The following is a 115,343-nucleotide window of genomic DNA, read 5'->3' on the forward strand; positions in this document are numbered from 1 at the left end:
TCACCATACTTCTGAACCGGTTATTCAGCTGAGTCGGTCATGGATATTTGAATTCCTGTTGCACTTCAGATCAGTCAGGTATCAATTGCTGTGTTGTATTACTCAAGGTATGTCCCCATCTCATAGAATAAGAAGTGCGGCGTCTTCATCATCCACTCCTGCCTATAAACAGAAGATTGGGACAGCCGCACATTGATACTCGAACTGGAGTAAGCCTATAATGAACGCCTGGTTAAGCGAGGTGAGTTTTATCTCTCCTTTGACTTCATCAGATGCTGGGATCGAGATCTCGCTGCATTGATTAGAGGAAAACCGGGTCGTCCCTTTCAGTATCCTTCCCTGTTTATCGAGTGGATGGCCTGTATCCATATCTTTGATGCTCTATCGTCAGATGGAAGGATTCACCCGTCATCTTTTGGCCTTCCTTCCTGCACTATATGATTCAGATTACTCGACGCTCTTTCGACGTACTCAACGCATGGATATTACCATTCCAGTGAATACTGCGATGCTCTCCAGGGATCTCGTTGTGGTTGTAGACTATATCGGTCTGAAAATAACCAATCGCGGAGAATGGATGCTTGAGAAGTGGAAAGTCTGCCGCGGTTGGATCAGGGTTCATGCCAGGATCGATGCCGAGACCAACCAGGCAGAGGGGTGGTAAGTGACATGGAACATCTCAATCCCTGCACATAATGCCCGCAGCATGGACCCCACCTCGGTCCACAAGTTCAAAAATAAAATGTACATCTGGTGAACAAAAAAGTCGATCACATGTGCATTTGACGAAGGGAGATCTTTCTTCTGGGTCGGCGGCGAGAGGTTCGTAAAACTTCCTGATTCGAGAGACCCCAGGAAGGTTAGGGGTTGTTTGTGTCAATAGGCCCGTAAAACATCTGCAACAATTCAGCGCCTTCGCTTGAACAACAAGGCCAAAAATGCGAGGAGAGCCAACCCAAAAAACAGCAGGGGAAGCCACGCCGGGGAACTCGTACCAAACAACATGTACCTCGATCTGCGATCTCATAGAAGAAATAACGAGCGGTATATCCACTCCCTGCTGGGGATCATCAACCACACGGCCTGATCAAAGGGATCCCTTCAAATTATTTGGTGGAGCCCCATGAACCAACGGGCATTGGATCTTCAGAGGGTGTTCTTCGCAACCCCCACCTCGGTCCTGTGGATCCGTCCTTTCGGCCCCTGCTTCCAGGTCGACAACCCCATGTGCGGCTTCCTCGCATCAGCCCGGAGGGAGATCGTTTCAGCCGGCGTATGCCCGTGGATCGTCCGGTGCATCCTGTTCTGCACCGTCCTGAAGAATTCAAGTGTCATCGGGTCCTTCGGATCATAGTCGACGCTCGTCGCAGAGATATCAGCAATCTTCTGGTAGAACCGCCGCTCCGACGCCCGGATGTCACGGATCCGCTTCAGAAGTTCATCGAAGTAGTCCCTCGCCTCCTTCAGGCGCTCATCATCAAGGACAAAACCCTTCACCACATATTCCCGCAGGTGCTTCGTCGCCCACTGCCGAAATGGAGTCCCCCTGTGCGACCGCACCCGGTAGCCCACGGCGAGGATCACAGCGAGGGTGGAGAAGTCGACCAGACACTCGACCTGGCGATCCCCTTCCGATTGAACTATTCGGAATTTCCGAATAGTTGCCTGGGGGTCGAGTTCTCGCTCTTCATAGATGTTCTTGATATGTTCGTCGATCATCCTGATCGATTTCTGATACACCTCGGCGATCAACCGCTGCGTCAGCCAGACCGTCCCCTCGAAGAGGCTGACCTGGACACGGGTCTCACCTCCTTCGGTCTGGTAGAGAAGAGACCCAGACACCCCTCCGACCGGCTCCCCCCTCTCCTCGCTCACGTCACACTACGTTCCCGAGCGCCTTTCTGATACCCAGCGAACGGTATCCTGATGACTGAGAGGGTCGACACGCTCCGGACGAGGCGTTTCCTGACGATCCCGGCGTTCGTGCGATCGGCCCTGCTGAGCCAGCGTCTTCATGATGCAGACTATCTCCTGCCGGGATATAAATCCCGATCAGATGATGCCGGGCGTATCCTTTCAGGTGGACGCGACCCATTTTTGATTAGAGGGTGCCGGCCGGTCGACCGATCAGATGTTCGGTGTCACTGCCGGCATTGTGGAGGGAGACGTCGCCGTTGTTGTCGACGAGATACAGCCGGCTCTATCGGGAGGGTGTAGAGTACGAGGCTGAATAGAAACAAGGACTATCGCTTACTTCTCACCTTTCTCGATATTGTACCGCCCCTCCATGTCCGATTTAACGCAGATGCCATACCTTCCGGTGAGCGTCGCGTTCACGAAACTCTTCTCAATCACCTCAACTGCCGGCAGCACATCACGCATCGCTTCCGGCAGCGATCGCGTCAGGTAGGTCGTCACCGCCATCGGCTTCGTCATATCCCGGAGGGCATACTCGGCGATCACCCGGTTCGTCTCCCGGCATAGAAGGATCCCGCTGCACGGCTGGTCGACAGCTGGATCACGGAGGCGGTCGTCGACCACCAAGAGGTAGAAGTTCGGTTTGCCCGAGTACTTCGGCCTGAAGGCGCCGACCTTCAGCTCGATGATCACATAGCTGTGGAGCCGGGCCTGGTAGAAGAGCAGGTCGAGGTAGTACTCCTGCCCCCCGACTTCGAGCCGGTACTCGCTGCCGAGGAAGGCGAAGCCCGTGCCGAGCTCTAGAAGGAGGTCGCCGAGGTTGACGAGGAGCGACTGGTGGACCTCCAGTTCGGAGGCCTCGGGACCGAGGGAGAGAAAGTCGAAGATGCACGGGTCCTTGATCGTCTGCCGGGTTGAATCTGATAGAGATATTCAAAAAAGCCGGAGTCACCACTATTCAGATCGATAATGTTGCAACTCTTACGAAAGTGAGTTCAAAAACGGGAGAATTGAAGGAGTTCCCCATTTTTTTTGATGATCGCACACAAGGCAGTATAACTGAAATTTTATAAAATATATTTCTTCGATTCTGAATCGAACTCCCTTTTGTATATCGGTAGGCCATGAGATTTTTCACTAAAATTTTTTAAAGTTACTAACAGTAAGCATAATTAATTCAGGCAGCCCCTAATATTACTGATCCGTATGCCCAAACTGTTTCCAGGGTACAAAGACGAAATCAAGAAAAAGATCGCAAACGAGGCATTCGCGATATTCCTTGAGAAAGGTTTTGAAAAGACTATGATGGACGATATAGCTGCTCGGCTTGGGGTGACAAAGCCGGCACTCTACCGTTACTACAAAAACAAGGAGGAACTTTTCATCGCTTCAATGGGCGATACGATGTTGGGAGGATACAGGATGATATTTGCCACTTCCTTTGCATCGGACGACCCGATTACCGGCGCCGGAAATTTTTTCGATGCCCTTCTTGTGATCAGCAGTAAATATTCAGTTATCAGGAAGGATTTGGAATATATTATTTCCCGGAATCCATCCCTCCATCAAGAAATCGCGGGAATGTATGGGGAAAGCCTTGTGGTTATGCGGGATGTTTTCCAAGAGCATAAACGAAAGGGAAAGATCCATACCACCATGGAAGAAACAGATCTTGCTTTTCTCTGCGGCGTTGTTGCGCAGGGTCTGATTAATAATGTGGACATGGGACTGGACCCTGCTGAAGCAAAACGATTGTGGCTTCTCTGTTTTACAAAACTTTCGGACGCCGGTTAAGAAAGGAAAAGAAAAAGAAGATTTCCGGGGCATAAATCAATTTTTTGTGAGAACCCTTTTTTTGCTCTATTACTGCTAAATTTTCTTTTACAGTTCGAGTGAATTTCCGCCTAAATTTTCGGAATGACTGAGAATCTCATGTTTCAGAGCCCGAAGTAAAACAGCCAATAATAGTCCATTTACTGCCATCGTTTACGGCCCGATATTTCTATCAAATTTGCTACTTCAATTTATTTTAGTTACTTTAAGTAACTTTAAATATTTCAGAGTAACAACAATTTAAGAAGCTCATGAAAGATTTTGCCATGTATCATATCTGCTATTCACAAAAATCAAAATCAAAATCGGCACTTTTAGCCGAACTCAGGCCGCGAGGCGATCTCGTGGTCGATGTGCGCCGTCACCTTGGCCTGGAAACAGGGGGGGCGTCTGGTAAATATGGAGGTAAACACAACTATGAAAAATAACCCAATTTTAGCAGTTGAAGCTCACGGCTTGGTAAAGACTTTTGGTGATAACAGGGCTGTTGATGGAGTGAGTCTGAGTATCCCGACAGGTAGTATCTGCGCTGTACTGGGGCCGAACGGTGCAGGAAAAACTACTACAATAAACATGCTTGCCACGTTGTCAAAACCGGATGCGGGGAAAGTAAAAATATTTGGTTATGATGTTGTGCGTGAAACTCATATTGTGCGTCAACTGATCGGGTTGACAGGGCAATTCGCCTCTATCGACGAGGATCTAACTGCCATGGAAAATCTCATGATTTTCGGTAGATTGTATGGATATTCTCGCAAAGAATCTAAGCGCAAAGCGAATGAACTCCTGGAAGAGTTTGGGCTTAGCGATGTGGCGAGCCGGGCATTGTCAAAGTTTTCCGGCGGTATGCGGCGCAGACTTGACCTCGCGGTAAGTCTGATCTCCCAGCCGCCGCTGATCTTCCTTGACGAGCCGACAACAGGGCTTGATCCAACGACTCGGACGCAGATGTGGCAGACAATACGCAATCTTGTAAAAGGCGGCTCGACGGTACTGCTGACGACACAATATCTTGATGAAGCCGATCAACTTGCCGACAACATTGTTGTAATCGACAAGGGACGAGTCGTTGCGAACGATACACCCGACGGATTGAAACGCTCCGTGGGAAGCAGTTCGTTGCACTTGACCGTCAAAGACGCAGATAACGCCGCCAACGCGGCGCAGATCATCGAGCGCATACTCGATGCGAAGGTCCATCTTGCGAAAGCAACTGAGTTGATCGCACCGATCGACAACATCGACAAACTGACCGATGTGTTAACGACGCTGAAAGATGCCGGAATAGCGTTGTCCGGGGTAAACATCCTGCAACCTACACTTGATGAGGTGTTCATGGCGCTGACAGGTGAGGGTTCCAAAGATAAAATGGAGGAAAATTAAAATGACTAATATAACCATCATACCCGCCGCCGAGCGCAAACTGAAAAATCGAATCGGTGTTGGCACCACAATCAGAAACACCTGCACGCTCGCGTATCGGTCGCTCTTAAAAATGTTCAAAAATCCCGAAATATTTGTGGATTTCGTAGTTTTACCGGTTATGTTCACGTTGCTTTTCGCCTTTTTATTCGGGGGAGCGATTTCGGGCAACATCCTGAACTATCTGCCGATTGTTATCCCCGGCGTTTTGCTGATGACATCTTTCACCAATTGTACCACCGCGGGTACTAAACTGCGCGAGGATGTGGACAAAGGCACAACAACCCGTTTTAAATCCATGCCGATTGCGCGAATTGCTCCGTTAGCAGGGAGTTTGACTGCCGACCTTGTACGATACGTAATGGGGGGGACGACCGTTTTCGTTATGGGATATATTCTCGGTTACAGACCCGAAGCAGGCATTCCAGCGGTCATTTTCAGCATACTTTTCATGATGCTCGTTGCCTGGTGTCTGAGCTGGGTGTTTGCGTTCATCAGTATGTGCACAAAGACAATTTCGACCGCGTCTGCGATTGGTGTAATAGTAATGTTCCCGTTAGTATTCCTGTCGAACGCTTTTGTTCCGGCCGAAACGATGTCGAGCTGGCTGCAATATTTTGTCCTGCATATAAACCCACTCTCCCACGTCATAATGGTGGTGCGGCAGATGTTGACTTATGGCACGATAGGCGCGGATTTTTGGTCCGCATTATTCGGCACTATGGTGATACTCGTCGTATTCATTCCGCTGACAGTTTATGCGTATGAGCGCAAGGCGTAATCCTTGCGTAGTTTATAAACTGTTTTACATTTGGCTCTCCTGACGTCTTAGTACATCGGGAACCCCCCGGAAACCCCTTTGAAAATGCATGAAAAGATTGAATGCAGATTCCTGGTCTGCTTATTTGGGAAGTAACCAAAAGAGATTTCAGGAACGTTAAACCCGAGAGACGAGTGCTGGCAAAGCCGATTTTTTGCGGATGATGTGATACGGTCTACCACAAAAACAAAGGACAAAGTTGCCGGCGAATAAAAAAAGAAATACGTTCCAAAACCCAGTGACATTCTCGCGTGGGCAAAGAAGTGTGAGTGAATGCCAGAACCCCGGCATTCAGCAGGGGGGTGATCCCTACCGGCTCCAGGGACGAAATTTCTGAACTCTCGAATTTGCACTTGTTTTAGCGCGATTAAAAGAATGCCAGGAATAATAGTGAAAGAAATTATAAACCGTGATCCCCTTCACTAACCTTGTTTTTAGGTTTTTTGCCCATTTTGTCGTTTTTATAAAAACGCCGTCGAAAAAACGAGCCCCGTATTCGCGTTCCAATGGCGTTTTCAGGTCATGATGGGGAAAAGTGCTAAAATCAACGCCAAAGAAAAGGCTCCGGTGGCCTTTTGGCGATGCGGTTATCTGCAGTATTTTGGCAAATAGGGTTTATTTTGGGCTTATTTTTTAGGGGATGGAAAAATCTCGATTTTACGGGGTTTTCCGGATGAGAGGAAAGGAAATGAAGCCCGAAATGGGGTTATTTTACCAACAGTTCATTCATCGGATGATCAGGAGGAGAATTAATAATCAAAGTAATTGGTCCCATTCATTTTGAGAGGATATCCTCTTTAAAATTTTAAAAAAATCTGCGCCAGAGAGCCCATCACTTCTTCCGGGCCTTCCCGGATAACGATCCCTTCTTCGGTCCCTCACCGCTCAAGGCCTTCCTTCACTGCCCGTCCCCCTCCTCCGGAAGGTACTTCCCGCCCCACTCAATCATCGCCTCGATAATCGGAAGGAGCGTCCTTCCCCGATCAGTCAGCGAGTATTCGACCCCGGGGTGGAACTTCCGCGTAGACCTACCGTAAGATTATACCGTGCCCCTCGAGACCCCTGAGGTGCTTAGTGATGGTCTTGGAATTCACCTGGCACATCCGGTTCTGGAGTTCCGTGAACCGGAGCAGTCCGGAACGGAGGTGCCAGATAATGACCAGATTTCCCTTGTTCCCGATGATTTCGACAGCGCTGTCGATGCTGCATTTGGGAGTATTTTAACATTTCATAAGATTTACTGCAATACTTTATATTTGGAAACAATGTTACAAAAAGCCTTCTGGTGGATATATTGCCCGTTAGGCAAAAACACTAAGAACAGGAAAAATTCCATGACGATAACAGTTGATCCAGAAACCTGCACCCGGTGCGGAATATGTTCCGATGTCTGCTTGAGGCAGATCATCGTGCCGGCAGAAAATGGAGAACTCCCTCACTTGGAGGAAGGAAAATCCACGATGTGCATATCCTGCGGGCAGTGCGAAGTCTACTGCCCGACGGGTGCGATAACGCAGGATTTCGCGACCTCCGGAGGCAGAACCAGAACAGACCTGACTGCCTCCGAAAAGATCCTCTCAGTACCCCTTGGCACATTCATCCGAAACCGGCGTTCGATCCGAACCTGTCCCGGTGGAAACCATAGAAGCCATCCTTGATATCGCCAGGTATGCGCCCAGCGCGATGAATAGTCAGCCGGTCGGGTGGATTGTCATCGGTGATCCAGAAGATGTCCAGAAGGTCGCCGGCCTGACGGTGGACTGTATGCGTGAACTCATGAATACCGACCATCCCCTGAGTGCCTATGCACCCCGGTTCGTCGCGGGCTGGGATGCTGGTACCGATGTAATTTGCCACAGAGCCCCACACCTGCTGGTAGCCCACGTCCCGGCGGACAACCCCCAGGCGTCCAACGATGCCATCATCGCGCTCACACACGTCGACATCGCGGCGCCTGCATTCGGTCTCGGGACCTGCTGGGCGGGTGTCGTCGCGATGGCGTCCTTTTCCTACAAGCCGCTTCAGGACTTCCTCTCTATTCCGAAAGAACGGGTGCCCGCGTACGCGATGATGCTGGGATATCCGAAGTACAAACCTCACCAGATTCCAGGGAGAAAACCTTTACAGGTCACGTGGAAATCAACCCCTGGAGGAAACAAGAAATGACAAAAGTAGTTGCATTCAACGGGAGTCCCAGGAAAGACGGGAACACCTCCATTCTCATTGGGCATATCTTTGATGAGCTGGAGAAAGAGGGGATCGAGACGGAACTTGTGCAGATCGGGGTCGAAGCCTTCCGGGGATGCATGGCCTGCATGAAATGTCAAGAGAAGAAGGACGGGCATTGTGTCTTCAACGACGACATCGTCAATAGCTGCATCGACAAGATGGTGGAGGCTGATGGGATCATTCTCGGTTCGCCCGTGTACCTCGCGGATGTCACCGCCGGCATGAAGGGCCTCATTGAACGGGCGGCCTTTGTATCGGCTGCAAACGGTAGAACTCTCTTCCAGCACAAAGCCGGAGCGGTGGTTGTGGCCGTCCGGAGAGCCGGAGCGATGAGGACACTGGATACCATGCTCCACTTCCTCCTCGCAACGGGGATGATTGTGTCGGATTTCGGTGTCATAGGAGTCGGGCTGAACCCCGGCGATGTGGACAAGGACCCGGAAGGAATCGCTAGTGCGGAAAGGGCCGGAAAAAATATGGCCTGGCTCCTCAAAACGATGAAGAAAGGAACATGCTGAACAGACGGCACATTCAAGTAGATGTACACTCACTCCCTTACAGCTTCGAAAGCACATTGTACAAAAAAACTAGAGATAATCATGACAAACGTTATCGCAATCAACGGAAGCCCGCGAAAGAAATGGAATACGGCAACGATGCTTGAACACGCCCTGAAAGGGGCGGAATCGGTGGGCGCAGAGACCGAACTGGTCCACTTGTACGATCTGGACTACACGGGGTGCACCAGCTGTTTTGCCTGCAAAACGCTGGGCGGGAAGAGTTACGGACGGTGTGCGGTAAAAGATGGTCTCAAACCCCTGCTTGAAAAAATCGAAAACAACGCGGACGCGATCATCCTCGGGTCGCCGATCTATCTCGTTTCGGATACCGGGATGATGCGGTCCTTTCTGGAACGGCTGATATTCCCCTATCTCACGTACACCCCCGAGCATGGCACCCTGTTCCCCCGGAAGATCCCGACGGGGTTCATCTATACCATGAATGTCTCTGAAGAACAGGCAAAAGAGTACGGGTTTCCCCTCCACTTCGCCATGAACAGCAATTTCCTTGACATGGTCTTTGGCCATTCGGAGTATCTCTGTGCGTACGACACGTACCAGTTCAAGGACTATTCAAAGGTGTTCTGCACGTTGTTCGATGAAAAGAAAAAAGCAGAGCACAAAAAGACCGTATTCCCGCAGGACTGCAAAAAGGCCTACGAACTCGGGGCACGGCTGGGGAAGGAATAAGTTCTCTCATAATTTTAGCAATTAACAATGAGTTCTTAAAAGATATACACTCACACAAACGATATTTTTTTGGCTCCTCATGAGGCATTTAAAAAAAATGATAGTGATGAACAATGACTCAGATCGAAATAAAGCTCCAAAATCAAGATTTTTATCTGTCTAATCCCTTTGAATTAAAATTAGATGATGACTGGGATCGAGGTTCGCTAGGAAAAAAGGCGAGAAAAAAGGGAGTGTATATTATTTTTTCAACTTCCAACCCAATGCATCTACGTACAGTATTTAACTAATTTTTCTCCGTGTCTTTTTCATTCATCAGCGTTCCAAGTCTCCTTCAGTTATACTGGGTTTCTGAGGGCAGGAATTTTTACCACGACCTTTAAGGTCACTCGTACGGCCTCCCAGACAAACAACTTGAACTGATCAAATCTGAAGGTGCCTATCTCAATGGTTCCTGGACCTTGTTTCACAGGTGAGAATCGTGTCCAAATCACCGCCATCCAGATGTTTTTGAGAAGAAACGAAATGATAGCAAAGAGATATCGGATCACCGGATTTCGGGTTTGATGTCCTGGGTTTGACCAGGTTACGCATCCGGTACGACGATTCGATCACAAACCTGGATCGGTAGGTCTTATGAATTCGCTGGGGATCCCAGGATATGCCGGGTACTACATATCCAGGGTTCTCGACCCCATATTTCCCTCGTTTTCCGCTTGCATACTTTACGTTTATCGCAATCTTCAGATGAAGCGACGGTTTTCCACGCATAATATACTACTCCCCAAACCGTGATCTTGTTCTATTCAGGAGTTGTTTCATTGCTCGACTGTGTTTTCGGACCGGGATGATGAATGGGATCTGAACGGTTATCAGGAAGTCGATCACCTTTCGTGCGTAAAATTCCCGATCCAGACAGAGTGCTCGAGTTATCAGACCCGCTGTCGTGATTACATCCAGACAGCGGGTGATATACACGGCCTTGGATGTACCTCGTGTCACAGGATAGACCGCCAGGGTTATCTGGCGGTCCTGAGTGATCGCATAGACCGTAACGTAGGAATAGAACTCATTCGTTGATTTCTTGAGCCGACTTCGAATGACATATCCCTCGTTTTCTGATGAAACCGTTCCATAATACGTGTCATTGGTGTAATCAATGGCGAACGTATATGCCTTTCCAAGTCTCAGGGCCGAAGAGATTACATGAGTCAGAATCGTGGCATTCGCAGATTCAAGGCCATCCATGCGGAGTTTGGAAAGATGATACCGAAGTGAGGTTTCACACGGACTCTTCTCCAGAAGCGAACTGATCGAATGGATAGACTGTCGCTCCACGGCCATCCCAGCGAGTGTACTAAAGATAGTAGTTTGGGTCAGGGATCCATGAATCAGAATATTTACATGACGACTCAGAGCGGCTACAGTCAGATCACAACATTCTTTCGGACGAACGTAAGAAACATCAGTGCAGGGTCTGCTCCCGGTTTGTGAGACCATAGGGGGCAGCCTGCAAAATATAAAAATCTTCCTATTTTATCGATAAATTAATGATCAACTGCATATTTGAACGCTTTACAAAATTAGCGAACTGCTGGGGTTAACTTTGGTTATAATGGGAGACAGCCTCCATCTAAACTTTCCAATATCTCTCCCTTTGATTAAATGAGAATTACTATAACCTTTGAAAAATGAATGGATTGTATTCCAATGAACCCCGATCCATCTATCCATAGTATTCATGATTCTCGAAGATCCGCGATTTTCGAAAAATTTCCAACTCTTGATAATAACGCACGAATTCCATTAATTTTTGGAAGATATCTAAATAATAAGCCTGAAAAATTTTATTCAAGAAATATATTTGTTCAGGCAACCCAGATTTATTCTGATTTTTTGGAAAAATTTCAAGACGAACTTTTCATCTTTTTAAAGAATGAATCTCGTGAGTTAAATTTAGCTAATCGAAATTTATCTGAGATCAATTTGCTTCCCATTCATGATATCAAACTACCTGATGATGATGACATTAAATTGATCAATTATTGTGATTATTCAATACTGCCAAATTATCTCAAACTTATTGAAGGGGTATATCGAGTAATAATCAATCCAATTGTAGCATTTGTTCAACTTGAAAAAGGACAACAGATAAGTAACCAAAAAATTTTCAATCGTTGCGAAAATATTTGCAAAAAATATCCAGATTTTTCGGATCCGTTTTTGAATACTATCCGAAATGGAATTGCACATGGTGGGATTGTTTACGGAAATGGCAGTATTACATTTATTGATGAAAATAAAGTTGAAGAATATTCAATTAAACAATTCATTGTTGAATTTGACGATCTGCTCGATTTCTGCAATGCCATGATGTTGGCGTATCTTACATTTTATTATTCAAATCACTTACTTTTCAAGAGTGGTAACATTTTTTTACCATCGTCATTTCTTTTTGAAGAAATAAAAGAGGAATTATCAGCTCCAAGTTGGGAGGTACGGGGGTGTATTGAATCGGTAACATACAAAAAGGAAAACCAATTGATTATATATATTAGCGATTCTCTTTTAGGCAAAATACATCTTCTATTTTATTTAACGGGGACTGTCCGAGGTATCTTAAAACTTATTCCATTCTATGGAAAGGAATATTCAAGATTTTTTTTTAGTTTTTCATCTAAATACTATCAAAGAGGATTCTTAGCAGTTGATAGAACAAAAATTCAATTTTCGGAAAAAGAGGGATTCGATGATACTTCAATTCTGAATGCAATGGAAGTACCGTTGATTTATCATAGAAATTTAATATTTAATCGCTTGTTTTTTTGGGCAATCACTATATTGAATGGCTTTAAACCTAATATTTCTTTTATATTGAAAAATCAGCGAGTTATTAATGATGGTTTTTCCATGGAACCAAGATCTGGCCAAATATTTAGATATCGATTAGGGGTTACAATAAAAGTGAGTCTTGTGATTAAACCGAATGGAAAAGACCTTGAAACAATTATCCGGAAAGAATTTAGGAAACTAATAAATGAATCAATAAAATACGGGAGAAATTTAACTCCAATTTATAGCATTGAAAAATATTTGCCGGTTTCATTGATCCATATCAATGTGATGTCTGAAGATTTTCGGGAAAGAAAACTTGAATCTCCAGGTCTTATTCCAGAATTAATTTGCACAATTAAGCATTATAGAAAGAAACCGGAAAAAATCGTTGATATTGTCACAGGTATACCTGAAATAATTGGGGATGTAAGAATTGTTTGGAATAGTCGATCTGGATATCCAAAGACGAAATAATAAGAATTATATCAAATAATATTTGATCAGAATCTGTTTATAAGAGTGTTTCTTGTATAAGCCTTGTTGAGTGGTTTGACGAATTAGGGGATGGATATCGCTCGCATGAGTGGAAGACGTTGAGTGGTGATCGAGGAGCTAGCCAAAATGGAATTTGTTTCCTGGTTGATCATGTTCTCGTTCAGTACCTGCTTAATACTCGATAATCACCAGGATCCGTCCTCATCAAAGTCAAGTAAATTGATTTGGCCACTGTAGGTCTTGCACATTATATACTCTGCTGCAAGGAAGGTGATATAAATAAGGGCCACCAGAATCTGCCAAACCCATCCCTCGACCGCCGGCATGCATCAATAATAAAATACAGAACATCCCACCCCCCAACCATCCCCGAGCGTGGCTATTATCAGACCCGAACGCAAAATAATAAATATGTTTCGCGAGCCGCCGGTGAAAAAAGTCCTTTACTGGTGCACCCATTGCAATGTCCCCCTGCTGGCCAGGTCCTGCGCCTGTGGCCGGGACGGAGAGGAACTCCCCCTCCTCCAGCCGTACGATCTCCGGCCGGCCCTTCGTGCCGATGCAGAACTGATCCGGGACCTGGTCAGCGCCCGGTTCGGCGATGTGACGATCCCGACCATCCTCCTCCTCAACAAGACCGGTGGGATGGACCGGAACGACCTGGTCATCGCCAACGGCGCCCGGTTCGGCTGGCTCGTCTTCGACCCCGTCGACCGGCAGTACCGGTTCGACATCGCCCCCGAGTCCCTCTCCTGGGTGGTCCCGATGGTGACGAAAGGGATCGTCGACCTCTCCACCGCGGCCGACCCGGCCACCCTGGCCGGCCGGCGGCTCGGCGGTAAGAAGGTCGAGGTGACCACCGACGAGCCGGAAGGGACCGTCATCGTCAAGTACCGGCAGCGGTACGGCACCGGCGTACTCCGGGAAGGGACGATCCGGGTCAAGGAGCTGTCGCCCTTCGAAGCGAAGACCTTCGAGAACCCCGACTGGCAGGAGGCCGTCCACCAGAACCGGCTCCACCTCAAGAACCTGGAACGGTTCGCGGTCAGGACGATCAAGCAGCATATGCACGACCGGCCGACCATCAACGTCTCCTTCTCGGGCGGCAAGGACAGCACGGCAGCCCTCGCCCTGGCCCGGCGGGCCGGCGTGACCGACGCCTTCTTCATCAATACCGGGCTGGAGTTCCCCGAGACCGTCGACTTCGTCCGGGAGCAGGGGGTCGAGGTGATCGACAGCGGCGGCGACTTCTGGGCCTCGGTCAGCAAGGCCGGTCCGCCGGGGAAGGACAACCGCTGGTGCTGCAAGAGCCTCAAACTCCACCCGCTGAAACGGTTCCTGGCGAAGACCGGCCCCTGCGTGACCGTGCAGGGCAACCGCTGGTACGAGTCCTGGAACCGGGCCGGCCTCGAAGAGACCAGCCAGAACCCGAACAACCCGCTGCAGCTGAACATCTCCCCCATCCGGAACTGGCGGGCGATCGAGGTCTTCTTCTACCTCTGGTGGCGGAAGGTCCCGTTCAACTCCCTGTACGAGGAGGGGTTCGAGCGGCTCGGCTGCTACCTCTGCCCGGCGATGCTCGAAGCCGAGGGCGAACTGATCAAGCGAACGCACCCCGATTACGAGGCCCGGTGGCAGAACTTCCTGGCGGCCTGGGCTGCGCAGAAGGGATTCCCCGAGGAGTACGCCACCTGGGGGCTCTGGCGGTGGCGCGAACTGCCGCCGAAGATGTCTGAGATCTGCAGAGAGCACGGGCTCGCCGTGACCGAGAAGGGGACGCTGGCCACCGGGCCGGCCAGACCGGTGCCGGTGCCCGTGCAGGTGTCCGAGCCGGTCCTGGAGGCACCGCCGAAGGAACAGCCGGAACCGGTACAGCAGAAACTGGCCGGCCGTCAGACCGAAGAGCAGCCTGACCCGTTCTCGGAATACCGAAAGGACTTCCCCCTCCCCGCCGGCCTGACCTACCTGGACAGCGCCGGGACCAGCATCTCGCCAACACCGGTGCTCGACGCCATGATGCAGTACGACCAGACCTACCGGGCCAACGTCGGCCGCGGGGTCCACCGGCTGACCCAGGTGGCCACCCAGCGCTACTGGCACGCCCACAAGAAGGTCGCCCGGTTCATCGGCGCCGAGGAGCAGGGCGAGGTGGTCTTCACCAAGAACGCGACCGAAGCGATCGCGATGGTCGCCTACGGCCTCGGGTTCTGCCCGAAGGAGCGAGTCGTCACGACCATCCTCGAGCACCACTCCAACCTCCTCCCCTGGATGCGCCTCGCAGAAAAACAGCAGATCGGTGACCTCACGATCGTCCCGATCGGTGAGGACCTGCTGCTGGACATGAACGCCCTCGAGGAGGCGATCACCGACACCACCCGGCTGGTCACGGTCACGCAGGCCTCGAATGTGATCGGCACGATCGTGCCGGTCAAAGAGATCGCAAAGATCTGCCACGACCATGGCGCCCTGCTGCTGGTCGACGCTGCCCAGTCCGTCCCCCACATGCCGGTGGACGTCTCGGACCTGAACTGCGACTTCCTCGCCTTCTCAGGCCACAAGATGCTCGGTCCGACCGGCACCGGGGTGCTCTGGATGAAGGAGTCGATCCTCGAACCCCTCCTCCTCGGTGGCGGGGCCGTCAGCTCGGTCACCGGCACCGGGTATACGCTGGCCGAAGGCTACGCCCGGTACGAGGCCGGCACGCCGCCGATAGGAGCGGGGATCGGCCTCGGCGCCGCCGTCGACTACCTGGAGAAGGTCGGGATGGAGAAGGTCCGGTCGCACGAGACCGCCCTGACCACCCGGATGATCGACGGACTGCGGCGGATCGACGGGGTCACCGTCTACGCCCCGCAGAACCCGGCCGACCGGATCGGGGTCGTCTCCTTCAATGTCGCCGGGTTCGACCCGCACACCGTCGCCACCTACCTGGACGAGCACGCCGAGGTGCTGGTCAGGTCAGGCCACCACTGCTGCATACCCCTGATGGAGCACCTCGGGATCCCGGACGGCACGGTCCGGGCGAGCCTGCACCTCTACTCGAACAGCACCGAGGTCGACACCCTCCTCGCAGCGGTCGGCGAGATCGCCGGAGGGGTCTGACATGGTCATCGCGGTGCCGGCCCTGCGTGAACGGCGGGGAAGCCGCGAAGCGGTCACCGCCGAGGTGGTCGAGGAGGTCCCCCTGGTGCTCACCTTCAACGGCCGGCAGATCATGTCGGCGATGACCGTCCCAGGAAGACCGGCCGACCTGGCCCTCGGCTACCTCTTCTCCGAGCAGATCATCGAGGGGATGGACGAGGTCGAGTCGGTGATGGTCGAGGGGCAGGCCGTGAAGGTGCTGACCCACGACCCGTTCCGGGTCGTCGTCTCCCGGCGGGTCGTCGTCAGCGGCTGTGGCGGGGCGGCCGCTCGGATCCGGGAGCAGCATCTGCCGGTGATCGCCACAGCAATGCCCCTCTCCGCCGAGACGATCCGGACCAGGGTCAACGATCTGCTCGTTGCCGTGCCGCTGGCCGCCACCGGCGATCTCTATGCAGCGGCGCTGGTCATGCCCGACGCCGTCTGGAGTGCCGAGGATCACGGGCTGCAGAACGCCGTCAACCGATTGATCGGCCGGCGGCTGCAGGAAGGAGCGGAGGCTGACGCCTGGGTCGCCGCCTCAGGCAGGATCACCGCCGAGATCGTCATGACCTGCGCCGTCGCGGGGTTCCCGGTCCTCGCCTCGTTCGGCCGGGCCACGGCGCTGGCCATCGATCTGGCGGAAAAGGCCGGGATCACCCTGATCGGCGAGGTCACCGGGGCCGGCATGATCGTCTATACCCATCCGGAACGGGTCGTCGGGTGAACACGCCGGTGACTCTGGAGATACTCGCCGTTCTTCAGCCACGGGTCCGGCGCTCTTCCTGGTCATTGTGATGCTCGGACTCTCAAAATTCCGATCATTCCTGGGAGAGTTAGTTCACCTGTCGGTGAACCGGTACAATCCCTTCGGAATCGTGATCTCGAACCTGACCCCGTTCCCCGGCTCCCCGGTCTCTGCGATCGTCATACCGGAAATCTCAAGAAGATCGTGGACAAAGAAGAGAAAAAATCCGGTCTCTGTCCCATAACTCTTGGTGAACAGGTCTCTTCTCTTCTCCTCCGGAATCCCGACCCCATCATCCCGGTATACCAGCGTACAGCCGATCTCTGATTGCCGGGCGGTAATCCGGATCTCCGTTACCTTTTCGCCGTGTTTAACCGAGTTATCGATCAGGTGCCAGAACACTTTCTCGATGACCGGGTCAGCGTAAAGTTCCAGATTCTCTGCATCGTTTATGATGCGGATAGATCCTGCCACCCCTGTCATGCGGACGTTGTCCAGGAGTTCTCTCAGACTGTACCAGCGGGGGTGTTGCTTGCCCATCTCCTGGTATTCCTTGGTGTACGAGATCTGCTGATGGATCACCTGGAGAATGGTATCCTCGCGTTCGAGAAATTCCCGCGCCTTCTCATCGGTGATAAGTGCCTTGCTCAGTTCGACATATCCCCGCAGCCCGGTGACCTTGTTGTAGATATCATGCCATGCGACAATATTCATCAGGTTCAGTTTCTGGTTTGCGGTTCGCAGGGCCAGCTCCTGATTCTTGCGTTCTGAAATGTCATGGAAAATGCCGAGAATTCCGGAGATCGTTCCCGTATCATTTCGGAGAGGAGTTTTTATTGTGGAGATCCAGAACTCTTTTCCTTCCGTGACATACTGTTCTTCTAGCTCCCTGGTCTCTCCGGAATCCATAATAGCCAGGTCGTCCGCCCGATACTTCTCCGCCAGTTCAGGGGGGAAAAAATCAAAATCCGACTTTCCTGCAATATCTCCAGGAACAATGCCGAGATCGCGGGCGTACTGTTCATTACAGGATACATAGGTCAGAGCAGCATTCTTGATGAAGATCTTTTCAGGAATATTTTCCACAAGTATGCGGTATTTTTCTTCACTCTCAATCAGTGATTCCTTGGCCTGCATCCTGCGGATCACCTCTCCGAGCGGCAGGGCGACCTCTTCCATGATCTGGACCAGTTCGAGGGGAACCATATTCTCCCGGTGATCGTTGAACTGGATGAGCCCGATGATCCCCTGTGAGGTCCGGATCGGAATGAGAGCGACGGACTCGTATCCCATCTCGTTGCAGACATTGCGGGTGAGCCCTCTCTCCTCGTCAGAGATGCTGGCTAGGAATGTGCTGGTGGCATTGCAGTAGAAGGACCCCCCTGGTGTTGCAACCGGCAGGTCGGGTTTGATCGCTCCGGTTATGACATAAATGCACATGCATTCATCAGATAGAATATTGAGCGGTGTCTCTCTCTCGTAAAAGGACTCGGGGAATCCGCAGTATGCCTGGTACGGGATGTTGCCCTCTGCATCCAGAAGCCGGAATCCGATCGCCTCACAGTGAGAGAATACCCTGAACTCCTCCACATACCTCTGAAGCATCTCGTGTAGGGAACCCGCCTGGTTTGCGATCTGATAGATCCTGTTTATCTGGGATGAAACCCGTTCAGCTCGTTTGCGTTCGGTGATATCCTCGAATACGGTGACAAAATACTCTTTTGCCGGAGAATATACCGACAGGTGCAGCCATTTGCCGGAAGGTTTGAAGTCGATATCGAATGCTTCGGGTTTTGCCGTCCGGGCAACTCTCCCACAGATCTCGAACAATTCCGGATATGCTTCCTTAATGCCGGGAAAAACCTCAGTGACCCGTCTATTGACAACAGTTGTTGTTCCGATGATCCGATCGAATGCAGCATTGACACTGAAGTAGATGAAATCATCCGGTCGTCCATCGCTGTCATAGAACATCTGGCAGTAGGCAACTCCTTCCAGCATATTCTCAAAGAGGGTGCGATACCGCTCTTCACTGATCTTCAGTTCCTGCTGACTCCCTGTCAGTTTCTCATAATTCTCCCGGAGCTCCTCTTCGGTCGCCGTTATCTCTTCATAACTCGCTTCGAGATCGGTGGTTTTTCTCAGGAGTTCTTCCTCAGCCCGTTTGCGTTCGGTGATATCATCGAAGATCGTATAGACCTGGTGCGGTTTTTCCTTACCTGGCCGGAAGAGGGGCATGGCATTGATGGTGATCCAGCGATATCGCTCCTCGTCTGGGATGAACACGCCCATCACCACGTCCCGGACTTCCCGACCGGTGCTGAGCGCCACCATCGATGGATGTTCCCTGCCCGGGAACGGCGAACCGTCCTCGCGGATCAAGTCGAGTTCCACGGTATCAGAGGTCTCTCCAAGGAACATGTCCAGGGTCTTCCCGAGAATCCGTTCGGCAGCCGGGTTCATCGAAGTGATTGTACCTTCGGCATCCAGGTACACGACCCCCTGGACCATCGTCTCGAACAATCGCCGGTGATCCTCCTCGCTCGTGCGGAGTGCCTCCTCTGCCCGCTTTTTCTCGGTGATGTCCCGACCCAACACCACGGAGCCGACGATCGCACCGTCGTTGTCGAGAATTGGGCTGAAACTGTAACTCCCGACCCAGGTTTCACCCGTGTCCTTGCGCCGGAGGGTATATTCTGCATTCGTGACTGTTTCGCCACGAAGGGCACGCGGCACCGCCCACATATCCAGCGGCGCCAGTTCCCCGTCTGGCATGAATACCTCGAAAAAATCCGGATATTCGGCGAGTGTTCTGGCACATTCGTCCTTGTTCCGGAACCTATGGAAGGTGGCGAAGGCATCGTTGAAATCGATGAACCGTCCTTTTGTATCAGAGATGAAGATCGCGTCCGTCATACTGGCCAGCGCAGCTTCCAGCTTCGCCCGGCTTTCGCGGAGGGCGTCTTCGCTCTTCTTCAGTTCATCATACTGTTCACGCAGTTCTTCTTCATCTGCAGCGATCTGTTCGGATGCGTCCCTCAGTTCAGTCTTGATATTCTTTTTGTCGGTGATATCCCGGATGGATTCGATTGCCCCGGTGACGGTGCCCTGCGTGTCATAGAGCGGGGATGCGATAAACCAGAGATAGGCACCTTTTCCACCAGCGAGGAAGGGAATATAGATTTCGGAGATCAGTTTCCTCTCTTTTCTGATGATATGAGGATAATGTTTCCAGATCTCTTCATCATCCTGTAAAACGAGGTCGAGGAGGATAGGTCTCCTTGTTCCGTAAAACGGAAGAGCATAGGAATAATCCCCGGTTCCCAGCATCTGTTCTTTCGGTACCCCGGTCATCTCCTCCATCGCCCAATTCCATGCGATCACCGTTCCATCCAGATTGATCGCTAAGGTGGCGTCTGGCAGGTGGTTGATGATATCCGTCATCCGCTGTTGGGATTCCTGAAGTTCAATTTCTGTGCGTCGACGTTCGATTGTGTGTTTGATCTGGTGTTCCAGCTCAACGAACTGTGACTTGGGATCGCCACCCTTCTGGAGGTAGTAATCAACACCATTGTTCACCGCTTCGATGACCACCTCCTCACGCCCACGGCCAGTGAAGAGGACGAACGGAATCCTGTTCTTCTCTTTCCTTAAGAACTTGAGAAACTTGAGACCGTCTATCTCCGGCATCTGGTAGTCTGATATGATACAGTCGATAGCAGTATCTTTTAAGGCCTGAATTCCCTGTTCTGCGGATAATGCTGTTTCTACGGTGATGAGGCCCGACATCTCAAGAAATATTTTTCCAAGTTCGAGAAGGGCCGGTTCGTCATCAACATAGAGAACATGATACATGGATACTCCTCATTTGGATAACACGATATATAATCTTGAGTTAATTTTCCTATTATCAGAGATGACCATTACAACCCTTACTATATATCATGGTTATGGTGTTCTCTGGAATTGAAGAGTTCTCACTCCTGCAACTGATGGAGCCGACATCACCCGCTTCTCCTAAACACATATCTCCATGGAAGATCTGATATCAGATCAGACGAACTCTGGTGACCCCATGAACAATAACGATGAGATTACTCAACCGCTCTCCGACAGCCCGACCTATCGCCTCCTCGGAACGACGGTGCTCGCATACCGGTACATCATCCCGCATGATGCGAAAGTCTTCGTCGGCGATGTCGTCAAGATCACCGACCGGGAGAAGGGATATATCTTCTTTGCCAAGGTGACCGACCTGTCCCACTACACCAACCACGACGAGCCGCACTGGGATACGTCCACCTGGGGAGGTCCGCAACCGGGCCCTGACCAGGACGTCTTCATCGAGGTCCATGCGACGCCGCTCGGCTTCATCGATGATAAACAGAAATTCCGGTCTATCAGGACGATTCCAGCCCGGTTCTCGGAGGTCATGACCCCGAGTGCCGATGATTTTCTCTTCTTAAAAGAGGTGATGGGGGATATCGAGGTCGGCGAGATGCGGACCGGGCTCGGGGTGATCCCGGACGTCAAGGTCGGGATCCCGAGCAAGGTGCTGTCGCAGCATATGGGGGTCTTTGCAACCACCGGGATGGGGAAGAGCAACTTCATGAAGGTCTTCTGCATCTCCTGCATGAAGCAGCGGACGATCGGGATGCTGGTCGTGGACCCGCACGGCGAGTATGTCGAAGGGCGTACCGAGCGGTCGGGGGCCCAGACCCGGGGGCTGACCGATTACCTGCCCGGCCGCGACGGCCTCTCGATCTACTCGGTCAGGCCGAAGGCGGAATGCGAACGGTTCGGCATGAAGGAACTCTGCCTGGAGCACGACGACTTCCAGATCAGCGACCTCGGGATCCTGTACGAACTCTCTCCCCTGCTCTGGGAGATCGTGGAGTCGCTGGACACCTTCAAAGGGAGCGACGTGATCGATTTCTTCATCAACGAAGGGGTCGACTCTCTCCCCTCGGTGACCAAGGTCACCGCCGGGATCGGCCGGCACCCGGAGATGGCAGACGTCCTGCGGTCTGCCAATCCCGGCCCCCTCCGGATGATTCAGCGGCGGATCGAATCGCTCGTCCAGAGCAACCAACGGTTCCTCGGCCGGCTCGGCTCTTCGATCAAGTCGATCATCGAGGAATTGAACGAGCAGAAACTGGTGCTGATCGACATCCCGGGGATGAGCGAACGGAGCGAACTCTTCATCCTCTCGGCGATCACCAGGAAGATCCTGCATGATCGGGAGAACGCCGTCAATGCGCCGCACCCGGACGGTATCGTTCGGGAACCGTCACAGGTGCTGATCGTCATCGAGGAGGCCCAGCGGGTTCTCTCCGCCGGGGGGATGAGCACGCAGGTCTTCCGCGAGTGTGCGATGGAAGGGCGGAAGTTCGGGGTCGGGCTCTGTGCGATCACCCAGCAGCCGAAGAACATCGACTCCCGTATCCTCGCCCAGATGAACACCTTCGTCGAGATGGGCCTCTCTGACAAGGACGACCGGCAGATCATCGCCGGGTCGGCAAAACAGGACCTGACCCCGATGGACACCGAGGTGCAGACGCTCAGCAAGGGAGAGGCCGTCATCTCGACGATCGGGATCCCGTTCCCGATCAGTACCAAGATCCATCTCTTCCAGGAGTACCTGGACCAGCTGAACCGGCAGGAATAAACCCTTTTTTACCCGGGTCAGTCGACCCGGGTCCGGAGGACGGTCAGCCGGACCTGCTCCCCGGTCTCTTCTGCAACGAACGAGAAGGTCCGCGTCTCCCCGTTCTCGCTGCAGAACGCCTGCAAATTCAGCATATGCCCGAGCCCTTTGAGCCCTTCCTCGTGCTGGAGCAGTTCGTACGAGGGGGTCAACAGCGGTCGGGGGAGGAAGGTGATACATTTCTTTTTGGCCCGGGTCACCGAGACGTTCAGCCGGTTCAGGCTGTAGATGAACGTGGCCTCCTGCTGTGCCGTCTCAGGGTCGCTGACCCCGTAACTGACGATGACAGCATCGGCCTCCCGCCCCTGCATCTTGTCGACGGTGTCGACGAACGGGGGGCTGTGCCAGATCCACAACCCGTTGACGGCCTTCCGGATCGCTTCGATCTGGGCGTGATGCGGGGAGACTATGAAGAGACCCTCTTCGAAGAACTGCCGGTCCCCCTCCATGGTCAGGGGGTACCCCCGATCGCTCTCCGGGGCGAGGAGCCGTTCACGGAGCTGAACGACCAGGGCCGCGACGATCCCTGCCTCGACCTGGTTCTCGACCGTGGCCTGAACGTCCTCAAGCACGGCCAGCACCAGCGGGTACGCCGGGTCGAGGATCCAGGCCAGCATCGCATCGAGGGAACTCCCCGGCCGGCCGGCCGGTTTCAGGGAGAGCCGCTGCTCTGCAAGAACCGGTGTCGCCGGCACGTAGCCGTCCCCGTACAGGGCCGCCGCCGGGAACCGGGAGAGGGTGCTGTTCATCCGCCAGTTCTCGAGCAGTTCGGCCGTGTACCGGGGCTGGTCGTGATCGTCGCGGAGGCGCAGGTAGCGGAAGATCGATTCGTGCAGCCCGGGGAGACCGTCCTCGGGTTCGGGGTACTCGCCCTTGATGATCGGCGGCAGTTGCTGGTCGTCGCCGGCAAAGACCAGCCGTCCGCCGGGCCTGAGGGCCGCGAGGGCCAGCGAGAGCTCCCCGAACCTGAGCTGCGAGGCCTCGTCGACGATCAGCAGGTCGAAGGGTGCCAGGTATTTCGATGCCTTGTATATTCCGTACACGGTCCCGCCGAGCACCAGCGATGGGTCGTCGGAGAAGAGGCCGGCCTTGATTGCATCGTTGGTGGTCGAGGCCGGGCCGTTCCGCCGATAGGTCTCGTCCCGGTCGATCTTGACGACCCGCACCCCCTTTCCGACCGGCAGGTCGTGGACCTGGGACTGAACCTTGCTGAGCAGGTTCTCGACGGCGCTGTGGGTGAAGGCCGTCACCAGGATCCGGATTCCCCGTCTCTGCTCCTGCCGGGCCTGGACGAGGGAGAGGATCGCCGCAGCCAGAAACGTGGTCTTGCCTGTGCCGGGCGGACCCCATACCAGGGTCAGCCGGTTCTTCAGGATCTGATCGAAGGCCGCCCGCTGGCTGCTGGTGAGGTGATGGGAATTCGCATACCCCCTGGCCGCTTCGACGAACCCGGGATCCTCGGCGAGGGGCGTGGCCACCGTCAGGGGCTCCTCGATCAACCGGATCAGGTCGGTATCATCCAGGTCGCACTCGCTCAACCGTGAAAGGATCGTGTCGACGTTGTAGTCCATGAAGACCGGGTAAAGGACGGCAGGGTCCCCCTTCTGAAACGGTTCCATCTCCTTCTTCTGTTCGACTTTCAGGCTGACCTGTTTGATGAGGCCGGTCCGAAGGTCGGGTAGCGTCCCCTCCACCGTCGCCTGTCTGAGGATCGAACTCTTCGGGGTGTACCGCCGCTTCCTCCGTTCATAGTCGTTGTAGCAGAGCTGGGCCCGCTCCCCTTCGTCCCCGGGCGGGACGATCAACCGGATCGTTCCCTGTGCCTCGAAGAGGTACGGGTCGAGCGGCTGTTCAAGTTTCCAGCGGTCGTCGCCGAGGGAGACCACCGGGACGCTAATCCCCAGTTCGAGCCTTTCCGAGGCCGGGAGCGACCGCTTCTCTCGGACTTCGAGGGCTGCGATGAACGACTCGTACCGGACGATAAACGCGAGCCTGGAGAGGAGGGGATGGACGAAGTCCATCGGGGCGGGGAGGAAGAACTTCGGGGCCCAGGCGACGAGACTATCGCCGAGTGCCTCCCGGATCCCGGTCACGACCGAGGAGGCCGCGTCGAGTCGCCGGCCCAGTTCCTCCTGGATCGCTTCGACGCCCGCCTCCACGTTCTGTCCATTCCAGACCGAGAGGATCACGTCGCTCCGGAGCGTGTTGGAGAGGTCGAACCAGAACCGTCTGGAGGGGTTCAATGTCTGGGGATAGTGAGAAGCAGGGAGTACCTCCTGGACTTCGGGGAGTCGGTAGAAGATCGGAATCGGGAGTGCGGCCAGCCGCCGGATCACCCCGGTCAGCACGATCAGCGGGAAGGGCACCTCCTTGCCGGGGTGTTCGTCTGCTTCGGCCAGGGTCGTGTCCTGGAAGTGGAAGAGGAGGGTCAGTACCTTCGGGGCGAGGTCCGGATCCTTCACGGCCTCGTAGAGGAGTTTGATGAAGAGGCGCTGTTCGTAGGTGTCGAAGACGTAGGTCTGCAGGGAGAACTGTTCGTTCCACTCCAGATGGTCGCGGTTGTATCCGTCGACGATCTCCAGCAGTCCGTACAGGTGGTCGATAAATTTGGTGCGGACAGTGGCACACTCCTCCGATGATCTGGCAACGAAGACCGTCCTGCCAAACGGCGTCCCGAACGGCCCGTCGCTCCCGCCGAATCGTCGGACGCCGGCGGCATAGATGAAGCCGTCGACCGGGCTCTCCTGCAGGGTCAGCACGATCCGGACCGACTCGTATCTGGGAAACCCGACCGAGTAGCCGCCGTGCCTGACCACCTCGTGCCGGTCCAGGGCCTGCAGGGCATGGGCGTACCGCTCCCGCCGGTTCATGAGGGACCCGCAGCCATTGAATATCACGGGTGCATCATCCCGTTCAAGGCAGGTCGTCAGGTCGCCGAGGGAGTCGACCGACCCGTTCTTCTCCCACCTGGCCTCGCGGAGGTAAGCCCTGCCGGCGACCGAGAGGAACGGAAGGAGCGAGACCGACTGCTTCTCTTCAGCCTCCTTCCGGCAGTATTCGTAGAACTCGCACCACTCGCACCGGTAATAGAGGTGCCACCCGAGGTCTTTTGGGCTGGCGGTCAGGATCTCGTTGAGTTTATGGGAGAAGAAGTCCTCGAGGATCCGCTGCGACGGGATGAGATCGAACCAGACCGGTTCGGGCTGGTTGTACAGCCAGATCCCGGCCTGCACCTGGTCGGCCGCGAGCGGGAGATCGTTGGCTTTCAGCACCTCCTGGAGCATCCGGGCATAGAGGGTCACCTGGATCCGGTGGCTGCCTTTCAAAAATTCGCTGGCCTTGACATCGATGATCTGCAGCCTCCGCTTGCCGTGCACCGTCGTGCAGCGGATCAGGTCGGGCCGGCTGATCCCGAATCTGCAGAGGTCGCTGCTGACTCCGTACTGGGAGAGGAAGTCCGGTGGCGGCTGCAGGGTCGGCTGGTAGAGGTGATGCCCGGGTGAGAGGGTGGAGAGGCCGTCGAGGGTCTCCTGCCATTCGAGCACCCGCTCATGCAATGCACCGCTCCCTGAAGCGATCTGAACCTGGCCTTCGAGCTTCCGGACCACCTCTTCCTCCCATGAGAACCCGGCATCGAGGAGGGCTTTGGCCGCCGGGGCGGTGTTGACCTTGCCGGCAGGCAATTTATTGATCATCCGCTCTGCCTTGGGAGTCGCGTGGTATCGCAGGTACCGCGGGCACTCAAAGAAGAAGTACCGCGAGAGCATCGAGGGGCTGAGATTGTAACGGGTCATACATCACCGGATTTTTAGGTCTCTCTGATGTGATGAAGACCGGATCTGATCTTTTCGCAACAGGATCTGTCAGAGGTATTGGTGCTGGAGTAAAAAATAGGTGAAGGTTCAGGACGAGCGTCGCGTGATCGATCACGGTCTGCTCGATCATTCATCAAATCTGAGGATTTTTTCTCGATCAATTTCACGATCCGGGTTCATATCTGGCGAATTATTTTTATTTAAGTGATCGAATAGTAAAATTTCAAATATTCTTAGGTCTTTTCACATTTCCATGAAAAAATCCCGATCAAAATGGAGAAATACGCGATAATTCAGGTTCTTCTCTTAGAGGAGATCGGATTCATCTTCCTGGCAGGTATTCTGGGTCGACAGATTCAGAGTGGAATAGAAATTTTAATCAGGGATACACGATCCAAAAGCCGTATTCCAACCGATCGGAACGGACTGATGGCATCTTCACCGATCAATCCGAATCGGAACAATTTTTCCCGGTAAAATATTAAAATGGACGCCAAATATTGGGTGAATTCGAGAATTTCCTGAACACTGGGAATGAAATCTATAATCTGCCGTTCATTTTAGAATTCACGAAAATTATCCCGGAACAAATTTAATTTTAAGGGAAAATTAGACAGATTTCGGTCCCTCAACAAATTTTATCTCAATTCTAAAATGCGAGATAATTGAAGGATATCATCCCGGTTTTCTGAGGGTGACAGGTGTGACACCCTGATCAAAGAAGCAACCGAAATGGGGACGGTGAACTGCGCGTCCACCACCTGTTCAGAGTCCCCGCATCACCCTCTCCCAGCCAGCACTTCGCCGGGTCGTGGGAATCACCGGGACCGGATCCGATTCAGCGATCCAGGATACCAGACCCTCTGCAACGTCGACGACTGCGCCGATCCGAGATGTGATCGTCACCCCAAACCAAAACCACGGTCCTGGCCACCATCGATGATCTTCGCGACCCCGAGTATCGTTCAGGAGGTTGGATCCCGATCAGGATATTGAGATAAAGCACCATCTCTGATCTCAAAAAATACGGTCTTATTCAGATTGTTTAGACATATTTTACCCATTCTTCCTGAAGTAAACATGAGATCATGCCATTTTTTAAATAGATAGACTTCGTTGATTGTGCCTATCTTGAAATTGAGAGGTGAGATTCTTTGCTCACAGGCCGATTTGACGACCCTTCATCGATCCGGATCTTCCTGAAATTTTAAAATCCCCCGGCCGGTTGAGATATCTCATTTTCACCCTTCTTCATTGAAAATACAGCGATATTACCATTATACATACCTCTCTTTCCAGGGTATGATGCATCGCAATGGATTCCATAATATGAGTGATAATCAGTCTAAATCAGAAAAGCGGACGTATGCGCGTTTAGATGTCATCCACAAAGCATATCACCTGATCCGTAACTGTACTATGATGAAATTTCTGAAGGCGACAGGAGTGCTCGTACTCTTCACCCTCGTCTGCATCTCATGCGCAGGTGCTGCGTCCACAACAGCGACAACGGTACCAACCCAGACTGCAACTGTTCAGACCACAACTACCCCAACAACGGTCTCCACAACAGCGACGACTGCATCGAGTCAGGCTCAGGTCATCACCCCGAGCGTGGCGACAGTCCCGGCCAACACCGGAGTCTTTGCGATCGGGAGCGTCGGAGATGTCGGTGTCGGACAGACCGCCGGTGCGACCCTCTACGTGAACAACGCCTGGAGTCCGGTTTTCGGCGACACGTATATCGATATCACCTGGGACTCCTCAGTCGCCGAGTACGTCTCCACTGACATCAAGGTTTCCTCCAACACCACTGCAGCAGAAGGTGGAAACGGGCATGTACGGGTTGCCCTCGGGGATTTCAAGAATGGATACCCGGCCGGCAGTTACCCGATCGCAACCATCAACCTCAAGGCACTCAAGCAAGGAACCACGCCATTGACCGTTACGATCGACCACGTCAGATACTGGTCGTCCGACCTTTCGACCTTCACTGACATCACATCGAGTGCAACTGCAGTGAGCGGTGTCTTCTCAACCGGAGCAGTCACGGCACCCACGCAGGTCATTGTAACCTCACAAACAGGGACCTCTCCGGTGACCACCACGACCCAGTACATCGCTCCGAGTGGCCCGGTCTCCTATGGGGACTCCAGCTCGTCAGGCAATGGTGACACCTACACCGGTGTCGGTGGTGAACCCACGATCCAAAAAACCACCACAAATGTCACAACTACAGTCCCAACCACGGTGATCACCACTGTTAACACAACCGTCAACACGACACAGACGATCAGTGAACCGACCCTCACCATTGAGACGACCGTCCCGACAGAGGTTCAGACGATTCCAACAACAGTCCCGACCACGAAGAAGGCAGGGGCGTTCCCTGGCATCATCACCCTGATCGGCCTGGCAGGTGCAGGACTTCTGCTCCTGGCAGGGCGGAAGAACTAAAAATAATCAATAGTTCCAATCTTTTTTGGTGATCGCGAACCAGCGATCGTTCGATGACGCATAATCCGGTCGACATCGAAAGGTTAGGTCACCCAAATACTCATGCGAAAGATTGTGACCCAGGTAATCCTTGCCATAATCTGGTGATGAAGGATCCTGTCGAGATATAAGTCGACAGGCGAATTGGAACACAATCAAAAAAGATCTACTCTTCGGTACCGATAACCAGATGGATCTGGTCGTCGAGCTCCTTCATCGTAAACGGCTTGGTCAGCACTCCGCGGAACCCATACTCACGATGGTTGGCCATCACCGGGTCGTTGGAGTAACCACTGCAGACGATAGCCCTGACCTGCGGATCGAGTTCGAGGAGTTGTTTGATCGTCTCCTTGCCACCGAGCCCGCCGGCCCCGGTCAGATCGAGGATCACCGCATCAAACGGCGACTCAGATTCAAGAGCGGCCTTGTAGAGTTCTATAGCCTGATCCCCTTCCTCCGCAAATGCAAACCGATATCCGAGCAGCGAGAGCATCTCCCCTCCAACCTCCCTGATCATCGTCTCATCATCCATCCAGAGGATCCGTTCGTTGCCTTGAAGAGGATGAACAGAAGGAACAGATTCCACTGGCAACTGCATCTGGGAGGCAGGAATGTACAGGGTGAATGTTGAACCGCCCCCTGTCACCGAGTCGACGATCAGGGAACCACCATGGTTTCGAAGGATCGAATAGGCCACCGTCAACCCAAGACCGCTTCCCTTCTGCTTGGTCGTGAAGTACGGCTCGTAGATCTTCGAGAGAAACTCCTTTGGAATGCCGATCCCATGATCTTTTACCGCAATCCTGACGTAGTTCCCCGCCTTCAGCGAAAGGACCTGATCGGAGGCCAGGGAGACGTTATCTCCGATCACATCAAGGATCCCGCCGTCAGGCATCGCCTGATCTGCATTGATCACGAGATTATTGATCACCTGCCGAATCTGCCCCTCGTCAGCCTCGACTGGCCAGAGATCCTCTGCAATCGAAAACTTCTTTCTGACAGCCGAACCTGAAAGTGCAAACGAGACTGCATCGATCAGCAGATCGTTCAGGCGGAGTTGACGCTTGATCGGTTTCCCCCCGCGTGAGAAGGTCAACAGTTGCCGGGTCAGATCTCTTGCACGGTGTGCGGCCATCTCAGCTTCAGAGAGCCGTTCGTACGCCTTCTCCTCTGGCTTGAGATGCGCCTTGGCAACAACGATGTTCCCTTCAATGGCGGTCAGGGCGTTGTTGAAGTCATGAGCGATTCCGCCAGCCAGCACCCCGATAGACTCAAGCCGTTCGTTCTTCGCGAGATCCTCCTCCATCCGCCGGGCTGCGGTTATATCGCGGAACACGATCACCACCCCGATGATCTTGCCGTCCTTGTCCCTGACAGCCGCCACACTATCCCCGAGCGGTCGTTCGATCCCGTCCTTCCCAATCAACAGCCGGAAGTGGGATGAGTCGGTCGTCTCCTCTTTTTTGAGAACTGCAGCGACCGGGTTTACGCAATGGTTCCTGGTCTTCTCATTGATCACCTGATAGACCTGATCGATCGGTAATCCCACGGCTTCGCTGGCAGTCCAACCGGTCAGGCTCTCGGCGACCCTGTTCATCATCCCGACCGACCCCCCAACATCAGTGACGATCACCCCCTCGCCGATGTTCCAGAGCGTCACCGCCAACCGTTCTTTCTCGTCAGCCAGAGCTTCTTCTGCCCGTTTTCGCTCGGTGATATCCTCCATCGCGAGTAGAATCCGGTCAGTGTCCCCCCGTTCCTCGTAGACCCAGCGGGCGTTCAGCAGCATCACACGCCGGCCCAGGGCCGGGAACTCATGGTCAAGTTCGAGCCCTTCATACTGGAAACTGTGGTGCAGGATCTTTTCAAGCAGGGCCAGGAACTGTGGGATATTCCATTCCTGGTCTGCGAGGTCATGGATAAACCGCCCTTCGACCTGCTCTGGGGTGACATGGAAGTCCAGATAGAACGAGCGATTCGCCGACACGATCCGCAGCCGGTTGTCGAGCACGATCAGGGACTCCCTGATCGTGTCCACGATATTCTCAGCGTACTCCCGTGCACGCTGCAACTGCACGATCTGTTCCATCCGTTCCCGCTCGATACTGTATCGAATCGATCGGTCGAGCAGATGGCCGCTCATCTGTCCCTTAACGAGGTAGGTGTAGGCACCCTCTCTGAGGGCATGGATCGCCATCTCCTCATCACCAAGCCCGCTGACCACGATCACCGGCACATGCGGAGCCTTCGCTCTGATCTTGACCAGCGTTGAAAGGCCGTAGGCATCAGGGAGGTTCAGATCCAGCAGGATCGTATCGAACTTCTCATTATTCAGATGAAGCAGGGCATATTCAAGCCGCTCGACATGCACAACCTCATACCGGTCAGTATGGATCTCGACCAGCATCTCTCGGATGAGCCGGGCGTCACCGGGGTTATCCTCGACCAGCAGTACCCGAATGGGATCAGGATCCATCCGTCACCTCCCCGACGGTGGACGCAGCAGGACCCTTCAGCCAGAAATGTTCGATGGACTGGATCACATTGAAAAATTTCTCAAGGTTCACAGGTTTGATGATATAACAGTTGGCATGCAGGTTATACGACGTAATAATATCCTCCTCTGCAGTTGAGATGGTCAGCACTATCACCGGGATCCTGTCCAGATTACAGTCCTCTTTGATCCTGGCCAACACCTCCCGACCGTTCCTGCGGGGCAGGTTCAGATCGAGCAGGATCAGGTCAGGTCGGGGAGCATCATGATACTGTCCTTCCCTGTACAGAAATGCCAGGGCCTCGACACCATCAGGCACAACTGAAAGGTCGAATGGCATTCTGGCCTCTCTGAGAGCTTCTGCGGTCAGACGAACGTCCCCAGGACTGTCTTCAATGAGCAGGATCTGATAGACCTGGCCTGTGTTACCCTCCTCGTCGGTTCCGTTTTGATTCATGGTACGGGACATTGTGTTATCTCGTGCATTCAGGCCGATTCGTTCTGCTCTCCAGTTCATTACTATGTTCTCCTTGGGACGGCGGGCCCTGGTGATGATGAGCGTTCCGCGTTCGGGATCCGCGGGTCAGATATTTCCAGGAGACCATGCCCTGGAAAATCAGAATCTGCTGTTATATCATCTGATCGTTGGCTTATTCGATGGTATACGGTGTATATTATTACTGATCTCGATAATTAACCTTGCGGCATTCTATAGTTCTCCAGGGGGATTTTCATCTCAAATCGTGCCCCTGCTCCGGGTGTGCCGTTTTCTCTGATCGTGATCCCGGTCATATCCAGGATCTCCCTGATCAGAAAGAGGCCGTAACCGGTACTGGATCCATACCCCATCGAGAAGATCTTCTCCTTCAATGCCTCAGGCACCCCCTGCCCATCGTCCTCGACAACCAGCAGCATCCCATCTTCATCAGGAAGAGATGAGATACTGATCTCAGTGACGGTGGCACCATGCACGAGGGAATTTTCAAAGAGGTTGGCGAAGACTCGCTCAAGCAATGCATCCGCATAGATTTCGAGGTTATCAAGTTGGGTTTTGAGCGTGATACCGGACCGACGAGGGTTTCCGCCAGCCCGCCAGATCACATCCTGCAGCCGGTGCCAGTGCGGAGGACTGGCTCCGATGTCCTGATACTCAGCCGTGAACTGGATCTGTTTTTTGATGGCAGTCGACGCGGCCTCGATCCGTGAGATATACTCTGGGTTAATCATCGATGGCCCCATTCCATCGAGGATCTCCAGATATCCGAGGATCACGGTCAAATGGTTCAGGATATCATGGCGGGTGATGCTGTTGAGGAGATTCAGTTTTTTGTTCGCCTGCCTGACCGCCTCCTGAGCCCTGGTCTGTTCGGTGATATCCAGAAACGAGAGCAGGAGGAGATCTGGCTGTCCCGAGGAAGACGGAAGAGAGCGGGCATTCAGCAGCATCACACGCTGGCCGATCGCTGGAAAGGTGTGCTTGAGTTCAAAGCCATTGAGTGATCTGCCCGGGTCCATTATCTGCTCTATCAGGATGAGGGGATCAGGGATCTTCCATTCAGCATCTGCGAGATCGAGGATCGACCGCCCTTCGGTCTGCCCCGGCTCCAGATGAAACTGGAGATAAAATGACTGGTTTGCAGAGTGAATGATTTTACCGGTATCCAGAATCACCAGCGGTTCGTGAATAGCGTTGAATATCAGTTCAGCATCTTCATGCGTATTATGGATCGTTGTCTCTCCTTCTTCGAGCCCACTGACTCCGATCATCGGGATCTGTTCTGCCCCAGTCCGGATCTTCGATCGGTTATTGAGGCCATCCGGATCGGATACGCTCAGATCCAGAAGAATCGTATCGTACCCCCTTTCCCGCAGATTCTTCAGCGCCTCGTTCAGTCGTCCGACATGCACGATCTCATACAGACTGCGATCACCTTCACTCAGCATCTCCTGAAACTCTTCTGTTTCTACTGGATCGTCCTTGTCAAGGACCACCCAGATTGGATTACGATCCATTGATCCCACCTCCTGCCCCTCGATCTGGGATTCGACAGATCCTACAATTCCCAAAGAAACGAATGAACACAGAGAACCGGTGCAGGTCTGCTAGCCTGACAGCGGGACAACCAGTCCTGGTATTGATTGAGGCGCAGATATCCCCTTCTGCACTCGGTTTGTTTCGCACAGTGATGAATCTGATTGTTACTGATTTTTCCGTCAGGATCACCCCCAATCTCGTTTGTAGAATTATGTAACCCGGAATACTGACCTGGTGGCAGATCAAACCGGATATCGGACACTTCGCTCACCTAGGATCGCATTATTTAAGTATGCATCGATGAGTTCCTGTGAACATCCCGTGTTCACTCATGGCCAGAAGATCTGATCTCTGTTCACCCTGCAGATCATACTGATCATCTCTCTGGTCGTCGTCGGCATTTTCCTTTTTTCCGCGATGACCATGAGTGTTTTCTTCCCCTCTTATCATTCCTTCTTCAGTCGAAGAGATGTACAGAAAGCATATATCATCTGGATTGGTACCTTTCCCTCAATGGATCAGAGAAGACTATTAACAGGTATTGGGCTTGTGCTGATCGCGGCGCTGTTCTGTGCAGGATGCACAACAACAACGTCCACGCCGGCAAACCAAAGTGCATCGGCATCCCCGGGCACCACCATTGCGACAACAGCCGCACCAATGACTGGCACGACCAGCACCCCGATTTCAACAGTGAATTCGACCGTCGCGACGACGATCATCCCGAATACAACGAAGGCAGTGACTGCCACACAGAACCAGACCATCACTGCAAACACAACCACATACATCGAGCAGGACTCGGGAACACTCTCACAGGGTTCATCGGTATCGCAGACCAGTGCCACAACCCTGGCCACCATACCCATAACCCAGATTCAGACATCAGCGAATCTGTCGACGGTCGGAACAACGGTGACCTCGTCATCCGTTGCAACTGCAGGAACGACATCACCATCATCAGTCTCATCAGAGACCACCGCGGTGACCTCCGCGCCGACCTCAGTTACCCAGTCCACAGCAACACAGGTACCGGGAACCTCCACGGTGACGACCGGCACCCAGACCACCACCACCACGGTGCAGGCTCCTCTCCAGACCCCGAAGGCCGATGCAACCCAGGTTCCAAAGCCGGCCCTTCCTGAGTGATCAGGGGTCACTCACTTTTTTTTAGCTCGAAGGCAACATCCCAGACCACTCGTAGACTCAGAAGAGCCGGAGATTGATTTATTTTGGATTCGATGCGTCAAGACCATCGAAGAACCTGACCTGTATCACCAGTCAGGTTTTCGATTATCATACAGATTAACGGTGCCGATCGAGGATCCTGCTGATCGCCTGGGTAGTATCGGTCGATAACGCAGCACTCTCCCTGACCTGGTCCTCAAAACAGGGGAGATTTCGGTCATAGAAGATACCGAGCGGTATCGGGCCTTCACTGGTATAGTCCCACTCACGGGCCTTTGTATACGCGTCCTCAAACCGGGACGGGTTGTGATCGATGAGGTCGTAGGTGTGGGTGTTATAACAGGCCGTTCTGTTGTAGAAGGTCGCGCATATCTGGAGCAGATCCAGGGCCGCGAACCCCGGATGCCGGATCGCTGCATCGATCAAACTCTTCAGTTGCGGAAGCCGTCGGGTGTAGCCTCGCCCGACCCAGCCGGCCCCTGAAGAGAGGAGGAGGGCGAGCGGATTGATCGGGTGTTCGATCGTCCCGTGGGGAGTGGACTTGCCCGAAAACCCCAGTGGAGAGGTGGGGGTGTACTGTCCGGTCGTGAGCCCATACACCCGGTTGTTATGGACGATCACGGTGATCCCGACATTTCGCTTGGCTGCAAAGAGCAGGTGTTCGAGCCCTTCGCCATAACAGTCCCCGTCACCAACGCAGCAGATCACCGTCAATTCAGGGTTGGCTATCTTGATCCCGCTGGCCACCGGCACCGTTCTGCCGTGGAGAGAATAGAAACTGTTCACCCCCAGATAATCGGCCATCTTGGCATGACAGCCTATCCCGGTCACCAGCACAATATTCTCGGCAGGGGTCCCATCGCCGATCAGCCCCACAATCACCTCCTTGAGCGAGTGCTCGATCGAAAAGTTTCCGCACCCCGGGCACCAGGTGTTCTGGGTGGCAGTGATCAGGTCGCCGGTCGCCATTTCAGAGCACCTCCGACAGAGCGATCTTCATCTCGTCGATCGACCATGGTCTGCCGTCATACCTCCGGATATGGCCGTCAGTGGCAAAACCCTGAAGGGTCATCACCTGTTCGAGTTGACCGCTCGCATTCTGCTCGATGCAGATCCGCCTGGTCGCCCCTTGTAACGCCGCCGACATCTCCTGCAGCGGGAACGGCCAGAGGACCACCGGCTGGATCACCCGACACCCGAGCGTCGCAGCCGCCTCCCTGACCGCCCAGGTAGAGGATCCCCAGGTGACCAGGGCGATGCTGGCCGTCGGATCTCCATAGACCCTGACGGTCGGGTACAGTTCGAGCCCTTTTCTGATGGCACCCTCCTTCCTGAGCCGCTTCTGCTGCATCATCACCGTGACCTGCGGATCTTCGGTGGTGATCCCTTCCTCGTCATGCTCATAAGAGTTCACCTTGATCACGTCCCCCTTCGACGGCACCACTCTGAGGGGAGAGACCCCGCTCTCGGTCACCGCATACCGTCTATACGGTCCACTGGCAGTATCTGGTGTCGACACCGGGGAGGCTTCCTGTTCCTTCGGGTCTATCGAGAGACTGTACAGCCCTTCGCTCAGGTTCTTATCGCTGAGCAGGAAGACCGGCACCTGGTAATCCCAGGCCAGCGAGACTGCCCTGGCGGACCAGAGGTAGGCCTCCTCGGCATCGGCGGGGGCGATGATCACCCGTGCAAATTCACCCTGTCCTGCATTTAATACAAAGAGCAGATCCGTCTGGGATGAATAGGTCGGCAGCCCGGTCGACGGCCCCGGTCGCTGTGAGACAACCAGCACGATCGGCAGTTCAGTCATTCCTGCCATCGAGAGTCCTTCGGTCATCAGACAGAAACCGCCGCCCGCGGTGCCGACTGCTGTCTTCGACCCGGCATAGACGGCTCCGAGCGCCATCAGCATCACGGCTATCTCGTTCTCCGGGTGAATCACGGTCAGCCTGTATTCCAGGGCGACCTCAGCAAGGAAATGGAGGATGCTCGAGGAGGGAGTCATCGGATACGAGATGTACGTCTCAAGCCCGCCGCGAACAAGGCCGGCTCCGATGGCCTCGTTTCCGGTCATCGCCGGCAGGACCGGGCCGTCCAGGATCTGGATCTGATTCACCGGTCCTTCCCCGGCTGCGTCATATCCCCTCCTGGCCACCTTCAGATTGATCGCAGCTGCTTTGGGAATATCCCTGGTAAAGACCTCGGTGACCACCTCCCAGGTGATCCCGGCCGCCCTGCAGAACGCCCCGATTATCCCTGAGTTCCTGGAGATCTCTGGCGCCTGTTCCTCCTTGAGAATCGTGGTGAGGGGAACCCCGATTCCATCGCCGGACGTGGTCGTGCTGTCAAAGATCACGACCGTCCCCTCTCTGATCCGGTGTTCGTGGAGTTTTTGTGTCTCCTGATTCATGCAGAGGAGAAAGTCGACGGCATCCTGGTGTGTTCCCCGCTCTTCTGCCGTAGCCCTGATGATTGCAAAGTTATGACCGCCTCTGATCAGGGACGGGTAGTCATAATACATATAGATCCGGTACCCGAGATGCCCGAGAAGATGGGCCAGGATCGTGCTGGCCTTGTTGATCCCCTCGCCAGCTCGTCCCCCGATCAGGACAGAGACCTCTTCATGTCGATCCCACATGATACCCAGATAGGGAGCGGAGGGTATATAGTCTTCGAAGAATCCTGACGGATTCTTCTCAAGCCAATACGTCATTTCGAAACATCCTGACGGCTTCTTCTCACGTATTTATGTCTCTTCGAAGAATCTTCTGGATTCTTCTCACGTCTTTGAGACTCTTCGAAGAATCTTCTGGATTCTTCTCACGTCTTTGAGACTCTTCGAAGAATCTTCTGGATTCTTCTCACGTCTTTGAGACTCTTCGAAGAATCTTCTGGATTCTTCTCACGTCTTTGAGACTCTTCGAAGAATCTTCTGGATTCTTCTCACGTCTTTGAGACTCTTCGAAGAATCTTCTGGATTCTTCTCACGTCTTTGAGACTCTTCGAAGAATCTTCTGGATTCTTCTCACGTCTTTGAGACTCTTCGAAGAATCTTCTGGATTCTTCTCACGTCTTTGAGACTCTTCGAAGAATCTTCTGGATTCTTCTCACGTCTTTGAGACTCTTCGAAGAATCTTCTGGATTCTTCTCACGTCTTTGAGACTTTTCGAAGAAAAGGTTCTTACCTGTTCGCAGATCTATCAGGCACACCTGAACCGGTCGGGAGGGACTCGGATCTCAAACCGGGCCCCGGATCCGGCGGTTCCAGTCTCAGCGATGGAGAGGCCCGTAATCGAGAGGATCTCGGTGATCAAAAATAGCCCGTACCCCGTATTTTTTCCATATCCTGCAGTGAATATTCTCTCTTTTTCTGCTGGTGGGATCCCGGGACCATTATCAGTGCAGATCACCACAGGGTCGCTATCCTTTTCTTCGATAGAGAACCGGATACTGCTCATTCCGGTCGCATACCGTTTTGCATTCTCCATCAGATTGAAGAAGACCTTCTCCAGCAGCGGGTCGGCATAGAGAGAACTGGTATTCACCTCGATTGCGAGGTTTATTTCCTGCAGGTCCAGTGCGGAGGCAGCCCTTCTGATCGTCGTATCCAGATTCTGCCATTGTGGGGATTCGAGGCCGATCTCCTGGTAGTCCCCGGTGAAAGTGATCTGATGGTGGATCCGATCGGCAGTTTCCATAACCTTTCTTATCAACTGTCCCTTTGATAGGGTGTCCGGTGCCTCCTCTGCCATCTCAAGAAATCCGCGGAGTGCAGTTAACTGGTTCAGCACGTCATGCCGGGTCACTGAACTGAGGAGGTTTAACTTTTTGTTGATCATCCTGATCTCCTCTTCAACCATTTTGCGCTTGGTGATGTCACGTCCAAGGCCAATGAATGAGGTCGGGGAATCGTTCCGGTTCCGAAGGAGCGAGAATGAGAACTCGGAAGGTATGGTTGTATCATCCTTTTTGAGGAACTGATACTCTGTGATCGGGGAGGTTCCTTCGGTGAGCGTTACCCGAATATTCTCCCGGATCAGATCCCGGTCGGTCGGAGCAAAGAACGACAGGACATCAACCCCGATCATTTCGTCTTCTAATGAAGAACCGCTCATTTCGACTGCCTTTTTGTTTACCGTGATCATCCGACCATCGAGATCGTATTGAAGCATCGCCTCCGGCAAAAATTCAATCAGGCTTCTGAGTTGCTCCCTGCTCTCCTTCAGGTCATCTTCAGCCTTCATCCGCTCTGCAAGCATCCGGGACTGCTGAATATTCTTCAGAGCCAGGGCTGATATCTGCCGTGCTATCAGAATGAGGGCCTGTTCGACCTTCTCCAGGTGTTCGAGCGACATCTGTGGAACGCCTGTCAGTGCCTCTGCAAATTTATCCCGGTTGGCCCCGATCTGATCGGCATAGTCCAGCAGCGCTTCTTTATCGTACCCTTCAATCAGCACCTGTCCGATCTGCCAGATGGCTACCTTTCGGTTTCCGGCATATATGGTAGCCCCTCTGTCCCAGAGACCGCCGATTCTGCAGGGGTGCAGGGTGGGATCCTGCTGATCAGGACTGCCGGCCATAGTTATTGAATGCAAACAGTTGGCAGCCCCTTTCGAGGTTCCCTGGATCACCTCAGTGCAGAGTCTGCGAAAGTTACTTGGTCTGGTAAAGGGGGTTCCGTCCGGGTCTGTTATAATCGAGGCGACACCGGTTGCATCGGAGAAGGCGTCCTGGATCTGCTGGATTTCATCGATGTCGAAGAGATCGGAGAACGTGAGCGTTGTGGTATCTCCAACAGGCTCTGTCAGGATCTGCACCCGCTGTTGCAGGGCGTCCATCTGCAGCTCCTGCCTGGTCACATCCCTGATGCTCTCAATAGCCCCGATGATCTCCCCTTCCTCGTTGCAGAGCGGGGTGGCCTTGGCCCAGAGAACAGACGGGTTCCCCCTCAGTGAGACATAGTTCCGCTCTGCAATCAGGGCCTGGCCTTCATGAAGCACATTGATATAAGTACGCTCGTTCAGTTCCTCTGGGGTTGCGTTCAACAGACCGATCAAACCTGGTTGTCGAGATCCATAGAACGGGATGGCATAGGCATAGTTACCTTTGCCGATGATTTCCATGGCCTTTACCCCGGTCATCTCTTCGATGGCTCTGTTCCATGCGATCACGATCCCTTCACAGTTGATAGCAAAGGTCGGGTCAGGCAGGAAGTTTACAATATCTGCGAGTCTGAGATTGGAGAGGCGCGTCTCCTCTTCAGCTCGTTTCTTCTGTACTGCCTGTTCAATCAGGCTTTCAAGGACTGCGAACTGGGCTCGCGGCTCCCCGCCCTTCTGCAGGTAATAGGTGGCTCCATAGGTGAGTGCCTCTACCGCTACCACCTCCCGTCCTTTTCCGGTGAAGATGATGAACGGGACGTCGACACCCCTGGACTTGAGTGCCCGAAGCAGTTCAATCCCATTCATTCCTGGCATCTCGTAGTCTGAGATGATAACATCATAATTAGTGGAATCAAACTTTTCCAGTGCTTCTGATCCAGACGATGTGGTCTCCACACAAAATGCCCCGGTTCGTTCCAGAAACAAACGTGTCACATCCAGAATTGCCGGTTCATCATCGATCAAAAGCACGGTGATCATGGTATATCTTTAAAGCTCCTCTCTTAGTTTATGTGGTCTTAGAAGTAATTCATTAATTATATTAAAAAACGTATCTATTCATATCTGCGAATAGAGATCCATTCAGGGAATCCAATATTTGCCTGAATCTGTTGAAATTCAACGCTCAATCAAGGGATTGCCTTATTTCATTTATTCTTCATACAAAAATTATACATAGTATTAGTGACATTTGTGTTGTTTGACAGAATACAGCTGTATTTACTGTACCACGTCCAATAATAATCTATGACCTGGAGTGATATTTGATGCAGAAGACGATCTATGGTAATATGTATGATACCGAACAGTCTGTTCTCCTAGCCCGAGGAACATTCATCGATGGACATACCAGTGACGGACGGGTGAGGCACGGAACAAAAGAACTGTACCGCTCAGACAAAGGCCGGTTCTTCCTCAGTCATACAACCCTGTGGGAGAGTAAGCGGAATTATATCGAGTCGGTCAGCATCGATGGAGCCAAAAAATTATATGCTTCACTCCCAGAACACATACTCCCATTCACTGAAGCCTTTGCCGATCAGCAGGCACCGATCATCTGATCAACACATTTGCAGGTCAGGTTTTCTTGCCGACCGATGAACACTTTTCGGTCCATCTATGTTCCCTGGACCGGTCAATTTTATTCTTCACCCCTTCGGGCTGTAGCGGAGACCCTGAACGTATCGGTCGGGGTGAGGGAATCCAGTGCAAGGAGAGCGTAGCCGACGAACCCGATGAAAGCATCGAGCAGAGACGGATCGAACGCCCCATCACAGGACTTGAATTATCCCAGTTCTGTACACGGCTGCTGATGATCCAGTGGAGGTTCTGCACATTCTCCCAGAATTGTTTCTTCTGATTGTATGCAAAACGGAACTGAAACCCGCCGACAAAGAAACAGAAGAAGTTCTCCTTGACCCCGAGATGTCGTCGCAGATCAAACGGGATCGCAATCGACCGATCCTTTTTATCGAGAGGGCCGGCAACATCCTCGTACGCTGCAAGGAATGCCGCCGTCATCGCGGTGGTGATGGTAACGCCACGCTGCCGGCACCGTGACGTAAGTTCGTCTATTGCATCATGTTCGAGTTCGAGCAGCACACACCGGTACCGATACTTCTCCCAGTAGGCGGCATGCACCGCACAGAAATCTGCCTGGTCGAAATAGTGAGGCTTCTTCCTCCACTGCCGGTTCCAGTGGTGAATGAACACATTTTTTATCATTTCTGCTGGGGAAAACCGGTTCTTCTCTGGCAGAAAATCCTTGATTAGCGGGGGGTGGACGCTCTCTCGATGCCGGAGGGGATCTGCATAATACGTCAGGATGTCGCGGACCAGGTTCGCAAGAGCCGTCCGGTCATGGGCCGCAAAGACGAGGAGTTCTGACACTACCGGGGAAGCAATGAGCACGAAGCGGATGAGCGGCCCTTTTCCGGTTCCAGGGGTCTGTGATGTTCGTTCTGGACTTCTTCGAACCATTGCGTCTCTGATACCCGCTCCACCCTGCGGAACTGCGTGGGGGGACAGCATCGTTCGTGAACCAGGCGTCATGATGGTCATCCATGACGACCCGTGCCCCAAGAAGGGGATGGATGCTGCGGACCGTCTTCAGTGCCTGGAGCAGATCGCTCTCTGAGATCGTGCCATGGGTCCGGGCAATGACACGTATGTTTGGGATAGGACTCCAGAGAAATTTACGTTCATCGTTGGAGAGGCGGCGAATGCATCCGGGGATAACCCTGTGGATTCTGTACGGGCTCATCGATTCTGCTCTGAACTGATTGTTGCATGTATGATTCTCGTATCTTTCTGAAATGATCTGAGGGCAAGTCGGGTTCGTTCATAATCCCGGGATGCACAATGCTGTATATGATGGCGATTATTCTCCCTTCGAGAACCATCAACGTCCATCTCTCCAGTCATTTTCGACTCAGATCGGTTCCTTATACTGCGATACGGATATCCGGATCGTTATGGAGAGATGATGGAACCGGTTCCTTCTGGAAAACCCGCCGGGAGATAACGAACATTGCTGGTTATACGCACCCGTCATGTACGGATGGTGTGCTGCTATCTCCAAGCATGAACAGAGGGAGAAGAGATCCCTGTTCTGGGAAATTCTCTCTTCCTCAGGTTCAGGGGATTAAAATTGCATACCAACTCCTCAGCGCAAAGCAATGTAATACTAATCATTCTCGATATTACCAGTAGGTAAAAAGAGTACATATTCTGGGGGATGAGGGCGGAGATCCCCTCATTTAAAACCGGTAGGTCGTCCCCACAGTATTCAGGATAAATTTTCCAGGCATCTCCCGGGCAAATCCATTGATCGCGTTCCACCCCGTGCAATGCATCGGGAGAATATAATCCGGGTCGATCCGCTTCATCTCGTCGATGGTCGGCCGGATGATCGGTTCGAAGGCCGGCCCGGTGAGGTGAAACCCCCCGAGGACTGCGTGCACCGTGCTGATCCCGGTGATCTTCTTCGCGTACTCGACCGTGTTGATGATCCCGGCATGGGCACAACCACTGATCACCACGAGTCCTTTGTCCTGGATGTTGATGACGAGAGCCTGGTCGTCCAGGATAGGATCGACAACCCAGCGGCCGTCGATCAGGGCTTCCATACCCGGCATCCCCCTCTCGAAGGAGGTCGTTCGTTCCACTTCTCCGGTCACGAGCAGGTGCCCTTCGGCAAGAGTCGAAGGTTCCTTCCGCTGATAGAGATCCGCACCTGCCGATTGCAGGGCGACTGCATCGATCTGTGGGAGGTCGACGATCCCAGTGGCCGGACTCTTCATCCTCCGCTGGAGAAAAGCGTCCGGGTGGAGAACAAGAGGGACCTTTCGGGGAGCACTGGAGAGGAAGGCCATCAGTCCTCCGATATGATCGAAGTGGCCATGGCTCAGGACCACGGCTTCTGTCGCGGAAAGGTCGAGCCCCAATTCGTGGACATTGTGGAAGAGACAGTCCGGGGAGAGCCCGGTGTCGAGGAGGATTGTGTACTCCTTCTCTCCGGAGAAGACCCTGACAAGGCAGGAGAAGCCGTGCTCTGCGAAGAGCAAACGGCCCGGGTCGAACGGCAGTCGACGGTCAACAGGAGTCGCTGGCGGTACAAAGATGTCAAGGTAGTTGTCGACGAGGATGGTCACGTCCACCCGGTCTGCTGGTAATAACTGGTTATTCATCATGATACATCTGTTTTCCACATAAAATGAAGTGTTAATCGATCAGTACTATCGCCATCGGTTCCGGGTGCCCGGCGACCGGGAACCGGATCGGCATCCCTGCATTTTCTGCAGTCTTCTTCATGTTGATCCCCACCGCATGTTCCGGGATCCTCGCCTGCGTGGGATGGAGGCAGATGCCGCCCTTGACATTGCAGGTCTCGCAGAGCCGGCACGATCCATTGACGAATGCAAGGGCGAGCGTGTAGCCGGCGTTGAATGCCGTCTTTTCCAGTTCGAGCATGATTGGGGCGCAGTCCTTGCTGCCAACAAAATAATCCTGCCAGAACTGTGTCGCCTTCTCCTTCCGGTCTGCCGGAGCGTCCGGGTCGAGCCAGTACTTGTAGATAGAGCAGATGACCTCAGGGTCGGTAACGGCCGGCGACGTAAACTTCACGAGCAGGGCAAACCGATACTCAGCGAGGATCTTCCGAAACTCGTCCGGGGTCGGGACGTACGGCGGGCAGGTGAGTTTCTTTCCATACCCGATACACCCGGCCCGGCATTTCAGCGGGACCCGGTTTTCGACGATGACATCCGTGGTCTGAATCACCGTTGCATCCAGGGCACCCAGGTCCAGGGCCTTCTGCCTGAGAAAGGCAAACTCCCTGATCTTGTTCCTTTCAGGAATCATCGCCACCACCTGCTCATTCTCATCTTTGTTGTTGTCAATCATGAATTGTCGCACTCTCTCTATTTTGGATACGAATGGTTACGATATTCTATACTCCCACGTCACCTCTGCTGCTCTTCCTATCATCACAGCGACAGGACACATGAGGGTCATCGTCTCCTGGATCGCATCAGCAACGATTCTGTCGTTCAGCGTGCCGGTGATGATGAAGGTGAGATGCAGTCTTTCGAATACTGTGGGGGGCGTCTCTTTCCGGGTTCCTGTGATCGTAACCCTGAGTGAATCCGGCCAGACCCTGTTCCCCTGAAGATCGAGCAGTACCTTGATCCCTGCACAACTGCCGAGGGAGGCTAGCAGGTAATCGATCGGAGTTGGAGTCGTACCGCTCCCACCAAGAACGAGGCCAGGTTCAATGGGAATTATCTGGCCGGCACTGTTCTCTGCGAGAAATTTCAGATCGCCTTCATACGTGATATTCATCACCACCGAAGTTGGTTTCATGTTTTTCACCGCCTTTTGATTGTCATACAAGAGATCTTCCATCCACAACTGCAAGGAATTCGAGAACCGGTGTGAGGAGTAAATCCGGCTTTGTACGGCTAAACATATGGTCCTCTTCAACAAGGATCATCTTCGCACCGGTGATCCCCTGGAACAGTTCTTCAGCACATTGTACCGGTGTTGAAGGGTCTTTTGTCCCATTCACGATCAGGGTCGGTGCGGTTATTTTTTTCAGGAGATCGCTCCCGTCAAATTCCTTGAGTGCTTCAAACAGCCGGAGGAACGATGCGACTGTTGGTGGATAGGGGGCCATAGCCTTCAAAATTTCTGGCTCGGTCATTGCTGTCCATAACCGTTCATATGCCCGGGCTGCCTGAGGATCATCGGTACTGGGCGACCGGGCAGCGTCCACCTTCAGGATCAGGCTTTTCACCCGTTCCGGATTTTTTGCGGCGACAACCAGAGCAATTCGAGATCCCATGGAGATTCCAAGGAGATGGACCTGCCGGATATCGTGTGCATCCAAATGACCGACACATCTTCGGCCATCAAAGAGATCGAGAACGGTTCATCCGGCTTGTCCGTTCTACCTGAACCCCGGTTGTCGAAGTTGATCGTCTGCAGGGTTTTCGGAAGTCAAGGCATCAGCAAAATTCGGGATCTCCCCACTCATCCCCCAGATCACCAGGAAGGGCTTCGCCTGTTCCATGGATCTCATAATACATGGTTATTCCGTTGATTTTTTTGGTTGGCATGTATATTCTCCTCACATCTTGAGAAATGACCAGTCAATTTGAAAGAGGATGCATCCTCGTTCATTCCACCATGTGCACACCGGGCAGGTCGTGTGATCCCGTGTGCATCTCCGACCCAAGGATTCCATCGGACAGTCATCCTTTTTGGCACAGCCCCAGCAGCAGGTGCCAGTTGGCCGTCCGGCAAGGAAGTCAGGATTGAGATACTGATCCTTCATCTTCCAACCTCCGCGGACACGAACGAAAGGAGATCGCAGACAGGCCGGTCTGCATTCTTCCCATGGAAGAACAGGTTCTTGTATTCATCACTGGTCACGTTCCGGACCCGAGAAAAACCATACTCTGTAAGGGTCCGGACGACATCACCGTCTGGAATGCCAAACTGAAGTGGTTCTCCGACCATCTGTGTAAAATTCCGGATGTTCTTAGCGATTTCACGATCAGAGGATCCATCGACAACTGACACTGGGTAGTAGTCGAAGAGGATTGCACTTCCTATACCGGCATTATGCACGATAAATTCAAGGGTCTCGTCGACTGCCTTTTGGGGAAGATACATGGTGAGCCCTTCCAGAACGAAGAGCGTCTTCTGATCCGGGGAATAATCATTCGCACGGAGTTTGTCTCCCAGATCTTCGAACTCAAAATCGATGGGGACGTAGACGACGTGGTTCGGAAGGTCCCCGAAGATCTCCCGGATTTTTTCCATCTTGAAGAACAGGGTATCGGGATGATCGACTTCGAAGACCCGGACATTCCTCTTGAGCCCGGCAAGCCGGTACGCCCGGGTATCAAACCCGGCACCAAGGATAACGAGCTGCTCCAGGCGATCATTGCAGCTCTTCTCGATGAATTCATCAAAGTACCGCACCCTGGCCCTGATCGAATTACTCAATCCGGGTAGGCGTTCCTCCATCTCTTCCAGTTTTGCCTCTGCTTCTGCCGGGTGAGCGGCTGCAAACTTCAGGATCTCCGGGTTGATGAAGCGGAAGGCGTAGGGATCATAACAGATGCGTTCGTCTTCAGGCAGCATCGATTCTGCAGCCCGATGCATTGCGATCCCTTCAGCCATCTTGCTCGGCCCCTTTCGGATAGTTCTGTTCTTTTCGAAGTCGGTCATTGTGACATCTCCAATCTCACCACATTCTCAATTATCAAATAACATACTCATTAGAATGTATAAATATCAATCGGTTTGGAATTATTCATGCAATCATACTTTAGGCTGACCGACAGATGTGATGTGAAGAGCAATGCCCAAAGTCATCCCGGAATACAAAGAAGATGCCAAACGCCGGATCATTGAAGCTGCCATCGATGTCATCGCAGAGCAGGGCAGCGACAAGATGAGGATCGATGACGTAGCAAAGAAACTGGGTGTGACCAAAGGCGCGGTGTACTGGTATTTCAAAACCAAGGAAGACCTGTGCAGTGCTGTGCTCAACAAGATCCAGACCGATATGCAGAAGGTCGAGTTTGAATCATACTACAACCGTTCACTTGAAGAAACGCTTGCTCAGATGTATGATCGTTTTGCCCTCAACGACGACCGGCAGCGGGCCATCTTCTTTGAGATGTTCGCCATGGCAAGTCGGAATTCCGACGTTCGGCACGCAACGAGAGAGTATTATAACGGACTTGTCTCCACATTCGAGTCTGTGATCAAAAAAAAGAAGAGACAGTACTTCCTCCAGACTCAGGCGGACGATCGGAAACTGGCCCTTCTGATGGTGGCCCTCTACTCTGGACTCAAGAATTATGAACAGGTCTACATGTACCAAAACGAGGTGCGCGATCTCTGGCTGGAAGGAATCAAGATCCTCCTCAAAACTTCATATTCCGGAAGTTATGGAGAGAAGACAGAGTAATCTCTCTGTTCCCCAGACAGACAATTAATAAATAAAAATTATTTTTTATACTCGCGTTGTGAGTAGGAGTACTTCTCCGAATTCCCACCCCTGACCACGATATACAACCACTGGTACAGCGACTTCAGGGTTCCGAACTGCTGGTACCGGCGCATCGAAAATCCGACCTTCAGCCTGGAATCAAGGCTGACCTTCCCGAGTTTGCAGGTCCTTCGGGCGATCTCCAGGTCATCGCCGGCATCGATCGTCCGGTACATGCCGGCCTTCATGAACGCCTCTTTCCGAAACGCCGTGTTGCATCCGAGCGTATAGTAGAGCGTTCTCGTATGATATCCGATCCGTGAAAAGAGGTTGGCAGAGGCGAGCGAGAGCCGGTTCTTGAGGCTGTCTTCGATTGGATAGACCAGCCCGTAGACCTGGACGATGGCCGGGTCCGCAGCAAAGTCATCTCTGATCCGTTCAAGCCAGTCCCCCGGAAGCACACAATCCGCATCGGTCGTCGCCAGGATCTCCCCAAGTGCAGCCATGGCCCCGTCGTTTCTGGCCCCGCCGACCTTTTTGCTGGTCTGGATAAAGACCTGGTCTGCGAAAGGCGCCGCAATCTCCCTGGTCTGATCCTTAGAGCCCCCGTCCACGACGATGATCTCATAGGAATCCCTGGGCAGCGTCTGCCGGTTCAGCGACTGCAAACAGGCACTGATGTTCTGCTCCTCGTTGTAGGTCGGGACGATCACCGAGATCAAGGTGTGCACCATCGTTGGTAATCATTGGTGCTGCCTGGGATAAAAAGTGATGGCGGAGCAGACCGCAGCCGGATTGCCGGTTTATTCTCTATGAGGGATCTCGGGGTTGATCCGCTGGATCTCGTCCATCATCTCGCGGTGATAGGCGAGAATCATGTCGCTGAGCACCCCGAACATAAAGATCTCCACCCCAACCATGATCAACAGCACCGTCAGCACAGCCAGCGGGAGGTGCGTGATCCCGTTCAGCCATTCGACCACAACCACGATACCTGTTAGAAATCCGATGATGGCCATGATGGCTCCGATGATCCCAAAGTAAAAGATCGGGTTGTTCATCTTTGCCAACCGGTAGATCGTGACTGCGATCTTATACCCGTCATGCAGCGGGTTCAACTTGGTGTCGGTCCCGGGTCGCTTCCGGTAGGTGACCGGCACGACCTTGATCCGATGGTTATTCCGGACGGCCTCGACCGAGACCTCGGTCTCGATCTCAAACCCGGTCTCGGTCAGATGCATCTGGTGGATAGTTGTCTTTTTGAATGCCCGGTACCCTGAAAGGATGTCCTGCAGATCCCGACTGTGAGCGAACTTAAACAGATGGTTGAGGAGATAGTTCCCGAGCAGGTTCAACCTGCTGAACGCGCCCTCCTCAGCATGGATCAGCCTGTTCCCGATGACATGATCGAACCCGTTGAAGAGCGGCGTCAGCATCAGGTCCGCGTCTGCCGGGGCATAGGTCCCATCGCCGTCGAGCAGGAGAATATAGGGGGTTTCGACCATCTCGAACCCCTCCATCATCGCGTCTCCCTTGCCTTTTCCAGCCTGGATCCGGACCATTGCACCTTCTTTTTCTGCGATGGCTACGGTAGCATCGGTACTGTGCCCGTCCATCACAAAGATGTGGTTGTATCCGAGCTCCCGGAACTCCCTGACCAGCCCGCCGATCGTCGGAGACTCGTTCAGGGTCGGGATGAACACCGTGACCTCATCTTTGTTGATCTTCATTGGTACAATTATAATTGATTGATAGTCATAAGTCCTTGCATGCACCTCGAAAAGAAGGGTCTTCGGGTGGCCGGGATCGCTGAGAGTTTTTTCGGCTCATCCCGATCGACCCTGGCCTGTGTGGTGATGCGCAGAGATCTTCGGATCGACGGAGTTGCGTTTGGTTCGATGACGGTCGGCGGCATGGATGCGACCAGGTCGATCATCGACCTGATCGATGATTCGAACCGAAAGGATGTGAATCTGGTGATGATCAGCGGATGTGTAATCGCCTGGTTCAACATCATCGATCCAGAGGCCATCAGTCAGGCCACAGGTCTCCCTGTGATCGCGGTCACGTACGAAGAATCTGATGGACTGGAGAATGAGATCTGCAGCCATTTTCCTGGTGACCAGGCCCGGCTCGCGCAGTACCGTAACCTTGGAGAGAGAATACCCTTCCTTCTCTCTACTGGAAAGAGCCTTTACCTTCGACTCGCCGGCATCAACATTCAAGAAGCCGGGTTCATCTGCGATCAGTTCACCTTCGACGGCAGGATCCCCGAACCCCTTCGGGTCGCGCGGCTCATGGCGCGATCTCTGATGCGCGGTACCGGCTCCGCGAGATGAGTCGATCACCGGGCAGCTGGAACACATCGATCCTGACCATGTCGCCGGGGAAGAAGGTCCGGTCGGTGAGATCAATTGAGATCATCTGGTTGAAACACCATCCACCGTTACGGCACCCCTCGCCGCCGATCTTCTGCACCCCAGTATGAATCGTAGTGCTGATGAACTTATCACCGTTCAAGGTACTGATCACGGCCGGCACCGGTTGCTCGTTCCGGTAGAAGACCGCTCTTAAACCGGAGTTGTCCAATCGCTTGTCCCCTTTATAGATCAGGATCACCCGGCTGTCATAATTCAGACGGCCAGTCTGGTCGTCGTAATGTTTGATCGCGGTGATCTGGATCGGTGACGGGATCGAGTCAAACATATTTGGAAAGAGGAAGAAGAGGAGGAGCGCGGCCAACAGTACTGTCAACGCCACCATCAGGATGACTCCAACCGGGTTAGAGACCGCATCATCGGTCATTAATATCCCTTCTGATGGGGAGTTCAGTGGGGGCCCTAATAAACCTTATGAAATGAATTTCTGACGATCGGATCGCCTGAAAGGTATGGACTCAGGTACTGCTTCATTCTGTGTATGTTCCAGAGATAAGCAATTCCAGAAGAGATGGTTCACCCCAAAGATTTGGGGGAAAACCCCTTTATTCCTTAAACTCAGCGATGGCGAGTTGATACATCCAGTCGACGAGCAACGGGCACTGATCGACCACACACTCGAGTTCGCAGGCGATGCAGGGGATCAGTTCATCCCCGGCAAGGAGCAGGTTGGGATCCACCGGGTTCCGCTTGGCCTTCAGTATGAAGGTCTTGATCCCGTCCTTACGATATTCGAGCCGTTCGATCAGTTCATCATCGAGCAGCTTCTTTACGATACGCGAACATTTTCTGCTGTCCACCCCGAGAAGCTTCCAGAGTTCACTCTGCAGCACCCCATCAGGATTCGACTGTATCAGTTTCAGGGCGTCTTCAACAGATTCCATGATCGCTCACTCATACCATAGGTGCAATCGTCAGAATGTTATTGCCCCTGATCACCACAGTGCCGAGGTTCCGCTTCTGGGCGGCATTGAGCTCGATGGTCTCATCCATATGGATGTTCAGATACTCATCCACCGCAACGAGTCTCCCCTCCAATATGCGCCCCTCGTCCTTGATCTCAACTGAGATTTTTGAATCAACGAGAGCAAAAACCTTCTTTATGGGTAAGACGATACCGTTAACCATTTTCACCTATATCGTGATTGAACTTAATTAAAGTTTCTACCCAGGTGCTTTTTCGTCCAGGTGAGGCGGGGATCTTCTGTTAAACCGTGCGGAATTTCTCCCCGGCACGAACACATATGTCCTTTCGGCGCGAAGATCTGAGGAGAGATCCGGGTAGTCAACCCTGATGCCCGCGGATAGAGAATGACATTGAATACTGAATTACGATGGGATAAGATCGGGGTGGTCATAGTGGTAATTCTGCTGGTCCTAGGTGTGCTCGTCTATGCCTACACCCATCGCCATGTCGCTCAACCCACCACCCCTGTGACGGAGGTGCCTGTCACGACCACCGCAACCCTTCCAGATGGAGCGCTGGTGGTCGCCGCCGGCGACAGCAGTGAAGCGGAGAAGCAGAAGGCTACATACCAGTGTGACGGCGTCGACGATCAGGCCGAGATCTCCACGGCGCTCGGCGCTCTCCCATCGGGTTCCGGGACGGTCGTCCTCCTCGGGGGAACCTTTCATGTCACCGATGAGATCATCCTGCCGACGGGCACCACGCTCCTCGGTCAGGGCCCCGACCGGACCACGATCGAGGTGACGGGCTACTACAAGCCGATCGTCCTCTCAGACGACAACTGCACGCTCGGCGGGTTCAAACTGACCAACAGGGGATTTGTGCTGGTCACTGGGAGCCACAACACAATCCAGAACATCACCGCGACCACGTTCCAGTCCGGGGAGGTAGAAGCGAACGGTGCGTTCTTTGTCTTTGCAAAGAACAGGGTCGTCGAGGATGTCGAGTTCCGGAACTGCACGGCAGTGGACTGCGGGATCCATGGATTCAATGTGAACGGGGATGGATCACCCAAGACCACGAAGAACCTGCGGTACATCGACTGTTCTGCGATCCGGTGCGGGAATGCGAACTCCAGTGCAACATGGACTACCGGGTTCGACTTTCATGAGTCCAACGACCTGCTCGGGCTTCAGGTGATCCGATGTCTGGCAGAGGATAACTGGGAGTCTGGGTTCCACTTCGAACCCGGGGGACAGGTGACCCCACGGACTCAATCCGCAGATATCGTGATGCAGGATTGCATCAGCCGGGACAACGGACAGCGGAACACGCTGCCTGATAGTTTCTTCAAGTCCGGGTACTTCATTCACCGGACGGCGGTCCTGACCAACTGCACCTCGATCAACAACCAGAACTGCGGGTTCTGGACCTGGGGAGGGGATGCGGTCACCTTCAACAACTGCACCGACGACGGCTCTGCAAATGCGTTCAGCGTCGGGAGGACGAGTGAGGATATCACCTACAACAACTGTGTCAGTACGAACGCGACCCAGCGGGGGATCTACTCGTTCGCAGCGACGAAGATCGCCTTCAACAACTTCAGCCTGGTAACCCCGAAGAACGCCACCGGATCGATCTCCCTGGGGTACCGGGACGGGGACACCGAAAACAAGTACCCGGTCACCGACTGTACCTTCGATGTGACCTGCACCGGAGTCGACCCGGCCGGGGTCGTGATCCAGAAGGACACGCTCAGGAACACGTTGAATATCCGTTGATTCTCTGATCTGTTCAGACAGATCGCGTACCTTTTTTAACTTCCTTTGCTCACCATACCCTCGCCAGGGGGATCACCCGGGCTAACTGAGGAGAGACAGATGAACGTTATTGCATTCAATGCCAGTCCGCGAAAGGATGGGAACACCCGGCGGTTGATAGACGCTGCGCTCGCAGAGATCGAGAAAGAAGGGATCGATACCGAGGTGGTCAACATTGGTCGAAAGAAGGTGCATGGCTGCATCGCCTGTATGAAGTGTTTTGAGAACCTGGACCGGCGATGTATCTTTGACGACGATCTGATCAATGGATGTATCGAGAAGATGGCAGCGGCCGATGGGATCATCATCGCCTCGCCGACGTACTTCGCCGACATGACCCCTGAAGCCAAGGCGCTGATCGATCGGGCCGGTTTTGTTGGAATAGCCAACGGCAACCTCTTCTCGCGAAAGGTGGGGGCCGGCATCAGTGTGGCACGGAGGGCTGGAGCGGTGACCACCGTCGACTCGATCAACCATTTCTTTGGGATCAGCGACATGGTCACCGTCGGGTCCACCTACTGGAACGTCGGTTTCGGGCTGGAGAAGGGTGACGTGGATAGCGATGTCGAAGGGATCCGGACGATGCAGCGGCTCGGTCAAAACATGGCATGGCTGGTGAAGAAGATCGCCGGCCAGCCCTGACATTAGTATGGAGAGCGTATGCAGATCTCACCCTCTATCCATGCACTTAGACTTCCGTTCAGAGTCCCCGTGGCTCCCGGCATGGTACTCGACCGGTTCGTATACTGTTACCTCGTCTACGGCGAGACAATCACCCTCATCGACACCGGGGTTGCCGGATGCGAGACGCAGATCTTCGAGACCATCCAGTCCGTCGATCGCGACCCCTCTGATATTGCATCGATCATCCTGACCCATTCGCATCCCGATCACATCGGGGGAGCCCGGGCAATCCAGCATGCAACCGGCTGCAGTATCATGGCGCACCCTGCTGAACGGGCATGGATCGAGGACGTGGATCTTCAGAACCACGAACGGCCGGTGCCGGGGTTTGCCTCACTGGTCGGTGGGTCGGTGCAGATCGATCGTGAACTCGTGGACGGGAATCGTATCGAACTCGATGAAACCCGGGAGATGAAGATAGAGGTGCTCCATACGCCAGGCCACTCGCCAGGGTCCATCTCACTCTTCGTACAGAGTGAAGGTGTGCTCTTCTCCGGTGATGCGATACCGGTGGCTGGAGATCTGCCGGTCTATGATGATGCTCTTGCATCCGTGCAGTCCCTACAACGGCTCCGGGGGGTTGCCGGCATCCGGGTTCTTCTCTCGGCATGGGATGAACCGAGGAAAGGCGGGGAGACATATGAGCAGATGGACCGGGCGGTTGACTATCTCCAGACGATCCATGAAACCGTACGTGCAGGGAGCAGTAAAGATACCATTGACGTGATGGAACTCACCAGGAGAACTGCCGTGTCTCTTGGCCTGCCTCAGCAGGCGGTAAATCCGCTGCTCGCCCGCACCTTCGCAGCAAACCTGCGGGTGCGGGACCAAAAAAGCCTGTTGGACGATTCTCAAAAATAAAGATCATGGGATCGGATGGCTTCAAGAGAGCCATTCCTCTTTTATAATAAAAAAAAGTGTGATCCGATCAGATCAGCATGGTGAGCCAGTGCCAGAAGTTGGTCATGCCCTGCCCCATCATCACACCCGGGTCGATCCCGAGTGCCGGAAAGATCAGGAAGAAGTAGGCGAAGGTCCCGATCGTCGACCCGACGTTTGCGAGGGCAGCGACCATCACCACCCGGAAGAGCGAGTTCTTCCGCATCTCGCTGAAGGACTCTGCCTCGAAGATCTTGTGAAGATCCTGTTTTGTCGGCTTTCTGATCTTTGCCTCGACGATCGCAGAGAACCAGCCGGCAGCGAGGATCGGGTTGACAGCCGTATACCCGGAGACGAGAAAACCGGTCAGAGCTGAGAGCGGGTGGCCGCCCGCGGCCAGGGTGAAGACGGCGGTCAGCACCCCGTGCAGGATCACCCAGTACAGCAGTGCCCACAGCAGCACGTTGAACCCGACGCCTGAGAAGATGATCGTGATAAGGATAAATGCAAACATCAGGATCATCACGATCCCGATGATCTTCCCCCAGGGGTATGACTTCGCCTTCGTGGTCAGGTCGGCCATCGGCGGGAGGGATGCCGGGTCGAGCAGGTACCCCTCGATACCCTTCCGGTGACCGGCCCCGATCACGACCAGCACCCGCTCGAACCGTCCAGATAGGCCGATGATCTGGTGAGCGAGGTATGCATCCCGCTCATCGATCAGGGCCTTCGCCCCATTCGGTGAAAACTTTCTGAACTCCTCAAGTGCGGCCGAGATCACGTCCTGCTGCTTCAGCGACTCGATATCGATCTCCCCCTCGTCAACTCCGATCAGCGAGGCGCCGAGGGCGTAGATCATCTTGCACTTCTCCCAGATGGTCATGCCGCCCCAGAACCGCTGAAGCGTGATCCCGATATCCCGATCGATCAGCCCAATCTGCACCCCGCGCTCCTCTGCGGCCTGGATAGCGGCCTTCATCTCTGCACCGGGTTCGACCCCGACATCCATCCCGATCTTCCGCTGGATGTACCCGAGCACCCACTGGATCAGCAGCTGGTTGAAGTTGCCCCCCTTCAGGATATCGTCGACCTCGGGCGCTTCACCCTGCTTCTTCAGGCCGGCATACCGGCCTGCGTCGAGTTCGACCGCGATCACGTCCGGCGTGAACGCATCGATCTCAGCCAGCACCTCGTCGACACTCTCCTGCGATACATGGGCTGTTCCGATCAGCCGAACCTCACCCATCGAGCACCTTCATTCCTTCACCATCGATCACAACGGAACATCCCGCAGGAATTGCTGCATTTCTATAGATCTCTCTCACCTTTATCTCTTCCAGTTCTTCGGCATCTCTTCGTGCGATCAGATCGTCGGCCAGAGTCAGATCATCATGAGTCACCGATCGGCTCTCTCCGTATCCATTGCACTCCGACCGGACCAATCGGTCTCCGTCCAGCATGAACGGGTAGGTCCTGCAGATCCAGGGCCGGTATGGATGGATGGTGCACCGGTCGCTCTCTGCGAAGATGCATCGTCCCTCGCTCCGACGAAGCGCCCATTCAAAGGTATACGTGGACCCATCAGCGGCGGTCAGCGGCTCGGGGAACGGTTCGACGATCTGGTTCCAGTCGAGTCCGGTCGCCTGGATGATCCTTCTGATCTCAGGCGGCGCCACGATCACCAGACTTGCATCCACCCCGGCCCCCAGGCAACAGGCTCCGCACCGGGAGCAGGTGAATCCGGTATCAGCGATCGCGGCGGCATACTGCTCCCTCTCGCCGTGTTCAGCCTTATCCATCAAGGGTAACCTGGTTGAAGTTCTGATAGACGACCCTGCCATCCAGACTGTGACTGACCTCGGGATGCCACTGCACCCCGTAGATCTGTTTTTCCGGGCATGCTATCGACTCGGCCTGGCAGATGGGGGAGTGGGCAAGCCGTTTGAAGCCGTTCGGGATCACCGAGACCTCATCGGCGTGCGAGGCCCAGACCTCGATCGTGTCCGGATAGCCGGCAAGGACTGTATCGTGGTCCTCGATCTCCACCTCAACCGCTCCATACCCGCCGCTCCTGCCCGGGGTGACGGTGCCACCGAATCTGGTCGCGATCACATGCAGGCCAAGGCAGACGCCGAGCACCGGCAGTCCCAGGTCGAGGTAGGCTGCGCAGTTGCCGGTCCGCTCGATCGAGGGACCACCGCCGAGGACCAGACCGCGGCACCCACTCTGCACCTCATCGGGTGAAGTGGTGTTCGGGACCATCTTTGCATCGATATCGAGGTCGCGGAGCATCCGCACGATCAGATGGTTGAACTGCCCAAAGTTATTGACAACAAAGATGGGAAGCATTGCAGAAGGGTTGATGGTGCCGGGTAATAGCCTTTCTCACCGGTACATCATCACCGTGCTGAGGATCTGCTGCCTGATCGCTTCAGGGGTATGGCCGAGCAGGGCTGCGAGCAGCATTGCACCGCCGGCACCCATCCCCTCCTTCACCTCGCCGATGCAGTACCTGGCCAGACCCGGATGTCCGAGCGTGGCAAATCCCGGGTCCACGTAGAAGACCTGCGCACCGATCGTCACGGCCAGCGCTTCGATGTTGGCACTGGGGTCCCGCCGGACGTACTCGGTCGTGGCCAGGAACGGGACCGGTTGCCCAATCCCTTTGAGGACTGCCGCCACCGCCAGCATCTGAGTGCCGCCGGCCAGAATCAGCGTTCCATTATAGGTCTCGGCGATCCCGATCGCCACGGCCAGCATGGGATCCCCGGTCGCTCTGACCACTTCAAACGGTTCGGTGATCGATCCGGCCTTCAGCCGTTCCTGGACCCCACGCCAGATCGCCTCCTTCTGGGAGACCGGGTTCTGTGCGAAACTGCTGCTGACCGCTGCCTCATACCCGAGGCCGCGAAGCACACAGAGCGCGGTCGTCGTCCCGCCAGGGACGCACTCCCCGAGCACCAGCAGATCGCTGACCGACGAGAGGAACTCCCCAACCCGCGCACCGGCCACCCTCAACCGGTCGGCATCCGGAACCGCATCCTCGACCCGCGGATCCCCCCCTGGCTCGCCGTACACATCCAGGCAGGGGACGGGGGGTTTCGTAGTAAGCCCTGCATTGATGAAGAGCGGAGTCAATCCAGTTAGTTTCATCATCGCCCTGGTGATCGAGGCCGGGGTCGGGCATCCGCTCGGGGTATCGGAGGTGCCGGCCATCGACCGGATCTCGCCGTAGGTGATCAGTTCCGCGTCCAGTCCCGGGGTCAGCACGGTCTTTGCCGGCGACGGACCAGCCCCGGAGATCCCCCTGACCGTGCTGAGCATCGTATTTCCCAGAATGCCGGCAAAGAGCGGACGTTTGAACGAAAAAGACGGAATATCACTGAGGAAAGCCATATCGATCTCTATAAGAGACTGATCAATAAATAACACAGGTATTATGTTTGAGATCGAAGAGAGGCTGGCGGTGAAAGGAATCACGCTCGATGCTGTCGTGGCCGCTGGGATGGAGCTGTATGTCTCCCACGGGATAGACCGGATCGCTGCTGCAGTACGGCTCAGGGAACTGATCGAAAAGGCCCTGACCGATCCGAACATCTCCTCTCTGCTGCTCGGAGCGATCCTGCTCGAAGACGAACTCTACGTGAATCGGAAGGACTCTGAGATCAAGGACGACCCCGTCTTTCTCCTCTCTGACGAGATCATCGGGATGGCCATCGCCGAGTGCATCGGTGGGACCTATGCCCGGTTCGAGTTCACCCGGTATGACCAGAAGAAACCGGGAATCCTCGGGACGCTCGGACCGTTCCTCGACGATGCGATTGCAGGGTTGATTGCGGGGTGTACATCACGCCTGTACAGCGAAAGTTCCTAGGTCCAGTCCTGGCCCTGCTCCAGTTCTGCACGGTCCTTCCCCTCGGAGCACCGCAGGACTTCGAGCAGTTCGGCCGGCGGTCGTACCTCTATCCGATCGCCGGGTACGTGACCGGCGGGATCGCCGGCGGGGTCGCGTTCCTGATCCCCAACCCCTCGATCAGGGCCGCCGTCGCCCTGGGAGCCCTGCTGCTGGTCACCGGGTGCAACCATCTGGACGGGCTCCTCGACTTCGGGGACGGGCTGATGGCGCATGGGTCCCGGGAGAAACGGGTACAGGCGCTGACCGACCGGCAGATCGGGGCCGGCGGTGTGGCGATGGGTATGACCGTCCTGCTGCTTGCATACTCGGCGCTCATATCAGTACCGCACCTGTTCTGGGCTGTCCTCGCCGCCGAGGTCTTCGCAAAGTACGCCATGGCCGCCCTGACTGCCTGGGGGAAACCGTTTCGCGAGGGTATCCAGAGTTATCTGTACGGGTTCTCCAGGCCGGCCTTTCCGGTCTATGCGGCAGTCTTCTGCCTGCCACTGCTGCTGACCCCGATCGGGTGGGCCGGGCTTGCCGCTGCCGCTGGTGCGACGCTGGCCGCCCTCACCCTGATGCTGCTGCTGGCCCGCCGACTCTTCGGCGGTGTGAACGGCGACGTGGTCGGGGCGACAGGGATGCTCACCTTTGCACTGGTGCTGGCCGTCCTTGCCCTTGCCGGATGAGGTGCAGTATGATATATCCTTTTTTAGAATGACCCTTGTTATTATCATAGATGGATAAACCAAACGCTGCACACCGCAAGGGCGGTGCGATCACAGAGATCGACCCGGACCTCTGTACCGTACGGGCCCGAGTTCCTGCTGGTGAACTCACCCTCGACCAGCTGCGCGGCATCACCCGAATCGCAGAAAAGTACGGGGCTGAAGGTGTGCACCTGACGACCCGCCAGACGATCGAGATCCCACATATGGATCCTACTGATCTCGAAGCGATCGCCGCCGACCTGACCGCAAACTCCACGCCTGTTGGGGCTGAGCATGATGAAGTGGTGAACATCGTCGCCTGTCCGGGTACCGACCGGTGCAAGTACGCGAACGTGGATACACTCACCCTTGCCCGCACCCTTGATGAGCGGTTCTTCGGGAGGGAGGAGCCGATGAAGGTCAGAATCACCCTCACGGCCTGCCCGAACGGGTGTAACAACGCCCTGTTGAACGAGATCGGTATCATCGGCCGGGTTCTCCCAGAACGTATCACTGGGATCTGTACTGGTTGTGGAAGTTGTGTGGAATACTGTAGAGAGGGAGCTATCAGGATCAAGAACGGGATATCAGTGCTCGACCTCGATACCTGCGTCCAGTGTGGCATCTGCGTCAAATCCTGTCCATTTAATGTGATCAAGGCAGCTCATCGACATTATCAGATCCGGGTCGGCGGACGATCAGGCCGGCACCCGAAGATCGGACAGGAACTGGTGATGGTCGAAAAGGAGGAGCAGGTGATTGAAGTGGTCGACAAGATCCTGTACTGGATCTACCGGCGTGGACGGGGCAAAAAACTGCTCGCTGATCAACTCGACGAGATGGACTTCACGAAGATCAAAACAGAGATCCAGCAGGCATTCCAGATATCCGTGGAGTGAGTGAAGGCTAAAGGGAAGAAAAGGGATAGAGTTTTTTCAGTTTATTTCAGTACCTTTGCTGAAAACCCGTCCCGTCATCGTCATCGCATTCGATGGCAGAACCGTCGCGCACATAGGTGTTGAACATCAGCGCGGCATTCATCAGATTCTCGTCCGGGGCCGTCCCACGTCTGATCTCCATAAATGCCTGGGATTGTGGGGTCTGAATCACCCGTCTCCCGACCCTGACCCCCGTGCAGTGCCTGCAGTAGGCACAGTCGCTGTACGCGGAGACGAGCCTTTCTCCACAGGCAACCTTTGCCGAACCTTTTGCCTGATCCTTCTGCAGTTCAAGTGTCTTCATCAGAGAAGTGTTATCTGGTGATCAGATAATATCATGTCGTTTTTTACCGATTCTCTGGAGATCTGCGAAATGATCCCCATGCGACAGATTTTATATAGATGAGTTTCAAATAAAGTATACTCGCATAAACCAGACGGTATGCTGAAGATCCTATATTTGACTGGAGGGAAAATTAATGGCAAATGACAAGCCTCACATGAATCTGGCCGTTATCGGACATATCGACCATGGAAAGTCAACCACTGTTGGACGGTTGATGTTTGAGACCGGTGCAGTACCGGCGCATATCATTGAGAACTTCCGTAAGGAAGCAGAGTCGAAGGGAAAGGGTTCCTTTGAGTTTGCATGGGTTATGGATAACCTGAAGGAAGAGCGGGAGCGGGGTATCACCATTGATATCGCTCACAAGCGATTCGACACTGCTAAGTTCTACTTTACGGTCGTCGACTGCCCTGGACACCGGGACTTCGTCAAGAACATGATCACCGGCGCATCCCAGGCTGACGCAGCGATTCTTGTTGTTGCAGCACCTGATGGTGTCATGGAGCAGACCAAGGAGCACGTCTTCCTGGCCCGTACGCTCGGCATCACCCAGCTGGTCATCGCTATCAACAAGATGGACGCAGTCAACTACGACCAGAAGCGCTTTGAAGAGGTCAAGAAGGAACTGACCCAGCTGATCGGTATGGTCGGATATAAGGCAGCTGAGATCCTCTTTATCCCGATGTCCTCGTTCAAGGGCGTCAACATCTCAAAGAAGTCACCCGAGACCCCATGGTACACCGGCCCGACACTTCTTGAAGCACTCGACACCTTCAAGGAACCGGATAAACCAACCGACAAGCCATTCAGACTCCCGATTCAGGACGTCTACTCGATCAGCGGTATCGGCACGGTGCCGGTCGGCCGTATCGAGACCGGGATCATGAAGAAGGGGATGAAAGTCTCGTTCATGCCGGCCAACAAGGATGGAGAGATCAAGTCCATTGAGATGCACCACGAAGAGCAGCCACAGGCACTCCCAGGCGACAACGTCGGGTTCAACGTCCGTGGTGTCGGCAAGAACGATATTCGCCGTGGCGATGTATGTGGTCCAGCCGATATACCACCAACCGTTGCTGACGAGTTCACCGCACAGATCGTTGTGCTCCAGCACCCAAGCGCAATCACCGTCGGATATACTCCGGTCTTCCACTGCCACACGGCTCAGATCGCCTGCACGTTCGTCGAACTGAGGAAGAAACTCGATCCACGCTCAGGTCAGACCAAGGAGGAGAATCCTACCTTCCTGAAGAGCGGCGATGCAGCCATCGTTCAGATCAAGCCTTCGAGACCGATGGTTATCGAGAGCGTCAAGGAGATTCCACAGCTTGGCCGGTTTGCAATCCGTGATATGGGAACAACGATCGCTGCCGGCATGTGCATTGCAGTTCAGCCAAAGCAGATGATCAGATAAATTATATTTTTTGGGTGACAGGATTATGCAAAAAGCCAGAATACGCCTGACAGGCACTGACTTCAATAAAGTAGAGATGGTCTGTGATAAGATTCGCGAGATTGCTGAGCGGACTGGTGTCAATCTGGCAGGTCCAATCCCTCTCCCGACAAAGCGTCTCGTGGTTCCTATCCGCAAGAGTCCGGATGGCGAAGGAACCGCAACCTGGGACCGCTGGCAGATGCGAGTCCACAAGCGACTGATAGATATCGATGCAGATGAACGTGCACTTCGGCAGCTGATGCGGATTCAGGTGCCCAAGGACATCGGCATCGAGATAGTACTCGAGAGCTGAAGGTGCGGCGTGTCTGCCGCTGATTTTTCTTCAACGGTCAAAAAAATTCTCTCATTTGAGAGTATTTTTTTACTTATTGTTCTGCTGACTGCCTTTTTACGGTTCTATCAGCTTGACTTCAAGCTCTTTCACCATGATGAAGCGATTCACGCATGGTTTTCGTATGAACTGCTCACCAAGGGCACGTACGTCTATGACCCAATGTATCATGGGCCACTACTCTATTATCTCACAACCGCGATGTTCCGCATCTTTGGGGACACCGATCTTGTCGGCCGCCTCTTCCCTGCGCTGCTCGGCACCTTGATCGTTCCGCTGGTCTATGCAGTATATAGACTCGGCTACCTGGACAAGCGCCAGACGATCGTCGCAGCGTTGCTCGTCGCCATCTCCCCAAACATGGTCTACTTCTCCCGGTTCCTCCGGCAGGATATGTTCATGCTCTTCTTCACGATGCTGCTCATCGTCTCACTCCTCTACTACTTTGAGAAGGGGCAGACCCGATATGCACTCGCTGCAGCAGTCGCTGCAGCAGGTGGACTCTGTCTGAAGGAAGAGATGCCGCTGATCCTGATCTTCCTCGGGATCTTCTTCCTGTACATGATCATCCGAAAGAAGTTTGTGCTTCCGCCCAGCTGGAAGGTGGACCTGGTTCTTGGGATCGTGGTGATCGTCGGGATCATGAGTGTGCTCTACTCGGCATTTGGGATGCACTTGGACACCCTCTGGACCGGTCCGTTCAATGCGATCCAACACTGGGTCGAGATGCATGAAGAGCAGCGGCTTGGAGGACCATGGTTCTTCTATATCCTCCTCTTCGGACTGTATGAGGTACCGATTCTCGGGCTTGCGATCATTTCGATCGCCAGTTACGTCGCAGTGCGTAAGAAGTCGCAGATCCTTTCGATCCTGAAGCGGGAGCATGGTGTGGAATCACCTGCTCTGAAGATCCAGGATCGGCGGGACGACTTCTTCATCCTCTCGCTCTGGTGGATGCTCTGTTCGATGGCGATGTATGCCTACATTGGGGAGAAGGTGCCCTGGCTGATCGTTCAGCAGTTGCTGCCGATGTGCTTTGTCGCATCCTATCTCTTCAGAGAGGTGCGTTCCGGTGAGCGGCTGATTCAGGGATCCAGAAGCACGACCTCGACATGGGGCCTCGGCACCATGATTGGCATCATAATCGTGACTGCCGTATCGTTGCTTGGGATGGGAGAAACTCTGATAAAGGCCCTCTCCGGGCATGAACTGGTGCTGACGCTCATTATTCCGTTCATCGTAGTACTCCTCGTTGCAGGGTACCTCTACCAGAACCGGGACCATATCGCAACCCCTGTCAGAAAGGTTCCGGGAGTCATCTTCAGTCTGCTCCCAATCTTCGCGATCCTGCTCTTTGGAGTGTTGCTGATCGGGATGACGCACCATGTGGCTTACAGCCCCACGGACATCAGCGAACCCATCGTGCAGGTTCAGAACTCAGAGGACCTGCGTGGCCTCTTCCAGGAGATCGATGCCTCGAACAAGACGGTGATCGCCTCGGCCAACTACTGGCCGTTGCCCTGGTATTACCGCGGTGACAGATGGAATAAGATCACCTTCTATGGAGCAAAGGTGGCCGACACCCAGATCTATAGCGGGGACTTTGATCTGGCCATCGTCAACAGCGCCGACTCGTATCCGTACCTTGCAGGCTATAAGAAAGAGACCATACACCTGAACTACTGGTTCTCATACTATGACAACCAGAACCGACTGCTCGACTATTATATGCAGCGGGATGGAAAGCTTGGGTCGATGGACCTCGACATATTCACAAAAATCAAGCCAATCTCCTAACCTTTTTTTAATACAATCTCTGCCCCCATACCTCAATGTTAATATAGGGTACAGGTAGATTATCCCCCATGACCGGGGATATACTGACGTTTACACTGCTCAGTCTCTCCTCATTGTTCATCATCATAAACCCGCTCTCCTCAACCCTGCTCTATGTCTCATTGACCAGTACACTTGATCACGAGGAAAAGATGCGGATCGCAAAGGAAGCGGCCCGGTATGCCCTTGCAATTCTGCTTATCTTTGCCCTGTTTGGAGGGATGATCCTTCAACTCTTCGGCATCTCGCTCGAGGCATTCCGGATCGCTGGAGGAATTCTGCTCTTTGTGATCGGGATGGAGATGGTCTATGCCAAAACCTCCCGGTCCAAGATGACAGCCACCGAGAAATATGAAGGAATCGATGCTGAAGATGTATCGGTGATGCCTCTTGCAATCCCGATGATCGCTGGTCCCGGAGGGATCACCACCTCAATCGTGTTGATGAACGAAGCCACAGGTATCGGTCTCCTGGCCTATGGGATCGTGCTCGTCTCTATTATTCTGACGATCGGCGTCACCTATTATATGATGCGAAACGCAGATTATATTGTGAAACGGATAGGCCAGCGCGAATTTCGTGCAGTCAACCGGTTGATGGGGATGATGTTGATCGCAATAGCCGTTCAGTTTGTGATTATTGGTCTCAAGGCCGCTTTTCCGACGCTGGCTGGTGCATGATGAGGTGGGATCTTCAGTATCTTGGAATGTTGCTGGTAGGAGGAAGTATCACCTGCGCCGGAGTCCTGATCGCTCTCTGGTTATTGGGGGTCCAGCTGTTTTTTACCCCAACCCTTCTGATCGTCCTGGTACTGTTGGTCGTCATCGGGGCGGCTGTGCTGATCGTCGGTGATTATCAATCGACACGGGCAGAACAGTGACGAAGGAAACAGAGCTGATTGCAGCCGGTCAACTGGCCCCCTGCTGGAGCGATCCCGATCGGACACTGCTCAAGGTCAGAAGAATGGCAGCAGAGGCAGCCGACGCTGGCGCCGTCCTGCTCGCCCTACCTGAGCAGGTACTGACTGGCTGGAATCCGCTGCAGGCTCAGTTCCTTGAAGAGGAGGACGGGCCACTCGTCGGTGCCCTCCAGGAGATCGCAGCAGATCATCGGATCGGGCTCCTCGGCTCGGTACAGCAGAAGGCCGACCCGATGCCGACGAACACAGCGGTCATGATCGATGCAGACGGGACGGTGCTCACCAGGTATGCGAAGATGCACCCGTTCTCCCCCGGGGGGGAGGACCTCCACTATGCCAGAGGGGCTGGCATCAGCACCTTCTCCATGGCTGGACTTCGTTTTGGGATTGCGATCTGTTATGATCTCCGGTTCAGCGATCTCTTCGCCCGGTACGCAGAGGCCGGGGTCGACGCCATGCTGGTCCCTGCAGCCTGGCCATGTTCCCGGATCGAGCACTGGGAACGTTTTCTCCGGATGCGAGCCGAGGAGCAGGGGTATTACCTGATCGGAATCAACACCGCTGCCGTAACCACACCGATCGACCGGTATTGCGGACATTCGATGATCGTCGACCCGTCCGGCACGGTGCTGGCCTCGGCGGATGGGACTGAACAGGTGTTGTACGCAACAGTGAATCCCGCTATGGTCTGTTCTGCAGTGCAGCACGACCGGCCAACAACCAACGGAAGGTGAGCCCGCTGTGCGGGGCGACCAGCATGTGTTGATCAGTCTCTTCAGCGGAGGTGTGCTGCTCGTCCCCTGGCTGGCCGTTCTTGACCCGGTGACCGTGCTGGTGCTGCTGGTCAGCCTCTTCATCGGTTCGCTGGCGCCGGATGCCGATGCTCCAAACGCTGCCATCTTTCATACCCGGATTGCCGGGCTGCGGGGGATTACCGGGTGGGCGGCCAACACGATAGCCAGGTTCCTCCCCTTCTTTGGATACCTGATTCGATATTTCGAGTATCTTCCACTCTCGGCAGCCCTCTGGGTCGTTTCGCTGGGCCGGTACCAGGACGAACACCGGGGCCTGCTCCACTCGCTGGTCGGCGTCGTGCTGATCACGCTCCTGACCGCCGGGTACCTGGAGATCATCTCCGGGCTGATCGGCTGGACTCACCTGAACCTGCTCCCAATAGCTGCCGGAGGCTTTCTGGCAGGGGCCCTGCTTCATCTGATCGAGGACTCCTGTACTCCACGGGGTATAGCCTGGCTCTTCCCGTTCTGTTCGGTTCGGGTCCGCGGCAGAATCACCACAGGATTCTCCGATTCACGACCACAGATCTTCACTCTGATGTTGATGGCAGCCATCTGGGGGATGATTCTCTGGCCGAGGTATGCTGGCTGGGGGATTGGTGAGATGCAGCAGACTGCCCCGGTCCTCCTGGCCGTCCTCTGGGCGATCTTCCTGGCTTTCTCAGGGGTCACCCTTCGACGCAGGTAACGACCCCATTATCTAGATGAAAAACGCATAGATACCCATGTACCGTCTCGTGTGTGTTCATTGTGGTGCAGTCTATGCCCCGGACCAGATCCTGTACAACTGCAGAAGCTGTGGACACCTGCTTGCCGTCCAGTACGATCTGGACACCATCTCTGTTGACCGCAAAACCTGGAACCAGCGGCCGCTCTCTGTCTGGCGGTACCGTGAACTGCTGCCGGTGACCGGCGAGCCGGTGACGCTGCAGGAGGGGGGTACGCCGCTCTATCACCTCAAGAAACTCGGGGCAGAGATGGGGCTCCCCCACCTCTACGCCAAACACGAGGGAATGAACCCGTCCGGATCGTTCAAGGACCGGGGGATGACCGTCGGGGTCTCGATGGCCATCCAGCTTGGGATGAAGAGTGTGGCCTGCGCCAGCACAGGAAACACCTCGGCGAGTCTGGCCGTCTACGGGGCCCGGGCCGGGATCCCGGCGGTGGTTCTGCTGCCGGCCGGCAAGGTCGCGATCGGCAAGGTCGCCCAGGCCCTGATGCACGGGGCGAAAGTGATCTCGATACGGGGCAACTTTGATCGGGCTCTGGAGATGGTCCACGAACTCTGCCTGAGTGAGGGGATCTACCTGCTGAACTCGATCAACCCGTACCGGCTTGAAGGGCAGAAGACGATCGGATACGAAGTGATCGACCAGCTCGGTGAGGTGCCGGATCGGTTCGTCCTTCCTGTCGGAAACGCCGGGAATATATCAGCGGTCTATAAGGGGCTTCGAGAACTCGAATCGCTCGGGTTCATCGATCACCTCCCAAAGATGACCGGGATCCAGGCCGCAGGATCGGCCCCGGTGGTCAGGGCGATTCGAGAAGGGCTCGCCGTCGTCGAAGCTGAGATGTCTCCTGAGACGGTCGCCACGGCGATCAGAATCGGGGCCCCGGTGAATGCTGAGAAGGCGCTGGTCGCAATCCGGGAGACCGGCGGCACGGCCGAGGCGGTGACTGACGAGGAGATTCTCTGCATGCAGCGTGATCTGGCCAGGAAGGAAGGGATCGGTGTGGAGCCGGCCTCAGCCGCCTCGGTCGCAGGGATACGGAAGCTGGCTGAGCAGGGGATGCTGGATAGGGACGAAACAATCGTCTGCGTGGTGACCGGACACCTCCTCAAAGATCCGGAATCGGTGATACGACAATGCGAACCCCCGATCGAGATCGACGCGGACATGCAGTCCCTGCTCGCTGCCTTGCAGCGCTGATTGGGCTGATTGCACTGCTGCTGCTCGCTGCTGGTCAGCCTGCAGGAGCGGCAGCCGTCTTCACCATCGCAGAGAATGGTACCAGTTACACAGCCACCATCGATCTCAACCAGACCGATACCTATCCGTTCATGGAGACCGGAGTTCTTGGAGAGCAGATCCCGGCCACCGTGACCAATGTCAACCTGTACAATGATTCGGGCAATGTCACGTATCAGAAGGACCAGACCGGGATCACCTTTCAAAAGGGGAACTATACGATCTCATACCAGGGAACCCTCCGGGACGACCACATCCTCCTGGCCCTGCCTGAGGTGACCTCTGCCGATGTGCACCTGCCCACCGGGCTCGATGTCAGGAACCCGCTGATCGGCCAGTACAGTCCAGGTGGAAAGGTCAGTGTCGACGACCAGGGGCAGGTCAGTATACACTGGGACCGGACCAGTTATGTCGAGGTCAGGTACTATGATCAGACGAGGGAGTCCCTCCTCTACATGTTCGCCAATATCTGGGTCGTGGTCGCCATTGTGCTGTTGACCCCGTATCTCCTGATGCGGCGAAGAAAACTCTGATCAGAAGATCGATCGAAGAACATCATTTCGTGCCATAAAGCTCACCTTTTTTTCGTATGGCAGCGGTCACCAGCTCCCTTGAATTCCAGATCTGTCTACTGTTCTTCCTTTTCCAGGCAGACGACCCGCTCACCCCCGTCCCCCTATCGATCATCGATGGACTGCTCGCCGGTGGATTCTCTTTCACCTGCATCATCAGGGGCGAAATATTCGGGGACAGGTTTAATATCCAGCAGCACACCTTCTGTCGCGGGTGAGATTGGATGGATGGATATGCCGGCACCATACTGCATGTCGACCTGACCAGAGGTACCCTTGCATCACGGCCATACCCGGAGGATCTGCAGAGGCAGTACTTCGGGAGCCGGGGACTTGGAGTCAGACTGGTGAGCGACCTGGTCAACCCGACCACGGCCCCGCTCGGGGAAGGAAACGTGATCGTCTTTGCCACGGGTCCGCTGACCGGGTCGGGGGTTCCACTCGGGGCCAGGTACGGGGTGATCACCAAATCCCCCCTGAACGGCACACTCTGCTCCTCTGACAGCGGCGGATTCTTCGGGACCGAACTGAAACGTGCAGGGTTCGACGCAGTCGTTATATCAGGCCGGTCCCCGACCCCTGTCTATCTGTGGCTGCATGATACGGTTGCCGAACTGAAGGAAGCCTCGGCCTACTGGGGAAAGACCGTCAACGAGACCACCGACGGGCTTCTTACGGAGCTCGGAGACACCCATGCCAGGGTCTCCTGTATTGGTCCGGCCGGAGAACGATTGAGTCTGATCGCCTGTGTGATGAACGACAGGTATCGGGCCGCCGGCAGGGGCGGACCCGGGGCGGTGATGGGGTCCAAGTACCTCAAAGCCATCGTGGCCAGGGGGTCCGGGAAGATCACCACAGCCCGTCCAGAGGAGTTGAAGGGGGTGACCGCCGATATCAGGGCCAGGATCCATGCCGGCGGCGTGACCGGGAAGGGGCTGCCCGAATACGGCACCTCGGTGCTGGTGAACATCATCAACAACAGTCACATGCTCCCGGTCAGAAATCACCAAGCGGCATACTTCCCGACTGCAGAGAACCTCTCCGGGGAGCGTGTCAGGGAGACGATCTTCGTCCGGAAGAAACCCTGTTATGCCTGCATCATCGGCTGCGGGCGGGGGACGGTCGTGGACGGTGTCGAAGCAGAGGGGCCGGAGTACGAACAGACATGGTCGCTCGGTGTGGACTGTGGTATCGACGACCTGACCTGGGTGGCCAGGGCCAACAACCTCTGCAACAACCTCGGGATCGACGCCCTCTCTGCCGGGGTCACGATCGCCTGCGCGATGGAACTCTCCAAAAAGGGGATCATCCCGGAATCGATCCGGTTCGGGGACAGGGAGCAGATGTACGACCTGGTCAGGCAGATGGGATACCGCGAAGGGATCGGCGACCAGCTGGCCGATGGGTCGTACCGTTTTGCCGAGCGGTACGGTCATCCCGAACTCTCGATGAGTGCCAAGAAACTCGAACTGGCCGCCTATGACCCCCGGGCCGTCCAGGGGCAGGGCCTCTCCTATGCGACCGGTGTCCGGGGCGGGGACCATATCAATGGATATATGATCTCCCCCGAGATACTCGGGATCCCCAAGCGGCTCGATCCCTTTGAGACAGAGGGGAAGGCCGCCTGGACCAGGACGTTCCAGGACATGACCGCTGCGATCGATGCAAGCGGGATCTGCCTCTTCACCTCGCTGGCGCCGCTCGGGGCCGCGGATTATGCCGCGATGCTCTCCGGGGTGACCGGTATGACGGTCACCGCCGACCAGTTCATGGAGGTCGGCGAGCGGATCTGGAATCTGCAGAAACTCTTCAACATCAGGGCCGGCCTGACGAAGGCTGACGATACGCTCCCACCGCGGCTGCTGCATGAGCCCCTGCAGGAAGGGGCACCGAAGGGGAAGGTCTGGGAACGGGAGCCGATGCTCGATCAGTATTACGCAGTCCGGGGGTGGGACGCCGAAGGGCGACCGACCCCACAGACTCTACATCGGCTCGGGCTCTCAGGATGATCGTCACGGTCAGGGGGTATGCAGACCTCAGGCTGGTGATCGGAGATCAGGAGGTGGTGCTCCCCGAGGTGGCGACGGTACAGCACCTGCTCGACCTTCTGATCGTCGATCATCCCGTGATCAGCACGGCACTCTTCGACCAGGCTGGCGCCCTGCTCCCGGCCGTCAACATCTTAAAGAACGGACGAAACATCTTCTTTTTAAACGGTCTTTCGACCCTGCTCGAGGAGGGAGATCTAATATCTGTCTTCCCGCCGGTGGCCGGCGGGTAAATCCTCCCTGTTTCAGAGGGCGTACCTGAGCAGCGCAGCGATGCCGCCGAGCGCCCAGAGCCGTTCTCCGGGTTCAAAACAACTGCTGAGGACGGTCACAGTGGCGTTCATCTGTTCGGCCTGCTCCATCAGCCGGGCCACTTCGGGATCCCGTATCAGGCGATCAGAGACGATCACCTGGTCCGCAGCCCCGAACGAGATCGCCTGGCCGACCTCTGCCCGGCCATAGGTGATCAAGCCTTCCATGGCGATCCGCTTCAGCACCTCGTCCATCACCTGCACCTCGCGACCGAGCTGCAGATCGCCGGCGATCTTGCCGATCACTCCCTGCCCGATCACCTCCTGAACGGCCCCCCGGCCGATCCGCCGGGTCTCAACAACCATCGAGTTGGCCGCGATCGCAGGGTACCGGTTCTTTAAAAATCTGGCAAAATCGTCCTTGATGAACCCGGGGCCGGCGATGATGACCGGTCCGGTGATCTGGAGCAGGGGCGTGGCCGCCTCGATGAAGAATCCCTCCCGGGAATCGACCGGTGCTCCCTTGCCGCTCCCCATTGTGATCGTCAGTACCTGTTCGGGGCCGTACTGCCGGATCCGGAAGAGTTCGGCCTCGCCCTCCTCGATGGCGAGCACGTGGACCAGTCCGCTCCCGGATGAGTTCACCGCCCGGTCGACCCGTTCGCGGTCGCTCTTCGACCAGAATCGGATCACCGAGACCTCGAAGTTCGGCTCAAGGTTCAGGGTGTGGTATGAACCGACGTCAGGCCCGGACTCGATCAAACCGGTGACCCTGAGTCTGGACGAGTACTGGTGAAACTCCACTTTCTCGACCCGGATCCCGATCCGGACCGGCCGCTTCTCGGCCTTCTCCGGCCGGAGTTTGTCGGTGGCCGTCTCGACAGACCGGAAGGTCTGTGCAAAGACAAGATCCCCCGGTGCGATCAGGTGGGAGAGGTGCCAGATATCGTCGACCGATTCGGGGAAGAGGCGTATCTCCCCGTATCCCTGTCGTATCTCCTGGACGTCGGCCTTCATACCCCGACGATCTCTGAACCGCCGGGCGGAACATAGCCGGCGACCTGCTCGGTGTTCAACACCGTCTTCAACCCTTTCCAGTCCTCTTCTGGGATCGTGTCACGAAGTTGCCGCAGCACCTTCTTTGCGATATCGTTCGGTTCGTACGGGCCCGGCTTCAGCAGCACCCGCTGCGTTGTCCAGGCTTCGACCGCATTCACCGGCCCCCCAATCACCGCCGCGTTCGGCTCGGTCTGGTAACCGATGGCCACCCCGAGCGGAACGCTCTTGAAGTACGTCCGTTCGCCTCTGACGATGAACGACCCGCGGGAGACGAACTCGCCGGCCTCCGGGGTCTTGCTGACCTGGTCGGGGCGGACCGCGTAGACGTCGGCAGAGAAGTGGCCGCTCCGCCATGCACCTGAGTACGAGGCGGCGAACTGGGCCACCTCGTCCATCTGTTCGGTCTTCCCCTTGACGATCACCACACTGGCCCCATGGACGTCGGCATGGACGAAGGTGTCGCCCCCTTCCATGTACCGCTTCACCAGTTCCTCGTTCTGGCCGGCGTCCCTGCCTCCGAGCACCAGACAGTTATCACTGGTGAAGAACCAGCGGAACCGGTGATACCACCGCTTCTTCAGCGGGGTCAGGTGGACCTTGCTCGTGGCTTTCTTTGCCACCGGCCGCTCCATCGCGGACACAGCCCCGTCCCGCTTCTTCTTGAACTTCTTGACCTGCGCATAGTAGCGTTCGAGGTTCACCTCGATGCTCTCATGCACATGGATCAGTACCTTCTTCCCATCGAGGAGGAGGTCCACCGCTGCCTCAGCTGGATGGACGCCGGCGATCTGTCGGGCCACATCGTTGTCGCTCTCCTTGAGCATCGATCCGATCTCCTGCCAGGAGAGGGTTTTACTGGCCGCATCCAGAGTTTTGATCACATCGGTGACCAGCGTATAGTTCTCGTAGATCAGGTCGACGATCGCCTTGTTCAGAACGATCTTCTTATCGAACGATTTGAGCGCCGCCTCCTGCTGAAGCCGGATCCGTTCCTCCCGCGGGATCGGTGCCTTCTTCTGCGGCCCCTCGTGCCTGGTCACCAGGGGATAGATCGCTTCGAGCGCCTCGGAGAAGGTGGGGTGGTGGCTGATTGGAGTCATTCCAGTCAGCACGATCGGCCAGGCCCCGCCGCTGGTGACCACCGGGTCACGATCTTCGCTGACCCGGGTGAAGAGCCTCTCCAGCGCCGCCCCAATGGCGATCGGATTGGCTTCGGTGGCCGGGGTCTCCTTACTGATCCCGGCACCGGTGCAGACCTCCTCGGCGTACTGCCCGCCGAGCATACACCCGACGGCTACGGTCCTGACCACATCCCGATCGGATGTGGCGAGTAACGTCTTCAGTGCCTCCTGGTCCGGAGCCGTCTCACTGCTGCCCGAGTAGGTGTAGACGACCCCCGGAATCACCTCCCGGTCCTTGAACCGGTGATGCCAGAGCGGCTTGATGATCGTCATCTGATCGTCACAGAGGATGACGTTCCCTTCATCGAAGAGTTCGATCACCAGGTGCAGCGTCGTGTCCCGCTTGCCGATCACAAAGGTCACGACCCGCTGGAGCCCCTGCTGTCGGATCTCAAGAACCCTCCCCCCTTCGAGGTACTTCCGGAGCAGCATTGCAAAGGACGGTGGGTTCTTGGGTGGATTCGGCAGGACCGTTGCGAGATGGATTCGCCGTCCTGACTCGATGAGCAGGTGATACTTTGCATGCTCCTCGCCATTGAGCCTGATGCTCAGCATCTTGTTGTCATACTGGTAGATCTTGTTGATCCAGAGCGGCAGATGCTCGCGCAGTTCCGCTGTTACTGCGAGCAGGTCGACGCCGCTCATCCCCTGTGTTGTCGCCATCCGTATACCAAGTTAAATATGGTCTTACTACCTAAAAATAAGACTACTGGTGTCACTATGAGCGGTCCACAGAGTTCACCTCCTGCAGAGGAGAAGGGAGAGCAACGTTCCTCCTCGGAAAAGCAGAAGGAACATATCAGGCGCATACTCAGAACGCTGATCGCCTGCTTTCTTGGGATGATCACAGGATACATCTCGTTTGTCGTCGGCGGAACCCCTGATGCCAACCTGATCCAGCCGAACCTGTTGCTGGAGATCCTGATCCTGATGGCCGGGGTCGTCGTCCAGAAGCATGTGATGGTACTCCTCCGGATCGATCCCTCCAAACTGGCCTCCAAAGACTGGTTCTACCAGTCATTCATGACCTTTGCCCTCTGGTTCATCACTCTGACGATCCTGCTCACGACTTCAGTCCAGTGATTGATCATGCGAATAGCTATAGTACATCGAGAACGCTGCCACCCCCGAAAATGCGGGACAGAATGTATCCATTACTGCCCCCGTGTCCGGACTGGCGACGAAACCATCATCATCGGAGAGAGTAAGAAGGCCGAGATCTCTGAGGAACTCTGTGTCGGATGCGGGATCTGTGTGAAGAAATGCCCGTTCGATGCCCTCGATATCATCTCGTTACCTGAGGAACTCGAGGTGCCGACCCATCGGTATGGCAAGAACGGATTTGCCCTGTACGGGCTTCCCATTCCAGTTCCTGGGAAGGTGACCGGGATCCTCGGAGCCAATGGTATCGGAAAGAGTACCTCGGTGAAGATCCTGAGCGGTTCCCTGCAGCCCAACATGGGGGACCTGGAGAGCGGAGCCTCCTGGGACGAGGTGTTGAAGAAGTTTGCCGGCACCGAACTCTTCGACTATCTGAAGATGGTTTCGGAGAAGCAGATCAAAGTCTCCTTAAAACCGCAGTACATCGATTACATCCCGAAGGTCTTCACCGGCACAGCAGAGGAACTGCTGAGGACCACCGATGAACGCGGAAAACTGGACCAGTATGTCTCGGCTCTGAAGTTGGATGCGATCCTCGACCGGAAGATCGACGAACTCTCTGGCGGGGAACTGCAGCGGGTGGCGATCGCTGCCTGCCTCTCCCGGGTCGCCGACTTCTACTTCCTCGACGAGATCACCCCGTTCCTCGACATCTATCAGCGGATGGTGACGGCCAGGCTGATACGGGATCTTGCGGTGGAGAAACCGATTGTGATCGTCGAGCACGACCTTGCGATCCTCGACATGCTGGCCGACACAGTCCATGTCGGTTACGGCCGGCCATCGGTCTTTGGTGTGATCACCAGGCCCAAGGGGGTCCGGATCGGGATCAACCAGTATCTTGACGGGTTCCTGCACGAGGAGAATGTCAGGTTCCGCGAGTATGCGGTGGTCTTTGACAAGCGGGCCCATTCGGTTGAAGCGATGCGGAACGTCCTCTTCACGTTCCCACCGATGACCAAGACCTATCCTGCCTTCTCGCTCGGTGTGCATGGCGGCGAGGTTCGACGGGGCGAGGTGCTCGGGGTAGTCGGAGCCAACGGTATCGGGAAGAGTACCTTTGCAAAACTGCTGGCCGGGGTCGAAGAGCCTGACGGAGGTCCAAACGATCTGAAGGTGAAGGTCTCGTTCAAACCGCAGTATGTGAAAGGGGACACCGATGCAACGGTCGAGTTACTGCTCAGGGGAATTACGAAGAAGTTCGACAGTTCCTACTACCAGCATGAGATCGTCGAACCGCTCTCCCTGAATCCGATCCTCCAGTCTCCAGTAAACACTCTCTCTGGCGGAGAACTGCAACGGGTGGCGATCGCTGCCTGCCTCTCGAAGGATGCCGACCTCTACATCCTCGACGAGCCGAGCGCCCATCTCGATGTCGAGCAGCGGGTCAAGGTGACCCGGATGATCAAGCACCTGGCCGAAGGGCGGGATGCCGGGATCATGGTGATCGACCATGACATCTATATGATCGACATGATCAGTGAACGGATCCTGGTCTTCGAGGGAGAACCTGGCCGGCATGGGGAGGCCGCAGGGCCGTTCGATATGCGGGAGGGGATGAACCGATTCCTGCAGAACCTCGGGGTCACCTTCCGGCGGGACAAGACTGGCAGGCCCAGGATCAACAAACCTGACTCATTCCTCGATCGTGAGCAGAAGACGAACCGTGAGTATTACTATTATACCGCTGAAGAGTGATACAGTCACCACGGGTTTTGCCCTATTGGTCACTCCTTCTTTATTTTGATTGTTATTTTCCCTCATTACCCGACATAAGGATCTACTCTGTTTAAATAGGTTGATACGTATCTTTTAGAGTATATGCGGGAAGAGCGGCTCTCTGATGCGATTCTTTATGAGAAACTGGATCTGATGAAGAACGACTTCTTCGGATACATCGAGCATCACTCAGCAAAAGTGGATGAAAACCTGCCGGTCTTTTACGGGCATGTGTTAGCAGCTCTTGAAAATTCGTTTCCCGATCTCGATGATAGTGCCTTTGATATGTTCATCGATACGATCACGTTCAAGGTGCTCGACTGCTCGGTACACGGGGGAGAGGCCGAGTTCATCTCCAAGGTCCAGACCAATGCCGGACGGGCAAAACGGAAGAGCCGGGGAACTGCCGGTATCGATATCATGGCAGGGTTAAACCTGCTTAAAAAGGGGGATTACCTGAATGCGGCGCCATACCTGCGAAAGTATGCCACCCTGGACGCAATGATCGGGATTGCGGCAGCGTACTGTTCCTATATGCTTGCACGGCAGAACCAGGACCCGTCTCTGGACGGAACGTTTAAGCCCGACGATATCCGTGAACTGGAGGCCCGTGAACAGATGATTGAACTGGCCCGATTGAAGGTGCCGATTCGTGGGATCTATCACCCTGACACCATCGATACCACCTGGATGGACCGTGCTTTCTGGACGATGATCCAGATCTCGCTGGACTGGTTCCCGGACGAGCAGTGGTTCCTCAAACTTGGCATCATGAAAGCAAAGGCAGACGGAAACACAGCGAAGCGGGCGATGCTTCTCTCCATCAGTGTTGAGCGGTTCTATGATAGCATGTTCTTCCTCCGTGAACTCTACTACTTCCGGCTCGAACAGCGGGATGCCGGCGGGGCTGCAGGGGTCGTCAAACAGATGATGCAGCAGCGGCCGCCAGATGACCTGGAACCTGTCTACTATGGATTAAAACTCTCGCTGTTGACGACAAGAAGAATCACCTACTACAGTTTCCGACGACAGGCCAGGACGCACGCGATGCCGAATCAGGTGATCAGCATGCTCGATTGTGTCTTTGAACTGATGAGCGGCAAACAGTACGAAGCGCTATTGAACCTCAAAGAGATCAAAAAAAGTTTTCCTGAATTGTTCTTCTTCACAACCGCGATCGAATATATCGCCCACGACTTTACCGACTCTGATAATACCAGAGTGAAGCGGGCCAAGAAGGCCCTGACCGATGCAGTCGACCAGTACTGTCGTTCAGTCCTGAAGATCCCGCTCTAGGCTCTCGTCGGTCTTATCAGAGTCCTTCTCTTCGACTTCCCAGTAGAACGGTTTCGAATACTCCAGAGTGGTCTCCTCCGGAGTGCTGCTCTCCAAAATCATGGCTGATCGTGCCAGGTGCTGCGCCGGGTAGCCGCTCTGGTATGCGAGCAGCGCTGTGAGTACCTCGTCGACACCCTCGCTGGACTTGGTCGACATCAGCATATATCCCTCTTTCTTGACCAGGTCGGACTTGTTGATCACTGTTACCATCGGAACCGAGACCATCTCTTCGACCTCTGCTCTGAGCTGTTCCTGCTCTTCGAACTGGTACCCGCAGTGCTCACTGGCATCGATGATGAAGAGGATCGCATCGGCGATGTTCATCAGTGCACAGAGGGCTTGCTTCTCGATGGGGTTCCGCTCATCAGCAGGACGATCCAGGATACCAGGGGTATCGACGAACTGGACCCTACCAGCCGGCTCATTCCGGTGACCGAGGATCACCCCTTTGGTGGTGAACGGATAGGCCGCCACTTCAGGGGTCGCCGTCGAGACGAGCTGGATGAACGAGGACTTCCCTACATTTGGATACCCAGCCACGACGACTGTATACTCGTCGCTGACATGAGGTAGTTTTCTGAGGACATTTCTGACCTGGTTTAAGAATCTGAGCTCGCCATCCACCTGATGGACGATCGAGGCGATCCTGGCCACTCCCTGCTTCCGAACCGCGATCTTATCATCAGACCTGCGCATCTTTGCCGAGAGCTGGTAACCCTTCTCGCGCGTGTTCTTGGCTGCCCAGCCTACTGCACCAAGGGCCTTCTTCAGCCGCTCGACCCCGTACAGGATGTCGACCATCTGGAAATAGAACGGCGGTAATTCCTCCATTTCAGGGAATTTCTGGATGATGGAGACCAGTTTGTCATGGACTGAGGCCGTGACTGACATCAGAAATTCATTATTGGCGCGGTCTTTGTTCCGCTTCTCCTTCATCTTCGCTGCCGCTCGCCGAAACGACCGATCAAGGATCTCATCGGCGGTCGGTATCGTCGGCATCTTCTCAAATTCCATAGCAGTTCACCCCAGAGGACACTCTGCTATCAATATGCTGTCTGAATATAAATGAAAGATGTACAGGGCACTCTTAACTACAAAATAAAAAAGAATAGTGCCTGAAAAAGCAGGGTTTATGCCTGCTCAGGGGCAGGTTCCTGCTCTATGGCAGGTGCTGCCTCTTCTGGAACTGCCTCTTCTGGTGTTGCTTCCGGACGCTTGACGGACTCGATGAGTTTGATCTCCTTGATATCAGCGACGATCTCGAAGATATCATGGACAATCGTTCCTCTCCAGAGGAGCCACCGGCGGTCGTAGGTGATCGCTGGTGGAAGCGATATAGTCAGGACACCATCCTCGAGGACGACATCCATGGACTTACCGGCGTACAGCTGGATCAACCCTCTGATCTTCTCGATCGGGTCCTCGACGAGCCCTTCGATGGTGTAGTGGTACTGCAGGGTCTGTCCTGCGAGGTTGTGGTTGTAGTCGATGACGGCACGGCCGCCGATGATGTCGCGGACGACACCTTCACGGTTCTCGATCTGGACCCGGGCACCGACCTGCGGTTTGTTCTTGAACTTCTTGACCGGGATCGCCTCGACCTGGTTTCTGTCGTAAGGGCCGAAACCCTTCTCCGGCGGAACTTCGACATCTCCTTCATCGCTGGCTTCCTTGCCGATCAGAGCCTCATCGAGCCCTGCGATCACATGGCCGCGACCGAGCTGGATCACGATTGGTCCGTACTCTGCAGACGGGTTGTCGATCCCCGCCTCCTTCGCCTTCTCTTCTACGGTGGTGTCAAATACGATCCCGTCCACCGTGCCGGTATAGTTAAGTCTGATAAATTCCCCTGTGTTCAGTGCCATCTTATTCACCTTGACTATATTAAATCTCAACGAATATAGATAAAGTAGTGAGATCAGATGATTGAATTTGAATTGAAGGTGATGGTGCCTGCCCTTGGGCCGATCAGAGATCGGCTAGTCATTCTGAAGGCCACGGCGGACGGGGTTCGACATGAGCATGACATCTACTACAACTCCCCAGTCCGGGACTTCGGTACGACCGATGAGGCGTTACGGGTCAGGTATGCAGAGGACGGCGCGATGGTCACGTATAAAGGGGCGAAGTTGGCCGGCCAGAAACTGAAGGCACGTGAGGAGTTGAACATGCGCGTCGCTTCTGGTGAGACCTGTGAGTCGATCTTTGAGCGGCTCGGGTTTACAAAGACCGCTGAGGTCGACAAGAGGCGCGAACTGTACACCTATAAGGAAGCCAGCATCGCACTGGACGAGGTTCAGCGGCTTGGAACATATATCGAGATCGAGATCATGGCCGAGAAAGAAGGTGGGGACGCCGTCGCCCGGATCGATGCAATACAGCAAGAACTCGGGATCGTCGGTGATCCGATCACATCCTCATACCTGGAACTGTTGATGGCCCAGCAGTGACGTGGGATGAATATTTTTTTAGTGACGTTCGCGCGTCTGATGAAATTTTCATAGAGCAGGGCTTTTTCGTAAGAGGAGTCGACATTTCTCTTCAAAACAGGTGAGTGAGGTGGCTGTGATCGCAGATTCGACCAGACGCAATCTCCACCAGAGCCAGTATCTTCGGGGCGGGCCCCTTTTCAGGTCAGGGAGTCCGGCCATTCCTCCTCTACTGAGATCTGATCATAGATACTAAAAAAGGAAGATATGTCAGAGAATTGAGCAGATATAATCAATACAGCCCGTATATTTTCTTTTTTTTTCAATCCAAACTGGGATCGATTAATAAATAACAAATAGTCTGTTATACAAACATAAAAGCAAGTTATTTATTATAAAATGTCATATGTAGATAACATAATGTCTGCAGTTGCACACTCAACCCCAAGGAGGGAGTCAGAGGAGATGGCCATGAAGGTCTCCAGGATGTATTTTGGAGCCCTGACTGAATCAGCCCCATGGCACTGTATCTGGGAGAGACAGGTGCAGGCACTAAAGTTGACCGGGACCAAGGGAGTGAACCATGGGTCTGGTTGACACAAGGATGGTGCTTCCCGGCTCATAGGAAAATGAGAGAATGTGAGAATACTTTGTTGAAGATCTGTGGTAAGGTCGGAGATGAACCAAGATGAAAATTCAGGAGAGGAGACTTTGAAAAATTATACCATGATCATACTGATATCTGCAGTATTAATTATAGGAATGTTGACTGCAGGATGTACCCAGCAAGCGAGTAGCAGTTCGTTGTCATCAGCGTCGAATGGAGATCAAAACACCGTTGTTCAGACAGGTTCACAGCCGTCCGGAACCGCTGACCAGGCCACGAACGGAACAGCACCGTCTGGTACACCACCTGCGGAAATGCAGGGGAATGGAACATGGCATGGTAATGGTACACCGCCTGCAGGAATACAGGGGAATGGAACATGGCATGGTAATGGTACACCGCCTGCAGGAATGCAAGGGAACGGAACAAGGCATGGTAATGGTACATCGCCTGCAGGAATACAAGGGGATGGAACAGCCCCGTCTGGTACACCACCTGCAGCAGGTCAGTGAACCACTTCACCTATCTGAACGTACACTCCCGGGTTCCGTGCGACGTCAGACACCTTCAACGTCGATGGAACCGATTCGGCTGGGATAGCGGTTGGACTTGAATCCAATTGAGATCTCCCATTTTTCTATCGATCTTATCTTATGCTCCGGGCACCAAGTGGTGAACTCAATAGGTTTCTTGCGCTGGTGACCAGCCCAGTTCTGATAAACTATAGCGATAAGAACGATACTCGTCATGAAAGGGATTCATACAGGGCTGCGACACCCAGAAGCGTCTGGTATCCCCGATCGGTGATGATATAGTCGCCACGTTCATGCCGCTGAAGTATCATTCCACTATCGGTCAATTTCCTGATGTGGAAGAGGAGATTTCCGGCTTTGAGGCCGGTGAGGCGTGAGAGGTCTGAGAAGGATCTGGTGCCGGTGCCAAGCGACTTGAGCATCTGGAATCGCTGCACGTTTCCAATCGGCTCGAAGATCTCCCGGACGACAACTTCCTCGGGTATGTCGGTCACTGTTCTCGCATTCGTCTTCTCCTGCCGGAGGATCCCAAGGGAGCGCATCAGGTCGAGTTGTTTATCAAAGAGTGCAGCCATATCTCCGATACAGGTGGGACACCCGGTGAACTTTCCTCTGCTCTGCAGTTCGTCGATCTTCTGCCGATAAGAGATCACCATCTCCTGCGTGATCTCTCCAGTCCTGATGTGCTCTGCGGTGGTCGAGAGGAACTCGATGAAATGAGTGAAGCACTGGTCATGCATCGGACAATCGTGCACCATCCGTTCACACAGGTCGTGCCGCGCGTCATCGATCTGATGGTCGATGAAGAGGTCTGCATATCGGCTCTGCAAATCTCTGATGATCGTATCGAGATGCTGCTGATTGGAGCGCTCGGCAAAACGGTGAAACTCGCTTCTAAATATGGAGAGTTCCTCTTTCAGGTCCTGTAGTTCTGAATTGGATGACGTGCTCAAGAGTATCGATCGCTCCTTCTCGGTGTTGCGATTGTTCTGCTTTGGTCAGCAAACTGGAGCGCAGACCCGGATAGTATAGTTTACTGACACACAGGTATATAATAACTGAGTTCCATGATCTGGTGAGGTATTGAAGAATGGTAAACCTGACACCTGAAATGAAGGACGCGCTATCGAAGATGAAGATCTCCCCGGTTGCAACAGCAGCACTGGACGGGACTCCAAACGTGGTACCGATCGGCTTCTGTCAACTGGTCAGTGACGACACGATCTGGATCGTCGACAACTTCATGAACAAGACACTGGCCAACCTCAAAGAGAATCCGAAGCTCGCTGTCTATGTATGGGGACCTGAGATCAAGGGGTGTTTCCAGATCAAGGGCACCGCAGAGATCATCACCAGCGGGAAAACCTTTGAGGACATGAAGATGATGGTCAATGAGAAGAAGCCAGGGCTGCCCGCCCGTTCACTGATCGTGATGACGATCACGGATGTCTTTGAATGTATGCCCGGCCCTGCAGCCGGCCAGAAGCTGCTCTGAGAACATCTCCTTTTTTGTAATAGATCTTCGAGAATTGTAAAGATTAGCCAGGTCAATTCATCGTCCGTTGCCATGGGACCTGGAAGGTTATAAAAAAAAGGTGTTCGGGTGCAGTTATCCAGGGATCATCTTCCCCAGTTCGGGTAACTCCGGCTGAAGGTGGAGATTCCCGTGAAACGGGTGCTACCGGAGTTCGATGCGGATTCGGTCGTAATCCCGGAGACCGTCGATGTCTGGTCCGAGAAGATCGAACTTCCCGCGGCCCCGATCACATACTGCCTCCCCTGAACGAAGTCAGAGGCAGATGGGGTGACACCCGTGACGAACGGTGATGTCCCGACCGTAATCGTCGGGGTCGGGGTCTGGACGATAGATGGTATCGGGGTGACTGAAGATGCAACACTGCCACTACCGGAGTTCTGCAGAGTGATCAGGTTGATAGCTCGGCCAACCCCCCCACTCCTCTCCAGTTCAGAGACGACATTATTTCCAGCGATGGCCGGGTTATGCTGTGCCGTGCCTGAAGAACTGATCCGGGACTCGGTCCCGTTGGTCAGGTCATACAGATAAATTCCGGAGAGGGTGTCCCGATGATCCTCCCAGACGATCCGATTGCTGTCGACTGCCGGCAGAATCTGGTCGGCCGGGTCTTTGGTCACCTGGAACTCGGTCTTTGTGGCGAGATCATAACCGTAAATATCCCAGTTTCCGTTCCGGTTGTCCTGCCAGACGACGGTGTTCCCTGATATCGCCGGATACTGCTGGTCTTTACCTGCGATGCAGATTGGGAACTCGGTCTTTGTCGCGATGTCAAAGCCATAGATATCCCAGTTCCCATTTCTGTTATCCTGCCAGACGATGGTGTTCCCTGATATCGCCGGATACTGCTGGTCCCCATCAGCGGTGCAGACTGAGAACCCGCCGCCGGTTGCGAGATCGTAGCCGTAGATATCCCAGTTTCCATTCCGGCTGTCCTGCCAGACGACGATATCCCCCGATATAGCCGGATTGGTCTGGTCAAACTCGTTGGAGCAGACGACAGATTCCGTCCCGGTCTTCAGATCATAGAGACGAATATCCCCGAATTGCCCCGTCCGCTGATCCTCCCAGACGATCCGATCCCCATCGACCGCCGGATACTCCTGAAAGGAGGGATCGGTGCTGACTGCCGTCTCCTGCTTTTGACTGAGCGTGTACTGGTAGATATCCGGGTTATTCATCCAGACGCCGTTTCGAAAGTCCTCCCAGACGACATGATCCCCGGATACGGCTGGATTACTCTGGTAACTGCTGATCTGAGGGCTGATCAGGGCTTCTGATGGTCCGGAACCGGAAGAATTTTCGGGGGCGATGGTTGCCACCCCGATCGCGGTTGTTCTCTGATTTGCCTCGAGGGTACTCCCTGCATCCACCATCAGCGGGAGACTGCAGAGGGCACAGAGGAGAATTATTATCGATATTCGCTTCATCATCATGACCTGTTCACTTCACTCGCCAGAGAAGAACCGATCCAGGGAAGGTTCCCCTAGAGCACTCCTCCGGAGAATCAGTATATGGTTCTACTCAGTCCCTCCCTGTTGAATAAGGTTCTGAACGCTGCAAAAAAAAGGGCTGAGAATAACTTAAAAACTCCCGGTAATTTTTTCAATCTCCCCTGAATACGTTTAAAACTGTCGCCGTCTCCTGTAACAAAGTGTCCCGGCGACCAGACAGACCCCGGTGCACCGGCCACAGAGATAGCACTCGCCTTCAGTTTGTCTTGTTCTGCTTCGTCGGGCTGGATGAAGCAAATGTTCACAGAATTCACGAGCTGAGCGGGGTCCCCTGCCCGTGGATGTAGTATGACGCACTCACCACACTGGCTGAGCAGGGTTCATTGAGACATGACAGGGGAGCCTGTCGATGTACCGTGCTGTCGACCCGGAGGTCGAGATCTCCTATCTGAAGTGGGACCTCGAGACAAATCTTTGAATCGCCAACCATCTCAGCCGTGGTCATCTCCCTCCAGCCAGGGAAGTCGCTCAAAAAACATGTCGCCCCTATCGACGTGCTCTTCTAGGTACTCGAAGAAACCGGTGTGGTTCGGTGACGAACGACAGGCCGTCGGTAAGGATGTAGCGGTGGAGAGTCCTGCAGGGATCGCACACCGCTGGATCAATGAGAGCGACGCCCTGTTCCGTGTTCTGGTCGTGAAGATGCTGACGATCGGGAAGGGAACAGACACGGGGCCGCTCTGACGTGGATTGAGATCGGTCGTTCCGACCTCCAATATCCCCCAGGGGCTAACCCGGGACCATCTCTTAGAGGCTCATAAAATCCAATGAGTTCCACGGTCACCTGCCTTATGCATGAAGACCCTCAAGCTGATTTCACTCTTTTTAAAATATGAGCAGGTGTCTTTCGCAGTAAAACCGATCCCACTCTGACAGTAGTTAGTCAACCATGCTCTGTTGCATAATCCTCCCATGACATCCACGCACTCCTATCCAGGTCTTGCCCGTTTATTGAGCCATTGACAGGAGGATATGATATCCCCTGAATTATTTTCGTGATCACGATTCATCAAGATCGTGGTGCTGGAAATCAGATGAGGCAAAAAAAGGGTTTTAAATCCACAGAGATGGGGGGAAGTCTTTGAGGTCCACCTCTCGATTATACGTTATTTTTTCATTGCATTCCAGGCAGGTCAGTGTTTTCTGGCCAAACGGGAAATGCATCTGAAAGAGGTCGCCCCCACAGATCGAGCAGCCCTTTGGGATGCACCGGTACCCCCTCTTCTGTCGATGTGAGGATCCATCCTTGTGTGTCTGTGTTCTGCCCCATAACTCCTTCAGCATCGCGCTCTTCGGGACGTGTTTGAGCACCTTTTCCCAATCGACTGACAGATTCCCCTCGTCTCCTTCAACGTGGGCGTACTTGACACAGACGCCGGTCTTCGTTCCGATCAATTTCACCAACAGTCCTGGATTATCCTGCTCTGTGCAGTCAGACTGTGCGATCACGATCTCGTCGTTCATCTTAACCCCTCTTTTGGTATCCTGTGTATATCCATACTTCACATAAATAAATTTGTTCGCGGGTTTGCCCAGGATATCACTGAAGAGGAGGACTGCAGCCGGCTCTCTGAGAGCCCTGCCACCGGGTCCGGCCCAGTGTAGGTGCTGGTCGGACCTGTCCCACCGTGTTGTATCGTGTCATCCAGGGAAAGTAACTGAGCCGTATCCAGAGGATTCCTCCGACATAGCCAGAACATATCTTCACATCTCTTCTGTTCATGGTGATGGAGAGGTGAATAGATATTGTAATAGCACGACTCCTTGAAAAAGGAGATGGGCTGGTTCTGGCCGGCCAACCATCCCAGACAAGGTGTTGAACAGGATGAAATCTCTGATGATTACGCGATTCAGATGCTAAGATTCAGGTGTTAATTTCAGTATGGCACTTGGTTCTCCAGTAACTCTAAAACCAGTCCCGGCTGCAGTGTCCTCAAAACACTGCAGTCGGAATCTGGACACTGTCCAGGTCCCCGTCAGGTCGGGCAGGACAGATCCCCCTCATCTTCCTGCAGACCCGACCGGGTGTGGGTGTGATATGTACCTGCAAGAGGTCCGGTGGTTCTGTTTGAGAGACCTTCAGACAGGGTATCACACTTACCTGTAGACAGCAGTGCCATAAATAATTCAAAGATACTGGTGGGTATAATCTTCTGATCAGTGGTCCATTTCCATAACCTGCAGGTCAAGGAGGAGACAGACCTGGTGTACAGATGAAGTGCCCGGGCCAGGTCAGAATGGCTGAAGGAGACGATCGCAGCGGAGGTGATCGGATGGCACAGGCGAGGACCTGCCCACTCAGAGATCCTTCTCCTTCAGCCGTTTCAGGATCTCCAGCGCCCGCTCCTCGGCCTCACGGGTGGCCGGCTCGTTCCGCTCGATCGTGATCTCAAGGATATCCCCTTCATCAAGGGGGGGCAGCAGAGCCCGTGGGATCACCAACTGTACCCGCTCGTCATCCCGGAGAAGGAGCACCGCCTGATCCTCCTCGAACCGGTCGACCGTCGCTTTCATACACCCATCACCTGCACCTGTAACATATCAGCACCTGTACCAGGTTGAAGACGCCGACTCTGATAAGGTCATCGGCCGAGGGTATGAGATTGCATCAGATCATTCCGACGTGACCGGAATCACATGCACCGCTGCTGCCTTGAACGTCGCATAGACCCCACTCCCCGGTTCAAGCAGCAGGTCCCGACAGCTCTCGCAGGTGAGGAGGGCCGTGAGCGGGAACCCCACATCCAGAACGACCCGGACCGTGCTCCCACAGGGAATAATCTCAGTAACAATCCCATAAAGGCAGTTGCGGGCGCTGGAGGCGAACGGCGCCCGTGAGAGGATCACGTCCTCGGCATGCAGGGTGGCCACCACCTCCCCGACGATATCAGAAGCGGCAGAGAACCCCGGACCCCGGGATGGTGTGATTCGGGCGAGTGTGCCGGCTCTGTCAGAATTCCCCCTGATGATGTTTCCGATCCCGAGAAACTCAGCCACGAACGTGTCCGCGGGATGCAGGAATACGTCCGGGGTCTCCCCCACCTGAACGATCCGCCCCTCCCGCATGATCGCCACCCTGTCGGCGAGCGCAAAGACATCGTCGAAATGATGGGTGATCTGGATGATGGTGGTCCCGGTGAGCCGCTGGATCCGGGAGAGTTCCCAGCGCATCCTCTCCCGTGTCCGGCCGTCGAGGGCGCTCAACGGTTCGTCGAGGAGGAGGAGCGCCGGCCTGAGCACCAGCGCCCGGGCCAGGGCGACCCGCTGCTGCTCTCCCCCGCTCAACGTGCCCGGGTACCGGCCGGCGAGGGGACGGATCTCCAGCAGGGAACACATATCTTCGACCCTCGTGTGCCGCTCGGCCGAAGGAATTTTTTTCTGGCGCAACCCGAACGCGATATTCTCCTCGACCGTCAGGTGGGGAAAGAGCATGTAGTCCTGGTAGACCATCCCGATATTCCTCAACCGCGGTTCTGTCCCGGTGATCTCCCGGCCGTCCAGGAAGATCCTCCCCGCATCCGGGGTGTGGATCCCGGCGATGGTCTCCAGGAGGACCGTCTTTCCTGCACCCGACGGACCGAGGATGACAAAATATTCGTCAGGCCGGATCTCAAAGGAGATCTCCTGTACCGAGAACTCGCCGAGCGTGACGGAGAGGGACTCGATGCGGAGGACCGGTCGTTCCCCGCTAATAGACATGCACCCCCCGGTCGACGAACTCCACCACACAGAGCGTGACGATCGAGATCAGAATCAGGATCGTGGCGGCCGCCACCGCCAGGTTCAGGTCCCCGGTCGAGATGTTGAGGTACAGGGCGATCGGCAGGGTCTCGGTCCTCATCGGCGTCGCCCCGGCCACCATCAGCACGGCCCCGAACTCCCCCATGGACTTCGACCACGTGATGACCGTGCCGGCGAGAAGACCGGAGCGGACCATCGGCAGGGTGACCTGGAGAAAGGCGCCGGCGTCGGTGCAGCCGAGGGTCTTTGCCACATATTCATAGCGGGGGTTCACGGCGGCGAAGGCTGACCGCAGGATCCGGATCATGTAGGGGATGTTCACGAAGACCTCGGCGACGATGATCCCGAGCGGAGTGAAGATCACCCCAAACCCGGCGTCCTCCAGCGCCCTGCCCCACGGGGTCGTGCCGAAAAAGAGGAGGAGGGCGATGCCGGCCACCAGCGGCGGGAGCGTCAGGGGAAGGGTCAGGGCCAGGGTCGCGATCCGTTTCCCCGGGAACTGATACCGGGCGAGTGCATACGCAGCCGGGATGGCGAACGCGGTGCAGATGACCGTCGAGATGACGCTGGTGCCGAGGCTGAGCAGGATCGCGAATCGGATCTCAGGACTCGCCAGGGATGCAGCGAGCGCCGGCAACGGGGAGTACAGAAAGAGGCCCAGGAGAATTGCGCTGATACCGAAAAAAATGAGATACGTGAGGGAGAGGAAGAGCCTTCGCATCAGGGATCATCCAGAGATTACCGGGACTGCTGACGGACCAGATCCTGCTGGGCGCGAATGCTCGTCTCGCGGATCCTCTCGATATGCTGCGCCGATACCCAGCCGGTGACGGCATCGGGGATACTGTCGAAGGCCGGCACATAGGGTTTGATGTCGAGGATCGGGGTGCCTTCGAGAAGGTCGAGACCCGTGACACGGAGGGTTCCGTCATCGACCCCGGTGAGGGCGACGTAGGAGATCCCGATCGGATTAGGGCGATTGAAATGGCGTGATGCGAAGATGCCGTGGTAGACCACCCCGTCCGATAAGGGCTTCTCAAGCAGGGCACATCGCTCTGCGCAGTTAAAATGGGAGAGGAGGATCAGGTGGGAGAACCCCTCGATACTGTTGAGCCCTTCCTGGAACTCAGGAAAGACCTCGATGGTCCCCTCTGCCTGTGAGAAGGTGCTCTGGAACGGGGGAGCTCCTGCGGTCTGAAACGGTGAATGGGCGATGCCGATGGGTGTGAACTCTGTCATGGTGAACCTCTTTTTTCCTTATGGCTTGACGTTTGCGTATACCGGGTCCGGGTAGGTGGGGAACCCGTCCTTCGCAAAGATGGCCTTTCCTTCATCCGACGCCACGAAGTCCACGAACTTCTGGGCACTCGCCTGGTTCTTCGTAAAGGTCGTCACCCCGATCGGCACGACCAGCACCTCGTTATCACTGACCGGGATCGAGATGGCATCCATCGTCTCAGGGTTGATCTGGTCGAGGGTGAGGAGGGCTGCATCCGCCTGGCCGGTGTTCATGATCACGGTCAGCTCGTTGATGGTCGGTGTGCGGGTGACGACATTCTTCTCGACGGCCTGGGTGATGTTGAACTTTGTGAACATTTTATCACCAGCCTTACCGATGGCCGTGGCATTGACATCACCGAGCGCGATCTTCAGGCCGGGCTTTGCGAAATCCTTGATGGTGGTGATGTTCTTCGGATTTCCCTTCTGCACAGCGATCACCGGGACATGATAGCCGATCAGCTGGGATGTATTGACCAGACTCTGGTTCTTTGCGGTGCTGAATTCGACCGTCGACCCGGGGATGAAGACGTCACCTATGTGTGTCAGGTTCATCTGGGAGACGAGTGTACCGCCACCGCCATAGGTGTACTGGACGTCGATTCCGTACTTCTGGGTGAACACCGTTCCGATCTCGTCCATCGGGGTTTTGAGTCCCGCGCCGGCGTACACGAGGAGACTCCCCTGCGAAGCCCCGGTGGTATTGTTTATCGCCACGGTGCTGTTGGGCGTACTCCCCGACAGGGTGGATGTACACCCTGCAATGAGGAGGGATCCTGCAATGAGGAAGAGGATCATAAAACCAAGAAGTTTATTTTTCATAGTTTATAATATGCAAATGTAAAATATATGTGTTGTTAAACTGATCGGGAAGAGGTGAGATGAAAGATCCGAACAGGGATGAATTATGAACCCTCTTCCCTATATCTCTTCAATTAGCATGATATGGGATTCATTCCGCGTGAATACAATTAAATAGATCCAGCATCCATTGACCCGTGGAGTGAATCATGAAGATCAGCGCACGAAACCAGATTGCAGGAACAGTAAAGTCGATCAAGAAAGGTCCAGTGAGCACAGAGGTTGTGATCACCATCGCCGGAGGGAATGAACTCGTCTCATCGATCACCACGACCTCTGCAGAGAACATGAATCTGAAGGAAGGATCGAAGGTTTTTGCGGTCATAAAAGCATCAGAAGTGATGGTTGGAACCGATTAAACCCTCTCTTTTCATTATTCCGGACGTCGGATCCTAATCGAACCGGCTCGCAAGCAAAGCATCGAGATACTCCGAGGGATAGGCCCCCTTGTCCGGGTTGAACCAGACCTCGACCTGCTTCTCGCCGATGAGTGCATGAATCTCAAGAAGACCGTACTTCTGAATGATATTCACCGGGCCAGCTGCTGTCTCCCGCACATACAGGTCCTCGTTCCCTAAAAACGAGTCGATGTCCTCTCTGGTCACCGGGCGGGAGAGACGGTAGAGACGACGCTGCCAGCCGGGATTGGGTGGGATCGGGTTTTGAAAGGGGGATGTCATGGTTCACGCTCTTTTTTTGGAGGGGAGAATTGCGGATACAGAACTCTGTCCCTGTTCAGATATATCCTTGTGTTGATGGTATCTACGCAGTTCCATCTCCACCATTCCACCAGATATGGGCACTGAACGATCGCCCCCCAAACGAAAAACCGTCACCGGATCGATGGAGGTGTTCCCCGAAATAGGAGAGCAGCACCTGTTCCTGTTCCGGGGTCGAGCAGTTCAGGCGCTGGAAATAATCCTGTGCGGCCGCTTCAACAGAAGAGAAGAACGTCGGTCTCTTCGCCTCGACCGTGAGGTTCGCATGAATTCCCATTTCATATAACACCTGCCAGAGACAGTCCGCCAGCGGTTCTCCGGGATACACGCCCCCATGGAGAGCCGGCCAGAGGTCTATGCTTATTCGGTCCCAGGCTGGGGGCGTCAGAAACCAGAAGAGATGGACGGTGCCGGTGCAGGAGGCCTGCATCTTCTCCAGGGCTTCTCCGATATCCGGCATCGAGAGGGCATACCCGTCGATCACGGCGTCGAACGGACCATCCAGCTCCTGCAGGGATACGTCCTCCCAGCGTTTTGGAATAACCCGGATGCCGGATACTCCTGCTTCACACTCATTCTCCGCCAATCCCTCCCGCATCATCGGAGATGGTTCGACGACCGTGACCCGGCATCCCCGGGCGGCCAGCGGAACCGCGAGGGTTCCGGTCCCTCCCCCGATATCGAGCACCCGAGAGCCGGCAGATATCTTCATGAAGTCGAGGTGCGACCTGATCTTCTCCTGCCACGCCGCCGTCTTCCGGCTCTTCAGGTACAGTTCGAGAACATTCTGTTTGTTCTTCCAGTAGGAATGGGAGGTTCTGTACTTCGGTGCCGCCAACAGGGCGAGTTTCTTCTGCCGCCAGAGATCCCTCCAGTATCGGGAATGGGAGAACGGGGGAACGCAGCCGGGGATGATGGGAGTCATTGGAGTTCGAATGGCGTTATCCTCTACGATTCCAGCACAGTATAATACGACGTGATCCCGCAGTTCTTGCAGAGAACCTTTCCGTCGACGACGATATGCCGGTTGTCCATGACCTGTTCCCCGCAGACACTGCACGTCGCTTTCTCCCGGGGAAAGCCCGGGATATCGTCTTCGGGAACGGAGATCTGCACCCTCTCGATCTTCAGGATCTCCGACTCGGGGATCTCTCCGAGGAGTTTGATCACGTCCTTTGGGTCCAGCTGGTCGTGCTGTGCACGGTTCTTCTCCTGGACAGCAACACGGACTGCTTTGCCGGTTCCGATGTCGACGAAGGTCGCTGCAAATTTGCCGTAGTCGATGTGTTTGAGATTCCGATGGCCCAGCGAGCACCCGGTGATCGCCTGCACGGCATCAGCCCCGCATCGATCGATCTCCAGGTAGACGATCAGATTGCGGTTGTTTTCGTGGGGATCCATCCCCAGTTCCCGCAACCCTGCAATGGCCAGCCGTGTTCCAAGAACGATACCCGGGCAGACATGCCCGTGAAATTCCTTTGCCTTGTTGAATAATTCTTCATACTCACTCATATTTTCACCCTGTATCTTCGTTATACGGTGCTCCACCAGAGGTGTGCACCCAGTGTTCCGTCCCCGAGGACAAGGGCGTCCCCGTCCTGCCGAAGCATCGTCTGGAAATAGTTCCGAACCGTCTCCTCCTGGGCAGGTGTCGTGCAGTTCAGACGCTGCAGGAACTCTTCGACGGCTTCATCCACATTCGCATACCGTGACGGGGGAAAACGGGTGTCCACCTGCAGATTTGCATAGATCTCCATCTCATACAGGACCTGCCAGAGCCAGTCCGCAGTCGGTTCCCCGGGGAAGATGCCACCGTGCAGAAACGGCCACAGGTCCCTGTTGACCTGAACCCATGCCGGCGGTAGCAGGAACCAGAAGAGGTGCACCGTTCCCCGGCAGCAGGCATTCATCTTCTCGAGGGCCTCCCCGATATCCATCATCGTCAGGGAATAGGATGCGATGACGGCATCGAATGGCTCACCCAGTTCGCCGACCCGGACATCCTCCCAGCGTTTGGGGATGACGACAAGATTCTCGATCTTCTCTTCCTGTATCCGGGCCTCCAGCAGTTCCCGCATCACCGGCGAGGGTTCGACCACGGTCACCTTACAACCGCGGGCTGCGAGCGGGATGGCGTAGGTGCCCGGTCCGGCTCCGATATCCAGAACACGCGAACCGTCCGGAATGCTCATCGAATCCAACCGGGTCCGGGTGATCTCGTCATGATTGGTATTCCCTTTCGTGTATACCGTATGAACCTTCTTTTTGTTCCCCCAGAACTGTCGGGAGTTGCCATAATTCGGTACTGCACAATGGGCAAGTTTCAGCTGGCGCCATTGCTCTCTCCAAAAAAACCGGTCGATGGGATGCGGGGAATCTCCCGGGTTGTCAGAAGAAGCCGGGGTACAATGCAATGGTGAATTGTTCATGGAGAGAGATCTTTATTTCCTAGTTATTAAAGTAAAGTTTTAAACAGAATTCTGGCGAGAACTCAGATTGTGCTTCTTCTGGCAGGTCAGATCTCCCCTACCGTCCGGGCCGAACGGTCGACAGATGCCAGCGACACCGGATGCACGATCACGCCAACGAACTGTTCAGACGGTCTTTCCCGAACCAGGCCTCCCCCTCATAGATCAGCGAACCGGTCGGGACCCCGTTCTTCTTGGTCATGACATTGGAAGAGACCATGTCGGACGGTGAATCCACAGGAAGCCCCACATCGATCCCGGTAGACGGGGTGATATTCTGTGAGGGTGATGATGCCGAAGATTTTTCACCGGCGCAACCAGAAAAGGCACACAGAGTTATCAGGAGGGTAAGACTCAGGAACAATAACGAAATCCCCTATAACAAAATCCCCTGAATCTCTGGAAATAATCTGGATCTATTCATACTATAGTCTCCACCATTCAGAGATCAACATCACAGTTTTGTTGAGCATTTTTAGTAACAATTTACGCTTTTTTGGGATATTTAAACTATAATCTATTTACTCAATGCGCCATAAGGTCAATTTCAGATGCAAAAAAAAACGAGGTTTTTCCTGAACCAAGTTTCCGAGAGAGTACCAGAGTGGTTCATATTTGTTAATCTATTGAAGTTAATTTGAAAATAAATCAATTATAATTATAAATAGTCCAACAACCAACCAGATGATGATACACCATGGGTGCTATTCACGAAATCATGCAGCCATTTGCTGGACGGGACCTGCATACATCGGTCCCCGACCTTGATGGGTGGGAGACCGACATCCTGGATTCTTCTGGTAAACCCGGAGTCTCCACACCAGGCAGGGCTTCAGTGCTCCTGTTTATCAGTTTTCTTATGATCGGGACATTTGCAACCCTGCTCATCGTCTGGTAACGAGACGAGGATCAGTAATCAGTACATACTCCAGGAAAAAGAGATCATGATCACCCGTCACCATATCAGTCTCGCATGCGGGGGGATGCTCATCCTGTACCTGCCCCTGATCGCGGGAAACCCAATTCTGCTTCCAGTGGTCGGTTCCGGGGTCTGTGTCGGCGCCGTTCTGCCGGACATTCAGATGAAGCGGCCCCGGCGGTTCAACGCATTATCCCCAATCTGGCTTCTGATCCAGATCTTCAAGAAGACCGTGCTGCGTCTCTACATCTCCCTCTGTGAACGGTTCCTGGGGGTGCAGACAGAGGCTGAAGACAAACGGCTGACCCACTCCCTTCCAGGCCTCTTCTTCCTGACCGGCTTTATCGCGTGCTGCGTCCTCCTGATCATGGGGCTGTTCCCACTCAGTCCGGAACTCCATTACCTGAGAGTATTCTCTGCCGGCATCATCGTCGGCCTGCTCTTCCACTTCTTTGAGGATCTCTGCACCAAGAAGGGGTTGTGCCTCATGTACCCCTTCAACGAGACCTGCCGGATCTCCGGGAGTATCCGACCCTGCAACAAAGAGGATTTCCGTATCCGGCACTTCCATATCATGACCGGCGTCACGATTGTCGCAATATTCCTGCTCTACTGCACAGGACTCTGCCCGGACGACCTGAAGTGGCCGGTGAGTATCGGAGCCCTGGCCGCCTGTGCGGTTATGATGCTGCACGATGCAGAGGTCAGGATGACCGTAACGCCTAGAGGGGATCGGCATCACAACTAAGACCGGGAGATCCAGTGCGGTCGCCCATATTTCCTGCGGGACGGCAGGATTTCTCAGGATGATCCTCACGCCATCTGTGGGGACGGTGCTGGTCTACTGTCTCCTGCCGGTGCTCTTCTTCGCCTCGCTCTTTATCGGGCAGTACCCGGTCTCACCCCTGCATGTGCTCCAGCTGCTGGCCGCACCCCTGGTCGACCTGATACCTGGACACCTCATCCATTTCGAACCGATCTGGACGGCCGCTGAAGAGAGTGTCATCTATCAGGTCAGGCTCCCCCGGGTCATTGCCGCGGTGATCGTGGGTGCCGGGCTCTCGGTGGCCGGCGCTGCCTACCAGGGACTCTTCAAGAACCCGCTGGTCTCGCCGGACATCCTCGGTGTCTCTTCGGGGGCGGGGTTCGGAGCGGCCCTAGCCATCCTCCTGTCATGGAACCTGGCGATGGTCCAGTTGTCAGCCTTCTGCTTTGGAGTCCTGGCCGTGACCGTCACCTACCTGCTCAGCCGGATCTACCGGACGACACCGACCCTGATCCTCGTCCTCTCCGGTATCATTGTTGCGGCCTTCTTCTCTGCTCTGATCTCGCTCACCAAGTACGTCGCCGACCCGTACGAGAAGTTGCCGGCGATCACCTTCTGGCTGATGGGCAGTCTCTCGTCGGTCCGGTACTCGGATATCGTGATGGTGATTCCTCCCTTCCTTATCGCCACGGGTATCCTGCTCCTCATCCGCTGGCGGATCAATCTCCTTGCCGTGGGCGATGACGAGGCCCGGACGCTGGGGATCGACACCAGACGGATGGCACAGGTGATCATCCTCTGTTCGACGCTGATCACCGCATCGGCAGTCTGTATCGCCGGTATCATCGGCTGGGTCGGCCTGGTGGTCCCGCACCTCGGGCGGATGCTGGTCGGCCCGGATTATACCAAACTCTTGCCGGTCTGTCTGCTCTTAGGGGCCTGTTATATGCTCATCATCGACGATCTCGCCCGGATGCTCACGAATGCGGAGATCCCGCTGGGGATCCTGACCGCCATCATCGGGGCGCCGTTCTTTGCCTACCTGCTCAGCCGGAAGTCGGTGGGATGGATATGATCCTCGATGTTCAGGAGGCCGGCTTCCGGTACGACCAGCGGCGGAAGATCTTTTCGGATATCTCATTCAGCCTTGCAGAGCAGGAGGTGCTCTGTATCCTCGGCCCGAACGGGATCGGAAAGTCGACCCTGATCCGCTGCCTGGCGAACCTCAACCCGCTCTGTGACGGGTCGATCCGGCTGCATGACCGGGATATCAGATCACTGAACCGCCGGGATGTGGCAAAGATTATCGGATACGTCCCCCAGGCCCACGAGATCGTCTTCCCCTTTCAGGTCCGGGACTTCGTCCTGATGGGCAGGGCGCCTCACCTCGATCTCTTCTCGTCCCCGGACAGAGAGGACCATGCGAAAACCGATGCAGCGATGGACCTCGTCGGCATCACCCGGATCGCCGACAAACCGGTGAACGAGATCAGCGGTGGAGAGTATCAACTGGCCATGATCGCCCGGGCCCTGGCCCAGGAGCCGGAGGTCCTGCTGCTGGACGAACCGACCTCGCACCTCGACTTCGGCAACCAGATCCGGGTCCTAGAGATCATCGACCGGCTCGCCCGCGACGGGTTATCGGTGATCATGAGTTCCCATTTCCCGGACCATGCGTTCCTGTCTTCCAACAACGTGGCGATCATGCAGGACGGGACGTTCATGGCCTACGGGCCGGCTGAAGCGGTGGTCACCGAAGAGAACCTGAGGCGGGCGTACGGGGTGGATGTCTCGATCATCTACAATCACGATGTCGCTCGCCAGGTCTGCGTGCCCCATATGTCCGGACAGTGCCGGTGCAGAGATACGCAGCATCCGGAGTCCATGAACGCGTTCAAACCTGTCTCAAAGAATGAGGTGAAATCATGAATCAGAAACAAGCATGCCCCAATTCCCTGACCAATGAGAGAAAGGCCCGGGAGTTCAACGAGGTGGCGAAGCAGGTCTTCGCCCCCATCTATCCGGTGATTGCCGAACAGATCCTGGCAAAAACAAAAATAATGTCCGGCCAGGGCCTGGACATCGGCAGCGGGCCGGGACATCTCGCGCTCGCCGTCGCAGCCCGGTCGGATCTCACCATGTATGCCATGGACTGCTCCCCGATCATGAAAGCGATCGCCCAGGAAAATATCGACGAACAGAACCGTTCAAAGACAGTGAAACCCGTTCTGGGCGATGTTCACACGATCCCGTTCGATGACGGGACCTTCGACCTCGTCGTCAGCCGCGGCTCCTGGTTCTTCTGGGAGGATCCCCTCGTTGCATTCCGGGAGATCCTGAGGGTCATGAAGGACGACGGGTGGGCGTATATCGGTGGCGGTTTTGGGAATAATTCCCTGAAACACGAGATCATTGAGACGATGAAGGTCCGGGATCCCGACTGGGAGCGAGGGTTCCGGAACCGGCAGGGGACCAGAAACCGGAAGAATGTCGACGGGATTCTGAACACCGCTGCCGGGGCCGGCCATTATGGATTCATCGATGACGAATCCGGGCTCTGGATCTGGATGCGGCGCTGACGTATCGGATGTGATCGCTATGCGCTGTGAAATTTGTGAACATACCTGTGAGATTCCGGAGGGAAAGGCTGGCAGATGCAGGATGTATATCACGAGTGACGGTACGATCACCGAACGGTTCGCCGGGTCGTATCTGGTGAGGTACCCGATCAGCATCGAGACGATGCCCCTCCTTCACTTCTATCCCCGGGGAAAATTTCTCCAGGTGAGCACCATCAGGTGTAACTTTTCCTGCACCGGCTGTGTCTCCGAGGTATTGACCCGGGCGACGAAGAAATTCGGGCCGGCGCTGACGAAACTGACCCCCGACGAGATCGTCGACCGGGCAGAAGCAGAGCACTGTCTGGGCATCATGTTCTGTCTGAACGAACCCGCCGTCTCCTTCGGGACATTTCTCGACCTGGCCGAGACCGCCCACAGCCGGGGGCTGCTGGTCGGGTGTTCCACCAACGGCTACTTCACGGAGAGCGCCCTCCGCCGGCTTCTCCCCTTCATCGATGCCGTGAACATCGAGTTGAACGGACGGAGCGATGAGGAGGACCAGGCGTGCGGGGCCGAGCATGCAGAACCGGTATTCCGGAATATCAGGACGCTGTTTATGAATGGGGTCCATGTCGAGGTCGCGGTGATGCATATGAACGGCAATGAGGAGGAGGTGCTCGCTGCCTGTCAGGAGATCGCCGGGATCTCTCCGGCCATTCCCATCCAGGTCATGCGGTTCATCCCGCTGGGATCCGCCGATCTCTCCCTCGAACCTTCTATCCACCAATCCGAACGGTTCTGCGATACGATCAGGAACTATTCATCGTTCGTGTACCTGTTCAACTCTCCCGGGAGTCCGTACCTCAACACCCTCTGTCCCCATTGTGGAGAACCGGTGATCACCCGGGAGATGCTGGGGCCGATGGGGGCACGAATCATCGGTCTTCAACCGCTGGGGGTGTGCGCCTGCGGGTATCACCTGCCCGTGACCGGCTCGATTGCATCGGGTTCGTTTCTGGAAGAGGGGATGATGGGGGGCTACCGCCCGACCCGGGCATTCGAGATCATCCAGGCGATCCTGACCTGCCTGGATGTCACCGATGATACGGCCTGCGCCCGGGTCTGGCTCGATTTCATGCAGAGCAACTACATCAACGAGCTTCACAAGAAGATCCAGACGATCGATTCCTATTACGAGATCGTGACCTATCTGGCCGGACTGACCGGACGGGAGGCGAAGGGAGCCGAACTCATCGAACATATGCAGGCGAGGGCGGGGTTCATCCAGGATCACGTATCCGCCCTGCCCAAGCCCCGGGTGTATTACATGATGGGCACCCCGTTCTTTGCGCTCAACGAGGGACGGTTTGAGACCCGTCTGGTCGAGGCCGCCGGCGGGTTCTCGGTGAACCGGGACCTGCCGAGGATGGGAAAGCCCGGAATTACCGTGACGCCGGCTGACCTTGAGAGGATGGACCCGGATATCATCGTCATATCCGGGCTCTTCTCCAGTCCGCCGGAGGAGGTGATGGCCTTCTGCAGGGAGCACGGGGTGTGTACCCGGGCTGCTGACGCCGGAAAGATCGTCAGTATGCCCCCATCCTGGGATTTCGGGAATCCACGCTGGATCCTGGGGCTCATGGTGCTTGCAAATGCCCTTCACCCGGAGGTGTTCCAGTTCGATCTGGACGCCGAAGCGGACACTTTTTATCGAAAATTCTATGGCATGCCGTTTGTGGATGCACAACCCAACCGGTCGTTCTTCAGACCGGATCCCGGCGCAGCCGGCCCCAATGAACTGATCTAAAAACCTGGAGTATTCGTATGAAAAAGAATTACCAGATAATCCTGATTATCGCAGCGGTCCTCGTCATCGCAGGAATCGCTGCTGTTGTAATGAGCGGTGCCGCCTCGGCGAATACACCGTCATCGGTATCACATGGAAACAGTACAAAGACCATCTCCGATATGCTGGGCCGGACGCTGGTTGTCCCCCAGACGATCACTCGAGTGCTCAGCACGGAACCGCCGACCACGATCCTCACCTATGTGCTGGCACCGGACAAACTGATCGGGGTCAACTTCGATCTGAACCAGATCAACGGTTCCGTCTACCTGCCTGAAAAATATCGTTCCCTCCCCAATGTCGGCGGCTGGTACGGCAAAACGACCGGGAATTATGAGACGTTCATATCAATGAACCCCGAGGTCATTCTCTATGGCGGTATGAACGAGGGAAACTTTTCAGGCACGCTGGATGAGCGCCAGCAGAAGTTCGGCGTAATACCGGTTGCCGGGGTGCTGGATTCCATGAATGCCACAGATTACAATCCATCGATCCGCTTCCTTGGCACACTGCTTGGCGCTGATCAGCAGGCAGCATCGCTCTCCGAGTTCTATAACCGGGTGCTCTCAAATGTCACCTCACGGGTTTCAGGTATTCCAAAGAATGAGCGTGTCGGGGTTTATTACGCAGAAGGCCCCAAGGGACTCCAGACCGATCCCTCGGGTTCTACGCATGCGGATCTGATCGAGCTGGCCGGCGGGGTCAATGTGGCTGATTGTCAGATCACACCAGGGAATGGTATGACAGCGGTCTCGATGGAGCAGGTGACGAAGTGGAACCCAGATGTGATCATCGTGGGCGACCCGGACTTTTACAGCACGGTCTATAACGACACCCTCTGGCAGTCGATTCCAGCGGTGAAGAACCACCGGGTCTATCTCGTTCCGCAGTCACCATTCACCTGGTTCGACCGGCCACCGGGCGTCAACCGGATCCTCGGTATCCCGTGGACGGCGAAGATCCTGTACCCCGAGAAGTTCACCGATACGAACATGCCGGCGCTCACCCGGGAGTTCTATTCGAAGTTCTACCACTACAACCTGACGGATGACGAGGTGAACAGTCTGCTGGATCCTCTGCTCCGGTAACGGTCTGCACTGAATGATGGGGAGTTTTCCCCATACTTTTTTTTAGGTTTTTTTTCCCTTGTCACATCACCCGCGGATCGCATCCGGTTCCCCGGGCGGGCCACGGTGATTTCGAGGAGAAGGACGACGGTGTGAAGGGGCCGGCTTCGTCGTGATCCCGTTCGGGCGCCGGCGGGGGTTCGGGTGGTGGTGTGTTTTTTGTGGCGAGCGGGACGGTGCTTGGTTATGGCATAAATCAGGAGTATATACGTGGTTTTCCGAATTGAAGGAATGATTTATTGCGGGATTATATCCCCACAAATGTGGGGAACAAAATAATAATATCAAAACATTCGAATGGTATATCGGTTCATCCCTTCACTTGTGAGGAACCCATAATAAATTTTTATGTTCAGAAACATCAATCGGTTCATCCCCACGCTTGTGGGGAACTCTGACATTCTTTTTCACTCCTTGTATACTAATACGGTTCATCCCCACGCTTGTGGGGAACAGGATACTAATATCAAAACATTCGAATGGTGTATCGGTTTATCCCCACAAGCGTGGGGAACTCTTAGGATTTGGTGATCACATCGGTTCGCTAATGGTTCACCCCCCCTCATATGTGAGGTAATATTAGTTAATCAATTCATCTTCTATACTTTACTCAGTTCATTCCCAGATGTGTGGAACTTGCCATCCATGAGTATCACAATGACCCGGAATCTTAGTTCATCCTCACGCTTGTGGGGAACTCTTCCGCCAATCTGCAGACACCGACGGGTTGAACGGTTCATCCCCACGCTTGTGGGGAACTCATCATACTGTGCCGTTCGTCGAGGCGCAGCTCCGGTTCATCCCCACGCTTGTGGGGAACTCCTCCCTCCAGATCCTCGTATCCTGAGCGTACTCGGTTCATCCCCACGCTTGTGGGGAACTCCACATAAATCTGGTGGAGCGGATGCAATTAAACGGTTCATCCCCACGCTTGTGGGGAACTCTCATCCTGGGTGAGGAGGAACTATGAGCACTCCGGTTCATCCCCACGCTTGTGGGGAACTCTTCGCGATCTCCCGTTGTGCAAACGCCCGAGCCGGTTCATCCCCACGCTTGTGGGGAACTCTACAGCGTCCATCTGATTAATGATGCAGTTTTCGGTTCATCCCCACGCTTGTGGGGAACTCCTCCGAACTCCTCACTGAGCGCAGCCGTGATCCGGTTCATCCCCACGCTTGTGGGGAACTCCTGAGTGTTTCACACATCTCGCGGTTCGACCTCGGTTCATCCCCACGCTTGTGGGGAACTCGAACCCCCTTCTGATTGCTTTGGGGAGGATATAGGTTCATCCCCACGCTTGTGGGGAACTCGATTTGAGCATTTCGATAAACTGTTCTGCGATCGGTTCATCCCCACGCTTGTGGGGAACTCAATTGTCGATGTTCGCGTTGATCGTCAAGAAGCGGTTCATCCCCACGCTTGTGGGGAACTCTGTCTGGTATTTCACTGACCTCGAGCCTGGGACGGTTCATCCCCACGCTTGTGGGGAACTCGTGGTGTGATTGGAGGGTTCCTCTGTGTGCTCCGGTTCATCCCCACGCTTGTGGGGAACTCAAATGGATCGATTGGGGCGCTCCCTCATAGACCGGTTCATCCCCACGCTTGTGGGGAACTCCTCTTGTGGCTGATGCCTGTAGAGAAGTAAATCGGTTCATCCCCACGCTTGTGGGGAACTCAAACAATTCAAAGTGAATCATTACCAGAACTGCGGTTCATCCCCACGCTTGTGGGGAACTCTATCTGATAGGTTTCTGTATCGATCAAGTACCCGGTTCATCCCCACGCTTGTGGGGAACTCCGTATTTGTGTTAAATACCGAAATATACCCGTCGGTTCATCCCCACGCTTGTGGGGAACTCATCATGGCTCTGGGATTTTGGAGATGGAAATACGGTTCATCCCCACGCTTGTGGGGAACTCGCATTGTATTGGGAAATTCACTCCAAATGGAACGGTTCATCCCCACGCTTGTGGGGAACTCATCTGCTCAATCAAGCCCTTCGTCAGCGGAGACGGTTCATCCCCACGCTTGTGGGGAACTCTGCGAAGTACACCGCTGCCAAGGCTGACGGCACGGTTCATCCCCACGCTTGTGGGGAACTCGGGCTCTCGTTCGGGCAGAAGGATCAGAAAGCCGGTTCATCCCCACGCTTGTGGGGAACTCCCGGTCGGGGTCGGTGCGAGGTTCTCAACGATCGGTTCATCCCCACGCTTGTGGGGAACTCTCGGCGGAGTTGGCCCCGACCAGGGCGAGGTTCGGTTCATCCCCACGCTTGTGGGGAACTCAGACCCTTCTGATGGTCTTGAGCCATCCGTTTCGGTTCATCCCCACGCTTGTGGGGAACTCCCATCCCGGTATTTCGTCGGCTTCCCGACCAACGGTTCATCCCCACGCTTGTGGGGAACTCCGAAAAAGTATAAAATGTTCTACCCATTGTATCGGTTCATCCCCACGCTTGTGGGGAACTCTCTGACCGATCCGGAGAGGAATGCTGAATGATCGGTTCATCCCCACGCTTGTGGGGAACTCGGCGTCACTGTCAAAGGGGCGAACCCGATCGCCGGTTCATCCCCACGCTTGTGGGGAACTCGATTTTTTTAACTGTGTTGTAATCTGACGACACGGTTCATCCCCACGCTTGTGGGGAACTCCCAATCCAAACATGGATCGGCTGCTCCTGTGACGGTTCATCCCCACGCTTGTGGGGAACTCCTGAAGACGATGCTCGCGGGGCTGATTGGGCTCGGTTCATCCCCACGCTTGTGGGGAACTCGAGATTGTCGGTTGGGATCGCACCGGTGCCGGCGGTTCATCCCCACGCTTGTGGGGAACTCTGATGCTCGGTCTCGTCGATTGCAGTCGTCGACGGTTCATCCCCACGCTTGTGGGGAACTCATGGACTTTGGAAACGAGCATCGGCGTAATCTCGGTTCATCCCCACGCTTGTGGGGAACTCTGCGCGACCGCTCGGAAAAATTAGGGAGCGGGCGGTTCATCCCCACGCTTGTGGGGAACTCCCGGACTGCCGGAAGCCCTCTACGACCACTGCCGGTTCATCCCCACGCTTGTGGGGAACTCCAACAGAACCTCGCAGAGTTCGGAACGGCAACCGGTTCATCCCCACGCTTGTGGGGAACTCGGGGATCACCAACGTCAGGGAGGCTCTGCTGACGGTTCATCCCCACGCTTGTGGGGAACTCTGCCGGCCGGGGTGCCGCAGTTGTGCCGGCTGTGGTTCATCCCCACGCTTGTGGGGAACTCGAAATTTGAGCAGGGATTCATGGTTTCGCTCCCGGTTCATCCCCACGCTTGTGGGGAACTCATAAGTTCATAGTAACGCTTTGTATTTAGTGCCGGTTCATCCCCACGCTTGTGGGGAACTCGCGTAGTCAATGACGAACCCGCCGCCCCGGATCGGTTCATCCCCACGCTTGTGGGGAACTCGATAATGTCCCGGGTATCCTGTGTGGTTGACTCGGTTCATCCCCACGCTTGTGGGGAACTCGCCATCACTAAATGTATGCCGGTGAGTTTTTTCGGTTCATCCCCACGCTTGTGGGGAACTCGGACAAAAAAACCGACACCTCGATCACGGATCCGGTTCATCCCCACGCTTGTGGGGAACTCCCGTCGTTCCGGGTCCGTCACGACACCTCCGACGGTTCATCCCCACGCTTGTGGGGAACTCGCGCCCAGTTCGTCGTCGACTGTGTTGACCACCGGTTCATCCCCACGCTTGTGGGGAACTCCTTCATGCCCGCATTTCGAACACCTGGTCATACGGTTCATCCCCACGCTTGTGGGGAACTCGTGGTTGGGAGTATGTACGCTCCGCCAGAGATCGGTTCATCCCCACGCTTGTGGGGAACTCCCAGTTGTACGCATCGGCTGTGATGTAGTTGTCGGTTCATCCCCACGCTTGTGGGGAACTCTCGTCGATATCATCGTCGCGCATTCTGTCTACCGGTTCATCCCCACGCTTGTGGGGAACTCCAGTCCGTTGTGATATATCCTCTCAGATCCAACGGTTCATCCCCACGCTTGTGGGGAACTCTCCGGTTCCGACCATCCTGAGACCGGAGGGTTCGGTTCATCCCCACGCTTGTGGGGAACTCAAAAGCACAACAAGCCAAAAGAACAGGTTATCCGGTTCATCCCCACGCTTGTGGGGAACTCTACTAGCATCCTCGAAAAATTCCGCAGCGATTCGGTTCATCCCCACGCTTGTGGGGAACTCGCCAGAAACAACCGTTTCGTTTACAGTAGATCCGGTTCATCCCCACGCTTGTGGGGAACTCTTTCACGCAACATAGATATACTATTAAAACTACGGTTCATCCCCACGCTTGTGGGGAACTCTTTATCATCTAAAATTTCTGCTTCAAGAGGAATCGGTTCATCCCCACGCTTGTGGGGAACTCATACAGAACCAGAAGAAACTGGTCGATGGGAACGGTTCATCCCCACGCTTGTGGGGAACTCGATAGATGAAGCAATTGAAACTACAATCTCATAGGTTCATCCCCACGCTTGTGGGGAACTCTCTAATGGTGGGGTTGATTAATTTATATGTTCCGGTTCATCCCCACGCTTGTGGGGAACTCATCAATATCAACGCTGTCTAATAGTTCGGCAACGGTTCATCCCCACGCTTGTGGGGAACTCATATTAATGATCCAAAATTTAATAGTGTTTATCGGTTCATCCCCACGCTTGTGGGGAACTCTCACTAAGGAAATTAATTACATATTTGTTTTCCGGTTCATCCCCACGCTTGTGGGGAACTCGTCAATATCAACGCTGTCTAATAGTTCGACAACGGTTCATCCCCACGCTTGTGGGGAACTCATCATATTATGGTAGAGAATATATTATAGATCCGGTTCATCCCCACGCTTGTGGGGAACTCTAAATCCCCATTGTTCAAGTTCATCTTCCCAATCGGTTCATCCCCACGCTTGTGGGGAACTCTTTTTTGGATATTGAAGTCGATGATGCAGAATCGGTTCATCCCCACGCTTGTGGGGAACTCATTATAAGATTTTGTATTGGGAATAAAAATTTCGGTTCATCCCCACGCTTGTGGGGAACTCATGATCGGCGTCGAAATCGGAATGGCGCGCTGCGGTTCATCCCCACGCTTGTGGGGAACTCCTCTATTCGCGCAAAAACCATCTTCCCCGGGTGCGGTTCATCCCCACGCTTGTGGGGAACTCTCCAGTGTCATTCAGGATAAATGACCTAATGTCGGTTCATCCCCACGCTTGTGGGGAACTCTACTCATCCCTCAGATCCCTGATTAGTCTCCCCGGTTCATCCCCACGCTTGTGGGGAACTCAATATCTGAAATGTATAAATCTGGTATCCATTCGGTTCATCCCCACGCTTGTGGGGAACTCGTTAGGTTGTTCTGTAGTTTTTCTACAAGATCCGGTTCATCCCCACGCTTGTGGGGAACTCTATATTATGAAGGGTCGGTGATGTATTGTGATCGGTTCATCCCCACGCTTGTGGGGAACTCTCCGAACTCGCCGGCGGGGACATCGTAGAAAACGGTTCATCCCCACGCTTGTGGGGAACTCATTGGAGCCCATTCCCCACACCAATGAGTCTCCGGTTCATCCCCACGCTTGTGGGGAACTCTCGGTGAACCGGAGATCGGAAAAATCCGCATTCGGTTCATCCCCACGCTTGTGGGGAACTCCTAACGCGGTTGCATCCCCCGAGATGCATCTCCGGTTCATCCCCACGCTTGTGGGGAACTCGTTCTCCGCAGAGGAGATGGATCGATTAAGAGCGGTTCATCCCCACGCTTGTGGGGAACTCCAGACTGCGCCACCCGTCGGGCAGGACTGGACCGGTTCATCCCCACGCTTGTGGGGAACTCCGCCGAGCCTACAACAACCCTCGATCGCCGCTCGGTTCATCCCCACGCTTGTGGGGAACTCGTTATCTGCAATGAATCGGAACAGATCGACACAGGTTCATCCCCACGCTTGTGGGGAACTCTTGATCCCGCTTCTCCAGAGCAGCCAGGTCCTCGGTTCATCCCCACGCTTGTGGGGAACTCATCTTTCGCTTGGCCTTGATCTCCTTATCACCTGGTTCATCCCCACGCTTGTGGGGAACTCGGGCCCGGGTAAAACACGATGTTGAGTTTAATCGGTTCATCCCCACGCTTGTGGGGAACTCAGTCTCCGATTATCAGGTTCAGGTCCCTGTGACGGTTCATCCCCACGCTTGTGGGGAACTCGTTAAAACTGCATTTTGGTACAATAATGATGCCGGTTCATCCCCACGCTTGTGGGGAACTCCTTTGGTGTTGAGAGGATCACTGTGGGTCCTACGGTTCATCCCCACGCTTGTGGGGAACTCGACAGTTAACCTCCGCAGAACTAACTCGGATCCGGTTCATCCCCACGCTTGTGGGGAACTCGAGTTCTTTGTTCTCATCCCAAACCAGCAGTTCGGTTCATCCCCACGCTTGTGGGGAACTCCCTTTCAGTTGGGAACAGTTCAACGTCTACTCCGGTTCATCCCCACGCTTGTGGGGAACTCAGCAAAGGGTTCCCCATTCACGGAGGCAGCACCGGTTCATCCCCACGCTTGTGGGGAACTCACTTGCTGCTTTACTCCCGGCCCGGTCGAAGACGGTTCATCCCCACGCTTGTGGGGAACTCCAGGTATCGGACTGTGTTGCACATTCGAGGGCCGGTTCATCCCCACGCTTGTGGGGAACTCGTGTAGATCTCGATCTTCGCGTCGGCGGATTCCGGTTCATCCCCACGCTTGTGGGGAACTCCGTGTAAATCGCGCCAACTGCTGCGAGTATCGCGGTTCATCCCCACGCTTGTGGGGAACTCTCTTCTCATTATATACTGAAAAGGGGAAACTCAGTTCCTTCCTACCGGTGCCGGCTGCGATCGACTGCCAATAGAATTTGAGATACCATGGTTCTTTGTCATGATCAGGTTCTGATCAGATCTCATCTGATCATATTCTATCAGGATATGCATCCAGATAAACCTCCTCATTCATCTCTATCTACGGCCTGTGCCAAAAACGAGACCAGTTTCAATCCGTCGCACTCGATGGGTATGCGCCGGTTCGGCCCGACGGTGACAAAGTCGAACCCCGACTCATTGTTCGTGCTCCAGGCCATTACAGCATTTCCATCATCGACACCTTCGTAAACCTGATCCCAGATCATATCCCTCACCTTCACTGAGAAGTCCCCGACGTAGACTCCGGTGTGCACCTCCAGCAGCCACACCGCGAGTCTCCCCCGCAACCGCGGGGGGACATTCTCAACCACGATGACCAGCATCGCCCAACCCCTTCTCCACTGGGATCGCAGGTTTCAATGTATCGGCAGGGGCCTGTGGAACCGGGAGCCCGCCGGCAGCCAGCACCGTCTCGATGGCAGGGATGATCTTCCTCAAGATTCGTGTCTCCCGGAACATATCCCTGCACCCGAGCCTGACCATACGTTCAGGATCAGTTGGGTTCTTCGCTGCAACCCTAAACGCTACCGGGACCACAGTCTCAAATTTGAAAAGATCGGCGATATCGTATACAAACGACTGCGGCTTTCCAGAGTGAATAAACCCAATAGCCGGCGCGTAACCCGCAGCCAGGATCGCCGCCTCGCAGATCCCATATAGACATGCGGTGGCAGAACTCAGGCACCGGTTCGAGAGATCACCGCTCTCCCATTCGGTGTGATCATATCCCCGCCCTTTCCAGGTAATCCCGTTCTGATTTCCGATCTGCACGTACATCTCCCTGACCCGTGCCCCCTCCATACCCCGGAGTTGTTCAATACTGTAATGGGAGGGGACAGGGCCCTGAAACCGGATCTCATACATCTTCTGTACAACTTTGAGGCGTGCCTCCGGGTCGAGTGCGAGTTTTGCTTGGTACAACAACCGGTCAGACCTGGCACCGCCGGGCTGTCCTGCCGCATAGAGCCTGACCCCGGCCTCACCAACCCAGATCAGCAGGCATCCGACCCTGGCTGCCAGCACCACGGCAGCATGGGAGACCCTGGTCCCAGGTTCGAGCATCAGGCATGCAACTGAACCGATCGGGATCTGGGTGCGGACACCGTTTTTATCGACCAGGACAAATGCACCATCGAGAACATCCAGTTCTCCTCGCTCCAGGAAGAGCATCGACATTCGTTCTTTGATGGTAATGGGTTTGAGAGGGGGGAGCATATCGATCCCCTCTTACGCAGGCCGAACCATCATCAATCCGCACCCGAACCCCTTGGCCGGACCGATACCGTTGAACAGCGCAGTGGTGAACCGTTCGGGATCAGTCACCGTCAATAGTCCCGTGAAGTCGAGGGTGCTGATCTGTACCATCTGCTTTTTCTTCGGCTTGACAAATCGGTGCTGAGTATATCCGTCCACTCTGACTGCCCCATCCTGCAGGGAAAAACCTTTTGCATTCCCCTGGTTCGCCAGCCAGACCAGGCCGGCTTCCTGAATGATCTGGTCTTCAGCAGGCCACTGATCTCCAGGTTTAGAATCCTTTAACGCGGTCTTCATATCCATCACAACGTCGTGTCGGTGTTGTTTTCCCAGATCGTCCCGTCGTGACCGGATCGGATTCGCCCTGAGCACGAACGACAGGTGCATCCCCTGGCGCAGAATTGGAGCATATGGCTTGGACTTGATATTCCAGGTTTCATTCCGATCAGATGGCACCCGTTCTGACACCGTCCAGAAGACCGGCATCCCCTGGTGTACCTCCTGTCTGAAGAGAAAATCCCGTTCACGTTCAGGCCCGTCTGAAAAGAGATCCCAGATCAGTGAATGTGCCTGGTATGCACCACCGACATGCTCCCAGAACGCAGGATGATCTGAAGCATCCGCATTAAGTTGGATTTTGCTTATCTGCATGCTGCTCACCTCCTGTAACAATACGTATCATCGCATACTCTTCATCTCTCCTTCCAAACTGCCATCGTCTTCTGTTCAGGCTTTCGTCATTTCGGACGGAAGTACCTTCTGCCTGTATCCCCTCAGTGCAGTCCCAGTATGCTCGGACGTTTGAATCCCGGTTCCCCGGTACTCGTCCCAAAAATCGCAGTTCAATTTCCCGTTCTTCAGAGAGGGCCGTGAGGAGATCCGGAGCAGTCTTCACCTCCGGATTGACCGGCAGCGCAAGGGGACACGACTTTCTTCCAAGGTAGAGGGTGAAGACTGGATGCTGGAGATGCTCGGCCAGGGTCTTGAGGGAGTAGGGTGGTGCGGTATCCCGGCACCAAATATACACTCGGTAAACAGCATCACACCGGTAGTCCCGGGTGGAGAGGATTGTATTCAATACCTCTCGCGGTGCTGCCAGTTCATCCTTTCTGGTCAGATATTGCCTTCCCTTCTTGGCAGCAGATGGAACCTGGGTGGTATGATAATCCCGAAGGAGCATTCCCGGAGCGTCCACGCGGATTGCAACCTTGTAAGCTCTGGTCAGAGCAGCCAATCGTTCCTCCTCATCGCGTCTGATCCCAAGAGCCGCAGCCAGAAGCCCCAGCACTGCCGACCGGGTCGGGTGATCCGCGGTCGGTCGATACTCTCCGACTGCGATATCTCCCCATGAGGCCATCATCCCATAAAGGGAGAAGGTCAGGTACTCAGGTTCAGGCATGGGTACCAGCCACAAAGTCGAGGATCTCTGCGAGGGTCCCCTCACCGGTATGGAGATTCATCTCGGCAGATCCCTCACTGCAGGGTCCATAGGCGTTGTCCATCCTACTTTTTGTCACCTGCAGGGACTCAATTGCTGCTCCAAGAAGATCCTTCTCCTCTCTCTTTGGAGAGAGAAACGCGACCGAGAGGGAGCGAGGCTGCTGTGATCCCTTCTCTGCAAGAAGGTATGAAGCATAGGCTCGTGATCCGAATGAGTTCTGCTTCCCCGAGGGGGAGACCGTGGTCGCGGCCGTTATAAGGGATCTGAGTGCCAGGCTGGTCAGTTTCGGATCATCCATGAGATTCTCCCGAAGCAGGTCGGTATTGATACAAATATACAGGTAGAAGAGACCTGCTCCAAATTCGAGATCTCCGATATGTCCAGCCCCGACATCCTCTTCACCACGATTCAGATCGTCCACTGCTGTGAAGTAATCATCCTCGACGGCGACAGGATGGACGGTTATAGCATGGGCGACCTGGACCGCAGCTTCGGTATTATAGGCCGGCGAAGAGGCAAGCATCCGCCCGAACATTGCAATATCAGCAGCTGTATGTCTTTTTTTAAGGAGATCCATCTCGTTCGCAGCAGGCTCTTTCCCCTTCTCAGCGACGATTTTAATAAAGTTTTCAATCTGTAGAATTTCCTCTGGACTGAAATGGGCCAGTTGTTCAATCTCCAGACTGTCATCTCCCTTCTTCATTTTACCAAAGACGCCTGCAATTATATGGGCATATTTCACCGCTTCTTTCTCCTGGATTGGGGTGAACACAGCTGACTGATCCTTCTCGCCTGCAATCAGAGACCTGAGTGGGATTCCGGTCTGGAACGACTCGGCGATCAATTTTCCCATCTCTTTCGTTCGAATTCCCTGATGACCGGCCAGTTCAGTAGAAAAGACCTCAGACTCGCGCCATGCTCGCTTCAGACTCTGTGAAGAGATCCGTAGCCGCTGCTGACCACCCATCACCGCAGTCTTTGGTCTTCCGAGGTCGTCACGGTTCAGGTTCGACGGCGGGTACGATACAAGCATATGTAATTGAACAAATTCTGTCATATTCATCACTCCATAATGTTTTCAGTCTTCATTCGGGGCCTTCTCATAATACTCAAAAGCCCAGTTCTTCTTCGTCATTTCATTCCACCAGTAGACTCCATTGGCCAGGGTGTCAATATCAGCAGCGCCACCGAGCAGCCGTACTGCCCGTATCATCGCCTGATACAGATCATCGGGATGCTCGACCTGCAGCAGCCGGCGAAACCGGAGACCACTCATAGCAGCATGGTCTCCATCCTTCTTCGGTGTCGCCAGTTGCTGAGCAAATGTGATGGTACTCTTCGTTCGGGTGTTCTCTTTCAGATGGGAGAGCACCCCGGCGACAAGGGCAAGTCGATCCGGATCGACATGACCGATACGCTCCAGACTCAGCCGCAACCGATGATAGGTCGGCATGAATGCCACTTCAGTAGTGGAATGGCACCGTCTCAGCATCGCCCGGTCTCCCCGTGCCTCGTCCAGCCCTTCCCACCAGGTGGAGAGCGCCGCCTTCACCTTCGGATCTTTAAAATCTAGGTAACTCTGTGTGTTTGTCATAATTCTCGAATCTCCATTCATACGCCAGCATCAGGGATATCCGCCTCATCCGGTTTTGCCTCAATAGGAAGGTCGAGCGTTTCGCGGACCTTTTTATTGAATCTTGAAGTAAACCGTTGGAGATCCCGCCAGGCCAGGGCAACCCTCTTGGGATCGGTCTGATCAATCAGATCAGCCTGGGAATAGTCATCGAAGAGCCGCTTCCCTTCATCTCTGAGAGACTTCAGCCAGTTCAACTTCAATGTAGTTCTATCGCCCCCATCCTTCAGCAGGGTGGCGAGTTCATCGAGCGTTTTATGAAATGCCGGCTCGGTGTCCTGCCAGAACCGGGCATCGATGAACGAGAGATCCCCGGTAGCATCCTCTGGCCGGGAGAAGAGTGCCTTTTTGATGGACGTCCGGACACTGAATCCGATCAGGCCGGCAGTTCTGACCAGGCGTGCGATCTCTTCTTCATACCCGGGCAAGAGTCCCTCGTCGATATGATGGAGCGGCATCTTCCCTTCGTACCAGCAGCGTGCTTTCATGTTATCCATGTCATATCCGAAGGCCCAGAGGTGTGGTTGAAACCCATTGAGTCCCAGCTGACGCTGTTCCCGGAAGAGTGAGACCACTGCGGCCGGCTGGCTGTTGTTCTGTGAATCGTTCTGGACCAGTCCCAGCCAGTTCCGATAGGTGACTCCACCGGGCTGGGCATGCTTGGCCAGCAGTTCTCCCTTGGGGTTGGTCGAATATGGAGAGAGCACATGGCACCATCCACCCTTGTAATTGACACCGCTATCCTTCGCAGAAAACGTACTGACCTGTCTTTCGGTGGTTTTTCCACAGAGATCACATTCACCGGGTTCTGGTTTTCCATCGAGGTCGAGTCGGATCCTCCGCGGCATTCCCCAGAACATCTGGGCAGGATTCACATCCTGGGGTGTCGTGATCTCATTGTTGTTGCTGGTCCTGGTCTCCCCCATCCAGGGAAAGATATCGGCTGCACTGGTCAGGGCACTGTTGCCGTAACGTTCCAGTTCCTGAGGTGAGATCACATTCAGCCAGACAGTCTCCCAGAGTGTTCTTCCGGTGACAAGAGTGGTCAGGGGTCCTCCCCCCCGCAATGAGGTCCGATGCCCCCTTCCTCCAGATGGGGCATTGGTCTGCAAGGTGAAGAGTGCCATTGCGGCACAGGTCATACAGAGGTGATCGATCCCTCCTCGTTTAAGGAAATGATCGGTGTTTTTCTTGACGGTCTGCTCTCCCGGCCTTTCGATCAGCAGTTTATCGATCGCGAGTGCTTCCCCCTTCGCAAGGGTCAGATCCTGCATGAACCGTGGCCCGTCCCCGTCAAGGTTGAACGCCTCTATATGTGTACTGAACGACGCTTTCAGATCTGCAGGTTCAGGAGGTCTCCGGAACATCCGCTTCCATGTCACGGGATTCGTTGGAGGGAGCTCTGTCTGGACGATACCGATCAGAAACTGGACCAATGCGCCATTGAAATCCGGCCGCGGTGCATCCAGTTCGACGATAGGATTCTCCTGATAGTCGCTAGTCAGTTCCCAGGGGGCGATCGTTGATCGCTCTCCATCTTTTCGGATCACTGGAATCCATGCCTGTTCGATCAGGTTTAACATCAGTGACCGCCTCCACCGGGAGGATCTCTCCCGGAGATAGGATCAGGAGGTGTAATTGACCGTCCGATCAAAAATATATGATACAACATTCAAATAACCACATAACCTTATGAGATTTCTAAAGATTATAAAACTTTCTAATTTTTCATCATGAAACCCAAAACAGGATCATAGATCACCGTAACATTCTCGTCCGCATCGTTTCTGGCAGGCCCTTCCCATGTACCAGCACTGGTACAACTGAGTGGAACGAGAATCAACCATTTACCAAGACCCGGAATCTGGTCTTCTAATCGTTTCACCGCCGCACCGAGTTCACCTTCAAACACTGCTGCGCTGGCAACCTTCTTCTCTGCAATATGGACCTGACTCAGGTCCCATGCGTTCTGGTTGGAGGAATACCATGGCGTCAGCGTGGTGCCGTCCCATCTGGCCAGTACGAGGGTGCTGGTGAGCTGACCGAGTCGGGTGGAGACGTGGGCCTCCTCCACCCACTGCGTGGGGGTTCTCCGGTATCCATCGGACACTTCAAGGGTATTCAGGCGTGCGATTGAAATGTCTCCCCGCTTTTTTCCGTCCACCAGGACCTCGCGCGGTAGGAGTGACAATGGAATCCTGATCTGTGCACCATCTCCAAATACCCCTTCGATGAGATCTCTGGCCCCATCAGGCATCACAATCTTTCCCTTTGTATCGAGCAGTTGAGCCGTCAGCCAGAGCTGCCCATGGTTGGGGTAGACATATCCACCCTTTGGAAAGACCCGCTTATACCAGTCAGGATCTGGTGTACGGGTCAGAGGGGGAGCCAGCACTACCATTACGGCCTCCCCCCGATCTCCTCGCGGATGACGGTGAAGCCTGCCGGCCCGCTGAATGATCAGGTCCATTGGAGCGAGATCGGTTATCATCAGATCGAAGTCGAGATCAAGTGACTGTTCCACCACCTGGGTGGCGACCAGGACCATCCCCCGTCTGATTGGATCCAGACTCTCTTTTCCAAAAGTGTCCAGTACCTTTTTCTCGATATCCAGACGATCACCCAGGGCAAACCTGGCATGAAAGAGCAGCACCTGTCTGCTCTCCAGCCTCGTGTTGAGTTCATTGAAGGCGTTGATCGCATCGTCGATGGTGTTTCTGACCCAGCAGACACATCGGCCATCACCAGCAGCTCTGACGATCTGTTCTAGGACATCAGCAGAATCATCGACCATCTGCACCCTGACCGTTCGAACCCTGGCAGCAGATGAATCGATTGGAGTCTCCGTTACATCCTGGGCCGTAGCCATGGTGATCAGGGGATACGTCTCATCGGTCAGAGTTTTTGCTCTCCGTCCGAGTCCTGCACAGAAGGCACTGGTCAGATCCTGTCTCTGTGCCATGGTCAGGGTTGCTGATAGGAGGATCGCGCTGCCTCCAAATGCTGCTTGAAACTTGAGCAATCCGCAGAGGACTGTGTGCATGTACGGATCATACGCATGTACCTCATCGACGATCAGAATATTTCGGGCCAATCCGAGCAGCCGCAGAGACTGGTGACGAAATGGAAGTACAGCCATTAATGCCTGGTCGATGGTTCCGACACCCACCTGAGCGAGCAGCGCTTTCTTTCGGTTCTGGGCAAGCCAGATTGTACAGGTAGCAGATGCAGTCTCCTCTCCGGGCTTGTACTGTTCATGGCTCCACTGTCCTGGTGGCAGCACCGATTTTTTAAAGAGATCTGATAGATCTCTCGCACTGGTGGCCAGTACAACAGATGCCCGCTGATCGCCCGTATACATCCGCTGGTAGGTCTGTGCAATTCTGCCATACAGGGAATCCGCAGTCGCCATGGTGGGCAGACCCATAAAGATCCCCTCTCCGCATCCATAGTTCATCAGTCGGTGAGCGAGGACCAGAGCTGCTTCAGTCTTTCCACCCCCGGTCGTCTCTTCGATGATAGTGAGGCGTGGTTCCGGGGTAAGTGAACAGGATGAGAGGTACGTCTGAATGGGGGAAGGACTGGTAATTTTGGGAGGCAGATCTGGTGGAAAGAGGCCGGCCATCCCACAGTTCGATGAGACCGTGGCCGGCAGCACCCCGGCATCCCTAACAGCATCCTCTGCACCCTTCTGGGCGAAATTCTTCCAGTACACAGCCAGGTCCATGGCTTCTGTCTGGAATGGAAAGAATGTCCGGTTCGATCCAAGCCAGTCACTCAAAGTCACCAGGCCGGCGAGGAGCCATGATGCGGTGGAGAACTGTTCGAACCAGCCCTCAGAATATTCGATTGGCGGATAGGAGCCGGAGCCCAAAAGAAGCGTGGCAGCCTGAACAGCAAAGTCCCGGGCTGCAGCCCGGTCTCCGTCCAGAAACAGGGAATCCACGCTCACAGTTTCGTCATGCTGGGGGGGTTCTCCATGATGACCGCTGACCGCTCGGAACAGGGGAGCAAAGATTTCAAACCATTCATCTTCAGCGTAGGGAAGATCATGATCCATCCAGAACCAGTTTTTCTTCCATGCCAGATCCCGGATATCCTGTTCAAAGAGATAGAGAGCCATTGAGTCATGGCGTATGGGGTAGCGTCGTGAGCCTCTATTCCCCTGCAGCAGTTCCATCAGATCGGGCTTCAGGTTCTGGAAGCGGTCTGAAAATTTCCCGAGATCGTGGAGTGCGAGGAGAAATGGAATGAGGTGAAGGACCTGATCGTCGTTGAATCCGGTCAGGGCTGTGAACCTGTGCATCAGCAAAGGATCTTGTTCTAATAATTTCTGTCCCACCGCTGCAACATCGAGGCAGTGGTACACGAGAAGGTGATAACCGGCCCCCTTCTCTGGTTCACCCTCCCTCTGTGCCTTTCCCCAGTAGGAATAATAATTGTCAGATCCGGTCTTCATCGCACGCCTTCATAACAGGACTGAGAACGGCGGGACATGAAGGTCTTTCGATCTGGATCGCTGCAACTAGGATGATCCATTTAAATTGGAAAAATGAGATCTGTTGAAACCATTCAGACTTTTAGCGCATATTGCTGATATCGATAAAAAGGACAATATTTTACAGATCTGACTGAGGGAGATAATAAAACCAAAATATGAAAACCATTAAGGTATGTTGCTATTTCCAGTTCACCACGTTTTTTCTCCCAGATGAACATAGAGAAAGATAAAGTTGAAAGAATTGACTATTCCTCTATAAAATAATCAGAGTCAATTCGTTT

Annotated in this window: 112 protein-coding genes and 1 CRISPR repeat array (1 of these 113 cut by a window edge); of the genes, 51 read left to right on the plus strand and 61 right to left on the minus strand. The window is 54.7% G+C overall.

All coding sequences use genetic code 11. From position 1 onward, the window contains the following. Positions 1-376 precede the first annotated feature (376 nt). On the plus strand, positions 377-664 hold the full coding sequence (locus tag MPAL_RS15140) for a transposase (RefSeq protein ID WP_083767018.1): 288 nt from the start codon (positions 377-379) through the stop codon (positions 662-664). Between the two features lie 482 nt (positions 665-1,146). Here the strand turns inward: MPAL_RS15140 and rhuM are convergent, their stop codons facing one another. The 3 genes from rhuM to MPAL_RS15145 form a co-directional block, all read right to left on the minus strand. After that, on the minus strand, positions 1,147-1,842 hold the full coding sequence (gene rhuM / locus MPAL_RS07440; RefSeq protein WP_236610346.1) for a RhuM family protein: 696 nt from the start codon (positions 1,840-1,842) through the stop codon (positions 1,147-1,149). 34 nt (positions 1,843-1,876) lie between these two features. Beyond that, on the minus strand, positions 1,877-2,095 hold the full coding sequence (locus MPAL_RS15830) for a hypothetical protein (protein ID WP_148208182.1): 219 nt from the start codon (positions 2,093-2,095) through the stop codon (positions 1,877-1,879). Between the two features lie 155 nt (positions 2,096-2,250). After that, the gene (locus MPAL_RS15145) at positions 2,251-2,850 is read right to left on the minus strand and encodes a PDDEXK nuclease domain-containing protein (protein ID WP_083767019.1); all 600 of its coding nucleotides are present in this window, start codon (positions 2,848-2,850) and stop codon (positions 2,251-2,253) included. 273 nt (positions 2,851-3,123) lie between these two features. Between MPAL_RS15145 and MPAL_RS14495 the strand changes: the two genes are divergently transcribed. The 4 genes from MPAL_RS14495 (at position 3,124) to MPAL_RS07460 (ending at position 5,953) form a co-directional block, all read left to right on the plus strand. Next, a complete protein-coding gene (locus tag MPAL_RS14495; RefSeq protein ID WP_012618138.1) occupies positions 3,124-3,711 on the plus strand; it encodes a TetR/AcrR family transcriptional regulator in 588 nt (195 codons plus the stop codon). 290 nt (positions 3,712-4,001) lie between these two features. Further along, positions 4,002-4,178 (plus strand): hypothetical protein, encoded by a 177-nt coding sequence (locus tag MPAL_RS16275; RefSeq protein ID WP_158303653.1) that lies wholly within the window; start codon positions 4,002-4,004, stop codon positions 4,176-4,178. Continuing rightward, the gene (locus MPAL_RS07455; protein WP_201763839.1) at positions 4,168-5,133 is read left to right on the plus strand and encodes an ATP-binding cassette domain-containing protein; all 966 of its coding nucleotides are present in this window, start codon (positions 4,168-4,170) and stop codon (positions 5,131-5,133) included. Before MPAL_RS16275 ends, MPAL_RS07455 begins: the two co-directional genes overlap by 11 nt. A 1-nt stretch (position 5,134) precedes the next feature. Then, on the plus strand, positions 5,135-5,953 hold the full coding sequence (locus MPAL_RS07460; protein ID WP_012618140.1) for an ABC transporter permease: 819 nt from the start codon (positions 5,135-5,137) through the stop codon (positions 5,951-5,953). A gap of 937 nt (positions 5,954-6,890) precedes the next feature. Here MPAL_RS07460 and MPAL_RS17560 read toward each other — a convergent pair. Together MPAL_RS17560 and MPAL_RS17310 are read right to left on the minus strand one after the other, a co-directional pair. Continuing rightward, entirely contained in the window at positions 6,891-6,983 is a 93-nt protein-coding gene (locus tag MPAL_RS17560; RefSeq protein ID WP_083767074.1) for a winged helix-turn-helix transcriptional regulator, read from the minus strand. Between the two features lie 37 nt (positions 6,984-7,020). Beyond that, entirely contained in the window at positions 7,021-7,194 is a 174-nt protein-coding gene (locus tag MPAL_RS17310; protein ID WP_330217445.1) for a winged helix-turn-helix transcriptional regulator, read from the minus strand. A 132-nt stretch (positions 7,195-7,326) separates the two neighbouring features. On the opposite strand from MPAL_RS17310, the gene MPAL_RS17210 reads away from it, so the two are divergent. The 4 genes from MPAL_RS17210 to MPAL_RS07475 all read left to right on the plus strand — a co-directional run bounded on the left by MPAL_RS17210 (position 7,327) and on the right by MPAL_RS07475 (position 9,471). Further along, positions 7,327-7,650, plus strand: coding sequence for a 4Fe-4S dicluster domain-containing protein (locus MPAL_RS17210; RefSeq protein ID WP_269078485.1), 324 nt, complete (start codon positions 7,327-7,329; stop codon positions 7,648-7,650). After that, on the plus strand, positions 7,625-8,158 hold the full coding sequence (locus tag MPAL_RS16920) for a nitroreductase family protein (RefSeq protein ID WP_236610348.1): 534 nt from the start codon (positions 7,625-7,627) through the stop codon (positions 8,156-8,158). Before MPAL_RS17210 ends, MPAL_RS16920 begins: the two co-directional genes overlap by 26 nt. Then, positions 8,155-8,739: a flavodoxin family protein gene (locus MPAL_RS07470; RefSeq protein WP_012618141.1), complete on the plus strand. Its 585-nt coding sequence runs from the start codon at positions 8,155-8,157 to the stop codon at positions 8,737-8,739. The genes MPAL_RS16920 and MPAL_RS07470 overlap by 4 nt, the downstream gene beginning before the upstream one ends. Positions 8,740-8,820: 81 nt before the next feature. Further along, positions 8,821-9,471 (plus strand): flavodoxin family protein, encoded by a 651-nt coding sequence (locus tag MPAL_RS07475; protein WP_012618142.1) that lies wholly within the window; start codon positions 8,821-8,823, stop codon positions 9,469-9,471. Between the two features lie 777 nt (positions 9,472-10,248). On the opposite strand, the gene MPAL_RS14505 is transcribed toward MPAL_RS07475, so the two are convergent. Then, complete coding sequence (locus tag MPAL_RS14505; RefSeq protein ID WP_052292227.1) at positions 10,249-10,719, minus strand: hypothetical protein; 471 nt, start codon at positions 10,717-10,719, stop codon at positions 10,249-10,251. A 447-nt stretch (positions 10,720-11,166) separates the two neighbouring features. Between MPAL_RS14505 and MPAL_RS07485 the strand changes: the two genes are divergently transcribed. From MPAL_RS07485 to MPAL_RS07495, 3 genes are all read left to right on the plus strand, one after another. Next, complete coding sequence (locus MPAL_RS07485; protein ID WP_148208183.1) at positions 11,167-12,780, plus strand: hypothetical protein; 1,614 nt, start codon at positions 11,167-11,169, stop codon at positions 12,778-12,780. Positions 12,781-13,212: 432 nt separating this feature from the next. Continuing rightward, entirely contained in the window at positions 13,213-15,903 is a 2,691-nt protein-coding gene (locus tag MPAL_RS07490; protein ID WP_012618145.1) for an aminotransferase class V-fold PLP-dependent enzyme, read from the plus strand. A gap of 1 nt (position 15,904) precedes the next feature. Then, positions 15,905-16,648: a formate dehydrogenase accessory sulfurtransferase FdhD gene (locus tag MPAL_RS07495; protein ID WP_012618146.1), complete on the plus strand. Its 744-nt coding sequence runs from the start codon at positions 15,905-15,907 to the stop codon at positions 16,646-16,648. A 114-nt stretch (positions 16,649-16,762) separates the two neighbouring features. On the opposite strand, the gene MPAL_RS07500 is transcribed toward MPAL_RS07495, so the two are convergent. Continuing rightward, on the minus strand, positions 16,763-20,524 hold the full coding sequence (locus MPAL_RS07500; RefSeq protein ID WP_012618147.1) for a PAS domain S-box protein: 3,762 nt from the start codon (positions 20,522-20,524) through the stop codon (positions 16,763-16,765). A 178-nt stretch (positions 20,525-20,702) separates the two neighbouring features. Here MPAL_RS07500 and MPAL_RS07505 point away from each other — a divergent pair, with 178 nt between their 5' ends. After that, positions 20,703-22,337 (plus strand): ATP-binding protein, encoded by a 1,635-nt coding sequence (locus tag MPAL_RS07505; RefSeq protein ID WP_236610349.1) that lies wholly within the window; start codon positions 20,703-20,705, stop codon positions 22,335-22,337. 17 nt (positions 22,338-22,354) lie between these two features. Here the strand turns inward: MPAL_RS07505 and MPAL_RS07510 are convergent, their stop codons facing one another. Beyond that, positions 22,355-26,170: a bifunctional RecB family nuclease/DEAD/DEAH box helicase gene (locus tag MPAL_RS07510; RefSeq protein WP_012618149.1), complete on the minus strand. Its 3,816-nt coding sequence runs from the start codon at positions 26,168-26,170 to the stop codon at positions 22,355-22,357. Between the two features lie 786 nt (positions 26,171-26,956). Next, positions 26,957-27,097, minus strand: coding sequence for a hypothetical protein (locus tag MPAL_RS16280; RefSeq protein WP_158303654.1), 141 nt, complete (start codon positions 27,095-27,097; stop codon positions 26,957-26,959). Positions 27,098-27,610: 513 nt separating this feature from the next. On the opposite strand from MPAL_RS16280, the gene MPAL_RS07525 reads away from it, so the two are divergent. Beyond that, positions 27,611-28,648, plus strand: a complete 1,038-nt coding sequence (locus MPAL_RS07525) for a hypothetical protein (RefSeq protein WP_048145268.1) — start codon at positions 27,611-27,613, stop codon at positions 28,646-28,648. Positions 28,649-28,853: 205 nt separating this feature from the next. On the opposite strand, the gene MPAL_RS07530 is transcribed toward MPAL_RS07525, so the two are convergent. The 8 genes from MPAL_RS07530 to MPAL_RS14515 all read right to left on the minus strand — a co-directional run bounded on the left by MPAL_RS07530 (position 28,854) and on the right by MPAL_RS14515 (position 40,046). Next, complete coding sequence (locus MPAL_RS07530; RefSeq protein WP_012618151.1) at positions 28,854-31,163, minus strand: hybrid sensor histidine kinase/response regulator; 2,310 nt, start codon at positions 31,161-31,163, stop codon at positions 28,854-28,856. Continuing rightward, positions 31,153-31,698 carry a response regulator gene (locus tag MPAL_RS07535; protein ID WP_012618152.1) on the minus strand — a complete coding sequence of 182 codons (546 nt, stop codon included), beginning with the start codon at positions 31,696-31,698 and terminating at the stop codon, positions 31,153-31,155. Before MPAL_RS07535 ends, MPAL_RS07530 begins: the two co-directional genes overlap by 11 nt. Positions 31,699-31,874: 176 nt before the next feature. Continuing rightward, a complete protein-coding gene (locus MPAL_RS14510; protein WP_012618153.1) occupies positions 31,875-33,194 on the minus strand; it encodes an ATP-binding protein in 1,320 nt (439 codons plus the stop codon). Between the two features lie 540 nt (positions 33,195-33,734). Then, positions 33,735-34,079 carry a hypothetical protein gene (locus MPAL_RS07545; RefSeq protein WP_148208184.1) on the minus strand — a complete coding sequence of 115 codons (345 nt, stop codon included), beginning with the start codon at positions 34,077-34,079 and terminating at the stop codon, positions 33,735-33,737. Between the two features lie 15 nt (positions 34,080-34,094). Further along, positions 34,095-34,376 (minus strand): hypothetical protein, encoded by a 282-nt coding sequence (locus tag MPAL_RS07550; RefSeq protein WP_048145269.1) that lies wholly within the window; start codon positions 34,374-34,376, stop codon positions 34,095-34,097. A gap of 145 nt (positions 34,377-34,521) precedes the next feature. Beyond that, a complete protein-coding gene (locus tag MPAL_RS07555; RefSeq protein ID WP_012618156.1) occupies positions 34,522-35,373 on the minus strand; it encodes a thiamine pyrophosphate-dependent enzyme in 852 nt (283 codons plus the stop codon). Position 35,374: 1 nt separating this feature from the next. Next, positions 35,375-37,042 carry a 2-oxoacid:acceptor oxidoreductase subunit alpha gene (locus MPAL_RS07560; RefSeq protein WP_148208185.1) on the minus strand — a complete coding sequence of 556 codons (1,668 nt, stop codon included), beginning with the start codon at positions 37,040-37,042 and terminating at the stop codon, positions 35,375-35,377. Between the two features lie 562 nt (positions 37,043-37,604). After that, the gene (locus MPAL_RS14515; protein ID WP_012618158.1) at positions 37,605-40,046 is read right to left on the minus strand and encodes a PocR ligand-binding domain-containing protein; all 2,442 of its coding nucleotides are present in this window, start codon (positions 40,044-40,046) and stop codon (positions 37,605-37,607) included. 287 nt (positions 40,047-40,333) lie between these two features. Here MPAL_RS14515 and MPAL_RS07570 point away from each other — a divergent pair, with 287 nt between their 5' ends. Continuing rightward, positions 40,334-40,627 (plus strand): hypothetical protein, encoded by a 294-nt coding sequence (locus MPAL_RS07570; protein ID WP_012618159.1) that lies wholly within the window; start codon positions 40,334-40,336, stop codon positions 40,625-40,627. Between the two features lie 16 nt (positions 40,628-40,643). Here the strand turns inward: MPAL_RS07570 and MPAL_RS07575 are convergent, their stop codons facing one another. Next, the gene (locus MPAL_RS07575; RefSeq protein ID WP_158303655.1) at positions 40,644-41,456 is read right to left on the minus strand and encodes a hypothetical protein; all 813 of its coding nucleotides are present in this window, start codon (positions 41,454-41,456) and stop codon (positions 40,644-40,646) included. A gap of 13 nt (positions 41,457-41,469) precedes the next feature. On the opposite strand from MPAL_RS07575, the gene MPAL_RS16285 reads away from it, so the two are divergent. Beyond that, complete coding sequence (locus MPAL_RS16285; RefSeq protein WP_158303656.1) at positions 41,470-41,703, plus strand: hypothetical protein; 234 nt, start codon at positions 41,470-41,472, stop codon at positions 41,701-41,703. A 622-nt stretch (positions 41,704-42,325) separates the two neighbouring features. Here the strand turns inward: MPAL_RS16285 and MPAL_RS07580 are convergent. The 5 genes from MPAL_RS07580 to MPAL_RS07600 form a co-directional block, all read right to left on the minus strand. Further along, positions 42,326-43,258 carry an MBL fold metallo-hydrolase gene (locus tag MPAL_RS07580; RefSeq protein ID WP_012618162.1) on the minus strand — a complete coding sequence of 311 codons (933 nt, stop codon included), beginning with the start codon at positions 43,256-43,258 and terminating at the stop codon, positions 42,326-42,328. A gap of 31 nt (positions 43,259-43,289) precedes the next feature. Beyond that, a complete protein-coding gene (locus MPAL_RS07585) occupies positions 43,290-43,970 on the minus strand; it encodes a DUF2284 domain-containing protein (protein ID WP_012618163.1) in 681 nt (226 codons plus the stop codon). A gap of 36 nt (positions 43,971-44,006) precedes the next feature. Then, positions 44,007-44,429, minus strand: coding sequence for an OsmC family protein (locus tag MPAL_RS07590; protein ID WP_158303657.1), 423 nt, complete (start codon positions 44,427-44,429; stop codon positions 44,007-44,009). 22 nt (positions 44,430-44,451) lie between these two features. Then, positions 44,452-44,955, minus strand: a complete 504-nt coding sequence (locus MPAL_RS07595) for an alpha/beta fold hydrolase (RefSeq protein ID WP_048145270.1) — start codon at positions 44,953-44,955, stop codon at positions 44,452-44,454. A gap of 443 nt (positions 44,956-45,398) precedes the next feature. After that, the gene (locus MPAL_RS07600) at positions 45,399-46,304 is read right to left on the minus strand and encodes an SAM-dependent methyltransferase (RefSeq protein WP_012618166.1); all 906 of its coding nucleotides are present in this window, start codon (positions 46,302-46,304) and stop codon (positions 45,399-45,401) included. Between the two features lie 133 nt (positions 46,305-46,437). Between MPAL_RS07600 and MPAL_RS07605 the strand changes: the two genes are divergently transcribed. Further along, positions 46,438-47,052 (plus strand): TetR/AcrR family transcriptional regulator, encoded by a 615-nt coding sequence (locus MPAL_RS07605; RefSeq protein ID WP_012618167.1) that lies wholly within the window; start codon positions 46,438-46,440, stop codon positions 47,050-47,052. A gap of 38 nt (positions 47,053-47,090) precedes the next feature. Here the strand turns inward: MPAL_RS07605 and MPAL_RS07610 are convergent, their stop codons facing one another. Both MPAL_RS07610 and aglJ read right to left on the minus strand, forming a co-directional pair. Then, entirely contained in the window at positions 47,091-47,807 is a 717-nt protein-coding gene (locus MPAL_RS07610; RefSeq protein WP_012618168.1) for a glycosyltransferase, read from the minus strand. Positions 47,808-47,876: 69 nt separating this feature from the next. Continuing rightward, positions 47,877-48,803, minus strand: coding sequence for an S-layer glycoprotein N-glycosyltransferase AglJ (gene aglJ / locus MPAL_RS07615; protein WP_012618169.1), 927 nt, complete (start codon positions 48,801-48,803; stop codon positions 47,877-47,879). Positions 48,804-48,842: 39 nt separating this feature from the next. Between aglJ and MPAL_RS07620 the strand changes: the two genes are divergently transcribed. After that, positions 48,843-49,412: an endonuclease dU gene (locus MPAL_RS07620; RefSeq protein WP_012618170.1), complete on the plus strand. Its 570-nt coding sequence runs from the start codon at positions 48,843-48,845 to the stop codon at positions 49,410-49,412. Here the strand turns inward: MPAL_RS07620 and MPAL_RS07625 are convergent. The 3 genes from MPAL_RS07625 to MPAL_RS07635 all read right to left on the minus strand — a co-directional run bounded on the left by MPAL_RS07625 (position 49,369) and on the right by MPAL_RS07635 (position 50,639). Further along, a complete protein-coding gene (locus MPAL_RS07625; protein ID WP_012618171.1) occupies positions 49,369-49,878 on the minus strand; it encodes a type IV pilin in 510 nt (169 codons plus the stop codon). The two genes, MPAL_RS07620 and MPAL_RS07625, sit on opposite strands and share 44 nt — an antisense overlap. Positions 49,879-50,056: 178 nt before the next feature. Further along, positions 50,057-50,395 carry a helix-turn-helix transcriptional regulator gene (locus MPAL_RS07630; protein WP_012618172.1) on the minus strand — a complete coding sequence of 113 codons (339 nt, stop codon included), beginning with the start codon at positions 50,393-50,395 and terminating at the stop codon, positions 50,057-50,059. 10 nt (positions 50,396-50,405) lie between these two features. Next, positions 50,406-50,639, minus strand: a complete 234-nt coding sequence (locus MPAL_RS07635; RefSeq protein ID WP_012618173.1) for an LSM domain-containing protein — start codon at positions 50,637-50,639, stop codon at positions 50,406-50,408. Between the two features lie 183 nt (positions 50,640-50,822). On the opposite strand from MPAL_RS07635, the gene MPAL_RS14520 reads away from it, so the two are divergent. The 3 genes from MPAL_RS14520 to MPAL_RS07650 all read left to right on the plus strand — a co-directional run bounded on the left by MPAL_RS14520 (position 50,823) and on the right by MPAL_RS07650 (position 53,783). Beyond that, on the plus strand, positions 50,823-52,199 hold the full coding sequence (locus tag MPAL_RS14520) for a right-handed parallel beta-helix repeat-containing protein (protein WP_012618174.1): 1,377 nt from the start codon (positions 50,823-50,825) through the stop codon (positions 52,197-52,199). Positions 52,200-52,298: 99 nt separating this feature from the next. Continuing rightward, the gene (locus tag MPAL_RS07645; RefSeq protein ID WP_012618175.1) at positions 52,299-52,880 is read left to right on the plus strand and encodes a flavodoxin family protein; all 582 of its coding nucleotides are present in this window, start codon (positions 52,299-52,301) and stop codon (positions 52,878-52,880) included. Positions 52,881-52,898: 18 nt separating this feature from the next. After that, the gene (locus MPAL_RS07650; RefSeq protein ID WP_012618176.1) at positions 52,899-53,783 is read left to right on the plus strand and encodes an MBL fold metallo-hydrolase; all 885 of its coding nucleotides are present in this window, start codon (positions 52,899-52,901) and stop codon (positions 53,781-53,783) included. Between the two features lie 67 nt (positions 53,784-53,850). Here the strand turns inward: MPAL_RS07650 and MPAL_RS07655 are convergent, their stop codons facing one another. Genes MPAL_RS07655 through cobT form a run of 4 tightly spaced genes read right to left on the minus strand, consistent with a single transcriptional unit; the run spans position 53,851 to position 57,197 of the window. Further along, a complete protein-coding gene (locus tag MPAL_RS07655) occupies positions 53,851-55,047 on the minus strand; it encodes a TraB/GumN family protein (RefSeq protein WP_012618177.1) in 1,197 nt (398 codons plus the stop codon). Further along, positions 55,040-55,600, minus strand: coding sequence for a YkgJ family cysteine cluster protein (locus MPAL_RS07660; RefSeq protein WP_012618178.1), 561 nt, complete (start codon positions 55,598-55,600; stop codon positions 55,040-55,042). Before MPAL_RS07660 ends, MPAL_RS07655 begins: the two co-directional genes overlap by 8 nt. Further along, complete coding sequence (locus MPAL_RS07665; RefSeq protein ID WP_012618179.1) at positions 55,593-56,150, minus strand: GMP synthase subunit A; 558 nt, start codon at positions 56,148-56,150, stop codon at positions 55,593-55,595. Before MPAL_RS07665 ends, MPAL_RS07660 begins: the two co-directional genes overlap by 8 nt. Before the next feature lie 36 nt (positions 56,151-56,186). Then, positions 56,187-57,197: a nicotinate mononucleotide-dependent phosphoribosyltransferase CobT gene (cobT, locus tag MPAL_RS07670; protein ID WP_012618180.1), complete on the minus strand. Its 1,011-nt coding sequence runs from the start codon at positions 57,195-57,197 to the stop codon at positions 56,187-56,189. Positions 57,198-57,240: 43 nt separating this feature from the next. On the opposite strand from cobT, the gene MPAL_RS07675 reads away from it, so the two are divergent. From MPAL_RS07675 to MPAL_RS07685, 3 genes are read left to right on the plus strand one after another with little or no spacing between them, the layout of a single operon-like run. Beyond that, the gene (locus MPAL_RS07675; RefSeq protein WP_012618181.1) at positions 57,241-57,675 is read left to right on the plus strand and encodes a phosphatidylglycerophosphatase A; all 435 of its coding nucleotides are present in this window, start codon (positions 57,241-57,243) and stop codon (positions 57,673-57,675) included. After that, on the plus strand, positions 57,642-58,385 hold the full coding sequence (cobS, locus tag MPAL_RS07680) for an adenosylcobinamide-GDP ribazoletransferase (protein WP_012618182.1): 744 nt from the start codon (positions 57,642-57,644) through the stop codon (positions 58,383-58,385). The genes MPAL_RS07675 and cobS overlap by 34 nt, the downstream gene beginning before the upstream one ends. A gap of 50 nt (positions 58,386-58,435) precedes the next feature. Continuing rightward, a complete protein-coding gene (locus MPAL_RS07685) occupies positions 58,436-59,305 on the plus strand; it encodes a 4Fe-4S binding protein (RefSeq protein WP_012618183.1) in 870 nt (289 codons plus the stop codon). Positions 59,306-59,351: 46 nt separating this feature from the next. Here MPAL_RS07685 and MPAL_RS07690 read toward each other — a convergent pair whose 3' ends face one another. Further along, on the minus strand, positions 59,352-59,648 hold the full coding sequence (locus MPAL_RS07690; protein ID WP_012618184.1) for a hypothetical protein: 297 nt from the start codon (positions 59,646-59,648) through the stop codon (positions 59,352-59,354). Positions 59,649-59,823: 175 nt separating this feature from the next. Between MPAL_RS07690 and tuf the strand changes: the two genes are divergently transcribed. The 12 genes from tuf (at position 59,824) to MPAL_RS07750 (ending at position 69,849) form a co-directional block, all read left to right on the plus strand. After that, on the plus strand, positions 59,824-61,104 hold the full coding sequence (gene tuf, locus MPAL_RS07695) for a translation elongation factor EF-1 subunit alpha (RefSeq protein WP_012618185.1): 1,281 nt from the start codon (positions 59,824-59,826) through the stop codon (positions 61,102-61,104). 25 nt (positions 61,105-61,129) lie between these two features. Beyond that, on the plus strand, positions 61,130-61,438 hold the full coding sequence (gene rpsJ / locus MPAL_RS07700; protein ID WP_012618186.1) for a 30S ribosomal protein S10: 309 nt from the start codon (positions 61,130-61,132) through the stop codon (positions 61,436-61,438). 9 nt (positions 61,439-61,447) lie between these two features. After that, the gene (locus MPAL_RS07705; protein WP_012618187.1) at positions 61,448-63,274 is read left to right on the plus strand and encodes a flippase activity-associated protein Agl23; all 1,827 of its coding nucleotides are present in this window, start codon (positions 61,448-61,450) and stop codon (positions 63,272-63,274) included. A gap of 68 nt (positions 63,275-63,342) precedes the next feature. Further along, positions 63,343-63,993: a MarC family protein gene (locus MPAL_RS07710; RefSeq protein ID WP_012618188.1), complete on the plus strand. Its 651-nt coding sequence runs from the start codon at positions 63,343-63,345 to the stop codon at positions 63,991-63,993. Next, entirely contained in the window at positions 63,990-64,193 is a 204-nt protein-coding gene (locus MPAL_RS07715) for a hypothetical protein (protein ID WP_012618189.1), read from the plus strand. The genes MPAL_RS07710 and MPAL_RS07715 overlap by 4 nt, the downstream gene beginning before the upstream one ends. Then, positions 64,190-64,966 carry a carbon-nitrogen hydrolase family protein gene (locus tag MPAL_RS07720; protein ID WP_012618190.1) on the plus strand — a complete coding sequence of 259 codons (777 nt, stop codon included), beginning with the start codon at positions 64,190-64,192 and terminating at the stop codon, positions 64,964-64,966. The genes MPAL_RS07715 and MPAL_RS07720 overlap by 4 nt, the downstream gene beginning before the upstream one ends. Positions 64,967-64,973: 7 nt before the next feature. Beyond that, the gene (locus MPAL_RS07725) at positions 64,974-65,714 is read left to right on the plus strand and encodes a metal-dependent hydrolase (protein WP_012618191.1); all 741 of its coding nucleotides are present in this window, start codon (positions 64,974-64,976) and stop codon (positions 65,712-65,714) included. A gap of 37 nt (positions 65,715-65,751) precedes the next feature. Beyond that, a complete protein-coding gene (thrC, locus tag MPAL_RS07730) occupies positions 65,752-66,957 on the plus strand; it encodes a threonine synthase (protein WP_012618192.1) in 1,206 nt (401 codons plus the stop codon). After that, the gene (locus tag MPAL_RS07735) at positions 66,894-67,529 is read left to right on the plus strand and encodes a DUF5803 family protein (RefSeq protein WP_052292228.1); all 636 of its coding nucleotides are present in this window, start codon (positions 66,894-66,896) and stop codon (positions 67,527-67,529) included. Before thrC ends, MPAL_RS07735 begins: the two co-directional genes overlap by 64 nt. Before the next feature lie 56 nt (positions 67,530-67,585). Continuing rightward, on the plus strand, positions 67,586-67,786 hold the full coding sequence (locus MPAL_RS07740) for a hypothetical protein (RefSeq protein WP_012618194.1): 201 nt from the start codon (positions 67,586-67,588) through the stop codon (positions 67,784-67,786). A 6-nt stretch (positions 67,787-67,792) separates the two neighbouring features. Continuing rightward, complete coding sequence (locus MPAL_RS07745; protein ID WP_012618195.1) at positions 67,793-69,577, plus strand: aldehyde ferredoxin oxidoreductase family protein; 1,785 nt, start codon at positions 67,793-67,795, stop codon at positions 69,575-69,577. Next, positions 69,574-69,849 carry a ubiquitin-like small modifier protein 1 gene (locus MPAL_RS07750; protein ID WP_012618196.1) on the plus strand — a complete coding sequence of 92 codons (276 nt, stop codon included), beginning with the start codon at positions 69,574-69,576 and terminating at the stop codon, positions 69,847-69,849. The genes MPAL_RS07745 and MPAL_RS07750 overlap by 4 nt, the downstream gene beginning before the upstream one ends. A 12-nt stretch (positions 69,850-69,861) precedes the next feature. Here MPAL_RS07750 and MPAL_RS07755 read toward each other — a convergent pair whose 3' ends face one another. Both MPAL_RS07755 and rqcH read right to left on the minus strand, forming a co-directional pair. Then, positions 69,862-70,884 (minus strand): mRNA surveillance protein pelota, encoded by a 1,023-nt coding sequence (locus MPAL_RS07755; protein WP_012618197.1) that lies wholly within the window; start codon positions 70,882-70,884, stop codon positions 69,862-69,864. Continuing rightward, positions 70,881-72,770 carry a ribosome rescue protein RqcH gene (gene rqcH / locus MPAL_RS07760; RefSeq protein WP_012618198.1) on the minus strand — a complete coding sequence of 630 codons (1,890 nt, stop codon included), beginning with the start codon at positions 72,768-72,770 and terminating at the stop codon, positions 70,881-70,883. The genes MPAL_RS07755 and rqcH overlap by 4 nt, the downstream gene beginning before the upstream one ends. Before the next feature lie 57 nt (positions 72,771-72,827). Between rqcH and MPAL_RS07765 the strand changes: the two genes are divergently transcribed. The 3 genes from MPAL_RS07765 to MPAL_RS07775 all read left to right on the plus strand — a co-directional run bounded on the left by MPAL_RS07765 (position 72,828) and on the right by MPAL_RS07775 (position 76,283). Continuing rightward, entirely contained in the window at positions 72,828-73,190 is a 363-nt protein-coding gene (locus MPAL_RS07765) for an EMC6-like membrane protein (protein WP_048145272.1), read from the plus strand. A gap of 6 nt (positions 73,191-73,196) precedes the next feature. After that, positions 73,197-74,966, plus strand: coding sequence for a ribosome biogenesis/translation initiation ATPase RLI (locus tag MPAL_RS07770; protein ID WP_012618200.1), 1,770 nt, complete (start codon positions 73,197-73,199; stop codon positions 74,964-74,966). 123 nt (positions 74,967-75,089) lie between these two features. After that, entirely contained in the window at positions 75,090-76,283 is a 1,194-nt protein-coding gene (locus MPAL_RS07775) for a hypothetical protein (protein ID WP_012618201.1), read from the plus strand. Here MPAL_RS07775 and MPAL_RS07780 read toward each other — a convergent pair. Continuing rightward, positions 76,260-77,339, minus strand: a complete 1,080-nt coding sequence (locus tag MPAL_RS07780; protein ID WP_148208189.1) for an NOG1 family protein — start codon at positions 77,337-77,339, stop codon at positions 76,260-76,262. The genes MPAL_RS07775 and MPAL_RS07780 overlap by 24 nt on opposite strands. 116 nt (positions 77,340-77,455) lie before the next feature. Further along, positions 77,456-78,190 carry a peptidylprolyl isomerase gene (locus MPAL_RS07785; RefSeq protein ID WP_012618203.1) on the minus strand — a complete coding sequence of 245 codons (735 nt, stop codon included), beginning with the start codon at positions 78,188-78,190 and terminating at the stop codon, positions 77,456-77,458. Positions 78,191-78,247: 57 nt separating this feature from the next. Here MPAL_RS07785 and cyaB point away from each other — a divergent pair, with 57 nt between their 5' ends. Both cyaB and MPAL_RS16290 read left to right on the plus strand, forming a co-directional pair. Next, positions 78,248-78,775 carry a class IV adenylate cyclase gene (cyaB, locus tag MPAL_RS07790; RefSeq protein ID WP_012618204.1) on the plus strand — a complete coding sequence of 176 codons (528 nt, stop codon included), beginning with the start codon at positions 78,248-78,250 and terminating at the stop codon, positions 78,773-78,775. 399 nt (positions 78,776-79,174) lie between these two features. Further along, entirely contained in the window at positions 79,175-79,351 is a 177-nt protein-coding gene (locus tag MPAL_RS16290; protein WP_158303658.1) for a hypothetical protein, read from the plus strand. A gap of 157 nt (positions 79,352-79,508) precedes the next feature. Here MPAL_RS16290 and MPAL_RS07795 read toward each other — a convergent pair whose 3' ends face one another. Beyond that, positions 79,509-79,883 carry a hypothetical protein gene (locus MPAL_RS07795; RefSeq protein ID WP_012618206.1) on the minus strand — a complete coding sequence of 125 codons (375 nt, stop codon included), beginning with the start codon at positions 79,881-79,883 and terminating at the stop codon, positions 79,509-79,511. A gap of 223 nt (positions 79,884-80,106) precedes the next feature. Beyond that, positions 80,107-80,847: a winged helix-turn-helix domain-containing protein gene (locus tag MPAL_RS07805; RefSeq protein ID WP_012618208.1), complete on the minus strand. Its 741-nt coding sequence runs from the start codon at positions 80,845-80,847 to the stop codon at positions 80,107-80,109. Positions 80,848-80,984: 137 nt separating this feature from the next. Between MPAL_RS07805 and MPAL_RS07810 the strand changes: the two genes are divergently transcribed. Further along, the gene (locus MPAL_RS07810) at positions 80,985-81,389 is read left to right on the plus strand and encodes a pyridoxamine 5'-phosphate oxidase family protein (RefSeq protein WP_012618209.1); all 405 of its coding nucleotides are present in this window, start codon (positions 80,985-80,987) and stop codon (positions 81,387-81,389) included. A gap of 125 nt (positions 81,390-81,514) precedes the next feature. Here the strand turns inward: MPAL_RS07810 and MPAL_RS07815 are convergent, their stop codons facing one another. Continuing rightward, entirely contained in the window at positions 81,515-82,864 is a 1,350-nt protein-coding gene (locus MPAL_RS07815; RefSeq protein WP_052292229.1) for a TolB family protein, read from the minus strand. A gap of 328 nt (positions 82,865-83,192) precedes the next feature. Further along, positions 83,193-83,387 carry a hypothetical protein gene (locus tag MPAL_RS15505; RefSeq protein WP_095206372.1) on the minus strand — a complete coding sequence of 65 codons (195 nt, stop codon included), beginning with the start codon at positions 83,385-83,387 and terminating at the stop codon, positions 83,193-83,195. Positions 83,388-83,464: 77 nt separating this feature from the next. Here MPAL_RS15505 and MPAL_RS17315 point away from each other — a divergent pair, with 77 nt between their 5' ends. Further along, on the plus strand, positions 83,465-83,626 hold the full coding sequence (locus MPAL_RS17315; RefSeq protein WP_330217420.1) for a cupin domain-containing protein: 162 nt from the start codon (positions 83,465-83,467) through the stop codon (positions 83,624-83,626). Between the two features lie 369 nt (positions 83,627-83,995). Here MPAL_RS17315 and MPAL_RS07830 read toward each other — a convergent pair whose 3' ends face one another. The 6 genes from MPAL_RS07830 to modA form a co-directional block, all read right to left on the minus strand. After that, the gene (locus MPAL_RS07830; protein ID WP_012618211.1) at positions 83,996-84,406 is read right to left on the minus strand and encodes a hypothetical protein; all 411 of its coding nucleotides are present in this window, start codon (positions 84,404-84,406) and stop codon (positions 83,996-83,998) included. 834 nt (positions 84,407-85,240) lie between these two features. Beyond that, entirely contained in the window at positions 85,241-85,456 is a 216-nt protein-coding gene (locus MPAL_RS07835) for a DUF3006 domain-containing protein (protein ID WP_012618212.1), read from the minus strand. 99 nt (positions 85,457-85,555) lie between these two features. Continuing rightward, a complete protein-coding gene (locus MPAL_RS07840; protein ID WP_012618213.1) occupies positions 85,556-86,641 on the minus strand; it encodes an ATP-binding cassette domain-containing protein in 1,086 nt (361 codons plus the stop codon). Continuing rightward, the gene (locus MPAL_RS07845) at positions 86,631-87,404 is read right to left on the minus strand and encodes an ABC transporter permease (protein WP_012618214.1); all 774 of its coding nucleotides are present in this window, start codon (positions 87,402-87,404) and stop codon (positions 86,631-86,633) included. The genes MPAL_RS07840 and MPAL_RS07845 overlap by 11 nt, the downstream gene beginning before the upstream one ends. A gap of 17 nt (positions 87,405-87,421) precedes the next feature. Next, entirely contained in the window at positions 87,422-87,922 is a 501-nt protein-coding gene (tsaA, locus tag MPAL_RS07850; RefSeq protein ID WP_012618215.1) for a tRNA (N6-threonylcarbamoyladenosine(37)-N6)-methyltransferase TrmO, read from the minus strand. 18 nt (positions 87,923-87,940) lie between these two features. Continuing rightward, positions 87,941-88,783: a molybdate ABC transporter substrate-binding protein gene (gene modA, locus MPAL_RS07855; protein ID WP_012618216.1), complete on the minus strand. Its 843-nt coding sequence runs from the start codon at positions 88,781-88,783 to the stop codon at positions 87,941-87,943. 188 nt (positions 88,784-88,971) lie between these two features. Between modA and MPAL_RS07860 the strand changes: the two genes are divergently transcribed. Beyond that, entirely contained in the window at positions 88,972-89,181 is a 210-nt protein-coding gene (locus MPAL_RS07860) for a TOBE domain-containing protein (RefSeq protein ID WP_012618217.1), read from the plus strand. A 33-nt stretch (positions 89,182-89,214) separates the two neighbouring features. Here MPAL_RS07860 and MPAL_RS07865 read toward each other — a convergent pair whose 3' ends face one another. From MPAL_RS07865 to MPAL_RS17215, 5 genes are all read right to left on the minus strand, one after another. After that, on the minus strand, positions 89,215-89,502 hold the full coding sequence (locus MPAL_RS07865; RefSeq protein WP_012618218.1) for a hypothetical protein: 288 nt from the start codon (positions 89,500-89,502) through the stop codon (positions 89,215-89,217). A gap of 82 nt (positions 89,503-89,584) precedes the next feature. Then, positions 89,585-90,466, minus strand: coding sequence for a class I SAM-dependent methyltransferase (locus tag MPAL_RS07870; protein ID WP_012618219.1), 882 nt, complete (start codon positions 90,464-90,466; stop codon positions 89,585-89,587). Between the two features lie 23 nt (positions 90,467-90,489). Further along, the gene (locus tag MPAL_RS07875; protein ID WP_012618220.1) at positions 90,490-91,053 is read right to left on the minus strand and encodes an FmdE family protein; all 564 of its coding nucleotides are present in this window, start codon (positions 91,051-91,053) and stop codon (positions 90,490-90,492) included. A 20-nt stretch (positions 91,054-91,073) separates the two neighbouring features. Then, positions 91,074-91,970: a class I SAM-dependent methyltransferase gene (locus MPAL_RS07880; protein WP_012618221.1), complete on the minus strand. Its 897-nt coding sequence runs from the start codon at positions 91,968-91,970 to the stop codon at positions 91,074-91,076. A gap of 148 nt (positions 91,971-92,118) precedes the next feature. After that, complete coding sequence (locus MPAL_RS17215; protein ID WP_269078462.1) at positions 92,119-92,247, minus strand: hypothetical protein; 129 nt, start codon at positions 92,245-92,247, stop codon at positions 92,119-92,121. Positions 92,248-92,727: 480 nt separating this feature from the next. Between MPAL_RS17215 and MPAL_RS07890 the strand changes: the two genes are divergently transcribed. From MPAL_RS07890 to MPAL_RS07920, 7 genes are all read left to right on the plus strand, one after another. After that, complete coding sequence (locus tag MPAL_RS07890; protein ID WP_048145275.1) at positions 92,728-92,907, plus strand: hypothetical protein; 180 nt, start codon at positions 92,728-92,730, stop codon at positions 92,905-92,907. A 46-nt stretch (positions 92,908-92,953) separates the two neighbouring features. Beyond that, complete coding sequence (locus tag MPAL_RS07895) at positions 92,954-93,676, plus strand: metal-dependent hydrolase (protein WP_012618224.1); 723 nt, start codon at positions 92,954-92,956, stop codon at positions 93,674-93,676. Between the two features lie 58 nt (positions 93,677-93,734). Next, positions 93,735-94,769: a FecCD family ABC transporter permease gene (locus tag MPAL_RS07900; protein WP_012618225.1), complete on the plus strand. Its 1,035-nt coding sequence runs from the start codon at positions 93,735-93,737 to the stop codon at positions 94,767-94,769. Beyond that, positions 94,766-95,623: an ABC transporter ATP-binding protein gene (locus MPAL_RS07905; protein WP_012618226.1), complete on the plus strand. Its 858-nt coding sequence runs from the start codon at positions 94,766-94,768 to the stop codon at positions 95,621-95,623. Before MPAL_RS07900 ends, MPAL_RS07905 begins: the two co-directional genes overlap by 4 nt. Next, on the plus strand, positions 95,620-96,273 hold the full coding sequence (locus MPAL_RS07910) for a class I SAM-dependent methyltransferase (RefSeq protein ID WP_012618227.1): 654 nt from the start codon (positions 95,620-95,622) through the stop codon (positions 96,271-96,273). Before MPAL_RS07905 ends, MPAL_RS07910 begins: the two co-directional genes overlap by 4 nt. A gap of 82 nt (positions 96,274-96,355) precedes the next feature. Then, entirely contained in the window at positions 96,356-98,062 is a 1,707-nt protein-coding gene (locus MPAL_RS07915; protein ID WP_174255661.1) for a radical SAM protein, read from the plus strand. Between the two features lie 17 nt (positions 98,063-98,079). Then, positions 98,080-99,189 (plus strand): ABC transporter substrate-binding protein, encoded by a 1,110-nt coding sequence (locus MPAL_RS07920; protein WP_012618229.1) that lies wholly within the window; start codon positions 98,080-98,082, stop codon positions 99,187-99,189. 710 nt (positions 99,190-99,899) lie between these two features. Then, a CRISPR array of direct repeats spans positions 99,900-106,092; the repeat unit is 29 nt; unit sequence CGGTTCATCCCCACGCTTGTGGGGAACTC. A gap of 167 nt (positions 106,093-106,259) precedes the next feature. Here MPAL_RS07920 and cas2e read toward each other — a convergent pair. The 9 genes from cas2e to MPAL_RS07965 form a co-directional block, all read right to left on the minus strand. Then, positions 106,260-106,556, minus strand: a complete 297-nt coding sequence (gene cas2e / locus MPAL_RS07925; RefSeq protein ID WP_012618232.1) for a type I-E CRISPR-associated endoribonuclease Cas2e — start codon at positions 106,554-106,556, stop codon at positions 106,260-106,262. After that, entirely contained in the window at positions 106,537-107,448 is a 912-nt protein-coding gene (gene cas1e / locus MPAL_RS07930; RefSeq protein WP_012618233.1) for a type I-E CRISPR-associated endonuclease Cas1e, read from the minus strand. The genes cas2e and cas1e overlap by 20 nt, the downstream gene beginning before the upstream one ends. A 12-nt stretch (positions 107,449-107,460) precedes the next feature. After that, a complete protein-coding gene (gene cas6e / locus MPAL_RS07935) occupies positions 107,461-108,138 on the minus strand; it encodes a type I-E CRISPR-associated protein Cas6/Cse3/CasE (RefSeq protein ID WP_012618234.1) in 678 nt (225 codons plus the stop codon). Next, positions 108,113-108,886 carry a type I-E CRISPR-associated protein Cas5/CasD gene (cas5e, locus tag MPAL_RS07940; RefSeq protein ID WP_012618235.1) on the minus strand — a complete coding sequence of 258 codons (774 nt, stop codon included), beginning with the start codon at positions 108,884-108,886 and terminating at the stop codon, positions 108,113-108,115. Before cas5e ends, cas6e begins: the two co-directional genes overlap by 26 nt. Further along, the gene (cas7e, locus tag MPAL_RS07945) at positions 108,879-109,985 is read right to left on the minus strand and encodes a type I-E CRISPR-associated protein Cas7/Cse4/CasC (protein WP_012618236.1); all 1,107 of its coding nucleotides are present in this window, start codon (positions 109,983-109,985) and stop codon (positions 108,879-108,881) included. The genes cas5e and cas7e overlap by 8 nt, the downstream gene beginning before the upstream one ends. Positions 109,986-110,006: 21 nt before the next feature. Beyond that, positions 110,007-110,522, minus strand: coding sequence for a type I-E CRISPR-associated protein Cse2/CasB (casB, locus tag MPAL_RS07950; protein ID WP_148208191.1), 516 nt, complete (start codon positions 110,520-110,522; stop codon positions 110,007-110,009). A gap of 17 nt (positions 110,523-110,539) precedes the next feature. Next, positions 110,540-112,144: a type I-E CRISPR-associated protein Cse1/CasA gene (casA, locus tag MPAL_RS07955; protein WP_012618238.1), complete on the minus strand. Its 1,605-nt coding sequence runs from the start codon at positions 112,142-112,144 to the stop codon at positions 110,540-110,542. Positions 112,145-112,281: 137 nt separating this feature from the next. Beyond that, positions 112,282-115,020: a CRISPR-associated helicase/endonuclease Cas3 gene (locus tag MPAL_RS07960; RefSeq protein ID WP_012618239.1), complete on the minus strand. Its 2,739-nt coding sequence runs from the start codon at positions 115,018-115,020 to the stop codon at positions 112,282-112,284. 287 nt (positions 115,021-115,307) lie between these two features. Then, a protein-coding gene (locus MPAL_RS07965) for a restriction endonuclease (RefSeq protein WP_012618240.1) crosses the window boundary here: on the minus strand, positions 115,308-115,343 show its final stretch. Its footprint extends 858 nt past the window's final position; the window shows 36 of its 894 coding nt (coding positions 859-894); its start codon lies beyond the right edge, outside the window; it ends in the stop codon at positions 115,308-115,310.

The sequence above is a fragment of the Methanosphaerula palustris E1-9c genome (genome assembly GCF_000021965.1).
Taxonomy (GTDB): Archaea; Halobacteriota; Methanomicrobia; order Methanomicrobiales; family Methanospirillaceae; genus Methanosphaerula; species Methanosphaerula palustris.

Coding starts and splice junctions, on each gene's coding strand:
- MPAL_RS14515 (WP_012618158.1), bottom strand. CDS start 40,046: ATGATCACCGTGCTTTTGATCGATGATGAACCGGCAATTCTGGATGTG.
- MPAL_RS14495 (WP_012618138.1), top strand. CDS start 3,124: ATGCCCAAACTGTTTCCAGGGTACAAAGACGAAATCAAGAAAAAGATC.
- tsaA (WP_012618215.1), bottom strand. CDS start 87,922: ATGACAGAGTTCACACCCATCGGCATCGCCCATTCACCGTTTCAGACC.
- MPAL_RS07845 (WP_012618214.1), bottom strand. CDS start 87,404: ATGCGAAGGCTCTTCCTCTCCCTCACGTATCTCATTTTTTTCGGTATC.
- MPAL_RS15140 (WP_083767018.1), top strand. CDS start 377: ATGCTCTATCGTCAGATGGAAGGATTCACCCGTCATCTTTTGGCCTTC.
- MPAL_RS07735 (WP_052292228.1), top strand. CDS start 66,894: ATGCGAACCCCCGATCGAGATCGACGCGGACATGCAGTCCCTGCTCGC.
- cas5e (WP_012618235.1), bottom strand. CDS start 108,886: ATGCCTGAACCTGAGTACCTGACCTTCTCCCTTTATGGGATGATGGCC.
- MPAL_RS17210 (WP_269078485.1), top strand. CDS start 7,327: ATGACGATAACAGTTGATCCAGAAACCTGCACCCGGTGCGGAATATGT.
- MPAL_RS07755 (WP_012618197.1), bottom strand. CDS start 70,884: ATGAAGGCCGACGTCCAGGAGATACGACAGGGATACGGGGAGATACGC.
- MPAL_RS07470 (WP_012618141.1), top strand. CDS start 8,155: ATGACAAAAGTAGTTGCATTCAACGGGAGTCCCAGGAAAGACGGGAAC.
- MPAL_RS07630 (WP_012618172.1), bottom strand. CDS start 50,395: ATGGAATCTGTTGAAGACGCCCTGAAACTGATACAGTCGAATCCTGAT.
- MPAL_RS07580 (WP_012618162.1), bottom strand. CDS start 43,258: ATGATGAATAACCAGTTATTACCAGCAGACCGGGTGGACGTGACCATC.
- MPAL_RS07605 (WP_012618167.1), top strand. CDS start 46,438: ATGCCCAAAGTCATCCCGGAATACAAAGAAGATGCCAAACGCCGGATC.
- MPAL_RS07775 (WP_012618201.1), top strand. CDS start 75,090: ATGCGGGAAGAGCGGCTCTCTGATGCGATTCTTTATGAGAAACTGGAT.
- casB (WP_148208191.1), bottom strand. CDS start 110,522: ATGACAAACACACAGAGTTACCTAGATTTTAAAGATCCGAAGGTGAAG.
- MPAL_RS07510 (WP_012618149.1), bottom strand. CDS start 26,170: ATGACCCGTTACAATCTCAGCCCCTCGATGCTCTCGCGGTACTTCTTC.
- MPAL_RS07770 (WP_012618200.1), top strand. CDS start 73,197: ATGCGAATAGCTATAGTACATCGAGAACGCTGCCACCCCCGAAAATGC.
- MPAL_RS16275 (WP_158303653.1), top strand. CDS start 4,002: ATGAAAGATTTTGCCATGTATCATATCTGCTATTCACAAAAATCAAAA.
- MPAL_RS07555 (WP_012618156.1), bottom strand. CDS start 35,373: ATGGCGACCGGCGACCTGATCACTGCCACCCAGAACACCTGGTGCCCG.
- MPAL_RS07635 (WP_012618173.1), bottom strand. CDS start 50,639: ATGGTTAACGGTATCGTCTTACCCATAAAGAAGGTTTTTGCTCTCGTT.
- MPAL_RS07910 (WP_012618227.1), top strand. CDS start 95,620: ATGAATCAGAAACAAGCATGCCCCAATTCCCTGACCAATGAGAGAAAG.
- tuf (WP_012618185.1), top strand. CDS start 59,824: ATGGCAAATGACAAGCCTCACATGAATCTGGCCGTTATCGGACATATC.
- MPAL_RS07895 (WP_012618224.1), top strand. CDS start 92,954: ATGATCACCCGTCACCATATCAGTCTCGCATGCGGGGGGATGCTCATC.
- MPAL_RS07875 (WP_012618220.1), bottom strand. CDS start 91,053: ATGAGTGAGTATGAAGAATTATTCAACAAGGCAAAGGAATTTCACGGG.
- modA (WP_012618216.1), bottom strand. CDS start 88,783: ATGAAAAATAAACTTCTTGGTTTTATGATCCTCTTCCTCATTGCAGGA.
- MPAL_RS07610 (WP_012618168.1), bottom strand. CDS start 47,807: ATGGTGCACACCTTGATCTCGGTGATCGTCCCGACCTACAACGAGGAG.
- MPAL_RS07780 (WP_148208189.1), bottom strand. CDS start 77,339: ATGGAATTTGAGAAGATGCCGACGATACCGACCGCCGATGAGATCCTT.
- MPAL_RS07715 (WP_012618189.1), top strand. CDS start 63,990: ATGATGAGGTGGGATCTTCAGTATCTTGGAATGTTGCTGGTAGGAGGA.
- MPAL_RS07545 (WP_148208184.1), bottom strand. CDS start 34,079: ATGGTGGCCAGGGTTGTGGCACTGGTCTGCGATACCGATGAACCCTGT.
- MPAL_RS07625 (WP_012618171.1), bottom strand. CDS start 49,878: ATGACCGATGATGCGGTCTCTAACCCGGTTGGAGTCATCCTGATGGTG.
- MPAL_RS14520 (WP_012618174.1), top strand. CDS start 50,823: ATGACATTGAATACTGAATTACGATGGGATAAGATCGGGGTGGTCATA.
- MPAL_RS07530 (WP_012618151.1), bottom strand. CDS start 31,163: ATGGATCCTGATCCCATTCGGGTACTGCTGGTCGAGGATAACCCCGGT.
- MPAL_RS07890 (WP_048145275.1), top strand. CDS start 92,728: ATGCAGCCATTTGCTGGACGGGACCTGCATACATCGGTCCCCGACCTT.
- MPAL_RS07505 (WP_236610349.1), top strand. CDS start 20,703: ATGGAAGATCTGATATCAGATCAGACGAACTCTGGTGACCCCATGAAC.
- MPAL_RS07860 (WP_012618217.1), top strand. CDS start 88,972: ATGAAGATCAGCGCACGAAACCAGATTGCAGGAACAGTAAAGTCGATC.
- MPAL_RS07765 (WP_048145272.1), top strand. CDS start 72,828: ATGAGCGGTCCACAGAGTTCACCTCCTGCAGAGGAGAAGGGAGAGCAA.
- MPAL_RS07600 (WP_012618166.1), bottom strand. CDS start 46,304: ATGACCGACTTCGAAAAGAACAGAACTATCCGAAAGGGGCCGAGCAAG.
- MPAL_RS16285 (WP_158303656.1), top strand. CDS start 41,470: ATGAGCACGAAGCGGATGAGCGGCCCTTTTCCGGTTCCAGGGGTCTGT.
- MPAL_RS07815 (WP_052292229.1), bottom strand. CDS start 82,864: ATGATGATGAAGCGAATATCGATAATAATTCTCCTCTGTGCCCTCTGC.
- MPAL_RS07675 (WP_012618181.1), top strand. CDS start 57,241: ATGTTTGAGATCGAAGAGAGGCTGGCGGTGAAAGGAATCACGCTCGAT.
- MPAL_RS07500 (WP_012618147.1), bottom strand. CDS start 20,524: ATGTATCATGTTCTCTATGTTGATGACGAACCGGCCCTTCTCGAACTT.
- MPAL_RS16290 (WP_158303658.1), top strand. CDS start 79,175: ATGTCTGCAGTTGCACACTCAACCCCAAGGAGGGAGTCAGAGGAGATG.
- MPAL_RS07665 (WP_012618179.1), bottom strand. CDS start 56,150: ATGCTTCCCATCTTTGTTGTCAATAACTTTGGGCAGTTCAACCATCTG.
- casA (WP_012618238.1), bottom strand. CDS start 112,144: ATGTTAAACCTGATCGAACAGGCATGGATTCCAGTGATCCGAAAAGAT.
- MPAL_RS14510 (WP_012618153.1), bottom strand. CDS start 33,194: ATGGATCGTAATCCAATCTGGGTGGTCCTTGACAAGGACGATCCAGTA.
- MPAL_RS07560 (WP_148208185.1), bottom strand. CDS start 37,042: ATGTGGGATCGACATGAAGAGGTCTCTGTCCTGATCGGGGGACGAGCT.
- MPAL_RS07655 (WP_012618177.1), bottom strand. CDS start 55,047: ATGGGTGAGGTTCGGCTGATCGGAACAGCCCATGTATCGCAGGAGAGT.
- MPAL_RS07870 (WP_012618219.1), bottom strand. CDS start 90,466: ATGACTCCCATCATCCCCGGCTGCGTTCCCCCGTTCTCCCATTCCCGA.
- MPAL_RS07490 (WP_012618145.1), top strand. CDS start 13,213: ATGTTTCGCGAGCCGCCGGTGAAAAAAGTCCTTTACTGGTGCACCCAT.
- thrC (WP_012618192.1), top strand. CDS start 65,752: ATGTACCGTCTCGTGTGTGTTCATTGTGGTGCAGTCTATGCCCCGGAC.
- MPAL_RS07865 (WP_012618218.1), bottom strand. CDS start 89,502: ATGACATCCCCCTTTCAAAACCCGATCCCACCCAATCCCGGCTGGCAG.
- MPAL_RS07645 (WP_012618175.1), top strand. CDS start 52,299: ATGAACGTTATTGCATTCAATGCCAGTCCGCGAAAGGATGGGAACACC.
- MPAL_RS07685 (WP_012618183.1), top strand. CDS start 58,436: ATGGATAAACCAAACGCTGCACACCGCAAGGGCGGTGCGATCACAGAG.
- MPAL_RS07880 (WP_012618221.1), bottom strand. CDS start 91,970: ATGAACAATTCACCATTGCATTGTACCCCGGCTTCTTCTGACAACCCG.
- MPAL_RS14505 (WP_052292227.1), bottom strand. CDS start 10,719: ATGGATGGCCTTGAATCTGCGAATGCCACGATTCTGACTCATGTAATC.
- MPAL_RS07455 (WP_201763839.1), top strand. CDS start 4,168: ATGAAAAATAACCCAATTTTAGCAGTTGAAGCTCACGGCTTGGTAAAG.
- cyaB (WP_012618204.1), top strand. CDS start 78,248: ATGATTGAATTTGAATTGAAGGTGATGGTGCCTGCCCTTGGGCCGATC.
- MPAL_RS07495 (WP_012618146.1), top strand. CDS start 15,905: ATGGTCATCGCGGTGCCGGCCCTGCGTGAACGGCGGGGAAGCCGCGAA.
- MPAL_RS07620 (WP_012618170.1), top strand. CDS start 48,843: ATGCACCTCGAAAAGAAGGGTCTTCGGGTGGCCGGGATCGCTGAGAGT.
- MPAL_RS07740 (WP_012618194.1), top strand. CDS start 67,586: ATGGCAGCGGTCACCAGCTCCCTTGAATTCCAGATCTGTCTACTGTTC.
- MPAL_RS07590 (WP_158303657.1), bottom strand. CDS start 44,429: ATGAAACCAACTTCGGTGGTGATGAATATCACGTATGAAGGCGATCTG.
- MPAL_RS07745 (WP_012618195.1), top strand. CDS start 67,793: ATGGATGGATATGCCGGCACCATACTGCATGTCGACCTGACCAGAGGT.
- MPAL_RS07485 (WP_148208183.1), top strand. CDS start 11,167: ATGGATTGTATTCCAATGAACCCCGATCCATCTATCCATAGTATTCAT.
- MPAL_RS15830 (WP_148208182.1), bottom strand. CDS start 2,095: ATGGGTCGCGTCCACCTGAAAGGATACGCCCGGCATCATCTGATCGGG.
- MPAL_RS07690 (WP_012618184.1), bottom strand. CDS start 59,648: ATGAAGACACTTGAACTGCAGAAGGATCAGGCAAAAGGTTCGGCAAAG.
- MPAL_RS07525 (WP_048145268.1), top strand. CDS start 27,611: ATGATGAAATTTCTGAAGGCGACAGGAGTGCTCGTACTCTTCACCCTC.
- MPAL_RS07570 (WP_012618159.1), top strand. CDS start 40,334: ATGCAGAAGACGATCTATGGTAATATGTATGATACCGAACAGTCTGTT.
- MPAL_RS07535 (WP_012618152.1), bottom strand. CDS start 31,698: ATGAACTGGAGAGCAGAACGAATCGGCCTGAATGCACGAGATAACACA.
- MPAL_RS07585 (WP_012618163.1), bottom strand. CDS start 43,970: ATGATTGACAACAACAAAGATGAGAATGAGCAGGTGGTGGCGATGATT.
- MPAL_RS15505 (WP_095206372.1), bottom strand. CDS start 83,387: ATGACCACGGCTGAGATGGTTGGCGATTCAAAGATTTGTCTCGAGGTC.
- MPAL_RS07840 (WP_012618213.1), bottom strand. CDS start 86,641: ATGTCTATTAGCGGGGAACGACCGGTCCTCCGCATCGAGTCCCTCTCC.
- rqcH (WP_012618198.1), bottom strand. CDS start 72,770: ATGGCGACAACACAGGGGATGAGCGGCGTCGACCTGCTCGCAGTAACA.
- MPAL_RS07810 (WP_012618209.1), top strand. CDS start 80,985: ATGGTAAACCTGACACCTGAAATGAAGGACGCGCTATCGAAGATGAAG.
- cas1e (WP_012618233.1), bottom strand. CDS start 107,448: ATGCTCCCCCCTCTCAAACCCATTACCATCAAAGAACGAATGTCGATG.
- cas7e (WP_012618236.1), bottom strand. CDS start 109,985: ATGACAGAATTTGTTCAATTACATATGCTTGTATCGTACCCGCCGTCG.
- MPAL_RS07785 (WP_012618203.1), bottom strand. CDS start 78,190: ATGGCACTGAACACAGGGGAATTTATCAGACTTAACTATACCGGCACG.
- MPAL_RS07710 (WP_012618188.1), top strand. CDS start 63,343: ATGACCGGGGATATACTGACGTTTACACTGCTCAGTCTCTCCTCATTG.
- MPAL_RS07835 (WP_012618212.1), bottom strand. CDS start 85,456: ATGAAAGCGACGGTCGACCGGTTCGAGGAGGATCAGGCGGTGCTCCTT.
- MPAL_RS07905 (WP_012618226.1), top strand. CDS start 94,766: ATGATCCTCGATGTTCAGGAGGCCGGCTTCCGGTACGACCAGCGGCGG.
- MPAL_RS07750 (WP_012618196.1), top strand. CDS start 69,574: ATGATCGTCACGGTCAGGGGGTATGCAGACCTCAGGCTGGTGATCGGA.
- cas6e (WP_012618234.1), bottom strand. CDS start 108,138: ATGCAGATAAGCAAAATCCAACTTAATGCGGATGCTTCAGATCATCCT.
- MPAL_RS07830 (WP_012618211.1), bottom strand. CDS start 84,406: ATGAACGACGAGATCGTGATCGCACAGTCTGACTGCACAGAGCAGGAT.
- cas2e (WP_012618232.1), bottom strand. CDS start 106,556: ATGCTGGTCATCGTGGTTGAGAATGTCCCCCCGCGGTTGCGGGGGAGA.
- rpsJ (WP_012618186.1), top strand. CDS start 61,130: ATGCAAAAAGCCAGAATACGCCTGACAGGCACTGACTTCAATAAAGTA.
- MPAL_RS07650 (WP_012618176.1), top strand. CDS start 52,899: ATGCAGATCTCACCCTCTATCCATGCACTTAGACTTCCGTTCAGAGTC.
- MPAL_RS07900 (WP_012618225.1), top strand. CDS start 93,735: ATGATCCTCACGCCATCTGTGGGGACGGTGCTGGTCTACTGTCTCCTG.
- MPAL_RS07660 (WP_012618178.1), bottom strand. CDS start 55,600: ATGGATAAGGCTGAACACGGCGAGAGGGAGCAGTATGCCGCCGCGATC.
- MPAL_RS07460 (WP_012618140.1), top strand. CDS start 5,135: ATGACTAATATAACCATCATACCCGCCGCCGAGCGCAAACTGAAAAAT.
- MPAL_RS07915 (WP_174255661.1), top strand. CDS start 96,356: ATGTATATCACGAGTGACGGTACGATCACCGAACGGTTCGCCGGGTCG.
- MPAL_RS07960 (WP_012618239.1), bottom strand. CDS start 115,020: ATGAAGACCGGATCTGACAATTATTATTCCTACTGGGGAAAGGCACAG.
- cobT (WP_012618180.1), bottom strand. CDS start 57,197: ATGGCTTTCCTCAGTGATATTCCGTCTTTTTCGTTCAAACGTCCGCTC.
- MPAL_RS07475 (WP_012618142.1), top strand. CDS start 8,821: ATGACAAACGTTATCGCAATCAACGGAAGCCCGCGAAAGAAATGGAAT.
- MPAL_RS07920 (WP_012618229.1), top strand. CDS start 98,080: ATGAAAAAGAATTACCAGATAATCCTGATTATCGCAGCGGTCCTCGTC.
- aglJ (WP_012618169.1), bottom strand. CDS start 48,803: ATGAAGATCAACAAAGATGAGGTCACGGTGTTCATCCCGACCCTGAAC.